Raw genomic sequence first — 115,343 nt, 5'->3', positions numbered from 1 at the left:
AATTAAAGAAAGTAATTCAGAAAAACATAGGATTTTACTTTAATGTTTTAGCCTATGTTCACCCAAAAATGCTACAGCGAAAAGGTTTTGCACTTTTTTGTAACCCCTTTGCTCACAAAGTCAAACCACACCAAATGCAATTTTTGGAAAAAGGTATTTCTGATGTAATTGAGTATGAAAGCTATAAAATCCAAACCTATAAATGGGGGAATGGTTCCAAAAAAATACTGCTAGTACACGGTTGGGCAAGTCATTCGTTTAGATGGAAAAAATATGTGGAGCAGTTGTTGCATCAAGACTTTACCGTTTATGCGCTAGATGCTCCCGCACACGGATTGTCTTCTGGTAAAATGATACACGTTGTTTTGTATGCTCAAGTCATAGATATGTTTTTACAAAGAAAGCCAGATGTTACTGCTATTGTGAGTCACTCCATTGGAGGATTTGCTACAGCCTATTATTTAGACCATTATAAGTCCCACAATATTGAAAAAGTGATTATCATGGGCGCTCCTGGAGAGGCTTCTGATTTTTTTGACTTTTACAAAAAAACGCTAGGTTTGAGTTCAAAAGCTTTGGAGATAATAATCAAGGAATTCCAGTTGCAGTTAGGGCAATTGCCTAGCTATTTTTCTACTGCAAAATTTGCTGAGCATCTTACTATTCCAGCTTTAATCATTCACGATAAAGGAGATGAAGCTACCCATCATTATTATTCTATTCGATTAAACAAGCACTGGAAAAATAGCCAACTGGTCTTGACTGAAGGATTGGGTCACGATTTGAAAAGTAAGGAAATAATTCAGATGGTAGTCAATTTTGTCAACTAGTCTAAATAAAAATTGCCGTTTCTGATATTTTATCAGAAACGGCATTTACTTTTTTGGGGGCAAAAAAGGTAGATTACGTGATGTGTTTATTTTACTTTTCCTAAAAGTGCATCTTTAAGTTCTGCATCGACTGGATTGTTCGACAACCAAATTCCGAAAAAGGCTTTTTTGAAATCAAAACCAGGAATCTTTCCTTCTAATTGGTTGTTTTTGTAGACTAAAATTGCTTTTTCATTAGATGAATAAATCAAATTGAAAGCGTCATTCTCAACAGTTGCTTCACGGTTTAATAGTTTTTCTAATAAATCCAGCTGCATTTTAAATTGAGGTAGATTTTGTTCACCGATAGATTTCACCATTCCTTTGTGTAAAGATTTTGAAAGTTTTTGTGAACTTACTAATGATGAGGTAATTTGTAAACGAATCCCCATATTGGTATCACTATCTAAAATATCTTTGGCATCTTCTGATAATTGTGATAAATACAAAGCTTGTACGTACACTTCTGTCCAAAATTTAGTTCGAGACCCAAACCCATTTAGTTGTAGTTTTTGATTTTCAAAATCGATAGTTCTAGGAACAGTTACGCCATTGACTGAAAATTTTTCTTGAGCGATTCCTTTTGAAAACGAAAGCGTTAAAAAGAACACTACTAGTAAAGTAATCGAGTTTTTCATAAGTGACACTGAGTTAAAAAATGGTTTGCAAATTTATATCAAAGAGAAGGTTTTTCAACATTGTTTTTTGTTTAAAAAAAACTATTGAATAATCTTTAATTATTTTAGGTTCAATTTGTTATAAAAGTAATGAGAGTTTTTGAAATTAAAAGGATTTGTTAGGTTTTGTGTTAATATGTTAATTTTTACACAATGCTAAATAAGCTGTTTTTTATAAAAAAAAAGAATATATGAGCAAAGTCTTGATTTTTTGTGTCTTTTAAACGTCTAGAAACGAATGTATTTGAGTTTTTTTGAACGTTTTTTTACTGACAAATTAGTTTAGAAAAAGCTGAATGAGAATCAATATTTAAGTACTTTACAAGAAAAGTTGATAATTGTTTTAGACAAAAGCTAAATTAACGAAATCGTTTGAATTTTTAATATTTAAATTCTATTTTTGAATGCAAAATTTGAATACTTACAAAAAAACTAAATACAACATGGATTTTAATCTTACTGAAGAGCATCTAATGATTCAACAGGCGGCAAGAGATTTTGCTCAAACAGAATTGCTACCTGGAGTGATAGAAAGAGACGAACATTCTAAGTTCCCAACGGAGCAAGTAAAAAAAATGGCAGAACTAGGATTTTTGGGAATGATGGTAGACCCAAAATATGGTGGAGCTGGATTAGATAGCATTTCTTATGTTTTAGCTATGACAGAGATAGCCAAAGTAGATGCTTCTGCAGCAGTAATCATGTCTGTAAACAATTCATTAGTTTGTGCAGGATTAGAAAAGTATTGCAGCGAAGAGCAAAAAATGAAGTATTTGGTTCCTCTTGCAAAAGGAGATGTTATAGGTGCGTTTTGTTTGTCAGAGCCTGAAGCAGGTTCAGATGCGACTTCTCAAAAGACGACTGCTATTGATATGGGAGACCATTACTTATTAAATGGTACTAAAAATTGGATTACTAACGGAGGTACGGCTTCTACTTATTTAGTAATCGCTCAAACCGATATCGAAAAAGGACATAAAGGAATCAATGCTTTTATCGTTGAAAAAGGTTGGGCAGGTTTTGAAATTGGTCCAAAAGAAAAGAAAATGGGAATTCGCGGTAGTGATACGCACTCCTTATTATTTACTGATGTAAAAGTTCCTAAAGAAAACAGAATTGGTGCAGACGGTTTTGGATTTGCTTTTGCTATGAATGTTTTGAACGGAGGTAGAATCGGAATTGCTTCTCAAGCGTTAGGTATAGCTACTGGAGCTTATGAGTTGGCTTTGAAATATTCGCAGGAGCGTAAAGCATTCGGAAAAGAAATTTTCAAACACCAAGCCATTGCATTTAAATTGGCCGATATGTACGTGAAAATTACAGCTGCCAAATTGTTAATTATGAAAGCAGCTTGCGAAAAAGATGCTGGACAAGATATTGCACATTCCGGAGCTATGGCTAAATTATATGCCTCAGAAATTGCATTAGAAGTAGCGAACGAAGCAGTTCAAATTCACGGTGGAAACGGATATGTGGCAGAATACCACGTAGAGCGTATGATGCGTGATTCTAAAATTACTCAAATTTATGAAGGAACTTCTGAAATTCAGCGAATTGTGATTTCGAGAGGTTTGGTTTCGTAAACAGAGACTATACTATTTTAAACCATTAAAGAACTAAGACGGTAAGTTCCTATTTTACCTAAACTTAATTCTTTAATGGTTTTTTCGTATAAATAATTTGATACATTTGTTTTATGTATGAAGAATTAAAATATTGGTATCTGCGTGATCACAAGTTGTTTTGGACCTTAAACGGGAGCCAATTGAAACAATTATGCATAATTACAGGTTTTAAAAAAGCCAAAAAGGGAGAGATTATTTATTTTTCTTCCTCTGAATTGCCTCGTGTTTTTTTGCTTAAAAAAGGAAATATCAAAATTGTTTATGTAGACGAAGACGGCAATGAAACCATTAAAGATATTATTCAAAAAGGGGATTTGTTTGGCGAGTTAGAATTGGATAGCGATAAGAACTCGAATGAATACGCCAAAGCACTAACCGACGAAATTATTATTTGTAGTTTCTTGCTCTCTGATTTCGAGAACTTATTGTTGGAACATCCTTCCTTGGCGTTGTCGTACACGAAGTTTGTAGGCTTAAAAATGAAACGCATCAAAAACAATTATGCGAATTTGATTTCTAAAGATGCCAAAACACGCTTGCTCACTTTTCTAAAAGAATGGGCGGAGCGAGATGGAAAAACCATTGACAATCGCATCGTTATTGAAAATTACCTTACCCAAAACGATATCGCCCAAATCATTTGCACCTCCAGACAAACCGCAACGCAATTGCTCAACGAGTTGGAAGAAAAAGGCATCCTATACTACAGCCGTAAAGAAATTATTATTGAGGATATCTCGCTTTTGTAGTTTTTGAGGGAAAAGTAAAGTACCCGACATTTGGTTTCTTAAAAGTCAAGTAGTTTTGAAGTATTAAATTTTAAACTATGAAAAAATTACTTGTATTAGCGTTTATTTCAATTGTTGGAATCTCAAATGCACAAAACGAACTTCCAAAAACGGCTTTGGAGATTGCTCCATTATTGATTGGTGAAAAAATTCCAGCCGTTACCTTACTTTCTTCGGAAGGGAAAACGGTAAAGCTTCTTGACATTATCCAAAAACAAAAAACAATAGTCGTGTTTTACCGAGGCGGATGGTGTCCGTATTGCAATATTCAATTAGCAGCATTAGGTCAAAATGAGCAAGAGTTGTTGGCGTTAGGTTTTCAAATCATTGCAGTGAGCCCAGATGCTCCCGCAGCATTGCTTCAAACAGACCAAAAGGAAAAATTGAATTATTTACTATTATCGGATAGCAAAGGAGAATTGTCTAAAGCGATGGGCTTGGCTTTTCAAGCACCAGAAAACTACAAACCTATTATTACCAAAGGATCCGAAGGAGTAAATACTACTTTCTTGCCTGTTCCTGCAGTTTTCTTTGTCGGAACCAATGGACTGATTCAGTTTGAACACATCACACCTGATTTTAAAAATAGAATTTCTTCGGAATTGTTGGTGGCAGTTACCAAAGCTTTAAAATAGTTTTTGTAGGGGTGTTTTAGTAAAATTAGTTGAGTTCAATGAATAAAAACTCCGTCAGCTATTGGCGGAGTTTTTTGTAAAGTGTTTTAACAGATCTATTTTGGGCAATTTTTTTATTATTTTCTTTCAAATGTAAACTAACGGACAAAACGTAAATAGTCCACTCAATACATTTGTACCATAAGAAAATAACAATTTAAAAATAAACGAAATGAAAAATACACTTGTAATACTGTTATTGGCCTTTACAACGGCTACGACTTTTGCTCAAAGCGCTATTAAACGTGCAGCAGAATTTAATTTAGAAAAAAAAGTAGGGATTCAGGGGTATGATCCTGTGGGGTATTTCAAACAAAACAAAGCAGTAAAAGGCAAAGCAGCTTTGGCGACTACTTACGAAGGGATTACCTATTATTTCTCCTCGCCAGCCAATAAAGATAGTTTCGTCAAAAATCCAGCGGGTTTTGAACCGCAATATGGAGGTTGGTGTGCTTATGCTATGGGAAGTTCGGGTGAAAAAGTAGCAATCAATCCCGAAACTTTCAAGATTGTAGAAGGCAAATTGTATCTGTTTTATAATGCCTTTTTTAATAATACTTTGAAAAGTTGGAATAAAGAAGAAGCCCAATTGAAAGCAAAGGCTGATTCGAATTGGAAAAAAATCATTAAATAAGAAATCATGAAAACAACTATTGTATCGTGGATATTAAGGTTAGTCGCAGCCGGTATCTTACTTCAAACGCTCTTTTTTAAGTTTACCGCGGCGCCAGAAAGCGTGTATGTTTTTTCGACTTTAGGCATCGAACCTTTTGGAAGAATTGGTTCTGGAGTAGCGGAGCTAATTGCAGCAGTTTTACTTCTGATTCCAAGAGTAACTTTATTAGGAGCGCTAATGAGTATTGGAGTAATGTTTGGAGCAATAGCTTCACATATTTTAGTTTTGGGTTATGAAGTGCAAAATGACGGAGGGACACTTTTTATTTTGGCTTTAATTACGTTTATTTGTTCTGTGGCTTTAGTTTTTATTCATAAAAATCAGATTTCTAATCTGTTAAAATTGAAATTTTAATATGTTGACTGCATCTGTAAAAAATAGTTTGAATGAATTAATTGGCTTTTTGGAACAATTATCTGATACGGATTATACATTTCCTTGTCCTGAACTTAGCGGAGCCACTATTGGGGAACATATGCGTCACATCATCGAAATGTATCAATGCTTGCAAAAGCAATACTATACTGGAGTCGTGAATTATGATTTGAGAGCCCGAAACAAACAAATTCAAACCGATAGTCTTTTTGCCATCACTCAGATTGAGGAAGTAAAAGCCAACTTAGACTTAGAAAATAAGCCTTTGGTTTTACAACAAGTAATAGATGGACAAGTGATTACTGTCGAAAGCAATTACATCAGAGAACTTTTGTACAATTTAGAACATTGCATTCACCATCAGGCCTTAATAAAAGTTGGGTTGTTGCACTGTCAGGCGATTGCTATCGACGATAATTTTGGCGTGGCATGTTCTACCATTGAGTATAGAAAACAATGTGCACAGTAAGTTTTGTCTGCACCAACGGAAAAGTAATCCTTACTTCGAATAGGGATGAAAAAGTAAATCGCCCAGCTCTTGCACCCAAACGCTATTGTTATAACGGAAAAGTAGTGTTGTTTCCTAAAGATCCAAAAGCAGGTGGAACTTGGTTTGCCGTTTCGGAAGGTGGAGTGGTGGTGGTTTTGCTTAATGGTGCAGAAGAAAAACACGAAGTGCAACTCCATTACGGAAAAAGTAGAGGCTTAATTATATTGGAAATTTGTAGTGCGAGTGATGCTATTCAACAATGGGAAATCCTCGATTTAAGTGCTGTCGAACCTTTTACTTTGGTGGTTTTCGAAAACCAAAAGCTTTTCCAGTTGCGTTGGAATGGGAAGATGAAAACCAAACAAGAATTATCCATTTCGGAAAAGCATATTTGGTCCTCAGCAACTTTGTATACTCCAGAAATTCGAACACTTCGTAAACAATGGTTTGACGCTTTTATCCAAGAAAATCCTAATCCAACCCCTGACGAAGTGCTTCATTTTCATCAATCCACCCAAGGCAATAATAAAGAATTCGGGTTAGTAATCGACAGAAACAACGTATTGAAAACAACAAGCATTACTCAAACGGTTATTGAATCGAATAAAGTGACATTAGGCTACAATGATTTATTGCAACAGCAGAGTCAAACCAATACTTTTATCATCATTTAAATCCTCAAAATTGAAATTATTTTTTCATAAGCTTTTTCATTGGGAGTATTGGCCATTTCAAGTGGTGTACTTTCCTATTTATTTTCTGTGGACGTATTATGCCATAAGAGCGCGTTCTATTTTTTTCTTCAATGCGGCAAATCCGTCCATTAAAAATGGAGGTTTTATGATGGAATCTAAAAAAGCCATTTATAATTTAATTCCAAAAAAAGAATACCCAGAAACCCTTTTGATTGCTTCGGGAACTTCAATTCCAATGATTTTAAAAAAGATTCAAAAGGAACAAATTGCGTTTCCATTTATCGCTAAACCAGATATTGGCTTAAGAGGTTCTGGAGTAAAAAAAATTAAAAATTTAGCCGATTTAGAAAATTATGTTGCTCAAGCCGATTTTGATTTTTTGATTCAAAATTTAATTCCATTTTCGAACGAAGTAGGCATTTTTTACGTCCGTTTTCCACACGAAAAGTCAGGTAGAATCACTGGAATCGTAGCCAAAGAATTTTTGATTGTTGAAGGAGATGGCGTTTCGACCATTACTCAATTGCTACAAATGAATCCCCGCTATGCTATGCAATTGAAAGCCTTGCAAAAAGAGTATGGGAAAAAACTAGATAAGATTGTGCCTAAAGGGGAGAAGCGAAATTTAGTGCCTTATGGGAATCACGCCCGAGGAGCCAAATTTATCGATGCAAGCGACTTAATCACTGAGAAGTTGAATGCAACAATAGACAAATTATGTGTTCAAATTCCAGGGTTTTACTTTGGGCGTTTGGACGTTATGTATAACGATTTTGAGGAATTAGAACGAGGAATTAATTTTTCGATTGTTGAGTTGAACGGCGCCGCTAGCGAACCCACTCATATTTATGACCCGAAGCACTCGCTTTGGTTTGCTTGGAAAGAGCTAGCGAGACATATTACCTATATGTTCCAAATTAGCGTAGCCAATCATCAATTAGGTTTTCCTTATTTGAGTTATGCTGAAGGAATGCAACAATATCGAATGCATTTGGAACAAAACAAAAAAATAATCAATTTTTAAACGATGCGAATTCTTAAGAATCTTTTTTTTGGTTTTCTTGTAAGCTTCTTAGGGTCGCTTCCTTTGGGGTATCTCAATATTGTTGGGGTGGCCATTTTGGCGCATTCCAAATGGCAATCATTGGTGCTTTATCTACTAGGTGTTATTTTGGTGGAAGTAGTGGTAGTTTACGGAACTATTTTTTTTGTGAATCAGTTGGTGGCAAATAAAAAATGGATGAAGAATATTGATTTTTTCGCCATTTTTTTTCTACTAGGATTGGCAGTGGTGTTTCGGTTGAGCTCAAATGATTCAGCTGCTTCTGTTGATTTTTTGAAGGAATATGTGGCGTATTCCTCTTTCTTTATAGGATTGGTATTGTGTGCGTTAAATTTTTTGCAGATTCCGTTTTGGGTGGGATGGAATTTATATTTGGTCAACGCTAACCGCATTGTTTTGACCCACCGACTTCAGCATTTTTATCTTCTAGGTATTATATTTGGAACTTTTTTGGGCATGCTTCTAGCGATTGTAGTGTTAGATTCGCTTGCACAAAAAAACTTCTCGTTCACTTCTTATATCTTACCGGTTTTTATTCCTATTTTTTTTGTGATTTTAGCTGTTTTTCAAATGAGAAAAGTGCATAAAAAGTATTTAAAATAATTCATTCAATATTTTGCTTCATATCATATGCCATAACATAATACTCATTAGTGTTGTATTGGAATTCATCGATAACTTGCCATTGTAATTTTTCGGTATGAGCCTTATAAGAAGGAATATTTGTTTTGTTGATAAATGTTAAGGCCAAAGGATATTGATTGATCATGTGAATTCTCATAAATTCGAATATCGCTTTGATGATTCCTTGGCCTCTGTAATTCTTGTCTATACAAATTGGTCCATATTGAAAACTATTGCCTTCAGAGATGTCAAAATTTCTATAGGAAAATCTAGGGAACAGACTTGTCATGTATTCAAAAATAGGCCATTGTTTGAAAAATTCCCAGTGGGAAGCAAAAATAAAGCCAATAATTGCATTGTCATTCTGAGCAATAAAAAGTCCCTTTTGGTCAATTACAGTTTGGATTTGCTCCACAGTTAAAGCAGTTGTTATAAACCCCTCTTGCTTTTCGGCTTCATTCAAATTTCCCACCAAGTTGGCTTGATGGAGTGCTACAATTCCCGGAATGTCTTCTTTGGTAGCGATTTTTAAGCTATACGATACAGTCATGCGTTTTTATTATAGAAATTTAAAGATACAAAATAGCAATATATTAATAGTATTTCATAATAAGCTTTTTAAATTTTTCAAGCTCAATTTGTTTATGTTTTGCTTATTTTTGTGCTATGAAAAAAATTATTATTACTGGAACTTCTAGAGGTATTGGGTATGAAATGGCGTTGCTATTTGCTAATGCCGGTCATCAAGTATTGGCCATTTCAAGAAAAACACCTCAAATATTAATCGAAAACGAAAATATTACTTGTTTGTCTATCGATTTATCTACCGAAGAGGATTTGTATCAAGTAACAGATTTTCTTGATAGCAGCTGGAAAAATGTAGATGCCATTATACACAACGCTGGTGCTTTATTGAATAAGCCTTTTGCCACCATTACTCAAGCAGATTTTGAAGCGATTTATAGAGTCAATGTTTTTGCAGTAGCAAATCTTACTCGGATTGTGTTGCCTTATTTGCAAAAAGGAAGCCATGTAGTAACGATTAGTTCTATGGGAGGAGTCCAAGGCAGTTTAAAATTTGCAGGATTAGCAGCTTACAGTTCAAGCAAAGGAGCAGTGATTACGCTATCAGAATTATTGGCTGAGGAATATAAAGAGCAAGGCATTGCTTTCAACGTATTAGCGTTAGGCGCAGTTCAAACCGAAATGCTTGAAGAAGCTTTTCCTGGTTATCAAGCTCCATTATCTGCTGCTGAAATGGCTCAATATATTTTCGATTTCACACTTACCGGAAACAAATACTATAACGGAAAAGTATTGCAAGTCACTACGAGTAATCCTTAGCCCGCTAGCCCCCAAAAGGGGGAACTAATATGAGCGATACCCTTTTAAAATATTTGCCTGAACATGCCGTAAAGCCAGTTTTTGAACTGATTGTTGCGAATCAAGTGCATTTAAAGATCGTTAATGAACGTGTCACTCGTCACGGAGATTATCGGAAGGGATTGAGTGGAAAGCATGAAATCACTGTAAATGCTAGTCTGAATAAATACCGTTTCTTGATTACGTTAATCCATGAGATTGCTCATTTGGTGGCTTTTGAAAAATTTGGACGCAACATTAAACCCCATGGTGCAGAATGGAAATATACGTTTCAACGTTTGATGGTTCCGTTTATAAGACCAGAAATTTTTCCCAATCACTTATTGCCATTATTAGCAAGACATTTTAAGAATCCCGCAGCAAGTAGCGATACCGATGCTACTTTGGCCTTGGCACTAAAACAGTTTGACCAACAAAACGATAAAAACTATATCTTTGAAATTCCTTATGGGAGTATTTTTAGGATTCATAACGGAAAAATTTTCAAAAAAGGAGCACTTAGAACAAAGCGATACGAATGTGTTGAAATTAGTTCCAATAGGATGTATCTATTTAATCCTAATGCTGAAGTCGAATTATTACCTCATTAAACAACTAAATAGCACAAAGTAATTGTGCTGTAAGACATAAAATACTATGAATAAAAACTATTATGCCATTTTGATGGCCGGAGGAGTAGGATCTCGTTTTTGGCCAGTAAGTACCACAGAGTTTCCAAAACAATTTCACGATATGTTGGGTACTGGAGAGACGCTGATTCAAAAGACATTTAGTCGATTGTCGCAGTTAATTCCAAAAGAGAATATACTGATTCTTACTAATGAAGCATACAATGCTATTGTACTAGAACAATTACCTATGGTAAGTCAAGAACAAATTGTTCTAGAACCTGCTATGAGAAATACAGCACCTTGTATTCTATTTGCTTCGCTAAAAATCAAAAAACTGAATCCAAACGCCGTAGTTGTTGTTGCTCCTAGTGATCACTGGATTGAAGACGAAATGCAATTTGTAGCTAATTTGCAGCTTTCTTTTGATTTATGTGAAAGAGAAGAAACACTAATGACTTTGGGTATTTTACCTACTTTTCCTAATACCGGTTATGGCTATATTGAATATGATAAATTGGATAGTAGACCTATTAAAAAAGTAGTACAGTTTCGCGAAAAGCCAGATTATCCGACTGCCAGAAAGTTTGTTCAAAGTCGAAATTTTCTATGGAATGCTGGAATATTTATTTGGAGTATTCCTTCTATTCTAAAAGCTTTCGAAGCTTTTCAACCCGCAATGTTAGCTCATTTTATGCAGGGGTACAGTAGTTATAATACTGCTTCTGAGAATGATTTTATAAAAGAGTATTATCCATTAGCAGAAAACATTTCTATTGATTATGCCATTATGGAAAAAGCGAAAAATACTTTTGTTTTGCCAGCAACGTTTGATTGGAATGATTTAGGGACTTGGGGGTCATTATATGATAAATTGCCCAAAGACAAACAAGATAACGCCGTGGTTAATGCAACAGTGATTTTAGAAAATGCTTCTAATAATATCATTCGTACTGCAGCTAAAAAACTAGTAGTTGTTGATGGATTGAATGATTTTATTATTGTAGATAAAGAAGATGTTTTGTTGATTTATCCTAAAAGTAAGGAACAAGACATAAAATTGATTGCTAATAAATTGAAGGAGTAAACAGATTGCTGTTAGCAGTAATTAGATGGATTTGCTATCAAATTAAAAAGGCTTGTTTCATTTAGAAACAAGCCTTTTTTTATCCTTTTAAATAAGCTTCTCTTACCTTTTTGAATAAGTTTGAAGAGTATACAAAGTCTACAATAGCTTCGTTGTCGGTTCTGAAAATTTCTTCTTTGGTGCCTTGCCATTCTTTGATTCCGTTTTTCAGGAATAGAATGTTTTCTCCTATTTCCATCACAGAGTTCATGTCGTGCGTATTAATTACTGTGGTGATATTGTATTCTTCGGTGATTTCTTTGATCAAATTATCAATGATAGTTGAGGTATTTGGGTCCAAACCAGAGTTGGGTTCATCACAAAATAAATACTTTGGGTTATTCACTATCGCACGAGCAATAGCTACCCTTTTTTGCATTCCACCTGATATTTCTGAAGGTAGTTTTTTATGTGCATCAATTAAGTTGACTCTTTTTAAAACAAAATCAACGCGATCGTTAATTTCTGAAGGGCTATTGTGAGTGAACATTTTTAATGGAAAACCTACGTTCTCAGCAACAGTCATCGAATCGAACAAAGCACTACCTTGAAAAACCATTCCAATTTCTGTTCGTAATTCCCTCTTTTCTTCAGGTAATAATTCTGAGTAGATTCTTCCGTCAAAAGAAATAGTACCTTTTTCAGGATAATGAATGCCTAAAAGACTTTTTAATAACACGGTTTTCCCAGAACCACTCTGCCCAATGATTAGGTTGGTCTTTCCAGCTTCAAAAAGACAAGAAACGCCTTTCAAAACTTTACTGCCGCCAAATGATTTTTCTATGTTTTTGATTTCTATCATGCGCCAAGTAATAATTGGGTTAAAATATAGTTTGAAGTAATGATACATACCGATGTCCATACAAAAGAAACGGTACTGGCTTTACCTACTTCTAATGCGCCACCTTTCATATAATAGCCATGAAAGGAAGGAATTGTAGCCAAAAGCATCGCAAAAATGATAGTTTTTATAAATGCATATGTTATATGAAAAGGAATGAAATCCAACTGCACTCCCGTGATAAACGATTCGCTTGAGGTAAAACCTCCATATACTGCAGCCATCCATCCACCAAATACGCCCAAAAACATACTAATGCCAATTAGAAACGGATATAAAAACAGGGCTATTATTTTAGGAAACACCAAATAGTTCAAGGAGTTAACTCCCATTACCTCTAGGGCGTCTATTTGTTCTGTCACACGCATAGTACCAATACTCGATGTAATAAAAGACCCCATTTTTCCAGCCATAATTACTGAAATAAAGGTAGGGGCAAACTCTAAAATTACCGATTGTCTTGTGGCAAAACCAATCAAATAGGTTGGAATTAACGGATTGGTTAAATTCAAAGCCGTTTGTATAGAAACTACTCCACCAACGAAAAATGAAATGAAACAAACAATTCCCATCGAGTTGATGATGAGGTCGTCGATTTCTTTAAAAATAAGATTCTTCATCACTGACCATTTGGTTTGTTTGATAAAGATTTCTTTGAGCATCAGAAAGTATTTTCCGATTTGTGAGATGTAGCGGATGAGCATCATAGATTGTAAAATAGTACCAAAAATAGTAATTAGTTTTCAACTGCTTGTTAAAACAGTTTTTCTTTCATTTTTTTCCATCGGTAGTTTCTAAAAAATTTAGCTTGTTCTGCTGTTACAAATAATGGTTTCCCGGATGATTTTGCTTTCAAAAAACCCATCATGTAATCAATAAATAAAAGGGGTCTCCCTTTTCGCATTGCCAATTTTAATGATGAAATAGCCGTGATAATAAATCCATAACCCAAGCTGTAAAATGCTTCGCCTTGTTTGTATCTAGCTGCTTTATTGTAGCTTGCGCCTGTTGGTTTGAGATGCTTTACATGCAGACTTTCGTCGGTGACTACTTTCCAATTGTAAAACTTGCATAACAACTCGTCTACAGTATCCCAACCCATAGCCGGTTTTAGCCCTCCAATTTGTTTGAAAGTTTCTTTTCGATAAGCTTTTAGCGCACCACGAATATGGTCTTTGTCCGTTAAATTTTCTAATATCCACTCCCCATTTTTTTCGATGTAGCAAAAACCACCCACCATTCCAATGCGTTCATCGGATTGGAAATGTTTAATAATAGTTTCGAAATAATTGGAAGGAAATATTAAATCGGCATCAATCTTTACAATTAAATCATAGTTGTCGTCCAAGGTTTCGAATCCTTTTTCAAAAGCTTGAATGACTTTACTTCCCGGTAGATGTATGTTTTCTGATGATTTGTTGACCAAACTTATGTATGGATTATTTTTAGCAAAGGCCAATACAACATCAGCGGTTCTATCTGTTGAATTGTCATTGACCACCACAATTTTTGAAGGCAAAACAGTTTGCGAAATCAGTGATTGCAGTGTCAAACCAATTAAAGCTTCTTCGTTATAAGACGGTATGACGATATAGTATTTCATAAAAAATAAAATTCCAAAACTTTAAAATTCCAAATTCCAAATGATTGGATGAGTCCAAAATTGGAAATTGGAATTTCATTTTTGTGATTTGTTTTTAGGCTCGTTCAGCGTAAACAATATAATATCTTGGTGTGAAAAAACGCAATAGCGGACGGAATCCTATTTTTTTTACGGGATGAGTAAATTTTTCTCTTGCGATAATTTTCCAGCCTGTTTTTTCTAATAACCAGTCCAATTGCCAATCTTCAAATTCGTGGTAATGTCTGTCCCACATGTCAGTTTTACTGCGATAAGCAGGTGAAAACCATAAACGAAGAGGGATTGAAATCAATAATTTGTCGCATTTTACATTTTGCAAAACAGTATAAGGATTCAATAAATGTTCAAAGATTTCGAAGGCAGTAAAAACCGTATAGTCTTCAGATTGTAAGGCGTTCTGATTGTTGTCTAAATCTTCGCCAGTGGTGTTTTTTACGGTATATCCATTTTCTTCCATAATTTTTGAGAAAGGGTTGGGAACGCCTAAATCAAAAATGGTTTCTTGGGTAGTGATGTGTTTTTGTAAAAATTCTAAAGTATGCTTGAATCGTTTATTGGGAAATGTTTTTTCGTACATAGTAATGGGTGTTGACCTTTTGGAAACAAGGCGCAAATATACAAATTATATGTGTTTTGAATGCATTGTAAATAGGGTGTTCTCTTTTAACTATTTTGCCACAAATTACACTAATTCAGCACAAATTCGAATGCGTTTTGATTCCACAAATTATAGTATCGTATTATTTGTAAAATTTACCACTTTTTTCAAGAAATTGTACATGCAATTTGCGCATTCGTGGCTACTTTTTTTAAATGAATGCCCTGCAGTGTATAGCCCAGATAAAAACGAAAAGCCCACAGCACTGGGGTTTAATTTTTGCTGGTGCATCAAAGCGACTAAAAGAAGCTCTTGAGGAGCCTTGCAAAAATAAACTTCAGGGCGAGGACTTGTAGTGGATAGCTGGATGGGCTCCTGAAAAATAGTGATTAGTCCATAGTGATTAGCACAATTTGAGCTAAGGACTTAGGACTAGTTACTAATCGCTACTAGTAACGATAGACAAAGGCGTTGACATTCATTCCGGCACCAACAGAGGCAAACATAATAACGTCTCCTTTATGGATTTCGTGGTTTTCGATTTGGCCTTTCGTCAATAAGTCGTATAAAGTTGGGACGGTGGCCACACTACTGTTTCCTAGTTCGTTGATACTCATTGGCATAATGTCTTTAGGTGGTGTTTGTCCATAAAGTTTGTAAAAACGGTGAATGATCGCTTCGTCCATTTTTTCATTGGCCTGATGAATCAATATTTTTTTGACTTGATTGATTTCGATACCGCTTTTGTCCAAACAACTTTTCATTGCAGCAGGAACTTTGCTTAGTGCAAATTCGTATATTTTGCGGCCATACATCTTGATGTATCGCGTGTTAGGATTCAAGTCTTGATTGTATGATTTACCGAAAAACAAATAATTCGCTTCGTCTATGGCAAAAGTACCGCTTTCGTAAGACAGCATTCCTGTTTCGGAATCCGACCCTTCGATGATAGCAGCTCCAGCGCCATCTGCATAAATCATTGAGTCTCTATCGTGAGCATCTACTACTCTTGATAGGGTTTCGGCTCCAATAACTAAGCAACGTTTTGCCATTCCAGAGGTGATAAAGGCATTGGCTTGTAGCACGCCTTCAATCCATCCTGGACAACCAAAAAGAATGTCATAAGCCACACATTTTGGATTCTTGATTTGTAATTTGTTTTTTACTCTTGTCGCTAGACTTGGGAGAGTGTCCGCTTGAATGGTTCCGTGATTGACATCACCAAAATTATGTGCGTAAATAATGTAATCAATGGTTTCCGGATCAATTTTGGCATCTTCAATTGCTTTTTGTGCAGCAAAATAAGCCAAGTCGGAGGAGTTTAAATGATCCTCAGCATAACGACGTTTTTCGATGCCTGTGATTCCTTTGAATTTATCAATCACTACATCATTTGGATAGGCAAAAGCAGAGCCATCTTCGTTTAAAAAGACGTGTTTATCGAAGTCGGTGTTGTGAATTTTGAGGGTAGGAATGTAGCTTCCAATTCCGGTTATTTGTATTTTCATCTGGGTATTTTTGGTATAATCCAAGCTAAATTAAACATTAAAAAATAATTCGAGTCATAAAATTTACTATGCATGCATATAATTATGAAATAATAATTTTTTTTCTAGAATTATTGTTTATTTTTTAATGAATTTCGGGTTTTTGCCTAATTTCAAACGTTTGAGATCGAATGCGGTATTATTTTTAGAGAGAGTCTTTTTATTTCATAATAATAAAAATATGACTTTCAATAAAAAACCCGACAGTTCGAATTCTGTCGGGTTCAATAAAATATTTAAAAAGGAAGATTTTTAACTCTCCATATAAGCTTCGATAGGAGCACAGCTACAAACTAGGTTTCTATCTCCGTAAGCGTCATCGGCTCTGCGCACAGTAGGCCAGAATTTGTTTTCGGCAATATACTCTAATGGGAAAGCAGCCTGTTCTCTGCTGTATGGGAAATCCCAAGTTTCAGCAGTTAGCATCGCTAAAGTATGTGGTGAATTTTTCAATACATTATTACTGTCCTCGATAGTTGCTGCTTCAATTTCTTTTCGGATGGAAATCATAGCGTCACAGAAACGATCCAATTCTTCTAAGTTTTCACTTTCAGTTGGTTCGATCATTAAGGTACCTGCTACAGGGAAAGAAACCGTTGGCGCGTGGAAACCATAATCCATCAAACGTTTAGCGATATCAGTTACTTCGATTCCTTTTTGTTTGAAAGGACGACATTCCAAAATCATTTCGTGTGCGGCACGACCCATTTCACCAGAATATAAAGTGTCATAGTGACCGTTTAATTTTTCTTTGATGTAGTTGGCATTTAAAATAGCGTGTTCCGTTGCTGATTTTAATCCCTCAGCACCTAACATTGAAATGTATCCATAAGAAATCAAGCAAACTAAAGCAGATCCCCAAGGTGCAGCAGAAATAGCGGTAATTGCATTTTCTCCTCCAGTTGGAATTACTGGGTTTGTTGGTAAAAATGGAACCAATTGAGGCGCCACACAAATTGGTCCAACACCTGGTCCACCACCACCGTGAGGAATAGCGAAGGTTTTGTGTAAGTTCAAGTGGCAAACATCCGCACCAATAGTAGCTGGATTGGTTAAGCCTACTTGAGCGTTCATATTCGCACCGTCCATATATACTTGACCACCGTTATCGTGAATGATTTTGGTGATTTCTTGGATAGCACTTTCGAATACCCCGTGAGTAGATGGATAAGTAACCATCAAACAAGAAAGGTTGTCTTTGTGTAGCATCGCTTTTTCACGTAAATCTTCTACGTCAATGTTTCCATTGTCCAAAGTTTTGGTTACCACTACTTTCATACCTGCCATAGCAGCAGAAGCTGGGTTGGTTCCGTGAGCTGAAGATGGAATTAAAGCGATGTTTCTGTGGTGATCTCCACGAGATTTGTGGTACGCACGAATTACCATTAATCCTGCATATTCTCCTTGGGCTCCTGAGTTAGGTTGCAAAGTAGTACCAGCAAATCCTGTGATTACATTTAATTGTTGTTCTAATTTGCGCAACATTTCTTGGTATCCTTGTGCTTGATCAAGTGGAGCAAAAGGATGAATGTTATTCCATTGTGGGTTGCTAAGTGGCAACATTTCTGAAGCTGCGTTCAATTTCATAGTACAAGAGCCTAAAGAAATCATCGAATGGTTCAATGATAAATCTTTACGTTCTAGCATTTTGATGTAACGCATCATTGCTGATTCAGAATGGTATTTATTGAAAACATCGTGTTGTAAAAACGAAGATGTTCTATTTAATTCTTCTGGGAAGTGGTTGGTTACTGTTAATTCAGTAATTTCAGGAGCTTGAGTTCCTTTTGCGGCAGCGAAAATGCTAACAATTTTGGCTACGTCTTCGATGCTAGTGGTTTCGTTGAATGCAATAGAAACTGTTGCTTCGTCGATATAGAAGAAGTTGATATTGTTTTGTTCTGCTAATGCTTTTATTTTTTGAGCCTCAGCTTTCACTACAATAGTATCGAAGAAAGCGCTGTTGGTTTGCTCGTAGCCTAATTTAGTCAATTCGTTAGCTGTTGTTGCAGCCACGGCGTGTACTTTATTAGCGATATAGCGTAAGCCTTTAGGTCCGTGGTACACCGCGTACATACCTGCCATAACAGACAATAATACTTGTGCTGTACAAATATTTGAGGTAGCTTTTTCACGTTTGATGTGTTGTTCACGAGTTCCTAAAGCCATTCTCAATGCTCTATTTCCGTTCGCATCAATAGTTACTCCGATGATACGGCCTGGCATAGAGCGTTTGTATTCGTTTTTGGCAGCAAAATACGCTGCGTGTGGCCCACCATATCCTAATGGAATTCCGAAACGTTGTGTAGTACCAATCACTACAGCTGCTCCCATTTCGCCTGGAGGAGTCAATTTTGTTAAACTCAAAATATCTGCTGCTACAGCTACTTTTATTTCGTTAGCTGCTGCTTTTGAGATAAATTGTGAATAGTCATATACTTGACCGAATTTACCTGGATATTGCAACATAGCTCCAAAAAAGTCTTCCGAGAATTCGAAAGTTTCGTGGTTACCCACTACCAATTCTATTCCGATTGGTGTAGAACGTGTTTGTAAAACTGATAAAGTCTGTGGTAAAATTTCTTCAGAAATGAAGAATTTGTTGGTATTGTTTTTCTTTTGATCGCGGGTTCTTACATCAAAAAGTAAAGCCATAGCCTCAGCTGCTGCAGTACCTTCATCAAGAAGTGAAGCATTGGCAATTTCCATACCTGTTAATTCAATCACCATCGTTTGGAAATTCAAAATAGCTTCCAAACGACCTTGCGCGATTTCGGCTTGGTAAGGAGTGTAAGCGGTGTACCATCCTGGGTTTTCAAAAATATTTCTTTGAATAACAGCAGGAACGATAGCCTGATGATAGCCTAAACCAATATAAGATTGGAAAACTTTATTTTTATTACCTAATTCTTGAATGTGATTCGCAAATTCATATTCTGTCATTGCAGGATCCAATTGCAGTGGTGCTTTTAGACGGATGTCATCTGGAAGGGTTTCATAAACGAGTCGTTCTATAGAATCAACTCCAATGGTTTTCAACATGTGTTGAAGGTCATTCTCTCTTGGACCAATGTGTCTTAAAGCAAAAGCATCTGTTCTCATTTGTACTAAATAGTGTTTTTTTATATTCTAAAACAAATTGGTCTGTAGTGTAATGTTTTGGATTACTTTTGATTATACAATCATCAGACTTTTTTTGAATTAAAATAGTAGGTGTTGTTTTTTTTGTGGTGCAAAAATAAGTATTATTAATAATTCATGATGTATTTTGTTGGGTATTTTTTATTGATTTTTCAACTAAAACCATGATTTGTTTACAATTGATTAATTTTGTTTAATGAAGATTTTCAGACATTTATTTCGTTTTTACATCAATAGCAGTATACACGTGGGCTTGTCTTGTTTGGCTTTGTTTTGTATTACTCAACAACAGTTATTTTTTTCTTCCCTTTTTTCTTTGGTATTATTTGTTTTTTTAGGGACTGTTTTTGCCTACAATTTTGTTAAGTATGAGTCATTAATTAGGAGGAGAAAAAATACTATCAGAAAAGAATTAAAAGCAATAGTTGGGTTTAGTGGGCTCGTTTTTTTGGGGTTGCTTTACTATTGCTTTCAGCTGCGATTCCAGACGCAATTAGGAGGTTTTTTTATTGTAGCACTCACCTTATTGTATGCTTTACCTTTTTTCCCTAATCGAAGCAATGCCAGGAATTGGAAAGGCATTAAAATTTATATCGTGTCTTTGTGTTGGACTTTGGCTACTGTTTTTTTGCCTGCTTTAGAAGGGGATTTTTCATTAGATGTTATGGTGTTTGTTTATGGTTTGCAGCGGTTTCTTTTGGTATTTGTCCTCATTCTGATTTTTGAAATCGTCGATTTAAAAAACGATGATCCCTTATTGCAAACCGTACCGCAACAAATAGGAGTGGAGCGAACTAAAAAACTAGGTTTTGGCTTGTTGGTTCTTTTTTTAGCTTTGGATTTTTTGAACGGGAATTTTAGTTTACTTTCTCTTTTTTTTATCCTAGTTACTGCCTTTTTTTTGGCTTTTGCCAATGAAAAACGTTCACATTATTATACTTTGTTTTGGGTGGAGGCTATTCCAATTTTTTGGTGGATTTTTTTGATTCTTTACAAGTAAGATTTATTTTAAAAAACCTTTCATTAATTGATTAAATTTGGCTGTTTTCAAAATAAATAGCAATGAAATTTAAAACCCTTTTTTTTGTTCTGTTTTGCACAGTTCATTCGTATGCCATTGATTTCAATGAAATTGTTTCCACTTTTTCCGCAGATAAATCGGCATTGCAACGAAAATTCTCCAACCATCTCTCGGATGTTTATTTTATTCGTTTCACACAATTTTATTCCGATTGGAAAGTAAAACTAGAAACCATAGATTTTGATTCCTTGAGCAAAGAGCAAAAAGTAGATTATGTTTTGCTTCGCAATTACATCGAAAAGAGCACCTATTTTCATCAATTAGCACAAAAAGAATTTGATAGTGTAAAATTTGTTGCAGAAAAGGCAAAAGAGATATATGATTTTAATGAAAAAAGAAAATCAGGAATCACCCCAAAATCGAGTCAATTAGCTGGAATTTTTGATGCTACGGAGAAAGCATTTCGCAATCAGATCAATACTATAAAAAACACAAACCCTTTTAGTAACTGGCAAAATGCGGATTTAGCAGCAAAAGTGATTAAGGCGTTAATTAAAGCGACAGAAGAATCGTTTGCTTTTTACAATGAATACAATCCTGATTTTATGTGGTGGATGCAGCAACCGCATCAAAAATTAATGAAAACCTTGGAAGAATATGAATTAGCGGTACGTCAAAATTATATAAATACCTCTGTAAAGGATGATGGCAGTGGAATTATTGGAAAACCGCTGGGTAGAGAAGCTTTACTTAAAGATTTAAAGTTTGAATTTATAGCCTATACACCAGAGCAACTGATTGAAGAAGCCAACAAACAATTTGCCTGGTGCGAAAATGAAATGCTTAAGGCTTCTCAAGCTATGGGCTTTGGTAAGGATTGGAAAAAAGCTTTAGAAAAAGTAAAGCAATCCTATGTGGCGCCAGGGGAATGGCAAGAAGATGTTAATCATTTGGCGAATGAAGCCGTTCAGTTTATAGAAGATAGAAATTTAATCACAGTTCCGCCATTAGCCAAAGAAACTTGGCGTATGACGATGCTCTCCGCAGAAGCACAAAAAATTAGCCCTTTCTTTTTAGGTGGTGAAGTGATTCAAATTGCTTATCCAACAGCGGGTATGGAATATGATGATAAAATGATGAGTATGCGAGGTAATAATCCTTATTTTTCTAGGGCTACGGTGCAACATGAATTAATTCCTGGGCATCATTTACAAATTTTCATGATGGATCGCTACAAACCCTATAGAATGCTTTTTGAAACTCCTTTTTGGATTGAAGGTTGGGGATTGTATTGGGAATTTAATTTATGGGACAAACAATTCCCTAGAACCCCAGAAGAAAAAATAGGAATGCTTTTCTGGAGAATGCACCGTTGTGCTCGAATCATTTTCTCTTTGAATTATCATTTAGAAAAAATGACACCACAACAATGTATTGATTTTTTGGTTGACAAAGTTGGACACGAAAGAGCCAATGCTTCCGCTGAGGTACGTCGTTCCTTTATGGGAGGATATGGGCCACTTTACCAAATTGCTTATATGACGGGAGGGTTACAATTTTACAGTTTAAGAAAACAATTAGTGGATTCTGGTAAAATGTCTGAAAAAGAATTTCATGATACGATTTTACAGAACAATGCAATGCCAGTAGAAATTGTTAAAGCCATTTTAACGGGTGAAGAGTTAAAAAAAGAAGCATCTCCTAAATGGAAATTTTTAGACTAAATTAATTGATAAAAAAGAAGCCGTCTCATTTGAGACGGCTTCTTTACTGGAATCAAAAAAAATTATTTCTTAGGAGTTGGTTTGTCTGTTTTGGCATCCATCATCTCCATTAGTTTCATACCTAATAAGCCGCTGATTCCGCCTTCAGAACCATTTGTTCCTGAAATTAAGACATCAGGAATTACTTTGATGTTTCCTTTTCCAATTTCTTCGGTAATTTTATATTTAGTAAAGTTATCACCGCCCATAGCTGAAACCTGTAATTGATAAGCTTCAGCTGTAGATTGACCAATAGCCTTGATTTTTTCAGCTTCTGCTAAACCAGTTTTAGAAATTTTTTCAGCCTCTGCGCTTGCATTTAATCTAGTAGCTTCTGCTTGTGCGCCGGCTCTTGCTTTAGTAGCTTCGGCTTCTGCATTGGCACGCATTTTAGTAGCCTCAGCTTCTGCATTTACATTAAGTTTCAAACTTGTAGCATCTCCTTCTGCTTTTTTAACTGTCGCATCAGCCGTTCTTTGAGCAATTTCAACACTTTGAGAGGCTTTTACGATTTCTTTTTGCATATCTGCAATAGCAGTTTCTTTTTCAACACCTTGACGTTGTTCTTGCGCCATTCTTTGGGTTTGATAGGTTTTTTGTTCCTCTTCAGCAATTTTTCTATCGGTCAACGTTTTCATTAAAGAATCTGGAGGAACGATATCACCAATTAGGGTGTCAACAGCATTTACGTTATATTCATCCAATACTGCTTTGATATGATTTTTAGCTGATTCTTGACGCTCTTTACGAGTACTTAAGAAGGAGATTACATCGCTATCTTGCGCTGAGTTTCTAAAATAGTTACCAATAGTTGGTTCCAAAACTTGCGACACTAAGTTGGTCATACTACCAAAACGAGCAATAACTTTTGGAGCTTCGTTAGCGGGAACGTGAATAATTTGTGCTACATCCAAATTAAAAGGGAAACCATCTTTTGAACGAACGGTAATTGTTGATAGATTCTTATCAAGGTCGTGGGATTCACTTCTTGCATTTGCCCAGTTTAGTACTAGGTTTGTTGTTGGAACAGGTTCAAGTTTTGTAGTGTATTTATTCAAAGCATATTTACCTGGACCAAACGGTTCCATCCAAACACCACGTTGTCCTTTTGATACAATATTACCGTGTTTAAAGGTGTCTCCCGTAACATCTTTTCCGTCTTCACCTATGTATGAAATGACAACTCCAACATAACCAATGGGTACATCTGTCATTGGGTTTTGTTCTATTTGAATCGCCCAAGTGTTGATGTAGTAAGAACCCGCCAGCATTACTTGGGGTTGCAAACCACGATTTCCGCCTTGTTCTAAGAAATAGTCAAAATCTTGAAAATTATTATGACCGTCTACATATTTACCTGCAATTTGTCCTTGTGGAATTGGATCGCCATCTAAGGCTGTTACAATTCCAACCATATTTTCAAAAATCTTTATTTGTTCAGCGATCACAATTTCGAACAAAAAGGTATTGATACGATAAGATCCAGTGGTTATAAAAGCGGATTGTCTTCCTTTTTGCCCACCATTAGTTAAGAAAGCAGTAGCGTCTTGAAAGTTATCACTATCTACTTTTCTTGCAAGGATGCGACCTGTTGGGATTTCTTTACCATCTTTACTCAATACTAACCCAATTTTTCCTTCAGGAATAATAGTAAATGGGGTCATATCTACTGAAAATTGCCAAATCCACATGCCCCAATACAAACCTGGAGCCAGTGTTTGAGCTTGGAATCCTGCTTCACCTTTAGTGGCTATAATTCTTCCGTCAGGTAACGATTTGTCCGCACCAAAGAGCACGAATTTTTTGGTTACTAATCCAATTTTGTCCTCGGGAACGATTACCATTCCAAAGAAAACTCTTAAAACAAATTTGTAAAGAACGATGGATAAAACAAGTAAAAATATCCACCAAAAATCTAGAATTGCAGTCATTATGAAATATTTTTTTGATTATTAATGTGTTTGATTTTTGTAGATAATGACTATAGAAAAATACTGTAATTTCCTTTTTTAGTTTCTGAATTCAAATTGTATAAGAAAATTGAAATTCCTTTATGAAGTTACAACAGCTGTGTGTTATTTTAGAATATCGTTATGGTATAAAATCATATATTATACGGAATCACTTATTAATTGTTACAAAAGAATTAGAAATATTTTTGAAAATAAAAATACTGAAGCATGCTACCTTGGTATTTTCCTGAATTCTAAATTTTATAGTTGTACTCATTTACAATAACCCCGCTTTCTTCAAAAATGTTTCTGGTTTTTACTCTTACTTATTTCTTTTGTTTTATAACAAAGAATCTCTTTCTCATGTCATTTTTTTGTTTAAATCATGAGTTCTATTATACTTTTATTAGGTGATGGGTGTTCAATTCGATAATCTATTTTAAAAAATGCGTAAAAAAATAGAATTGTTTGTGTCAGGAGCATAAAATGGAATTGATACTGTTTACTCTTCTGATTGCATTAGAATAATGGAACTAGAAGTAAGTAATTTTTACTTGATTGTCTTCAAGGAGCTGATTGAACTGTTAAGATTCAGCCTAAAGATATGGATAGAAAAATAAAATCTAAAAAAAGGATGATTACAAATATTGCTGTTGAGCTTTATCTGCTTTGCTTTAATGAGGAGAAAATGATTTTACATACTCTAAATTATTATTCCAAAATATGTAGTAAAATAATCATTATCGATAATCAGAGTACAGATAATTCGATTCGTTTAGCAAGTGACTATGAAAACATAGAATTTCGGTATTTAGATTCCGGAAATGAGTTTATAGAAGATAAATTGACAGAGTCAAAGAATAATTGTTGGAAAGGTAGTGCAGCAGATTATGTAATTGTTTGTGATATGGATGAATTTTTATATGACGAGCAATTGTTAGAAAAGTTGTTGATAGCTAAAGAGCAAAAAATAATTATGCCCACTGTGATTGGTTATAATATGATGAGTGATGATTTCCCAACGAATTACGAAAGCTTGATAACGGAACAAGTTAAATACGGTGTTCGATCTGAAAGATTTGATAAACAAATCATTTTTGATCCTAAAAAAATAAAAGAGATAAATTATAGACCTGGTGCGCATTTGTGCCAACCTCTCTTTTATGAAAATAGAGTTGAAACTTCGAAAATGGAATTGAAACTTTTACACTATAAATACCTTGGGAAAGATTATTTGTATAAAAAACATAAAGGATATGCAAATAGAATGAGTGAGATCAGTAAAGACAAAAAACATGGATATGAGTATCTAGAAGGGGAGAATCATGTTGATAGCATTTTTGAATCATCAAAATTACTTAAGAAAATTATTACCTAAGGTTAAAAAAACAACTAAAATTAATACAAAATGGACTTTACAATAGACTTTACCTCAGGAGGGAACCACGGTCACCAACTCAAAGACGCATTAGGAGGGCTTACTATTGGCCGCCTATTTGATCTTAATTATGTACATACACCATATGAGTATTTGGATTATTTTGGCTTTGGATTTAAATATCCTGTTGTTGAACGTGCGGATCGAGAATTAAAATATAAAAATATAGTAAGAGTTGAAGGTCCTCTTTGGTGTGGAATTGACGACTATGACGAGTTACTAGAATATTTTAAGAAAGCGTTACCCGAAAGTAGTAAAGATACTTTGGTCATTTTTGAGAATGCTTTAAGAATTCATCCATTTCAAACAATACCTTGGTATTTGGAAGGAAGAACAAAACGGAATGTTTTTAGTGAAATTCAACATGAATTCTCTAGTAATTTTAATGAAATCCATTCATTAGAAGTAACCAAATTTAGATCGCCTATTGAAGTGGCTGTTCATATTAATAGAGGAACGGATTATGATAGAGATAAGTTTCCACAACACTTTACTAGTCCATATGCAGTAAGATATATGTTTGATATGGATTATTATGAGAATATTATTTTACATATAGAAAAAGCCTATGGTGTAGGTAAGGTTTATTTTAGTATTTACACTGAAAAACAAAATTCTGAGGATATTTTGCAAAGATTTTCGAATAGAAAGTACACTAGGGTTTTACTGGGTTCTGATCGCGAGGAAAAAAACTATGATCAAATTCATGCTATTTTTAAGTCCTTTGTTCAAGCTGATATCCTAGTTTGCTCTAATAGTAGTTTTTCGGTAATGTGTGCATATTTCCGTAAAGACAGAAAAACCGTATACCACCCTCACCTTCAATTGAGGTATTTACCTGAACCTAATTACATAAAAACGGAAGATGATGGTAGCCTAGATATAGAGTTGTTACAACAAGAAATAAGTTTCGAAACCTTTTCGCTAAATCCCGCGTATACCATTACAGAGTAATTGTCCTATAGCTGATTCATTCCTTTTGTTTTGATTGTTTCATATATAAAGCTGTTCAAAATAGTGTTTTTTAGAATCAAAAAGCCAATTTTTTTGTTCTCATTCTAACAAGTAGTTGTTCATTTTGTATTAAAAATGAATTATTTATTATTGATAATGAGGTATTTGTGTTTTGAAAATAGGCTCGTTATGCATTTTATACCTCTCATGCGTGAAAATTTCTGTTTCATGTCATTTTTTTATTCTTGATTTTGCTTCTCTCGTAATTTTAATAAAGAAATCAACGGGGCATGATATTTATTTTAAGAGTTCTTCTAATTCATTTTTCATAAGGTAATCTAAATGTGTTTTTAGATGATTTATAAAATTTGTTTAGAGAGAGATATAAGGGATAATTAATTCAAAATTGTGGAGCAGAAAACCACTTAAATAAACGAACTGTTTCGTACAGTAAAATACGAAGGCGGAATCTGAAAAGCCTTATGAGTAAGAATAAAAACTAATTGTTATGCAAGCAATACCTGTAAAAGTTAAAAACGTAAATGTATATCCTTATGTTGATTGGAATGGTGGAGGTGTTGGACCTGTTATTCTTCCTGTTATTGAGGGAGCAAGTGGGACTTATGCTGTTGGGACACTTATAATGTCCGCATTTTACAATCTTGATCTAGATTCAGTTGAGCAAAGCTCTCCACTTGTCATGCATCAGCGCTATGTAGCAATGGGAGAGACAGAAGATGGTACTCCTTTTACTACCCCATGGATGTATTGTACTAATACTAGTAATCAGCCTCAGTTTGGTAGAACCATTAGAATGAATCAACAAGATTCTGAAACAATCAACATAGATGGTGCTGTGTTACCAGCTTACATTACTTTAGGTCCTCTAACTGATATTACAGTGAGTCAGTTATTTCCACCACCAGCAATTGGAGAGTTAATGCTGATTGAAAATGGATCAGGTAATGTAATTGCTACTAAGACAGGAACACCTCATGAAATGGGAGTAGAAGTTGTTGGAGGAGAGCGTTTTGGTACATTGAGAGTAGGAATGAAAAACATTATGATTACTGGTAAGAACAAAGAAGGTAAAACCTTTACCATGGGTAATTTAACCTGTTTGAGTCCAAATGAACCAGCACTTTTTTTACAGGAATTTAAATTCTAAAGATCAGATAATTTTTTATGAAAATGTTTTCGATAGGAGAAAGAATAGTGAACAAAAAAATCATTAACAATTAAAAATGTAAATCATGGGAATAATGATGCCTTATGGAGCTGCAATTCGAGAAGCTATTGCTTCAAACGATTTGGAAAAAATGGAAGCCATAGCAGAACAGACAAAGCAAATTGTAAAAGGACAAGGGGATATGCATGTTGCATTGTTAGAATTATTAGAAGCAATTGATTCGTTGAAAAACTTTAAATAATTACTGACTTGTACAGCAAAACAAGGGTGTAGCCGAAAAACCTTAAGAGTAGGAGTAACTATAAAATATAAGTATCATGGGAGTAGTAATGCTTTACGCAGCAGGAATCAGAGAGGCAATGGCTTCGAATGATTTAGAAAAAATGATTGCAGTAGCCGAACAAGCTAAACAAACTGTGAGAGAACAAAAAGATTTAAGTGCAGCATTGTTAGAATTGCTTGATGCAATTGATGCACTAAAAAAGTAATCTAAATTGAAGAGCGGTTTTTTAAGTTTTACTTTTTAAACCGCTTTTTTAGTGATTTATAGAACTGAAATAGCAAAAAAAATGGAAAAAATTTCTACACGATACAGAGTAAGAGATGATTATAAAACAGCTACCCCCGTTCATGTAGTTTGGGAAATAACGTTAGCTTGTAATTTAAAATGCTCACATTGTGGTTCAAGAGCCGGTAAAGTTAGACCTGGTGAATTGACCACAGAACAATGTTTTGATGTTATTGATAGTCTAAAACGTCTTGGAACAAGAGAAATTACTATTATAGGTGGAGAAGCTTTTTTAAGGAAAGATTGGTTAGATATTATTGAAAGAATTCATCAAAGTGGAATTGAATGTTCCATGCAATCAGGAGCCTATAATCTTACAGAAGAACGAATTATTGATGCCAAAAAAGCAGGAATTAGAAATATAGGTGTCTCTATAGATGGAATGCCAGCTACACACAACAAAATAAGAGGAAGAAGAGATTCTTTTGATCATGTTATCAATTGTTTACAATTATTAAAAAAGCACAATATACCCTCTAGTGTAAATACAGTTATTACAAAAAGCAGTAAAAATGAATTGAATGGCCTTTTGGATGTTTTAATCGAAAATGGGGTTAAAAATTGGCAAATACAATTGGCTGTTGCGATGGGGAATGCCGTAGATAATTCGGAAGAATTAATTGTACAACCTTACGAGTTAATCGATTTTTATGACAACCTTATTGTAATTTACAGAAAGGCGCTAGCTAATAATGTTTTAATTCAAGCAGGTAACAATATTGGTTATTTTGGACCGTATGAACACATTTGGCGACAAGGAAATGAAAAATATTATACCGGATGTTCAGCAGGACATACCGGAATTGGAATTGAAGCAGATGGTAAGATCAAAGGTTGTCCATCACTACCTACAACCGAATATACTGGAGGAAATGTAAAAGATATGCAGTTGGAAGATATCTGGAAGTATAGTGAAGAAATGGTTTTTTCTAGATATCGAAATAAAGAAGAATTATGGGGAGGTTGCAAAGGTTGCTATTATGAATCCTCCTGTTTGGCAGGCTGTACCTGGACTAGTCACGTTTTATTTGGTAAAAGAGGCAATAATCCTTTTTGCCATTATAGAGCGTTAGAATTAAAAAAGAAGGGGCTACATGAACGTATAAGAAAAATACAAGAAGCACCTGGATTATCATTTGACATAGGCCTTTTTGAAATTGTAGTAGAAAATGAAAAAGGAGAAATAGTAGAAGTGCAATCACCTAATGATGTTGCTCCGATGCCAGTTTTGTCTAATTTAGATAGAACACCCAGAATTCCAAAGGCGCTTAAAATGTGTAATGGTTGTGATAATTATGTTTATGAAGAAGAGGTTATATGTACTTTTTGTAAATCGGATATTCAAAAGGTAAATGAAGAATACGCCCAAAAGTTACAGAGAGCAATTCTTTCGTTAGAAAAATTAGAACTTTTAATGATGAAATAAATGAGAGCTTTCAATCAACTACAAACCGAAATTGATACTTATTCTGAAAGTATTGAAAATACATTGAGCCTTTCAGAAATTACAATTCAACATGGGCTTAATTCTTTTCGATATGGATCTTCTAGCTTTTTAGATGTGATTTTTGATGCTATCCAGGTAACAAGTGAAACGGTTTTTTATGATTTGGGTTCGGGTTATGGGAATATCATTTTATTTGGAGCTTTAAAATATCCTGAATCACAATTTAAAGGGATTGAAATCCTACCTGAACGAAATCAAGTTTGCGCATCCATAATTCAAAAAGAGCAAATAGCAAATGCTAGTGTTATTTGTGGCGATATTTTGAAAGCCGATGTTTCTGATGGAAATGTCTTTTATCTCTACAATCCTCTTTTTGATTTTCAATATGGTGAATTGTTAAACAAATTATATCAAATTTCATTGATCAAATCGATTGTGGTGATTGCAGAGTCACGTTGTGTATATTTTGATCAAACCGATTGGTTAGAAGAGTATCATGTAATAGATATTGATATTGTTCGGAAAATAAAATATTATCGTTCAAAATCGCTTAATCATAATTTACGGTAATAAAATTGATTTAGAGTAAACAAGTAATTTGCTATTTCATGCAATGTTATTGTTGATTTGAAAAAGCAACCTTATTTGAATTTATTGAGTATTTAATTATAAAAAAGTTTTAGGTTTATGTTGAGGTATACTGTGGTCATTCCTTTGTTTAATAAAGAAAAATATATTGAAAAAACAATTTCTTCGCTGGCTTTTCAAAGTAAAAAGCCTTATGAAATAATTCTAGTGGATGACGCTAGCACTGATACTAGCTTAAAGGTTGCCCAAGATAGTTTTTTAATGTATAGTGAGGCTTTTTGCACTACTAAAATCGAGATTATAGCATTAACCAAAAACTTAGGGCCAGGTAATGCTAGAAATATTGGATTAGAAAAAGCAACTGGAGATCTCATTAGTTTTTTGGATGGAGACGATTACTATGAAAAAGAGTTTATTGAAACGGCTGTGAAGTATATGTACAAGAATCAAATAAATTTTTTAGTAGTCGGAATAAAATTGAATCCATCTGGCGTAGAGTATCCTGAAATAAAAAAAATAGAACAACATCTTACTCCAATAGATAATGAGTTGTATGCTCTGCTTAATCCTTTATTCGCAGTTAGTTCGCCTTATTTTTTTATGGGACGCGGGAGTAATGTTGTTGTCGCTCGTAAATGTATAGGTTCACATCGTTATGAAGTTGGATCTTTACTGAATGAAGGAGTTGATTTTTGGTATAGAGTTTTAAAATCAGTAGCTCAAAATAGAGTTACAAGTATTGGATTGTTAACTGGGAATTATATTCGAGTAACAGAAGTACAAGGAAGTCTCTCTAGAAAGAAATATACCCATTGGAAAGAACTAAACATTCCTCCAACGGTAAGACGTTATGAAAGAAGTGATAATCAATTTGATTTGCAATTGGTTGGAATGCTAAGTCTACGTTGGTTTGGACACGCTATGAAAAACCTAGACGGAATAAATCATAAAATAATCTTTACATATCGGTATAAAAAAATGTGGAAAAAAGCACTTGTATATAAGTTTAAAAGAGGCTTTATCAAAAACAAAATTTGATATCAATTTAGTCAAACATGATTGTATGAAAAATTTGGTTTTGAGTGTTTTTTGGATAATAAGTGAGATTTTATTTGAGACAGGTCATTATTCTTGTTGCACAGATTTTTCGTTTTATACCCAAAATTAATGTATTAATGACATTTTGTATCCATGATTCGTTGTTATAAACTAGGTTTACTATAAATAAATGAAGCTCTTTGGGAGAAATAATCATTGATTTTTTTCCCAAATTAAGGACTTGTAAAAATTATAATTAAGTTAAAAACACTAACCATTAAATATAAATAGCTATGACAAATTTAAGTTCTATTATTCTTCCAGTTCTTGAAGGAATGGAAGAGTCCTATTTAAAGAATCAGTTGTTAAAATTCTTGCCAAATCAACAAGAATCATTTTCAAAAATTGAAAAAAGCTTTAATCAATTAACGTCAAAAGTTCAAGAGAAAGAACGATTACAGCGTTTTTTTCATAGTTGGAGTCAAACAAATAATAGTGCAATGACTGTGGCAGGAATTAGTAATAGAATGACGATGTTGGTGCATAAAAACCAACCAATCGTAGACGAAAAGGCTCTTTTGCATTCTATTACAAGCTTAAATAGAATTGTTGATGAAGATTTAGCCGTTGTGGGGCGAATTTTGCATTCTCAGATGTTTTATACCATGGCTACTACTATTTGTACTGATGATGATTGGCTTTCACGCAGCTATTTAAATCAAAGCGCTTGTGATTTCAAAGCATGGAAAGATCAAAATTCATTACGAAATAAAGATATAATGATTGCTTTATTGACCACATTGATACATGAAATTTATACTCATGGTGAGGTAGAGTTCATACTTCCAAAATTTAAATCATGGTTGATTAATGATTATAATTACTCAGAGGAAGAGTGTGAAAAAACATTGGCATGGATAAGTGTACATTGTGGACCTACTGAGAAAAATCATTTCTTTTTTGCAGTTAGTGCTGTTTTTTATTATGCACAAGCAATGAATATTGATGTAGAATCGTATGATTTAGAGCCAATTATTAAAGACTATTTAGATAAAAAATCTGCCGTAATGGAAGATGTAATGGAACTAGAAGAACTTAGTTTTTAATTCATTATCATTAATGGCTATTACAAAGAAAGAAACGAAATCCCAACTCATTATGCCTAAAATTCAGTTACTGCAAAATCAAGCGGATAAACAGAAAAAATGGAACGAGTTGTTTTCTGAATATTTTCAAAATGATTCTGGACTAAATAGTCATTCTTTTGCTAACTCTTCAGTGATGCTGTCTTCAGAATACTATCAAGAGATGAATCGCTTGTGTGCCATTTTAAACAAAACTTGTAGAGCAATTGTTTTAAATTATTTTGAAGATAGTAGAATTCGTAAATATTATAAGCTCGATGAAGACCTAGAAAATATATTAAGGAATAGTAATAGCGAAATATACAATCAGGGTTTTTATCGCCCTGATTTTTTATATGATATCCACGATCAAATAAAAATTTGTGAGATTGGAGCACGATATCCCTTAAATGGCTGGATGATTAGCTATTATTTGAAATTGATAAATGAGCGGCTTACTACTAATGGAGTAACGCAAAAGGTTACTCATAAAAGTATAAAAAACATAGTTAATGATTTACGAAATCAATTTGCTCCTTATGAAAGGGTAGCTTTAGTTCATGATGATGAAAAAGGTACCGAAATTTTTCTTCTTCAAAAAGAATTAGCGAAATTACAAATTGAATTAATTTCTGTAAAACCACAGGATTTAATCGTTTTGAATAACTCCATTTGTGTAAATGGAGAACCTATTTCGCAATTTATTTTAGAGATGGATCGAGAAGAATTAAAAAAAATAAAGGTAGATGTTCTGGATAAGTTAATCCAACAAAATTCATATTTTAATGATATCCGTACCCTAATTTTAATTCATGACAAGAGAGTATTGGCAGTAATGTATGATGCGCAAATTATGAATGATTATTTGGATGAGGAAGAATATGCTTTTTTACGAAAATATCTAATACCGAGTTTTGTTATTAGCGATGCTGCTAGTTGTGATCCTTTTATTGATTGTGAACAAAATTTGATTTTAAAATTGAATAGTGGCGGTAGAGGCATAGGTGCATATCTCAAAAGTGATTGTACTATTGAAGATTGGGAGACTATTGTAAGGGAGAATTGGAGTAGTTATTTAATTCAGCATTTTGTAGATCAGAAAGAATTTATCGATACCGAAAACCATCGTCGAATCCATTTGGTGGGAATGTTGCTGTGCAAAGATGATAAAACGTATGGAGCAGGTTTGTTTCGTGGTTCAGATGAATCGATTGTAAATGTACATCAAGGAAGAGCATTGATTTATCCATTATTTGAGAAATAGTATAATTATGAAGCATACTGTGGTTATACCTCTTTATAACAAAGAAAAGTATATCTATGATACTATTCGTTCGTTAGCCTTTCAGGAAAAAAAACCATCTCAAATTATTGTTGTAGATGATTGTAGTAACGATCGAAGTGTAGTTTGTTTGAAAGAAGCTTTGTCGTTTTTTGCGCCACAGTTTTTACAAACTACGATTCAAATTGTTGAATTAGATGAAAACACTGGTCCTGGAAATGCAAGGAATATAGGGATTCAACTAGCTACAGGGGAACTTATAAGTTTTTTAGATGCTGACGATTGCTATACTCCCACTTGTATAAGGGAAGTAGGTTGTATTATGGAGGAGAGAGATTTGGATATAGTTATTTTAGGTATTTTATTGAATCCATCCAACTACTATTTGCCTGCTATTAAATCTTTTGTAAGCGAAATGCAATATCTTTCGAATCATTTATATCTACTACCTAATATATTACATACTGTTAGTTCACCAGATTTTATCATGGGGGTTGGCAGTAACGTTGTTATACGTAGAAAACATCTTAATGAGATTCGTTATGAGACAGGGGTTTCGTTAAATGAAGGAATTGATTTTTGGTATCGTGTTTTGAAGAATATGACAGAACCCATCCGAGTAGGACTTCTAAATAAAGCGTGCATTGAAGTAAGAGAGGTTGAAGGGAGTTTGTCTCGAACTAGTTATACTAATTGGAGAGATATAGAAATTCCTGTTTCGATAAAGCGCTATCAAAAGAGCTCCAATCGGTACGATCAACAGCTCATGGGAATGTTGTCGCAGCGATGGTTGGAACACGCTATGGAACGATTGCCGACTTGGCAGCAAAAAGGGTTATTTGTTATTCATCATGCCTTGGTCATAATTAAAAACTTTTACTATTTCAAAAAAAGGAAATACATAAAACGATAAACTATGCATTTAGTTCATTTAGCTCCCAAAAAATATGATTTAGTGTTGCGAGATTATTTTGAATTTGCCCGAAAGAACCCTCTATATATTGACTTTTATAAAGACATTGATAAAGCTCCTGATGCTCCCATGTTGAGTAAAGAAGAATTAATGTCAATTTTAAAAACCAAATTTAAACTTCACGATCAAAATACGGGAGTATATTTGGTGAGGTCGGGCGGAAGTACTCAGGAGCCTTTGGTTTTTCCGGTAGATATTCAAGAAAATCAAGATCAGCGAATTGCTATGGCAAAGGAGTTAGTTAAAAATAATTTTTTTACCTCTAAAACAATTGCGCTAAATATTTTTGGTTATTCTGATATGTATCGAACCGCAGCTATTATGGATGACATTTTAGAAAAATGTAATGCAACAACATTGTCATTAAGTGCTCATGCAAGTTATGATGATATGCTACAAGCTACTAACTATTTCAATCCGAATTTTATTCTGGGAACACCTTCTAAACTATTGTGTTTTGCCAAATTTTTAGAGGAAAATAATATACAACTTGAAATTGAAAATTTGTTTTACGCGGGTGAATTTTTAAGACCAAGCCTACAAAAGCTTCTAAAAAAAACATTAGGCTACGAACAAGTTTATTCTATGTACGGTTCTGCCGAGACTGGAATTTGGGCATGGTCGGATGTTACTAAAAGACCTTCCTTATTCTCAGTTATCAAAGGTATTGTAGTAGAGATTATTGATCCTGATGCTAATGGATATGGAACCATCGCGGTCACCAATACTTTTCGTAAAAGATTTCCTGTTTTTCGATACGCTATCGGAGATTTAGGTAGATGGATTGATATAGATGGAGACTCTTTTTTAGAGTTAAAATCTAGGGAAACAAAATCATTTATTGTTGGAGAACAACATTATAATTTGGATCAAATTACCTTTTTTACACAACAAGCAGAAGCCTTTCAGTTGCAATTGTCCTATAACGAAAAGGTTCAAGAAGTAATTCGATTACTTGTTGTTCAGGAAGTTGTTAAAACGGATAAACCCGACTTTATAAAAACAACAACAGAAGCATTACAGCACTTGTTCCATTATAATGAAAAATTTATGCAATTAGAGGTACTACTAGTTGCTACAGATGAATTATATATTGATCCTAATACTGCCAAAACACCATTGCTTGTAGATTTAAGGGATTGATCTTGTCTTTTGTAGAAATAATTTAAGCAGGGGCTTTGTGTAGATTGTAATGATTCAATCCTGACTCGTTTTTCAGTTTAACAAATTAATGCCCCAGTACTATTTTTTATGTATAATGAAATGACACATTGTTGAGTTTATTATTGTTTTTACTTATAGAAGTGAATTGAAATAGTACACTTTATCGGTGTGATAGACCATAACTTTTAGAGTCTTGTGCTAAAAAAACAGAGTCTTGTGCTAGAAATAGATGTTCTTGTGCATTATGTTTTAATAGTTAATGCTTTTTTAATTTCTTTTGTGTTGAATTGATTTCATTTAAAAAAAGTAACATTTCATTATACCGTTTAATTAACAAAAACTTTAAATTATTTAATTATGGATACAGCAGAAATAAAAGAAAATATCAAATTCGACCCTTATGTAGATTTAGGTGTTTTTAAACCAAAATCTAATGGTTCGATTCAGTTTGATCATATTCGTTCCAAAAAACCTTTACCAGCTTTAATAGAAGCAAACCGTAAAGCTGATGCTAATGGTATCAATGTTAGTGTAGTGGTGTTTATCGTTGAAGGATATGAAAATCCTGAGATTGTTGTGACCCAGTCGTACTCGATTTCTAGTCTGGGTCTTAATCAGTTACAGTTTTTTATTTCCTATGATTTTAATGAAGTTAAATCTAGTAATTTTAAAACTTACGAACTTAGTTTTGATGCCAAAGAAAAAAAATTACCCAAAGGTGTTAAGTTAAAAGATATAGATACTGTAGAAATATTTTTGAGAGATACCGATCCAATAACTTCAAGAGGTACAGAGACAACTGTTCAATCAAGTACGTAGTCGCTATGGTCTTGTAAATTAAATCATTAATGTCGAAGCAGAGTCTAATTTCTCTGCTTTTTTTATTTCTTAAATTTGACTACATTGCAAATAAAATATGTCTATGAAAGAGCTATCAAAAGTAGTGTTCTTGTTTGTTTTTTTAAGTCATTGGTTATTTGTTTTTTCCCAGCGTAGTAGTACCACAATTATTTTTGAACAAGAAATTAAAAACAGAAGTGGTCACTACATGAAGGAACCCAATTTTAAAAAAGCTGAAGTTTTTTTTTTAGAGCAAAATTGGGATTCTACACTAGTATATACCATGAAGCAATTAAGTCAGTCTTCACAAAATCAAGAAATCAAAAATTATTGTCATTTATTTAGAGGATATAGTTTTATAGGAAAGAAAATATTTAGTGAAGGACTAAAAGAATTAAATAAAATTACTAAAGGATTTGCCTTTTATTATACTACAAAATCGAAGTTAGGCGAAATTGCTCTTGAACAAAAGGAGTTTCAAAAAGCAATCAGCTATTTTAAAGAAATTGAACTTGTAGCCGATAGTAAACTTTTAGGGATAAAAAAAAGTCGGATAAAGCATAACTTAGGAATATGCTATTTGCATCTTAATACATTTGATAGAGCCGAATTTTATTTGCTCGAAAGTATTAAACTACAAGAACTACAAAAAGATTCTTTAAATCTTATTGGATCTTATGGAGATGTTGCTAATTTATATTATTTACAATTCAAAGATAATCTTGCCATTCCCTATTTTGAGAAAGCGTATAAAATATCAAAAAAAATAAAAAATTTCGATTTAAAAAGGAGAACAGCGCTCAACATGGCTGTTGTAGAAAAAAACCGTAATAATTTTGCAAAAGCATTAGCATATAGAGAAGAATATGACCAATGGAAAGATTCTTTGAACAATCAAAATAAAGTATGGGAAATTGCACAAACAGAAAAGAAATTTGCCGTTAAGCAAAAACAAAATGAAGTTAATTTGCTTAAAACTGAAAATAGAGTACAAAAAACACAACAAGTAGGTTTACTAGTATTCGTATCTTTAGTCAGTATTTTGTTCTTAATGTCTATTTATTTTTACCGTCAAAAAACGAGACAAAATCTGGTGATTTCAAAACAAAAAGAAACCCTAGATGAGTTGAATGCCACAAAAGACAAGTTATTTTCTATAGTAAGTCATGATTTGCGTTCCTCGGTACATGCTATGAAAACCAGTAATGCTAAGTTATTAGAAAAAGTAGCCACAAAAGATCTGGAAGAAATTGATGCCATATTGCATCAAAATAGTGGTATTGCAAACAGTACTTACAATTTATTAGATAACCTTTTGCACTGGGCATTATTGCAAACAAAACAGGCTTATTTTGAAATTACTTCTTTGCGTTTGTTTTTTATAGTAGAACAAGTGGCATATAATTATCAACCTTTGATGGGAGAGAAAAATATTCTTTTTGAAAATACAATCTCCAAAAAAGATTTCGTTCTTGCTGATCAGGAATCGCTAAAACTACTTTTACGAAATTTTTTTGACAATGCTATTAAATTTTCAAATGAAAATGGATTCATAAAAATGTATACTCAAAACAATAGTGAAACCTATTGCGATTTAATTATTGAAGATAACGGTATCGGTATGAGTGACGAAACTATAGCAAGTATTCTTAAAGACACTACAATATTATCTAAAAAAGAAAATGAAAAGATGATAGGCACAGGTCTGGGTTTGCAGTTGTGTAAATCGATGATTAAAAAAAACAAAGGGAAATTAGATATAAAAAGCGAGTTGGGAAAGGGAACAAAATTCATTGTATCTTTGCTTAAAACGCCGCCTTATGAACAAAATTAACCTGTTAATTGTTGAAGACACTCCATCAGAAAGTGATGCCCTTATTAAAGTATTTGAAGCTAATAACTATAATGTAGTTGGCGTGGCGACAAATCATAAAGATGCTTTAGCGCTTTTTTGGAGCAATAAAATAGATATAGTTATTGTAGATATTTTCCTGAATGGTTCTCCAGATGGTATTGCATTTGCCGAAACCATAAATGTGTTGCCCAATGCTTCAAAGCCCTTAGTTTTTTTAACAAGTTCTACCGACATGCATATTTTTGAAAGAGCAAAACTTACCAAGCCTTTCAGTTACCTAATGAAACCATTTAATGAACTAGAAATTTTATTTGCTCTCGAACTTGCCGTCGAAAAATTTTATGGACAAAAAGATGTTTTTCTAAGTGATGAAGAAAATACCGTTATTAGTGAAGAATTTTTATTCATTAAAAAAGGGAAATCACTTAAAAAAGTGCATGTTCTGGATATAATTTACATTGAGGTAGAAGAAAAATATTGTAATATAGTTACTGAAAATGAAAAATTTTTAATTCTAATTTCATTAACTAAAATATTAGAGTTGCTTGATGAAAATCTTTTTTCTAGAACACATAGAAATTACATTGTAAACATTCAAAAAATAACAGAAATTATTCCTATAGATAATCTTATTGTTTTAATTGGAGGGCATAAGGTAACTCTCAGCGAGAAATATAAAGATATATTAAAGAAAGTTCGTATCCTAAGATAATATACTTCAAGAACGATCTTAATTGAGAGATTTTTTTGATCTATGTAAAAGCTTAAATTTATTTACTCAATTAGTATAAAGACTTAAAAAACAATTGTTGTTTTTCAAGTCTTTTTTTTTGTGCTAATTTTTGACACTTTCGTGGATAAGAAGGCTTTGCTTGTTCCATTTTTATAACTTAAAAAGTGGAGTTGTATTAGTTTTACTAAAGAAATAAAAAGCTAGCTAGATTTATTTTCAATTTTTTTCAATTTAATGATTCAAAAGCATAAACTCGACTGTGCTATCAGTATTTTTAAAATGACTTATTGAAATATATTAATGCGAAAATAAATGTAAACAGTGGAGTTCAGAATCCACTATAAAAACGGGGCGAATCCTGAAAAGCCATATGAGTAGGGGAGACAATAAAAACATATAATATCATGGCAACAATTAACGTTTTAATTGCAGTAGACGGAGCTTCACTAGCTTCAAAAGTAGCAGATGGTTCACTAAGTCCAGGATCGCTACAATCACCAACTAATTTAGGGTCGTATTCTTCATCTAATGTTTACATTGCAATGATTGCTCCTAACAGTTCAGTATCTAATGGAACTCAAGGTCAGTCAGAGTTGCAGATTTCTGCTAATGGTGGAGATACTGTAGAGTGGGCAATAACAACATTTGATAATAATTTTGATCAAACGGCTTATTTATATTCTGGAAGTTTTAATCCGGCGGGGTCTATTAATACGCCTTTGTCTTATGCTTCAGGAGAAGCTTATGCATATTTAGCTACTGGTAATCCACCAGCTAGTACTCCAACAAAATTTGTAAATCAAGTTAGTACAGTATCTGGAACAATTTTAAAAATTGGCTTACAAATTCAATATACTTTATCTTTTACTTTGGTAAATAATTCTAACGGAGCTATTATTGGTTATTTTATGTGGGATCCTTTTATCAATGTTAATTAATTTTAACAATAAATTTTCATAGACTATTTGCAGAATTGTAAATGTAGTTTGATTTCAATATTAGGGCTATTCATTTTGAATGGTCCTAATTGTTTTAATTCTATTCTGAAATTTCCTTTAAAACTTCATTCCGTTTGTGGATGACCTTTACTAAATGTCTTTTCAAAAATATAGCATTAAATAATTTACCAATATTGCAAAAGGTGTTTCGTGTTGAATTTGATCTTTCATGGTTATGAATCCATTAATTTAATTAAAAAAATGTTCGTGCTTGAATGATTTAAAACGACCTTCTTCCATTTCATCTCAAAAATAAGAGTATAGGTTCATTTTGTTAATTTGGCTTTTGTGAGTAAGGTAAAATCTAAAATTCTTTCTTATTCAAGTTATCTTTCATTGCGATTAATGAGCTTTGTGGTAAGCTTGTATTGGCCGCTTTACTTGTTTTACAGTTGGATTGTTGGTATAGGTCGACACTTTTCTTGTGGTCTAAAATAATTTAAAATGAAGTGTTTTTTTATTCTAGGGTCTAATTTTATTCAATAAATGGTTAACGTTTATTGAGCTGTTTTGATTATGAGTGTTTTTATGTGTAAAAAATAGCCTCGTTGTAATTTTTACTTCTCTCATGGGTATGGATCCTCGTCTCATACCATTTTTTTATTCTAGACTATACTTCTGTTGTAATTTTAATACAGAAAACAAAAAGAAGGCTAGCAAAATTTATTTTCAACATTCGTTTCTAATTAATTTTCTCAATAACATAGCTTGTATGTGTTTACATGATTTATAAAACGTTGTTTATTGAGCTGTATTAGTCAGAAATGATAAATTTAATAGTGGAGCAGAACCCACTTAAAAAAACGAAGACAGTTTATTACAGTCTTTTATAAAAAAAACGAATATGAGTTCAACAATTAATGCCCTAGGATATTCCTGGATTACGAATAGTCAACCCGCTCCTTGCACAGTAGCAGCTCCTCCTGCTCCAAATCTTCCATATTACAACAGTAATTTATGGTTACCTGCCAATGTTGAAACAGTAATTGTGGGTTCAGTCACCGATGCGTTACAACTCACATTAGCTCAGAATTCAGGTTGTTATTGGCAAGGAACAGAAATTTGGGCTGCAGCACAAGCCGTGTTGGATCTTCCATCTGGATCATCGCTTACCTATGGTAAAATCGTTGCGACAATTGCACCTGTTGGCGGATGGGCGCCTTTCATTGGCGGATGTACAGAAGAAGGACAAGATACTTCCACTACATTTGGCATTTTTACATTTGATCCTTCAGCTTCAGCTCCATTCAATGAAATTGACATTGTAGAAGTGGGGTATCAAAATCAGAATCAAGCAGGATCTTGGATCAATGCACAGCCAAATGGTCCAATAACAAGTGATGCTCAATTCTGCGTGCAACCTTGGGATGGAACAACTCCGGGAACACCAAGTTGGGATAATGTTAATCGAATTTCACTCGATCTTTCACTGATTCCTACTTCAAATGAAGTAACATTTATGGTTGACTGGCAATCAGATTCACTGACTTTTAATGCTGCGTATGGTAAATACACCGCAGCTACTTTTCCAACTACTCCGCCAATTTCATGGACCGTTCCTTCAGGTACGGCAATTCCAGCTCCCACTGCTACCATGTCATTGTACATTAATCTTTGGCCATATGGAGGGCCAACAACTGGAGATACAGTTCAATTTGTGGTAACTCATCTTGAGGTACCTACAATCAACTAGTTACCTCTTTTGGATAGAGCTTCATTATATTCTTTACTTAAAACAAAATTTGTATGAGCACAACAACAACTCCTACTGTTACAGGAATGAGTCCATCAAAAGGATCATTAATGGGCAATAACATGATTACAATAACTGGTTCAGGATTTCTGAACACTCTCCCTTTGGTTAATTTTGGATTAGCTGGAGGAACGAATGTTAAGGTAGTTTCTGACACAGTTATCACCGTTACAAATCCAAACACGGCAACCGCAGGTCCTGTTGCGGTGACAGTACTATTCAATGCAGTCTCATTTCCAGTAGGGAATTTCACTTACATGCTTCCAGAAGTCACAGGTCTTAATCCAAGTGCAAGTTCTCTAGCTGGAGGGGAAACGATTACAATATCAGGAAACTATTTTACAGGTGCTGCTGCAGTTAATTTTGGCTTAGCAGGAGCATCATCCATTGTAGTTGTTTCCGACACTGAAATAACAGTAACAAATCCCAATGCACCAAATTCAGGCGTTACAGATGTCTATGTTATTGTTCAAGGACAATCTTCGGAACAATGTACAGCAGATCAATTTACTTATACAAATGCACTTGCGCCAGGAGTACCTTTCTTATTTGCTAGTGAGTCGTTGCAAGATACTTATATTCAATTTCTTGGGGGAGATGTTGATGGGTCGTATTATGACACCAATGGAACCTTACAAACACTTGCTTCAAATACGGCTTATTCACTCATGTCTATTGCGAGCAATACAACGCTAGTACCCAATCTACCCGTTGATGTACCTGCTGTTCTTATTAATTCTTTTTCTGGGCGACTTTATGTGAGTTTAGGAGCTGGTTTAAGCGGTATGAATGATACATATATTCCTGCAGCTCAAGACTCTAATGATGCAAATTATTCACTTCGTTATCAATATTTTGAGCCGACAATCAAAAACTCTCAACTCAATGTTGATTTATCTTATATCGATTTTACTGCTATTTCACTCTCGTTGACTGCTTCAAATGCACCTCATTCAACGAACGGCAATCAACTTAGTCAAAGTAGTTTAAGTCTTGCAACTGCTACAGGGAATGCTGCTCTAATCGCTAATGGTTCTGTGCTGCCAAGTCCAACTGATCAATTACCGAGTGCATCATTTGCTCGTGTGATTAGCCCACAACTTGGTGCAAGTTCTATGTATCATGATTTTACAAGCTACCTACAAACAACATTAGCCAATACTAAGGTTTATTTGAAAGGTATGTACGTTGGGACGGGAACTCAACCAACTGGAAACCCGCTTACGCAAGCGCAAAGTTATGATTATACAGGTACATTTGATGCGAAAGGAAATGTCACATTATCACCTAATTCAGATTCTGGCAACGGTTTTTCAATTGGTGTTCCAACAGTACAACAAGGTTCAGGTGTTGGGAATCAAACGGGGAATATTGTTATTACGTTCGAAGACCTCAATGCTCAAACTGGTATTTATGGCTGTAATGCGCCCTATTCACTCAATGGAGGCAAAAAAACAGCTGGAATTACCAATGATATTTACGGTCAAGTAGTTGGAGATTTACTTGCAGGACTTAATTTTGGTTATGTAGGTAGTACTATTCAATTTGGAAATGCTTCTATAGGATCTTTGTGCAGTACACAGTGGTGGGGTGGAACAATGCCAGATGGTACAGTAGTTACCTCCAACTCAACTCCAGGTGGACAAGGCATTTATTTTAGCAGAGTACAAACCACCCCTTTGAATTATAATTCTTATGCTGGAAGTATTAGTTCATTAACATCCGGTTATGGTTATCCTTTACAAGACCGTTTGGGAACGAATTTATTGACAATGAATACTGCTGCTGATTCAGGTAGCTATCTTATGGTTTGGATTGATACAACACCAGTCGTATAGTACAAATAACTATTCTTTACTACTGCCCGGAATTACTTCTGGGCAGTTTTGTTTTAAATTCATCTTTCTCTAACGAAATCGCTTCTCACAATTCAAAATAATCATAATTAGGTAATTATGTTTTATTCTTTAAAAAATGTTTGTGTTTTAATGACTTAAATTTCCCTTTTTCCCTTTCATCTCTAAAATAAGAGTATAGGTTCATTTTGGTAATTCGGCTTTTGTGAGTAAGGTAAAAACCTAAATGTTTGCCTCATCAAGTTATCGTTTCATTTAGATTGATTAAGGCTGATGTAACTTCAACAATGGCCAATTCCTGCTTTTGAAGAAGACATCGAAGATTATTATGATGATGATTTAGGATAGAGAAATTGGCGAGAAATAATTTTAAGCCCACCTCATGTATTGAAATAGCTGTTCTATGACATTTTTTTATTTTAGACTTGACTTCTATTTTAATTTTAGTCTAGAAAATAAAATGAAAGCTGGTAAAATTTATTTTTAATTTCTAATCCAGTTCCAAAAATGAACTAGCTAACAAATAACAATTAACTAAATAAACAAACAATACTATGGGAATAATTACAGATTCTGAAAAAGACGGACTTACTAATCCACCAGGAACACCATTAGAGAAAGCAACAGTAGTGGTTACAGAAATTGGAAGTATTAATTTTGGTAAGACTTTTGAACAGCCTTTGCCAACTTTAAATCAGGCGATAATGACTGTAGATGGTTTAAAAATTACAGCTATTGTCTTAGTTAGAACAACATTAAGTGCAATTGATTTAAAACCTAAAATAAATCAGCAATTCACAATAGGTACTTATGGAGAAAAACAACTCCAATTTTTTATTTACTGTGATGAAGAACAACTTAAAGCAATTATTGACAGTAATGATGAAGCAGCAGTTGATAATACATATCGAGTTTTTAAAGTTGAGTTTACTACTACAGATGAAACAGGTTTCCCTACTATGCCTGAAGATATTAAAAATAAAGATATATTTACAGGGATAGATGTTAAATTAGAACACATTAAACAAGTACAAACTTTCCTTTGGAATATAGATCCTAAGACTTCTAGAGGAACTGTGACGACTGTGCAGAATGGAGTTCCAGGTACTTAACAAAGAAGTGAGTATTTTAAAAAAACAGCTAAAATGCGGATATTGATTTTTTTTTTAATGTTATTAATAACAAACATTTTTGCTCAAAACAAAAATGACTTCGATAAGGAATTTATACAAATATTCAAGACGAATAAAAATACCAAAATTCTAGAAGTAATTTATGAATATTACAAAAAAAAAGAGTGGGATTCGCTATTAATTTATTCCGATAGACTATTAAAAACAACAAAAAATGAAAAACTTAATAATTTGGCTCACTATTTTAGAGGACATGGCTTTAGAGGAAAAAGTCTATTCAAGGAGTCTTTAGCTGAATATCAATTAATATCATCAAAATTTCCCTTTTATTCTTATGTAGAATGTACAATTGGTGAAACACTTTTACTTCAAAATGAATATACGAAGGCATTGCAATCATTTATTCCGTTAGAAAAAAGATATAATACTATTAAATATAGGCCAATAAAAAGTGTTCTCTTACACAACATTGGCCTCTGCTATTTTCATTTAAAAGAATTTGAAAAGGCAGAGAACTATTTGTTAAAAGGTGCTGCATTACAAAAAAAGGAAAACGACACGTTATTGTTGATTAGCTCCTATATGGATATTGCCAATCTTTATTACGAACAATATAAAGATAACCAAGCGATTCCTTATTTTCAAAAAGCCTATGCCTTGTCCCAAAAAATAAAAAATTTTGAGATAAAACAAAACGCAGCTTTGAATATGGCGGTTGTGGAAGAAAACAGAAAAGATCTTACAAAAGCTATGCTGTATCGAAAAGAATATGATACTTGGAAAGACTCCGTAAATAATCAAAACAAAATATGGGCTGTAGCAGAAACAGAAAAAAAATACGCTATAAGCCAGAAACAAAAAGAAATACAACTACTAGAGTCTGAAAATAAAGTAAAGGTTTCGCAACGAAATGGTTTTGTCGCTTCTTCAATTTTATTCTTATTACTTTTTGGAACAGCTTTTTACTTTTATAATCAAAAAAGTAAAACCAATAAAATCATAGAGGCCCAAAAAGAAGATTTAGATGCTTTAAATGCTACCAAAGACAAACTTTTCTCCATTGTTAGTCACGATTTGCGTTCCTCTGTCAATATGCTGAAAGTTACCAATACAAAGTTGTTAAAAGATATTGCAAATCGGGATTATGATGCATTAGACAAAATTGTGCATAAAAATGCGGCGATTACCAACAGTACTTTTAATTTATTAGAAAACCTTTTGCATTGGGCAACGCTACAAACACAACAATTGTATTTTCATATCGAATCTGTTGATCTATATTCTGTCATCCAGCAAATAGAGTACAATTATAAACCTCTATTTGAAAATAAAAACCTTGTTTTTACGAATACTATTCCAAAAGCTACTCTGGCACTGGCAGATTTAAATTCTTTGAAAATAATTCTTCGTAACCTGCTCGATAATGCTATTAAATTTTCAAACGAAAATGGAACAATCTCTGTCTATATTGATGATAAAAATGATGCTTTTCATTACCTCATCATTGAAGATACAGGAATAGGAATGGATGAGGAAACAAGGACAAATTTACTCAAAGAAGGAAATTTGCTCAACAAAAAGAAAAACCAAAAAGGAATTGGTACTGGCTTAGGTTTACAACTTTGTAAATCGATGATTCAAAAAAACAATGGTGTCTTTACTATCGAAAGCATTGAAAATATTGGTACAAAAATGATCATCGGACTTCCTAAATACAAATCTAATGGATAAAATAAACATTCTCATTATTGAAGATACTCCTGAAGAAGCTTCTGCGCTGCAAGAAGTATTAGAAGAAAATAATTATAATGTAGTTGGAATTGCCAATACTTATCAGGAAGCTTTATCCTTATTCTACAAATTACCTATAGATCTAGTTATCATTGATGTTTTTTTAGACGGGAATCCAGATGGTATTACTTTTGCTGAAACTATTTCGATTATACCTAATGCTTTAAAACCTTTTGTTTTTTTAACCAGTTCTATAGACAGACAAATTTTTGAAAGAGCCAAACTAACCAAACCTTATAGTTTTTTGCTAAAGCCTTTCAATGGGTTAGAAACTTTATATGCCATAGAAATGGCTTTAGAGAAATTTTATGATCAATCTAATGTTTTTATCAACGATCATCAAGATACTATAATAAGTGAGTGCTATCTTTTCATAAAAAAGAAAAACGCCTTAAACAAAGTAAAAATAAGCGACATTATTTACATTGATGTAGAAGATCGCTATTGTAATATCATCACAAAACAAGAGAAATTTGTCATTCAAATCTCCCTAGGAAAAATCAAAGAGTTATTATGCAGTAAAACCTTTGTACAAACCCATCGAAAATACATTGTCAATACGAATACTATCGAAAAAATTATTCTTGAGGATAATTTATTGATTTTAGAGGGAAATCACCAAGTCACGTTTAGCGGAAAATATAAAGAAACAATAAAAAGTTTCACTATTTTGAAATAGGGTATTATTAGCTCCAATCTTTAAAATCTTCTCCATCGGGAAGATTTTTTTATTTTACACTGATTTGTAAATTTCATTCACACCTCTTTTTCTTTCCATTCACAACAGAGAGTCTTCCATTCACAACATCTTTTTCATTTATCTCTTATTCAAAAACTAATTTTATCTCAGAAAACAAAACCTAGCGCTAGAGAGTAGTTTTAAAAAGTTCTTAAAATAGAAATCTAAACTACATACAACATAATGATTATTAGGTAATTATGCATGATGTAATAAGGAATAAAGACTGTTTTAAGAATTTAAAATAATAAAACAGTGGAGCAGAACCCACTTAAATAAACGAACCTTTCTGCAAAGGGTAATTGTAGGGGCGGAAATCGAAAAGCCTTATGTATATCATTAGATACAGGTCTTTTGAGTAACCATTTCGGTTAATGAAAAGACAATTAATGACCTAAGGATTTAATGATACAGAAAAAATATAAGTCACTTGAAGGTCTGGTGACCTAATTAATCCTGTTAAAAAAATAAAAAAATGAATCAAAAAATGAAAAACAATCTAGTAGTAAAAGCGGCTCGAAAGAGTGATCTCAGAACAGCAATTGAGGCTGAATACTCAATGACAAAGCTGTTTGTTATATCCAATGGAGTAAGGTCGAAACAAGTAAACGTTTCGAACGTGCTTTTTGTCGATGTAAATTCCGAAGACGAATCGAAAGTTTCAAATGAGATAGAATTAAAAACATCTCTTACCAATGGAATTCCTATTGTAATCAATGAGCCTAGTGCGAATTTACTGAAAAATCTTACTGGATTTGGTGTTGATGGTTGCGAAGCAGCTATCATTATCAAAGGAAAAGGGAATTATTTCTATACCAGAACTTTTATGAAGGCTAACTTTGATATTGAGCAGGTAAAAACAGCAACTATGCAAATTCAGGAAGTACGAAAAGATGAGAACGAAGAAGAGAGAACTTCTGAGCCTGAAGTGCACTCAAACCTCGTTTCCTATGAGGAAATTAATCTTGTAGAAGCAGTACTCGAAGGGTTGAAAAATATAGCTGAAATTGAGTCAATCCTCGATGCCCTTGGAAATAGTTCATGGCAGAATGAATCAGTACCTCAGAATCGAAAATGGTCTAATTACTGGGCTATGGACAGTTGGAAAAGTATGGTTTTGAATGATCCTTCAGAGGAAACATCGAAAACACAAACTGCCAGATTTAGATTTACTTGTACATTTAGCCTTTTAGCAGCAAATAAGCCTGCGAAAGTGAAGATTTTTAATGTCTCTGTCGGTGGAACAGGGTTTGAACCAATGATTGCAGGTCAATCATTGATTCGAGATAATAACAAGCATCGTGGATGGGCACAATCTTTGACATCCGTCGAATTCTTACCGACTAGTAATGAATTTGGCAACATTGAGTCTTATCTACCTATCAATACAGCTAAGGAGGTTACAGTAAGTACTGGCTATAGTTGGGATATTGGTTTCAGTGGTGGAGTGAGTGCAGAAGGGCCTTCAGGTGAAGTGAGCTTCTCTTACTCTGAAAATAAATCAAGCAGTATATCCAATCTGGATTTTGAAACATTGACTGAATCGGAAGGTGATAACGGAATGCGTTTCTACCACAATTGTCATATAGTAGGGGGTGATACGTCTGTAAACCCTAAAGAAATGTTCGGAAGTGAGTGGACAAAAATGATGGGCAAAATGTTCTATTATCATTTCCCCGATGGTGATAGAGTACGTAGTTGGCCGAATCTTTCAAAGTCTCTTCTGAAGCCAGGTTGTGAATGTGTTTGGTATGCAAAGTCAACGGCATCAAAAACAGGAGTTATTAAATTCGGAGCGACACAAGGGTTAAATTATTTTTACTCTAAGGGTGGGGTGAATCACAATTCCCACATTAAAAACACTATTTCAAATAGTATTCAGATTGATATGGCCAATGTTAATTATGATGACCCCCGATAAAGTGTTGGTTTTAAAGGAAAATAATACATGAAAAACATAATGAAAAATATATCGACACAAAATTGGATGAGTGCTTTGGATGAGACTATTACGCTCGACAAGCTTTCTATACCTGGTACCCATGATTCAGGAACTGAAAAAACAAGCAAAGGTGCTGGTCATACCCAGAACTTTGGTATTCGTACTCAGCTAGATGATGGTATCCGTTTTTTAGACATTCGAGTTAAGAATAAAGGCAAAAACGAAAAGGATCCGCTCCAAATATATCATGGATCGCTCAATTGCGAAATTTCTTACGGAGATGTTCTTAATGATTGTAAAAAATTTCTGGAGCTGAATCCATCTGAGATCATCATTATGCTAATGAATGCTGCCTCTGATGGTGACAAAAACATAGAAGAAGGTTTTGACAAATATGTTAGCAACCCGAGTTATCATGATCTGTTCTGTTTAAAAACTGTACCACCTAATTTGAGTAAACTGAGAGGTAAAGTGGTATTGTTTCGAAGATTTCTGAGTAAAAAATCTAGTGAAAATGGCGTGGATCTATCAAAAGGCTGGAAGGATAATGCCACGTTTGACTTGAGTACGCCTCAAGGGGTGAAGTTTTATATAGAAGATAACTATAAAGAGCACGACACCCATGAAAAACTGAAGGATGTAAAGAGCACGATAGTAAAAGCCACGTCGAACCCAAATGATGGAGTTATTTATATTACGTATAATAGTATATCTCAAGGGAGCCACACACCTTATCAATATGCATGGGGAGGTGGTTTAGGAAAGGTAGATCCAATGATGAATCCAGGCTTGGAAGATTTTCTCAAAATACAGCAAGACGGCAAAAGATTAGGTACTGTAATGCTGGACTTCTACAATAATGAGACTGGAAAAATTAACAAACGAAATGTAGAGTTAATAATTGACTCCAATGAGGGTGTTCAACTATCTCGTTAGATTGTGTATACTATCTCACAGCAGATAAGGATCAGGCTTCCCGCTGCACAAAGTCTCATGACTTTTGCGTTTTTTTAAATGTTTTTGAAGACATAGAGCTTATTAGAAAATCAATTTTTAATTTTAAAAAACAAAAAGTATCTCTTTTTTAAGGAGATACTTTTTGCTTTTTCGAATAGAACAATATCGCAGTAATATAAGTTTTGCTGGCATCATTATAAGTATTTGACATACCGTGAAATATTTTTCTGATCTCTTCTTTCTAAATTTAAACTATCAAATAAGTGCTATATAGTATGATATCAATACAACATTAAGAGTTACAGTTTTAATGTTTCATCGAACTACTTAAAAATCTTCTCCATCGGGAAGATTTTTTATTTTACACTGATTTGTAAATTTCATTCACACCTCTTTTTCTTTCTATTCACAACAGAGAGTCTTCCATTCACAACATCTTTTTCATTTGCCTCTTATTCAAAAACTAATTTTATCTCAGAAAACAAAACCTAGCGCTAGAAAGTAGTTTTCATAAGTTCTAAAAATAGAAATCCAAATTACAGACAACCCACAGTTGCTTAACTGATTATAGACGTGTAATAAGGAGTAAAAACTGTTTTACGAATTTATAATAATAAAACAGTGGAGCAGAACCCACTTTAAAAAACGAACCTTTCTGCAAAGGTTAATTGCAGGGGCGGAAACCGAAAAGCCTTATGAGTAGGGAAACTAAACATTAACATTATGATAACATTATTTAACGAATCAAAAAGTACAATTCGTGTTGCTGTCAATAGATGGGCAGATGGAGATACTTCTTTTTTTAAAATTAATAACGGGGGAACTGAGAAGTGGGATAGAGGAGACGAAAATGGCTTTGTCATGGCTATTAAATTTGACAGCAATATAATAAAAAGATATTATGTGAAAGCTGATAGTGTAATTACTGTTGAACCACTGAATATTGTTTTGGATGGCGTGAATACTATAAATCCTGTAGGGTAAAAGAATTTCTACTATTAGAGCTTGTATAAATTTCTTCTTCATAGAGTTACTAAAAAGAGATTCTATGTAGAAGAAATTTATCACCCTAACAAAACACTAATTCATCACACTCATCTATAAAACACAACAGTGGAGCAGAACCCACTTTAAAAAACGAACCAAAGTCTAGAAAGGACAACTATTCATTTTAAAAACAAGAAATTATGTGTACAAGAATTGTTTATACAAACGAAAATAATAAAACCATTACAGGAAGAAACATGGATTGGGCTGATTGGTCAAAAGCAAGTGTTTGGGTATATCCAGCAGGTATTGAGAGAAACGGAGCCATTGAAGGTCTTCCGGTTAATGAGCAATATTCATGGACCTCTTTATACAAAAGTGTAACAACTGCTGCTCAGGATGCTGCAACGGCTGACGGAATGAATGATCAAGGTTTAGCGGCTAACTTACTTTGGTTATCGACTTCAGAATACCCAAGTGCTACAACACCTGTTCAAGGATCTCCTATCTCCATTAGTGTTTGGGCGCAATACATACTTGATTTGTGTAAAGATGTTCATGAAGCGATTGAAGCCATGAATCAGGTGTATGTCATTACGGCTAATTATCCTGGAACAACTAGAACTGCTGATTGTCATCTGTCTGTCAGTGATAAAAAAGGGAATTCTGCTATTTTTGAGTACATAGAAGGAGTACTTAATGTTTCAACGAATGTCAAAAGCAATCTGAATAAGGATTGTATTTTGATTGATTCCTTTACACAAGCGCAAGTGCGTGTTATGACAAACCAACCTGTTTTTACAGAGCAAATTAAGCTCAATTATTTTTGGGAAAACGTAAACGAGAAAGTGTATTTGCCCGGAAGTAGTCAGTCCGTTGATCGTTTTGTGAGGGCTTCCTTTTATACGAAAAACTTAATAGAAGGAAACATCAAAGAAGATGAAGCATTAGCAGGTGTTTTGAGCATTATGCACAATGCTGCACAACCATTTGTTGACAATAGTGTAGATGAAGAAGATCCAAACACTAGTATCACTCAGTATACAACTCTTAGTGACCAGGAAAAAGGTGTTTTTTATTTCGCTGCTTCCCGAAGTCCATTTGTTGTATGGATAGATCTAAATAAGATTTCATTTTCCCAAAATGCTTCGGAAAATGAAATGGGACTTACATTAGAATTTGAAGAAAATGGAACTTCAATTAAAGGACATCCCTTCGCATCTGGTAATGCAATAGATTATTTAGTAGAAAAAAAGACTTTCTCGTTTTTAGAAGCCAGTATGGAATCAGTCCCGGCTTAAGTTTGTGATCAGTATCAAGATTACTCGGTAGTAGGGGACAATTTATTACTGCTAAGAGGTAATCACAAAGTAACTTTTAGTAAAACACACAAAGATAGCATAGGCAACTTTACCATTTTCTAAAACAATCTTGTGCTTGTATAAGGTATTTGAAAATCTTCCTTTCTTAGGGAGATTTTTTATTTGGAATAATTATCCGGAATCAAAATTCATTTATAATATGCTATCTACAGCAGAAAATCTTCTACTCACGACAGAAAAACCTTCATTAACGACATCTTTTTTATTTGTTTTATTTTCAATCATTAATTTCATTTCAGAAAATATAATCTAGAGTTAGAAAGCGTTTTCGAGAGTAAACCAAAGAAGATATATTCTAAATGCCAATATCATAGCAATCAATTTTTTTTATTTATTAACACTAAATTTATATAAAATGGGACAGTACAAAAGTCGTCAGGAATTTTTAAAAAACAATCCAAGAGCAATTGCATTCTCAGCATTGGCTGAAGCTACGAACATGCAAGAAAAAATTGTCAATCAAGCGATTAAACTTCTCCCAAATCAACTAGAAGGAAAGGAAGTTATAATCATCGGCTCTGGTGTTGGTGGACTTACCACTGCATATGAACTACTCGCTCAAGAATCTGGTGCAAAAGTAACCATTCTGGAAGCATCTCATAAAACGGGAGGACGTTGTATGAGCTTACGCACAGGGGATACACTCATTGAAGATGCAAACAGTGATTTGTTCGATTCGAAACCAGGAAAACCACAAGTTGTTCGATTTAAACGCCCAGTGGGAGACTCGGAACCTTACCTTAATGCAGGTCCTGGTCGTATTCCAAGTAGTCACAAACGACTCCTTTCTTACTTAAAACGTTTTTCAGTGGATGTTGAAATATACGTGATGAATTCTGAATCGAATTTGGTTCAAAAAAACAAAAGTTTTGGAGGTAAGCCAATGGTTTACCGTCGTTTGGATCATAATACAAGAGGCTGGTTGGCGCACATGGTATACCAAAATGCAGAAGAATTACTTCGCAATTCAAAAGTGGGAATTAGTCAAAGTAACCTTAAAACACGCGTTAAAGAATTACAAAGTTTGATGATTAGTTTCGGTGAGCTTGATGCAGATGGGACCTATAGCGCAACGGCTGGATCACCTGGCTTCGAAGATGGAAAAACACGCGCTGGATATGAAGTATTACCGGGTGTTGCGGCTGGAATTGTAGCCGATGTTTTGAGTTTTGATAAATTGCTAGAATCCAAATTTTGGGAAGGAACGAAATTCTATCAACCCGTAGATTTTCTTTGGCAACCTGCTTTATTTCAACCCGTTGGAGGAATGGATCAGGTGCAGCATGCTTTTGCTCAACAAGTGGCAGCTTTGGGCGGAAATATCCTTTTGAACAGTCCTGTCAAAAAAATCAAATGGGACTCAACTAAAGAGAAATACATCATTTCGGTTGGACAAGTTGGAACAGATGAACCGATCTATTACGAAGCTGATTATTGTGTTTGCAACCTTGCGATGCCCTTTTTGAGTGAAATCCTTGATGAAGATCTTTTAAATAAGAATCTTAAATCAAAATTTAAAGAGGCATTAAAAGCCGTTTTTACGGCACAATTTGAACCAACAAAAGCTCCAGGTTACAAACCGCGAGAAGACGGATACGTTCCTCGTTTTTTAGCCTGTACCTCCAAAGTGGGTTGGCAAGCTAATCGATCCTTATGGCAAGGAAGTCCAATTAATCTGAAGACCATGGGAGTTGAAAAATCCGAAGTGGGAGTTGTGCCTATTTTTGGAGGAATCTCTTGGACAGACAATGAAATTCAACAAATCTGGTATCCATCTACGGCGTATCAAGACGAAAAAGGGGTGCTCACAGGGGCTTATAATTTTGATAAAGTAGCACACGATTGGGGTAAATTACCCGTTGAAGAGCGACTTACCAAAGCACGAAATGATGCCAGTAAATTCGGTAGGAAATTTGCCGAAGGATTGGAAGATGGCGTTGCTATCGCTTGGCAAAACATGCCACATATTAAAGGTGGCTGGGCATATTGGCAAGCCGTAGGAAATGCCGAATATGCAACAGAACAGTTCAATACTATTGCACAAGGTTCTGGAATTTATGACGAAACAGGAAAAAAGATAAATCCTAACTTCTTTATTGTTGGGGATCAAATTTCCTCTCTTCCTGGTTGGCAAGAAGGCGCAATTGCAGCTGCATTAAATGCAATTTCGAGAATGGCAAAACCAGAATTTAAAATACCATATTTGAAAAATTTACCAGATACTCGTTTGATGGTGGAAGGTATATAATCAATACAATAGAAACGAATAGGCGACGTAGAAAGTATGCTGCGTCGCTTTTTTATTATCCTTTTCGATTCGAAATTACTATTCGAACCAACAACTAGTTAACTCATTCATGAAATGGGATACTGTATTATTCTAAAATACAGGAGGTAGTTTTTTATTTCTCAGAGATATATTTAAGAACTCGATTCCGATGTAAAATAAAATTTGTCAAATGATTTTTTAATAAAAATCTATCGAATAATTTACCAAATATCTCAAAAGGAGTTTCGTAGGTAACAATATCGGTAACTACTACATAATTTTCTTTTTGTTCAAAAAAATGCTGGTGTTTGAAGCTTTTAAAATTACCTTTTAGCTGTTCGTCAACAAAATAGGTTGGAAAATTCATTTCTGAGATAATGCTTTGATGTGTAAAATAAAATCCAAAATGTTTTCCTCGCCAAGTAACCGTTTCATTTTTATTAATCAGTCCAGAAGTAATTCCTGCAATAGCTACTTCTTTCGTTTTACTTGCCGATTGCTGGTGAATATCGATATCTCTATTAATATCGAAAACTTTTTCAATGGGAGCGAAGTAGTTTGTGGTGATTTTTATGGTTGTCATATTTAGTTTTGGTTAAAATTCCAGTTAATATTGCTGCTGTAGTATACGACACAACTATGTCAGTAGTCATTTTACCTCCAATTAAATTGGCGGTGCAGATTACCCCTAGAACTATAAATGAAATAAAAATAATTTTTAGCATTAAAATCGACATCTTTTTTTTGAGATAAGCAAAACAGAAACCGCACAAAATATAAGTAGGAGCAGAAAAGAATAAACTGAAGATTAGTGATACAGGATAAACTTCTAAAAGCCCAACAATTTTATTAGGGTTTAAGTCATAAAAGTACATTATGATTTGAGAAATAAATGGCCCTAGTAAATTTGTATACATCCAATGCTTTAGTAAATAAGAGTTTTTCATATCTATTTTTATAATAAATCCTCAAATGCTTTTTTAGCTTTTTCATATGTAAAACTAAATCCGTTTTCTTGTAAACGTTTCGGAATTACATTTCTACTTTTTAAAACCAATTCGGTTTCAGTGCCTATGATTTTTGCGCCAAATGCTAACATTCGTTTGCCTAACGGAGTGCCAAAAGGAAACTTCATTTCTTTACGAAGCATCTTCATAAATGCTTTGTTTTGGATAGGTTCAGGTGAAACGAGGTTTACTTTGCCTGTAATTTCCTTTTCGATGATGAAATCTATCGCACGGGCAAAATCTTTTTCATGAATCCAGCTTATAAATTGGTTGCCATTTCCTTGTTTGCCACCAAAACCCATTTGCACAAGATTTTTAATAGGAGGGAAAGCACCACCTTTTTTGCCTAAAACGATAGAAGTTCTCAAAGCAGTTTTTTTTGTTTGTGGAGTTTCGGTTTTAAAAAAGGTTTTTTCCCAACTTTGGGCTACATTCATCGAAAAATCATTACCTATTTCTCCTGTGTATTCATCCATTTGTTTGTCTTCCGAATGACGATATATGGTCGCTGTTGAAGAGTTAAGCCAGTGTTTAGGTGGGTTCTGACATTGTAAAACGGCTTTGTTTAGGATTTTTGTGCTTTTAATTCTAGAAAGTAAAATTTCTTTTTTATTTTTCTCAGTATATCTACAATCGACAGATTTACCTGCCATATTTATTAATACATCAGCATTCTCTAATGCTGTTTCCCATCCTCCTAAGCTTTTAGCGTTCCAATGTACATAACATATGTTGCTTTCTTGTCTAGATTTTCCTCTAGTTAAGACGATGATTTCTGTACATTTTTGCTGAAAATGATCTATGATAACATTTCCTAAAAATCCTGTGCCAGCGGCAATGACGAGTTTATTCATATGTGTAAAGTTTTATTTGTTATAGGTCACATATGGTATCGCTTTTATTCATTTGTGTTTACTTCACTAAGCATTTATTTTTCATAGGTGTTCAGTGAATATATTTGCATACGCAAACTGCTAGTTTATGGCGATTTCATACTTATTTTTTTGCCTGTTAGACAAATTATTTGACACGTACTTTTGTTTTTATGCTGTTATTGAATTATTCATACTCGCTTCTTTAGATTTTCTTTTTCCTCTAAAAAATAAGTACAAATTAAAAAACATCATCACACCCAAGTAGATTGAAAATCCTCCTATTTGATAGCTCAATTCTTCAATAAGTTCTTGGTAAGTGTTTTCGTAAAGATTGATTTCTAGGATCATTAATGCGTAACCTAAATTGAGGAGATAAAAGCCCGTTTCGAATAGCTTGTTGGTCGCAGTTGCAATTTCCTCTCTACCTCTAAAAATATCTAGCATAAAGGTCTTTCCGTTTTTAAATAATGTTTTTGATACATAAAAAGTTAAAACAATTACAATAGGTAAATAGATTGCATAACCGATTAAAATTTTTGAAGTTTCCATAATGATTTATTTAATTAATTTTTGAACGTAATTTGTTAATATATAAAGATTTGAATAATGTAAGATGGATAGTATAAAGGCAATGGTTGCAATTTTTAAGGCAAGTGTTTCGATGAGTTGTTGGATTGTGATTATTTCATTCCACCAAATTAGGGTCATAGCACTGTACCCTATGTTTACAAGATAGTAGCCTACTAAAAGCGTTTTGTTTATTTGAACACATAAATCGGCGTGGTTAGGTATTAACTCGTTGACATACACATTTCCGTTTTTGTAGCATATTTTGCCTACGACAAGTATGATGAAAATGATTATGATTAGAAAAATTGTGTAACCAATTAGGTTATAATTGAAGGGTATCATAAATGCTGATTTTTCGTTTGTTTTTTACTGTAATCTCAGATCCATTGGCAAGAAAGACAGAACTTGGTTTAGTTGAGTTTAAAAAAGCAAAATCCCTTCCATAATTTTTTTCAAAATCTACTTCAATGGAATAATTTTTAATTGAATACTGTTCCCATTTAGGATGCTGTACTTCGTATTCGTAGGTTGTATTTTTAGTATATTTTGTATAGCCATAATAATGCTCCATAATAAATTCAGCTTCACTATTTGGATCTAAAGGTGATAGAAAATCATATGCATTTACTTCAATATAGTTGATCTCATCATTTTGGTTCCACTGATAGCTTACATTTAAAATTTCAGCTTTTAGTTTTACATTATGATTCATTGTTTGGGTTTCATAATGCTCTTTATATAATGTATTAGCAACAAAGGTGATGGCGCTTTTAGGAACAATTTCTTTGATAAAAACAACGCCGCGTTTCCATTCACCATTTTCAAAGTGTTTTACATAAAATCTAAGATTCACTTCCTCAAAATTGATGTGATTAGGAATTTTTAGACCTAACACTTTAGTGTCTTGAAACAAAAAACCAACCAAACTCACATAACAGTTACCATTAAAATAATCTAATTCGGTTCCAGCAGGTAGGTATTTTTGTAAGGTGTCAGAATGGACAATATAATTTGCCAAGATCAGGTTTTTCCATTGTGCGGTTAAGAAGTTCATTTAGTTCTTTTTTGGAAATGAATAATGTATGTTAAATAAACAATTTGCATAATGGGTAGTGTGAAAAACCAATTAAAAGTTTTATCCCAAAATGCAAAGAAGAAAATAACAAGAGTAAAATAGAGATATATTAATTTGTTTTGCGGAAATGCAATAACATGCAAAATAGCAGCCAAAACTTGTAAGAATCCTGTTATTGCGATACCATATGGACCTATTATTAGGAAGAGTAAGGCAATGATGTTGATTATTTTACTTATTTTAAAGATGATTTTCATAATATTTGTATTTATTAAACTTTCAGAAAAAAATGAAAGTTTATGTTAAATTTTTTTAGCTTTATTTCATAAACTTAACCACCAATTTGGTTAGCCAATTGTCTTTGTATTCAGTGATTTTATCCAAAACATTATCGGCTTTCAAAACAAAATCGTAGAGTTTTGTGGTTTGCTCAATAAATTGTATTTCTTCTGCTGTGTTATTGGATGGAATGGATGATACTTCTTTTAAAATTTTAAGTGCTGGTTTAATTTCACGCTTGCTTCTTTCTCTTGCAATTTTAACTGCTAACTCGTCTAAATCTTTTTCGGCTGTAAAAAATTCTCTCCTTTCACCAGCTTTGTATTCTTTATAGACAATACCCCAATCCATCAAAGCTCGTAAATTCATACTGGCATTGCCTCGTGAAATTTGTAATTCTTCCATTACTTCTTCCATCGAAACAGCCTCGCTTGAAACCATCAACAAAGCGTGTATTTGTGCCATTGTTTTGTTAATGCCCCATTGAGAACCTAATGCTCCCCAGGTTTGTACGAATTTGTTTTTTGCTTCTTTGAATTCCATTTTTCGGATTTATTTCCTTTTGTTAAAACAAATGTAAGTAAAAGTTTTTAAACTTTCAAAAATAAATGAAAGTTTATTTTAAAAAAGAAAACCGAAGTTTTGCTACCTCGGTTTTTTATATGAATGCTGAAATTGACTAAATCAATCCCGCTCTTTTCAAAAGTGCATCTGCCTTTGGTTCTTGCCCTCTAAAGCGTTTGTAGAGTTCCATTGGTAATTCGGTGCCACCTTTTGAAAGTACGTTGTCTTTGAATTTTGTCGCCACTTCTTTGTTGAAAATGCCTTTTTCTTGAAAATAAGCAAACGCATCGGCATCGAGCACTTCTGCCCATTTGTAGCTGTAATAACCAGAAGAATATCCTCCTGCAAAAATATGGGAGAAGGAAACCGACATACAGTTTTCGGCAACATCAGGATATAGAGAAGTGCCTTCAAAAGCCGTTTTTTCAAACGCTTTGATGTTAGTAATTGCGATTGGATTGTTACTATGAAAGGCCATATCTAAAATACCAAAACTCAATTGGCGAAGTGTAGCCATTCCTTCTTGGAAACTAGCGCTTTCCTTGATTTTATCTACATATTCTTGCGGAATGATTTCTCCTGTTTCATAATGTTTCGCAAATAATGCCAGTGCTTCAGGTTCGTAACACCAGTTTTCCATCACCTGACTTGGTAGTTCCACAAAATCCCAGTACACAGAGGTTCCTGATAAACTTGGATAGATAGTATTGGCCAACATACCGTGTAATCCGTGACCAAATTCGTGGAATAAAGTCGTTACTTCATTAAAAGTTAGTAATGAGGGTTTGGTGGCGGTTGGCTTGGTGAAATTACAAACATTCGAAATATGAGGTCTTTCGTTTATGCCGTCTTTAATGTATTGTGATTTGAAAGAAGTCATCCAAGCACCGTTTCGTTTGCCTTTTCTTGGGAAAAAATCGGCGTAGAAGATAGCCACAAGTTCTCCAAACTCATCTTTCACTTCATAGGTGGTTACTTCTTCGTGGTATTTATCGATGTCGAAAATTTCCGTGAAGGTTAATCCAAATAATTTATTGGCAATAGTAAACGCTCCGTTCAAAACGTTTTCTAATTGAAAATAAGGTTTTAGTTTTTCGTCATCCAAATTGAATAATTTTTGCTTCAATTTTTCAGCATAATAGGCGCCATCCCATTTTTCTAATTGTTCAATGCCGTCTAAATCTTTGGCGAAAGCCGATAATTCAGCAAATTCTTTTTCAGCAGCTGGTTTGGCTTTGGTCAGTAAATCATTCAAAAACGATTTGACTTTGTCAGGATGTTGTGCCATTCTTTCCTCTAAAACAAAATGAGAATGCGTTTCATAGCCTAATAAATTAGCTCTTTCGAAGCGTAACTTGGCAATTTTCAAGGCAATGGTTTGATTGTCGAATTCGTTATTTTGAAAGGCTTTTTTACCAGCAGCGATGGCTATTTCTTTGCGCAATTCACGATTGTCGGCATAGGTCACAAACGGAATGTAACTTGGGAAATCCAAAGTGAAAATCCAACCCTCCAAATCCTTGCTTTTGGCCAATGCACTAGCTGCTTCAATAGCGCCTTCTGGCAAACCTTTTAAATCGGCTTCATTGGTTAAATGCAATTGGTAGTTGTTGGTTTCGGCCAAAACATTTTCACTGAAAGTCAGTTTGAGTTTAGCCAATTCCGTATCGATTTCGCGTAATTTTAGTTTGTCTTCCTCCGAAAGCAAGGCACCATTTCGAGAAAAACTTTTGAATTTTTTGTCTAATAATGTAGCTTGTTCTGGCGATAAATTCAAGGTATCTTTTTGCTCGTAAACCGATTTTATTCTTTGGAATAAGGCTTCGTTTAAGGTAATATCATTGCTGAATTCGGTCAACAAAGGCGAAACTTCTTGGGCGATTTTTTGCATCTCATCACAAGTTTCGGCCGAATTCAAATTAAAGAAAATAGACGATAAACGGACCAAAGCATTTCCAGAAAAATCCAACGCTTCGATAGTGTTTTCGAAAGTCGGAGCTGCTGGATTGTTGATGATGGCGTCAATTTCCGCTTTTGCTGCAGTGATATTCTCGATAAATGCAGGTTGGTAATCCTCCAATTTTATTTGTGAAAAGGGCGCAGTATTGTATTTTGTATTGAATAATGAAGTTAAAATGCTCATAAATATATTGTTTTGTTACACAAAGATTCACAAAGCAAAAACTGAGATTCACAAAATATTTTCGTGCATCTTCGAGTAACCTTTGTGAATCTCCGTGAAATATTTTTATTTTTTCAATCCTTCAGCCGCTTTGAGGACTGTATCTTTCAATCCTTCTTTGTAAAGGACGATTTTATCTAAAACGCATTGATCAGCACTACCAATGATTTGAGCAGCCAAGATTCCTGCGTTTTTTGCACCGTTTAAGGCAACAGTGGCAACTGGAACACCACCTGGCATTTGTAAAATTGACAATACAGAATCCCAACCATCAATTGAATTGCTTGATTTTACGGGAACACCAATCACTGGTAATGGCGACATCGAGGCTACCATTCCTGGTAAATGTGCAGCGCCTCCAGCTCCCGCAATAATCACTGAAATACCTCGTTTGTGAGCGTTTTGGCTAAAATCAAATAACTTTTCTGGTGTTCTGTGCGCCGAAACAATATCGACTTCTACTGCTATATCAAATCCGTTTAGGATATCGATGGCGTCTTGCATTACAGGCATATCAGATATACTGCCCATTATTACTGCTACTTTCATATAAGCCCCCTAACCCCCAAAGGGGGAATTCCTACTAGGGGTGAGTAGGGTTTGAGTTGTTATTTATTATAATTCTGGAATCATATTCCAAATATCGATTCCAAATTCTTCCTGAATGGCTCTCAAATAAGAGATCGAATTAATTTCATTATCGATTTTGTCTTGAAAATATTTTTTTATTTCTAAATCAGTTTGAAGTTTTCTATCATTTATTGATTCTCTTCTTCTTTTTATATAGTTTTTTCTGTCTTCAACTCTTTTTTGATTATTTAAGTCTAATAGGATTATAAGATTATTTGCTTCATCATCATTTAGTTTAGCAAAGTATTCACCTTCATTATAAATAACCCTATCTTCAAAATTTTCAACATATGGCAATAAAATTGGTTCAATCCAATTGTCTGTTTTTCTTTGATTAGCAAGATGCTTGACTTTATACCAATTATAATAATTGTCGTTCGGCTGGTCTTTTAAGTTTGGATTGAAATGTTCAATGTCATTTGCATCGTCAAATCCTATATAATGTTCAGTATAAGCGCAAAATCCCTTTTGCTCTTTTAAAAGAAGTATGCCTAGTTTGGTATTATTTCCGTTAGATTTATGAGTTAAATTGTTGGAAATAATTAAAGAAGTTGGAGATTTTAATACTCTTTTCATTCATTAAAAATTATATTTATCTCCAATAGATTCAATTTCGTCTTGAAGTTTTTGTTTTACTTCTTCGTTTTTTTCAAACAGCAGTTGTCTTCTTTTTTCAAGATACTCATTATACACTTTTTTGCCATACTTGTTTATATAATCAATTCCAAAATCATTATAAAGCATATCATTTGGGTCATCTCCAATTGGCGATGTTCCTCTGCGAACCGCTACTTTTCCTTCTTCGTCATAATAAAGAATAAAACGTTCTTCGGCTTCAAAAGAGGCAGCAATAAATGGAGAATGTGTGGCAACGATAAATTGTGCATCGGGTGCGAGTCTTTGATAATGATCCATTAGTTCCATTTGCATATCAGGATATAAGGAACGTTCAGGCTCATCAATTAAAATTATTGAGTCTTTTGTATCTAGTTTGAATAATGGTAGGAAAGACAACAATAATCCTTTTGTTCCAGTACTTGTATCTTGGATGGGAATTATTTCATCAGTTCTTTTGTTTTTTATTGGGATAGAATATTCGGTGTTAACCAAATCAACTTCCAAATTTAATTTTTCCAAAAGAGGATTGAATTCTTTTGCAAATGATTCTAATTTATTTGGATTTTCTATTTGCCATTTTTGAAATTCTAAGCCTAATTTTTTTGCATCAGCAATGAGTCCTTTGTGTATCAACTCAGACATTTTTTGAGTGAAATTTTTACGGTAATTTAAAATTTCGTTTAACAAAATAAGCCATAAATCAGAGTCAACATTTTCGTCAAAATTTATAGGGTTTTCTTTGGAGTAAATATTAGTCAAAATGAACTTCTCATTTACTCCAGGATACTTTTCAACTAGATCAGTAGGGTTTTTTGTAAAAAGTTCAATATTTTTCTCTGAAATTAAATTTGATTTAAAGTAAAAAATATAACTACTAGTAGCATCACTTAATAAATTTGAAAAGTTTCCAGTATTAGCATATGAAAATGATTGTCCATTATAATGTAATTTCTTATTTTCTATTTGAATAGAACCGTCATTGTGTTCAAAAGTTATCTGGCCAAAATTAATAGGAATTTCTATTTTGTATGAAAAGACATTATTTGAAACGATACAATTGTTTATGGAAATGTGCCTTTCTTTGATTATTTCCAATAAACTAGTCTTTCCAGTAGCACTTTGTCCAATAAAACATATTTTATTCAAAGGTTGACCTTTACGATCACCACTTTGATACGTAAAATCAAAATCCAGATTTTCCAAATGTCTAAACTGATCGATATGTAATTTTGAAATTTTCATGAATTCAATTTTTACAAAGCTAATTAAAAATTATTAGGTAAATGGGCAACGAAACTAAGGACTAATTACTAATCACTAGGCACTATTTACTAAGCACTAATCACTCTTATCGTATTCTTTACCTCCTCCGCAATTCTTCTTGCTTCAGCCATATTTTCATTGGCAATGGTCACGTGTCCCATTTTTCTGAAAGGACGGGTTTGCTTTTTACCATAAATATGTGGGGTAACGCCATTCCAACCTAAAATCGTTTCGATGTTTTCGTAAACCACGTCTCCAGAATGACCTTCGGCACCTACCAAATTGACCATAATTCCAGCCACTTTACTATCGGTATTGCCCAAAGGTAAATCCAAAATGGCGCGCAAATGGTTTTCGAATTGCGAAGTATAACTCGCCTCAATACTGTAATGACCTGAATTGTGCGGACGCGGGGCTACTTCGTTTACTAGAATTTCATCGTCTTCGGTTTGAAACATTTCAACCGCCAAAAGTCCTACGTGGTTGAATTGTTGCGAAACATTTAGCGCAATAGCTCTAGCTTTTTCGGCTACTTTTTCGTCGATTCTGGCGGGACAGATTACATATTCTACCTGATTGGCTTCGGGATGAAATTCCATTTCGACCACAGGATAGGTTTTGATTTCGCCCGATGGATTGCGGCATACGATAACTGCTAATTCGTTTTTGAACGGAATCATCGTTTCGGCAATACATTCTACATTGGGTAACAAATCCAAATCCGAAGCTTTTCGCACCACTTTTACGCCGTTTCCGTCGTAACCAAATTCAGTACATTTCCATACAAAAGGCAATTCAACTGCGCTCGATGTTACAGCTAATTGTAAAGCATCAAGATTTTCAAATCGAGTGTAGGGAGCGGTGGGAATATTGTGTTGTGTGTAAAAATCTTTTTGCACGCCTTTGTTTTGAATCAAACGTAAAGTTTTTGGAGATGGATAAACTTTTTTTCCTTCGTTTTCTAATTTTTCTAAGGCTTCTAGATTTACTAATTCTATTTCGAAAGTCAGCACATCGACTTGTTTCCCAAAAGTATAGACGGTATCAAAATCCATCAAATCACCTTGAAAGAATTGGTTACAAGCGATTTTGCAAGGTGCTTCGTCGCTAGGGTCTAGTACATAGGTTTGTATGTCGAATTTTCGAGTGTCAAACAATAGCATCTTGCCTAATTGTCCGCCACCTAATATGCCTAGTTTAAAATCAGAAGAAAAATAATTCATGGTTGTGTGTTTGTAAACGGCAAAGATACTTATAATGATTGAAACCGAAAATGCTATTTTATTTTCCTCAATATCTCTCTCGAAACGGCTTTGTAGGCTGCGGATTGATCGGGATAGTCTTTTTCGATTATGATTTGTAATTCAGGATAAATCCAATCATTCGATTTTCCTAGCACGAATAGTGTGCGGATACAGTAGCATTTGGCCGCTACTTTAGTATCAGAAATCAACCAATCAAAGCAGCATTCCGTTATTAGCTCAAGATGTTTTGAGGTCAGTTGGATGGTATTCTTTTTAAAATGATTTTCAACCAATAACTGCAATACTTTGGCGACTGGACGAATCGCACTTTCATTGTTGAGTTGATTTAAATGCGAACAAAAGAAATCCAAATGCGGTTGCAGCCATTCTAGTTGACTATAAGCCACTTGTTCCAAAACCCAACAGGCTTTGTATGACTTTTCATCTTCAGTAGCAAAGCAAAGGTGTAGCAATTCCTCAAAATGAGCGGGGTGGTTCAAAACAAATTGCGCCGCTAGCACTCTTTTGTCTCGATAACCACTTACATAATCTAGATGGGACAACAGTTCAGTGCTCATATTGGATGGTTTTAATTTAAAAATACAAATTTAAAATCAATTGTTAAATGTCAAATCCGAATTCTGTATCTTTGCGCATTATTTTAAACCTAAAAATAATGATACAACTTCACGATAAACAATTTGTTCCGTTTATTTCTGCTAACGAAATTGATTTTGCTATTACCAAATTAGCCACTCAAATTCAAGACGATTTTGCTGATGAAACTCCTGTTTTTGTTGGAGTTTTGAATGGATCATTTATGGTGGTTTCAGATTTGATGAAAAAATACAAAAAACCTTGTGAAATCACTTTTATTAAGATGGCTTCCTATGAAGGAACGGCCTCTACCGAAAATGTAAAACAATTAATAGGTTTGAATCAAGACCTTTCAGGTAGATCGGTAGTGATTCTCGAAGATATTGTAGACACCGGAAATACTTTGGTGGAGATAAAAGAATTGTTCAAAAGTCAAAATGTAAAGCATTTCAAAATTGCCACTCTTTTCTTTAAGCCGGAAGCCTACAAGCAAGATATTAAAATTGATTATATCGGTATCCGAATTCCAAACAAATTCATCGTTGGCTACGGTCTAGATTATGATGGATTGGGAAGAAACCTATCCGAAGTATATCAGCTAAGCGAATAACTAAAAGTAACTATAACTAATTAAAAGGTAATCTTTAAACACAAGGTTGCCACTTTTAAAATTACAAAAATGATTAACATTGTTTTATTTGGGAAACCAGGTGCAGGAAAAGGAACTCAAGCAGAATTCCTAAAAGAAAAATACCAATTAGTTCACATTTCTACAGGAGATGTATTTCGTTATAACCTGAAAAATGATACCGAGTTAGGAAAACAAGCTCGTGTATTTATGGACGCAGGAGATTTAGTACCAGATGAATTAACCACTAAAATGCTAATTGACGAGGTAAACAAAAATTTGGATGCCAAAGGAATTTTGTTCGATGGATACCCAAGAACTATTTCTCAAGCCGAAGCATTAGATGCATTTTTGCCAACTATCGGTAGCCAAGTAACTGCGACTGTTGCGCTAGAAGCTGATGACGAAGTACTAGTGGCACGTTTGCTAGAAAGAGGAAAAACGAGTGGTAGAGTAGACGACCAAGACGAAGAAAAAATCAGAAACCGTTACCAAGAATACAATGAAAAAACTGCTCCTTTGATGGATTATTACAAGGCGCAAAACAAATTTCACGCTGTAGATGGTATAGGAAGTATTCAAGAAATTACCGAAAGACTTACACAAGTTATCGATAATTTGTAGGAGCATCTCCAGCTGTACGTTACAAGTCCTCCTCTTGTGATTTGTTTTTGTAAAGCATCGCCCAAGCTTCTTTTAGTCGCTTAGCGCTACTAACAAAAACTAAATCACAAGAGTCCGGGCTTTTCTCTTCCATCTGGGCTAAAAAGAAGTTTAACTAACAAACATAAAATTGGAAATACTGATTATCTTTTTTCTAATACTCTTAAATGGCGTTTTCTCTATGTCAGAAATCGCATTGATTTCAGCAAGGAAAAATAGATTAGAAACAGCTGCAAAAAAAGGAAATAAAAGTGCAAAAACGGCATTAGATTTAGCCAATTCTCCCAATAAGTTTTTGTCAACCGTACAAATAGGAATCACCCTAATTGGTATTTTGACAGGTATTTATTCTGGAGACAAAATCACCAAAGATGTAGAGCTTTTTATACAAAGCTATCAAGTTTTTCAACCCTATGCCCACTCCATTGCAGTAGGTATTGTGGTTGTCGTTCTTACCTTTTTCTCTTTAGTATTAGGCGAGTTGTTGCCCAAAAGAATTGGTCTCAACCACCCAGAGTCTATTGCGAAGACTGTAGCGATGCCAATGAAATTTATTTCGATAATCACGGCTCCATTTATATGGTTACTTACATCTTCTACAGATGCTATTTTAGACCTTTTGCAAATCAAACCAACGGCAGACGGTAAAGTAACCGAGGAAGAAATCAAAGCCATTATCAAAGAAGGAACCGAAGGAGGCGAAGTACAAGAAATAGAACAAGATATCGTAGAGCGCGTTTTTCATATTGGTGACCGAAAAGTCAACTCCTTAATGACACACCGTAAGTCTGTAGTTTTCTTGCCATTTAATGCCAACAAAGAGCAAGTAAGGCAGTTAATGTTGAAAGAATTGCATTCCATTTACCCAGTTTATGGCGAGAATTTTGACGACATAGTAGGCGTGGTCAACTTAAAAAACATATTCTCTAATTTTGAAAATGATAACTTCAATTTAGCGGATATTATGACCGAAGCGCCTTTTATTATGGAACAAACTACCGCTTATACGGCTTTGGAGAATTTCAAAAAAACAGGTATTCATTACGCCTTTGTTTCTGATGAGTATGGCGATTTTCAAGGGGTGATTACCTTAAATGATATTTTAGAAGCTTTAGTTGGTGATGCTTCTGAGTTTTATAAAGATGATTTTCAATTAATAGAAAGAGAAGATGGCTCTTGGTTAGTTGATGGACATTATTCATTACACGATTTCTTAACCTTTTTTGAGTTAGATGAATTAATTAATGATTATGAAGTAACCACGGTGAGTGGTTTGATAATGACCGAATTGTCTCGTATTCCAAAACAAGGAGAAAAATTGATTTGGCAAAAGTTTGAGCTAGAAGTCATTGATATGGATGGGGTTAAGATAGATAAAGTAATGGTGAAAGCCTTAAATGGTTAATTTGGTTTAGGGTTAAAATGTTTAATGTTGTTGGTTCTCAGAACAAATTTAAACTTTTAAGCTTTTAAACTTTTATACAAGAAAAAATGACAGAAGATTTGAAATTAAAAGGAGGACAGCCAGTGGCTGTCATGTATTTTTTTTAGATTTTTTGAAAAGTAAAAGAAATTATGACAGAAGGAAATTTTGTAGATTACGTAAAAATATTTGTTTCATCTGGTAAAGGTGGAAAAGGTTCTACGCATTTGCACAGAGAGAAATTTATACAATACGGTGGGCCAGATGGTGGAGATGGAGGTCGAGGAGGACACATTTATCTAGTAGGTAATAAAGGGCTTTGGACTTTATTTCATCTAAAATTTGCCCGTCACATCAAAGCGGGTCACGGAGGAGATGGTGGTGGCGACAGAAGTACTGGTGCTGATGGAGAAGATAAATTTATCGAGGTACCATTAGGAACCGTTGTTAAGGACAAAGAAACTGGTGAAACATTATTTGAAATCACTGAAGACGGAGAAAAACAAGTTTTATGCCGCGGCGGAAAAGGAGGATTAGGTAACTGGCATTTCCGTAGTTCGACCAACCAAACACCAAGATATGCGCAACCAGGTTTGCCTGGTATTGAAATGGATGTAATTCTGGAGCTGAAAGTTTTGGCTGATGTTGGTTTAGTAGGTTTCCCAAATGCAGGAAAATCAACTTTGCTATCGGTATTGACTTCTGCGAAACCTAAAATTGCCGACTATCCTTTTACGACTTTAAAACCTAATTTAGGAATCGTAGCCTATAGAGATTATCAGTCGTTTGTGATTGCTGATATTCCTGGTATTATTGAAGGTGCAGCCGAAGGAAAAGGTTTAGGACATTATTTCTTACGTCACATCGAAAGAAATTCTACGCTGTTGTTCTTGGTTCCAGTAGATACGCCTGATATCAAAGCGGAATATGATATTTTGGTGAATGAATTGACCAAATACAATCCAGAAATGTTAGATAAAGAACGTTTATTGGTCATTTCAAAAATTGATATGCTTGATGATGAATTAAAAGCAGAACTAAAAGCCGATTTAGACGTAGCTTTCAAAGACGTTCCTTATATGTTCATTTCATCGGTTGCCCAACAAGGTTTGACCGAATTGAAAGATAAATTATGGAAAATGTTGAACGAATAATTTCTTTTCATTCAAATATGAAAAGGTGTTCTTTATCAAGGAGCACCTTTTTTTATTTTGTAAAATTCATAAAATTAAGTTAATAAATAGAGTGTAAAATATGATTTTGAATGCTAATGGTTATTTAAAATGCGAAAATGACTTATATTCGCAATGCTAAAATAAATATTTACCTATATGAAAAAGATTGTCTTATTCTTGACTTTATGCCTTATGGCTTTTCCTGTAAAAGCAGATGAAGGAATGTGGTTCTTGATGTTCATCGAAAGATTAAACCATAGAGATATGGAAAAAATGGGCTTGCAATTGACAGCCGAAGAAATTTACAGTATCAACCACCACAGTTTGAAAGATGCTATCGTACAGTTCAACGGGGGATGTACTGCCGAAATTGTTTCGAAACAAGGACTAGTTTTAACCAATCACCACTGCGGGTATGATGCGATTGCAGAATTGTCAACAGAACAAAACAACTATTTGAAAAATGGATTTTGGGCGAAAGACAAAAGTCAAGAAATGAAGCCAAAATCGTTGTTCGTTCGTTTCTTTGTGCGTATGGATGATGTTTCTAAACGTATTTTGTCTAAAGTAAATGATAAAATGACAGAAGCTGAACGCAACAAAGCGATTCAACAAGAAATGGCTTTGATTGAAAAAGAAAACAGTGAAGGTGGAAAATATACCGTTTCTGTTCGTCCATTTTTTCAAGGAAATGAGTACTACTATTTTGTGTACCAAGATTACAAAGACGTTCGTTTGGTAGGAACTCCAACAGAGAGTTTAGGAAAATTTGGTGGAGACACAGACAACTGGGAATGGCCACGTCACACAGCCGATTTTTCTATGTTTAGAGTGTATGCTGGCAAAGACGGAAATCCAGCAGAATATTCTCCTGAGAATGTGCCATTGCAACCAAAACATTATTTGCCAATAAGCTTAAAAGGTGTGCAAGAGAGCGATTATGCAATGATTTTAGGGTATCCTGGTCGTACCAACAGATGGATGCCTGCTAATGGAATTGAGCAAAACGTGAAGTATGCTTATCCTGCTTGGGTAGAAGGTGCCAAAACAGGAATGGACAATATGAAAAAGTTTATGACTAAAGATGCTACGGTAAACTTACAATACGCTTCTAAATATGCTTCTACGGCTAATTATTGGAAAAACCGTCAAGGGATGATTGATGCTTTGACCAAAGCTAAAACGGCTCAAACCAAAACGAAAGAAGAAGCTAAATTTAACGTTTGGGCTAACAAAGCTGAAAACAAAGCCAAATATGGTGATGTAATTACAACTATCAATAATTATTACACTCAAACCAACTTAAAAGCGCGTCACGATAATTATTTGACACAATTATTGCGTACTGCGACTTACGGAACTTTGCCTGCTAATTTAGGAAATGGTTTAATCGCTTATGCTAAAGAAAATGAAGCAAAGAGAGCTGAAATGTTACCAAGATTAACAGCAGCAATTGATGGCGCTTACGGAAGTTTGTACGCACCTCTTGAAAAAGAAGTGTTGACAGCACAATTGAATTTGTATGCTGCAAAAGCGGCTGAATATGGTTTGGCACCAAAAGTGACTGAAATGAAAGCGGCGAATAATGGTGATTTTACCAATGATGTACACAAGGCGGTAACTTCTAGTATTTTTACTTCAAAAGATGCAGTGCTTGCGTTTTTGAAAGAGCCTAAAGTTGAAACTATTACTAACGACCCTTTGTATGTTATTTCTAATGATTTGGTGACCAAAATCAGAGCGAAATCGCCAGAACAAGCCAAAGCTGATGATGATTTTGCTATCGCTTTCCGCAAATTAGTTGAAGGTTTGAGAGAATCAAAATTGAATACGATTCAGTATCCAGATGCGAATTCTACTTTGCGTTTGACTTACGGAAAAGTTCGCTCTTTGCCTGCTGACAAACGTAACGACGCTAAAATTAACAATTACACAACTATGACAGGAATGGTAAACAAATACAAAGCGGGTGACGCTGAGTTTGATTTGCCTTCTCGTTTGTTAGAATTGAACAAATCCAATGATTTTGGTCAGTATGCGGATAAAGCAGGATATATGCCAGTAAACTTCTTGACAGATAATGATATTACTGGTGGAAACTCAGGTTCTCCAGTTCTGAACGGAAAAGGAGAGTTGATTGGTGTTGCTTTTGACGGTAACATTGAAGCAATGGCAGGTGATGTTATTTTTGATAAAAAATTACAAAGAACGATCAATTTAGATATTCGTTTTGTGCTTTGGATTATTGATAAATATGCTGGAGCTCAAAATATTATTGATGAAATGACGATTGTAAAATAGTTCAAAATAAAATTGAAGGCAAGAAAGAATGTTGTGGCTCTTTAGCCCCGATAGTAGTGAAAATCCTCTAGACTCGTGACCAAACGAGGCTAGAGATTGTAGCGGATAGCGGGACGATGACAACCAGAATGCCTATTTTTTCTGCTCCTAAAAACTTTAATAGATAAGACCGTCTTGATTAATTTCGAGGCGGTTTTGTTTTTGTGGATAGGTGTCAAACAAGAAGTCTAAAGTGTGCGGAATGACATTGGCTTCGATTTTGGGGTAATTCATAGGCAAGGTGAGCCAATTTTCTATAATCAAATCGAAATCTTGACCGACTTCGTAAATAATGGGAATACCCATTTTTTTTAAAGCGGCAGCGTTGCATTCTTGCTCGTAATGTTTTCGAATGGGGATGGAAAGTATTTTTTTGCGAAGGTACAATGCCTCGGAAGGTGTTTCAAATCCGCCGCCAGTGATGATGCCTTGGCATTTGATTACACTTTTGTTGAACAGCGCTTGGTCTACAGGATAATAAGTGATGTTTTTGATTTTGTGTTTTGTTTTGATATCGCTCAAAAACCAGTGAAAGTGCTCGTTGGGTAATTTATTGAAGGCTTTTTCTAAACACTCTTTTTGAAAAGAAGGAAGATAAACGGTAATGTGTCCGCCATTTTTAGGGTCTGCGTGTAAGATTTCGTCTTTGATGATGGGTGGCAAAATGAAATTATCGTAGCGCTCAAAATGCAATCCTATGTTTTGTGGAGCGGGAGCATAATGTTTGAAAATTAATTCACCGATGACATCTTTTCTTTCGGGTCGAGGAGTTAGTTTTGAGGTAAAACTGGCTTGATGACCAAAGGATACGGAATGTTTTTTTTGTAGTTTGCAGGCAAGTGAGGTAATGGAATCAAAATCATTGATGATCACATCGTATTGGTCTAATGGTAGCGAACGGGCATCTTTGTAGATTTGGTTGGGCTTTACTTTTTTGGCAATATTCCAATAATCTAATCCGCCGCATTGACTGTAATGAAGACTTAATCCATTGCTTCGGTATTTGATAGGAATACTTGGATTTAAGGAAGCATAAGTGCCGCTTAAGAGAAAGTCAACTTCGCCATATTTTTGTAGATAAGGGTACAGTTGAATGGCTCTGCTAATGTGTCCGTTTCCTGTGGCTTGGATGGCGTAGAATATTTTCATTTTACAGATTAGGATAAGATTTTGACCACAATATCGTTCTTGGTTTTTTCTTCGGAGGTGTCGGTATCTTTGTAATGTTCTTTAAGGTATTGGTAGATACTCCATTTTCCTTTTTTGTATTCCAAAGCGGTTAGATTCTCGACCCAATCACCACTGTTGAGATAAGTGACTTGTCCGTGCTCATTTTCGATGGTTTTCATTTGAGGTTTATGGATATGGCCACAGACCACGAAGCTGTAGCCTTTTTCTATGGCGATTTCGGCAGCAGTGGTTTCGAAATTACTGATAAAAGCAACGGCTTTTTTTACACTATCTTTGATGTTTTTGGAGTAGCTTCTTTTTTCTTTACCCAATAATTCGCGAAACCAATTGATGCAACTGTTGATTAGAATCAATAAATCATAGCCTTTGCCACCCAATTTTGCGAGAATTTTGGCATAGCCTCTGGTGGAAGAATCAAATACATCGCCGTGAAAGAACCACGTTTTTTTGCCATCTATTTCTAAAATTAATTTGTCGACCAACTCAAAATTTCCCAAAACAAAATCTGAATATTTACGAAGGGCTTCATCGTGATTTCCGGTGATGTAGATGACTCTCGTACCTAAATTGGAGAGTTTTATGATTTGTCGTAAAACATTCATATGCGCCACAGGAAAGTAACTTTTGCTGAAATTCCACATATCGATAATATCACCATTGAGAATTAAGATTTGTGGTTGAATGGATTTGAGGTATTGTAGTAATTCTTTGGCTTGGCAACCATACGTGCCCAAATGCACATCACTAATTACGACTAGAGGAATTTTTCGTTTACTTTTCATATAAAGTTTTTACGAAAATAAGATGGTAGTGTTAGGGGAATGTGATTTTAGTATTATTTATATATAAAAAAAGTTTCATTCTGCAAAAAAAACAGCAACTATATAAATTTAAGTTGCTGTTCTAATTATCAGTTGAAAGATGTTTATGCCAAACTATCCAGATTGTTCTATTTTTTTTTGAATACTTTATTCAATAACTCCAAAGTGACAAAATACTTTGAAATATTAAAAAGGCGAGTTTGTAGTATATGTTCTATTTTGTGCTAAACAAAGAGTGTATAACCCACGCTGGTCCTATTAAAAGGAATTGCAAGTCCTTGATAAAGGATGGTTTTTTACCTTCAATTTTATGGCCATAGAACTGTCCAATCCATCCAGCTGTAAAAACAATTATAGAAAACCAAACCAACGAGACATGTTGGGATATAAAATAATTACCTACAAGACAGATAGAAGTAAATAAAGTCATCTTTATACCCATTACTAAGGAGAGTCTAAAATAAAACAATAAAACCAGTAGTAATACAATAAAAGCCCAATTTGCTAGCACCGGATTTATAGATGCCAGTGGTGATAAAACGTTACTCGGTATACTCATGAATAAGCCTACTACCGAAAAAAAGATCAAAGGAACACAAATATAATGTATTTGTTTATTAGTCATGTTTTTATGGCTTACGCTGTATTCTTCAAACCATTCTGTTAATGTTTTCATTTTGTTTACAATTAAAGATATTGTTGCTAAAATAATAAAAAATAAATTATTTAATAATTTATTTTATAATATATTGATTTATTGTTTTTTTTTTAATAGATAATACTTTCATAAAATACAAATGAACTCATATTTTTCATTAGATATCTATTTCAATTGAATTTTTCTTCAAAACCAAGAACTTTTTTTACGAGTGTATATTTTTATTGTTCTTTTGTGTTTATTCGAACCCCTTTCGTGTGATTGTTGAATTCTGGTGCATACATACTTTCAATAGTGCTGATTCCGTTAGAGAAGTCACCTTGATTATTTACTCGAATATCGTATTCTAAGACATAAGTACCTTTGTTAATATAGTCGAAAAAGAAGTGCGTAGCAGTGTCTTTTGTACTCATATAATAACCTAGTCCGCCTTTGTATTGGTATTCCGAAAGTACATTTATAGGTTCAAAACAAGCAGCACGCATATCTTTTAAATGAACAAATTCCATATCTTCTTTTGAAGAAATGATTAATTGGATGGTTACTAAATCGCCAATTTTTAAACTATTTTTAGTGGTAACTTTTTGTAATTCTTCTCCTGAAAGTGTATTTTTCTTCAGATATAATTCTTTAGCTATAGATAAAACCGTTTCTGAATTGGTTTTAATTTTGTCTAAGTCCTCAAAGTACTGCCAATACACACCTCCAAATCCAGGAACTTTTGATTTGTTTTGTATAGTAATGTGGGCCATTTCTTTATTGATTTCATCGGCTTTCCAATTGAGTTTGATATATCCAGTTTCGGCTTCTTTTTCGTTTTCGGATATTTTTTTGGTAAGGATTTTTTCCTCTCCAATTTTTAAGATTGTATTGTCTTTAACACTTGACCAATCGTTTCCTTTTAGTAATAGGGCATAAATAGCTTCGGTTGTGGATTTTGTTGTGGGCCAGTTTTTGGTTTGTTTATTTTTCAGTAACCAAACTTTCATAGCATCCACCGATTTTGTATCGTCTAAAACTTCTGTAAAGGCTTCAATCAATAGCGCCTGAGTTTCTATAGGAGCTTGATGCCAATACCAGCCTGCTTTGTTAGCAATCCAATACATCCCCCAATCTTCATTATTGGAAGCGGTTTCTTTTAGACTTTCTAGAATTTTTTTAGCGGATTCTTTTTCTCCAAATCGGTGTAAAGTCAAGGCGGCTAATCCTTTTTCATATAAAGAGTAACCCAACCAATCTGTTTTGGCGGTTTCAAGATACCTTTTTGTGGTTTTTGTTAAAGTATCTGAAAGGGGATAATCTTTCAAGTAAAAACTACGGGTATAGAGATAATGCAAATCAGAATTGGGGTTCAACCAAATTAATTTGTCTGTTGCTTTCTCGTTTTGGGTTCTGATTTTATGATATTCTAAAAATTTACTGTCAATAAACGGAATGCCTTTTTCGGAAATTGCATCTATTTTTTCAATAGTCGCATCATCAGCATTTAATTTTGCCAAATGTCCTAATCCAGCCAAAATATGTCGCGTTATGTATTCACTTTCATTGCCACCGTCAAACCAAGCAAATCCTCCTGAAGGGGTCTGTTTTTGTTTTAGTTTATTGAATGTAGTTTCTTGCGAGGTCTTCATTTTTTCTAAATCGAAAAGCAAGGCGAGATGCTTCTTTTTTTCTTCTTCGTTTTGAGCATCATTTAACCAAGGTGTTTCGGCCAAAATCATCGATTTGAGTTCTTCGTTTTCTTCAAGTTTTGAATTTAACTTTCCGTTTTTTCTCCAAGCTTCAAAAAGAGTAGCAATTTTCGGATTACTAGAAATGATTTCTGAAGCCAAGGCATTAGAATAAAAACGCGCAAAAGTTTGTTCGGCACATTCGTGTTCATATTCCATCAAATGCGGCAAGGATTGAATGGCTAGCCAAGTAGGGTTTGAGGTATATTCTAAAACAAATTGATGGTTTCGTAAAGTAGTCGAAGTATTGTTTTTTAGGTTTTCAAAACTGTATTCTTTTTTTGAATTTTCTCGTACCCAAATAGGAATACTTTCGGTTACCAGCATTGAATTGCTCAAAACAGGGAGGATATTTTCTTCTCCATCTGAGAAATTACCTGCTTTTGCCAAGATTTTATATTGAACACCTTGCATCCCTTCAGGAATATAGATTTTCCAACTCACAAGGCTGTTCCCAAAAGGAGCAATCTTGAAACTTTTAACCGTTTTAGTATTTGTTGTTTTAGCATCAATAGATTGCATAGTAGTGGCATCAAAAAGTTGCAAAAGGGCCATACCATTTTTGGTTTCATTAGTCATATTACTAACTTTTGCAGTAATGACAATTGAATCTTTTTCTCTAAAGAAGCGAGGGAAATTGGGTATAACCATCAGTTCTTTTTGTGTAATTACACTTTGTTCTAAATAACCTGAGACGGCTTCTTTGTTGTGCGCCAATAGACGAAGTTTCCAAGCGGTCAAAGCTTCTGGTGAAGTAAAATTGAAGTTCACTTTGCCTTTGGCATCGGTTCTTAGATTGGGGAAAAAGAATGCGGTTTCTGATAGATTTTTTCTTGCTTTTACTTGGGTCAAAGCTTCGAGGGATTTTTTGGTTATTACGATAATAACACCATTTTTGCCCTTACTGCCGTATAAAGCAGTGGCTGAGGCATCTTTTATAACATCGATGGAAAGAATGTCTGATGAATTTATATTTTTAAGAGCTTCTTCAGAGGCAATTTCTCCGTCAATGACATATAATGATGTTGCTCCGCTTATGGATGCATTACCTCTAATCATTATTTTGTCTGATCCTCCAGCTGCTCCAGAAATACTAACACCGCTAACCTTTCCTGAAAGCATTGTAATTGCCGCTGTTATAGATGCTTTTTTCTTAATGCCATATCCAATAACTACAACTTCTTGTAAAGAATTGGCATCTTCATGTAAAACCACATCTATATTTTTAAATACATCTACAATTTTCGTTTCACTTTTAAATCCAATATAAGTGAATATTAATTCTTCGCCACTAGCAACATCAATTTCATAATATCCATCGAAATCTGTTTGAGTTCCTCGTGTAGTTCCTTTTACAGTTACAGCAACACCGGGTAATACCGCTGATTTAGAATCATAAACATACCCATAAATTAATTTAGCATTTGCTGGTTTTTTAGCCTTTTTGGTTAATTGCTTTTTATATTCTAATTCATAGAATTTGGGATTTGTTTGATTAAAATCAAATCCAAACCACATCAATTTGGTATCTTCATTGTTTAGTCGAATTTGTGTTCCACTTGTATTTAAATTACTGATATAAGTACTGGTTTTTTCAAACCCCAAATTGGTTTTGAAATTGGTTCCATTGTTCGTATACTCATAAAAGTTTAGTGCTCCCCATTCCGTTTTGGTAAATTGGTCTAAGGAACTGTCATACATCGAGACTAAAACTTCTGCTTCTTTTTTAGTATCAATTGCGTTCAATTTAAACGACCAATTTTCGTTACTTCCAGGCTGGATTTTATTTCTAAAACTTTCTACATTCCAATCAAGTTTAGGAGCAATTGTTTTTAGAACTATAGTAAGATTATCTGTAAAATTTTCATTTTCAAAAATACTTTGAAAACCAATATCGATACTGTTTTCAAATTCTTTTTTTAATGGAATTTTGACAGTAATTTGATTGTTTTGCAAATATGAAGTTTTTTCAAAAAAGGATTGTCTGTTATAACTGGCAGTAGTTGAAATATAAAGCTCTGGAACTATAGAAGTTAGTTTTATTACTACAAAACCATCTTTTTTTGGGTCATCATTAACTTGTTGTGCAGTAAATAATTTGCTTGGATTTAGTTTGACTTTGCTTTGTGTTATTTGAAAATTTGAAGTTGTTTCAATTGCATTGTCAAAACTGTCTTTTGCAGAAAATACAACTTTATAATTTCCAGATTGATAATCGGATATAAAATCTAAAGCAAGATTTTTGTCTTTTTCGGTATCTACATTTTTAGAAAAGACTAATTTTTCAGCAGGCTTTTCGGAAGTTTTAGAAAAGTTTATTTCATAAGGAAATAATTTTTCAAAATCAGTATCCGAAATAGTACTGATTTCAGGTTGTTGAAAAACTCTGGATTTGAATTTGTTTGGAAATGGACTTACAAAATACAATTTGATTTCTCCTTTTATGGCTTTGAATTCTCCATTCAAATTAGTACTGTTCAGAGTGATTTCATTTTTGTTTTTTGTCTCAATACTATTTGGAATAAGAGCATTTAGTACCAAATCGTGGTAACCCACTTTGATAGTGGTTACCGCTGTATGCGTCTCTCCATTGCTATCCGTAACGCTTGAGTTTATTCTATAATTGAAAACAGGAAGCTGTTCCTTGTTTGCATTTTTAGACGGTTGCGCAATGAAATTAATCACAAATTTTCCAGAGGCATCCGTTTTGGTTTCACTGCTTACTAAAGTTTCTTCTGGTTCATTATTGTAGTAATTTCGAAAAGAGTTCGTAAAACGTGTTATTGTGTATGTAACTTTAGCATCCGAAATAGCGCTTCCAGCAAATGCTTTGGCTGTTCCTTTTACTGAAACAGTTTGATTGACTTGAAAACTTTCTTTTTTAGATTCAAAAGTCACTTCGAACTTAGGACGTTTGTATTCTTCTACTTTAAAAGATATTTCTGAGTTTTCAAAATCTACGTTATCCCAAAACGGATGTTCGTCTTTTATTTTATTATAAGAAACATCTTTTTCATAATCATCAGGTTTTTCGGCTTCAATTCTAAAATCACCGGTTAAACCAGTTTTTGGCAAAACAAACTCGCCATAGAATGAACCAAATTCATTAGTGGTGACATTAAATTCTTTGAAATCTGAATTATTAGGGTCTTCAATTATTATTTTAAACGTAGTGTAAGGAATTATACTCGATTTGTTGTTCTTTTTTTGAAAAGCAATTCCTTTGTAATAAACCGTTTGTCCTGGACGATAAATAGCTCGGTCTAAGTAGAATTCTACTTTACTTTTAAAGTCTTCCTCTTCGTCTTCTTCAGAATATTCATAAGCATTAGGAAGATAGTTTTTGTTGATTTGAATGGTGTCTTTGTCAGTCGTTAAGTCAATAGGGTAATAATTGTAGTAGTTGTTATTATCCTCTTTTTTTCGTTCGTATTTGGCTAAGCCTTCATTATTGGTTTTGATATCGAAGTATTTTGATTTTAACGAAACATTCTCCATTGGTTTCCCCGTTTTTCTATCCAAAATCGTGTAGTATTCTGTGTTTTCTTTTGTATTTGCTAAGACTGAAATATTCGATACTGTGATGGTTTCGTAGCCATAACCTTTTTTGTCTTTTGAGTTGGTGTGACTTTCAAAATAAACCAAATAACTACCTGTTTCAAGTTGTGGCAAAAGGACTTCGGTGGTGTATTCAAAATAATCTTTTTTGTCAACAAGTTCGTAGCTTTTTGTTATTAATGGTTTTTTATTAGTTACAATTTGGGTAGCCAGACTGTCACGTTTTTGTGGTGTATTATTGAATTCGAAAATTTTGCTGTAATTTATTTTAAAAATAGAAATCGTTAAATTGTTTGTGTTTTTATATCGAATAAAAGCTCTAGAGTTTTCTTTATTATAAATGTATTTTTGAAGTTCAACCTGAATGGTTTTTGAATCCAGTTTTTCTTTTTTTTGAATCGCCAGTTTGTAGGTGTTCGAATTATTGTTTGTTGTCAAAACACGTTCTAATTCAGAAATCGCTTTGGTGTTGTAATCAGGATGAAGTTCTTTGGAAGCTAATTCGGCGTAAACAGTTGCTTTTTCTAATCGAATTTTTTGTAGTTGAATTGTTCCTTTTGCTTCTTTTTCCAAATTAATTAGAGCATTTAATAACGCTTCATCTGATTTTATGAGGAATTGTGAACAAAACAAAATTCGTCCTAATTGGTTTTCAAAAACAGGAGCTTCAGTTTCCAGTTTTTGATATAAAGAAAGTATTTTTTTTAGTTTTTCATCTTTAATAAAATCGAGATTTAAATTTAAAAAGATATCAGTACTGCCCAAAAGAGTGTTTTTTTGGGTTTCATATTCTTTGGGTTGAAACTGCCATTCATTTATTTTTGATTTATAAAAAGCAATGTTTTCTTTTAGTAAATAATCAAACAGATTTTCTTTTTTGAATTTTTCTAAAGTAAAAAAATCAAATATAGGTTCGTAATTGGTTAAAGGTGTAGTTTTTAAAATAGCTTCATTTTCTAAAGTTCTTCCAAATATTTTGACAATGTCCTCTGAAGTTTTAAATCCAGTAACTGTTGAACTGTCAATGGTTACTTCACTATTTTCATCTGCGATTTCAGAGGTATCTGTAACTGCGACTGCAATATTTTCATACTCTCCTTTGTAATCGCTCAAACATTTTGCATAAATTAAATTCAAAATAGCTTTAGATGGTATAGAAGCCTGGTTGATTTCTTTCTTTAAATTGAGAATAATTTTTTTTTGTGCATTTTCGTCGACTACTTGCAAATATTTAGATTCGTAAAAAAAGCACTTGATAATTTGTACTTCATTTTTATCAGAAATTGCTTTTTTGTGTATTTTGTTGACAATAGTATTTGCTGATTTCAATTTTCCTTGATTCTCAAATTGAATTACTTTTTGCCAGTTTTTATCATAATCTTGTGCAAATAGCGCACTTGAGAGCAATAAAAGTAGATAACATATGTTTTTCATAAGTGTGTTTTTGTATAAAGAGTGTTTTTTGATTGAAAAGGTTGGGAGATTACTAAAAGTATTTCGTATAAATTACTTTTTTTTATTTAAAGTAAAACGAAACTTACTGCATTTTCTTATTTTTGAAGAATGAAAAAATCAGTACTGTTTTTTATTCTATTTCCTCTTTTTATGGTTGCACAATCTAATTTCGAGACAGCCGAAAAGTTATTTGAAACCGGAAAGTACGCACAAGCAGTTCCTTTGTTTGAGTCGGTATTGAAAACAAACCCAAATGATTTGAAAGCGTTAGAATGTCTTGGCGATATCGCAGGGAAACAAAAGCAATGGGATAAAGCGTTGGGGTATTACAATAAGTTGAAAAAAGTAAAACCCAATGAAGCCGACTATCATTACAAATGCGGTGGAGTTATGGGGATGAAAGCCAAAGAGGTGAATAAATTCAAGGCTTTGGGGATGATTGGTGATATCCGTTCATCTTTTGAAAAAGCGATAACTCTAGAGCCTAAACACATTGATGCGAGATGGGCACTCATTGAACTCAATTTGCAATTGCCTGGAATAGTTGGTGGTAGTCAATCCAAAGCGATACAATATTCTAATGAATTATTGAAAATTTCTCCTGTGGATGGTTATTTGTCTCGTGGGCATATTGAGGAATATTTCGATCGCTACTCGGCTGCTGAAATTCAATATAAAAAAGCGCACGAAATTGGCAATTCAAAAGTCACTTTTCAAAAATTATATCAATTATATTTGAAAAAATTAAACAACCCTAAGAAAGCGCAAGAACTAAAAGTGCAATTCGAAAAAAATTAATCAAATTTCAATTGAAATTTGGAACTTATAAATCTGGAATTTACTATGAAAACTCATTTTATAGCTATTGGAGGAAGTGCAATGCACAATTTGGCCTTGGCTCTACACAACAAAGGATATCAAGTAACGGGTAGCGACGATGCTATTTTCGAACCTTCAAAGTCTCGATTAGAGAAAAAAGGAATTTTGCCTGCGGAACTAGGTTGGTTTCCTGAAAAAATTACTGCTGATATTGAAGCCGTGATTCTAGGAATGCACGCTAAAGCTGATAATCCAGAATTAGTAAAAGCTCAAGAATTAGGATTGAAAATTTATTCTTACCCTGAGTTTTTATACGAACAATCCAAAAACAAAACTCGTGTGGTAATAGGTGGGTCACACGGAAAAACTACGATTACCTCAATGATTTTGCACGTTATGCACTATCATAACATAGCAGTAGATTATATGGTGGGTGCTCAATTGGAAGGCTTTGATACTATGGTGCATCTTACAGAAGAAAATGATTTTATGGTTTTGGAAGGAGATGAGTATTTGTCTTCTCCAATTGACAGAAGACCCAAATTTCATTTGTATCAACCTAATATTGCTTTGATTTCAGGGATTGCTTGGGATCACATCAATGTTTTTCCTACGTATGAGAATTATGTTAATCAATTCGAGATTTTTATTGACAAAATCACCAATGGCGGAATTTTAGTGTATAATGCTGAAGATGCTGAAGTAAAAAGAGTGGCCGAATCAGCTACGAATCCTATTCGTAAAATGGCGTATACCACTCCAAACTATGAAGTAAAAGATGGAGTAACACTTTTAGAAACGCCAGAGGGTCCTATGCCAATTGAGGTTTTTGGTGCGCATAATTTGAACAATCTTGCGGGTGCCAAATGGATTTGTCAAAATATGGGCGTAGATGAAGCTGATTTTTATGAAGCGATTGCTAGTTTTAAAGGAGCTTCGAAACGATTAGAGAAAATAGCCGAAGGTAAAGAGAAAGTGGCTTACAAAGATTTTGCGCATTCGCCAAGTAAAGTGGCTGCAACTACAAAAGCAGTAAAAGAACAATATCCTGATCGTACTTTGGTAGCTTGTCTGGAATTACACACCTACAGTAGTCTGAATGCTGAATTCTTAAAAGAATATGAAGGAGCACTTGAATATGCGGATGTTGCCGTGGTTTTCTATTCTCCTGATGCTGTAAAAATTAAACAACTCGAAGAAGTGACCTATGAACAAATAGCCAAAGCTTTCAATAGAGAAGACTTAATTATTTATACTAATCCAGCCGAATTCAAGACTTTTTTGTTTAATCAAAATTTAGAGAATTCTGCACTATTGCTAATGAGTTCCGGTAATTACGGCGGATTGAATTTTGATGAGGTTAAAAATATAATTAAATAGTTTTTTACTATGAAAGAGCAAGTTACGATTGTAAAAACAACCAGTGAAAATCCTGATTTCTTGAAGCTAATAAAAGCTTTAGACGATAGTCTTTGGGGCACGTATCCTGAGTTGAAAGCTGATTATTGGGGGAATAATAATATTGAATTTAACCCCAATGTGGTATTGGTTTATTATAATGAAGAGGCCGTGGCTTGTTGTTGTTTTAAGAAATACGATCAAAACACTATTGAAATAAAGCGAATGTTTGTAGATCAAGTAATGCGTGGTAAAGGAATAGCGAGTCAAATGTTACAAGAATTAGAGTCTTGGGCAAAAGATTTAGGATATTCTATTTCGGTATTAGAAACCTTACATAAGCAAACGGCTGCAATAGAAATGTATCAAAAAGTTGGGTATAGTATTGTTGAAAATTATCCGCCTTATGAAGGGTTAGCAAATAGTATTTGCATGCGAAAAAACATTTAAAATGTAGCGGTTCATGGTTAGTTTGTGAATTATAGTTTTTTAAATATGACGTGTTAGGTTTTAAAGGGTAGTTACGCTTAATTCTCTGTATTATCAAAACGGAAGAATTTAATGTTTAAGTTGGCTGTTTTTATACTGATAATGTCCCACTATTTTATACTTAAATAAACAGTCTTCTAGTACTTGTCCGTACCCTACATTATGAACAATAAAGGGGCGCAAGCCATCACTTGTTTTCTTGTGAGTTACAATTCCTATATGAGGAAGTTTTCCGTTGATCATCCAACTGACAATATCTCCAGTTTTATAATCCTGAGCTTTATCGGATACCAATAACTTTTTGCCTTTTCTTTCAAAGAATACTTCCAAGTTTGGTACTCTTCTATGGTCAATGTTGGTGTCGGTTTTTTTCATTCCCCATTTCTTGAGATTAGGATACTTTGAAAAATTTGCCTTCATATCCTCATGTACTTCTTTTTGTAGATCAATATTGAGTTTTCTGTAGGCTCTTATTACTACATCCGTACAAACTCCTTTGTTTTTGGGAACATCCCCATTTGGATATTTTATGGAACAATAAGTGGGATCATATTTGACATTCGGATTAATAATTGTTAGCGCAGCTTCCGAAAGTTGTATGGAAAAGGGTTTTGTATTTGGTGTAAAAGCTGGATTTGTAGTAGTAGTGGAAAAATAATTTAGTAGGAAAATTAAATAAATTGCTTTCATTTTTTTACTTTTATTGTATAACGATATTTTTTCAAAACTAGTATAGTGTTCAATTTTAATTATTTACCATTTGGAATCAACTAATTTTCCTATAACCCATTGGTCTGAAGATGACAAACCTCGTGAAAAAATGATGCTCAAAGGTAAAAATGCTTTAAGCGATGCCGAATTAGTAGCTATTTTGATTGGCTCAGGAAGTAGAAATGAATCGGCAGTGGCGCTGAGTAAACGTATTTTAGCTAGTGTCAATAATAATTTGTCTTCTTTAGGAAAACAATCTTTAGCTCAGTTAATGGAATTTAAAGGGATAGGCGAAGCCAAAGCCATTACGATTGCAGCCGCTTTAGAATTAGGCCGACGAAGAAAAGAAGAAAATCCTCTCGAATTGGTAAAAGTGACTTCCAGTAAAGTCATGTATCAAGAAATGTATCCTATTATAGGTGAGTTACCTCATGAGGAATTTTGGGTAGTATATCTTAATAATTCGAATAAGATTATTTTTAAAGCACAACTCAGCAAAGGCGGAATTACTGGGACAATTGTTGATGTGCGATTAGTGTTTAAAATTGCTTTAGAGCAAAATGCCGTAGCTATTGTTTTGGCACATAATCATCCGTCAGGAAAACTGCAGGCCAGTGAAGCTGATATTCAAGTGACTAAAAGAATTAAAAATGCTGGACTACAGTTGGATATTCCTGTTTTAGATCATGTAATTGTCACTGAGCATGGTTATTTTAGCTTTGCTGATGAAGGAATTTTATAATTAGCGCAATTAATAGAGACATTTGTCTTATATTTGCAGACAAATGTCTTTTTTATGGAAGCGATTAAACTAAATTCTCATACAGCTATTAATGTAATGGTTCGTTCGTTTGTTTCAAAGTTAGAACAAACTAGTGGCTACAAAGTCCTAAATAAAAAACTAACGTACAACGATTTTCTAAAAAACAAAATGCTAATTGTTCACGCGATTCGCGAAGGGATTCCTTATGATTTTTTCAAATTGATTCAGGATCAAACCCCTTTTAATGAAGAAGATTGGGCGCTTTTCTTAGGGATATCTACAAAATCTTTGCAGCGTAGTCGTGCCAAAGACAGTTTTGTTTTTAAACCTTTACAGTCCGAAAAAATATTAGAATTAGCTGAAGTAACCACTGTTGGAAGAGCAATTTTTGATTCAGAAGAACAGTTTTACAGTTGGTTAAATCTTCCTTCCTATGCTTTAGGGAATCTAAAACCAATTGAGTTATTGCGAGATTCCTATGGCAAAGAAATGGTCTTGCAAGAAATGATAAAAATAGATCAAGGTATTTTTGTGTAATGGAAGTTTTTCGACTAGCCCGAAAGAAATATCCAATAGAATTATCTGGAAAAGGCGCTTCAATGTGTGGTGCCAGATGGAATTCTAAAGGCACAGAAATTATTTACACAGCAGAAAGTAGAGCGCTTGCTATGGCGGAAGTTGTAGTACATTTGTCCTTAGCTACTTTGCCAAGTGATTTTGTGATGTTAACCATTTCTATTCCTGATACTATTGAGGTTTTAGAAGTCAAAATGGCCGATTTACAATCGGATTGGAATGTGTTTCCATCTTCATTTCATACCGCTGTAATTGGAGATCGTTTTATTCAACAAAATGATTTTGCTATACTGAAAGTGCCTTCGGCTGTGGTTAAAGGAGATTTCAATTTTTTAATCAATCCGTTTCATCAGGATTTTAAGCAAATTCAAATCATAGATCAAGTTGATTTTCCTTTTGATAAACGAATATTCAAATAAATAGTATGCTTTTAGAAAATATAACCGATGTCTTTTTTGATTTAGATCATACCCTTTGGGATTTTGATAAGAATTCTGAAATGGCTTTTGATGCCATCTTCAAAAAAAAACACCCAGATGTGGATACGACCTTATTTATAGAAAAATATATTCCTATTAATCAAGCCTGTTGGAAATTGTATCAAAATGATCAAATTTCGCATGATCAATTGCGTTATGATCGCTTGAAATTGTCATTTGATACCTTGGGATATGCTATCTCTGACGTAGCAATTCATCAAATGGCAATTGACTATATTGAGTTGTTGCCTGAAAATAACTTTCTATTCGAAGGAACTATCGATATTTTAGAATACTTGCATAAAAAATACACCTTGCATATTATTACCAATGGCTTTGCTGATGTTCAAGATAAAAAAGTTAGAAATTCTAATTTAGAAATTTATTTTAAAACCATCACAAATTCAGAAATGGCAGGAGTTAAGAAGCCGAATCCTATTATTTTTGAACACGCACTCGAAGTGGCTAATACCAAAAAGGAGCAGAGTGTAATGATTGGCGATTGTCTCGATGCAGATGTAAATGGGGCGATAAATGCGGGTTTAACTGCTATATTTTTCAACCCAAATCAAGTTCCTGTAGAGCTCGAAATCAAACAAGTAAAACATTTACTAGAGTTAAAGAATTTCTTGTAACTTTAAACCAATTAGAAAGAGGCCTTTTCCTCTGTTTTTTACTTTAAAATAATGATAATGAAAGTACGTTTTTTATTCTTTTTCGCCCTTTTGACTAGTTTTTCATTCGCTCAGTCGATTAATGATTTTAAAGCGGTTATTGTTCCTTTGAAATTTGATTTTCAAAAAAATAAGAACGAATACCGTGTTTCTACACTAACGAAGCATAATTTGGCTAAAGCTGGTTTTGAAGCCTTTTATACAGAGGAGCCTAATCCTTACGACAAATGCAGTTTGTTATACATTGATGTTATTAATGTAAAAGCCTTTTTGGCTACCAAAATGTATTTTGTATTGAAAGATTGTAATGGAAAAGAAATATTTAAATCAACTACGGGCTATACCAAAGAAAAAGACTATCAGTTGGCGTATACTGAGGTTATAAACGAAGCTTTTAATTCGTTGTACGCAATGCATTACAAATACACTCCAGGAGCAATACCGGTAGTTACAACAGCTCCAAGCGCGGTTTTCACTCCAAATCCAGTTCCAGTTGCGTCCAATGTTGATACACCAGTTAGCGCTGTAGTAGCAACTAACGTAGTAGCTAATACTGCGGTTTATTATGCACAGCCTACACCCAATGGCTATCAATTAGTAGATACAACTCCAAAAGTTGTTATGAAATTGTACAAAACTTCAAAAAGCGATTACTTCACGGCTGTTAGAGACGGAGTTCAAGGTGCTTTACTTTTAAAAGACAACGAGTGGTATTTTGAGTATTATCAAAATGAACAATTACTATCTGAAAAAATAGCGATTAAGTTTTAGTTAGTTTAGAATAGCAACCGAACAAATAAAAAAACGAGAATGCTTTGATTAATTAGTATTTTCGTTTTTATTTTATTTACTTCTAACTTCTAATTTCTAACCTCATTAGTATCCATACTTTTCTTTCCATCTATTTTTCAAAAACTCTCGAATAATATTTTCTCTCGAGTTATTACCGGGAACATAAATAGGCGTATTGCTCAGTGCATCGGGAAGGAATTCTTGTTCGGCAAAATTGTTCGCGTAATCGTGTGAATATTTGTACTCTTCTCCATAGCCCAACTCCTTCATTAATTTCGTTGGAGCGTTTCTTAAATGTAAGGGAACAGGTAAATCTCCCGTTTGTTTTACGATTTGTTGTGCCGTACCAATAGCCATATAAGAAGCATTACTTTTTGGGGAAGTTGCCAAATAAACCGCACACTGACTCAAAATGATACGGCTCTCAGGATAGCCAATTGTAGCCACCGCCTGAAACGTATTATTAGCCATAATAAAGGCCGTCGGATTAGCATTCCCAATGTCCTCACTTGCCAAAATCAACATCCGTCTGGCTATGAATTTAACGTCCTCTCCGCCTTCAATCATTCGAGCCAACCAATATACCGCCCCGTTGGGGTCACTCCCTCGAATCGATTTTATAAAAGCGGAAACAATGTCATAATGTTGTTCTCCCGTCTTGTCATACAAAACCGTATTTTGTTGCACCAATTCCAAAACTCGCTCATTGGTAATAATAATCGGTTCCGAGGCAGAGGCATTGACTACCAATTCAAATATGTTGAGTAGCTTTCTGCCATCGCCTCCTGATAAACGCAGCAAAGCTTCGGTTTCTTGTAATTCAATTTTTTTGGTAGCCAAAATGGTGTCTGCTTTCATGGCTCTTTCTAGCAGTGCTTCTAAATCCTGTTTGGTAAAAGCATTCAAAATATACACTTGACAACGTGATAGCAAAGCGGGAATCACTTCAAAACTTGGGTTTTCAGTCGTAGCACCAATCAAAGTAATCCATCCTTTTTCAACCGCCGCCAAAAGCGAATCTTGTTGTGATTTACTAAATCGGTGAATCTCATCGATAAACAAAATCGGATTTTTGGCCGTAAACAAACCGCCACTTTGCTTGGCTTTTTCAATCACATCCCGAATGTCCTTCACCCCAGAATTGATGGCGCTCAATTCATAAAAAGGTCGTTTAGATTCTTGTGCAATAATCTGCGCCAGCGTAGTTTTGCCAGTGCCAGGAGGTCCCCACAATAGGAGCGAGGGGATGATTCCATTCTTAATTTGTTGCGTCAACGAGCCGTTGGGTCCCACCAAATGGGTTTGGCTAATATAATCCGTCAATGCTTGTGGCCGAATGCGTTCTGCTAAAGGTGCTTCCATACCACAAAAATAAACATTTTTTATAGTTTTCAGAAGCCAATCCAGCTGTACATTACAAGTCCTCGCACCGCGTTCTTTTTTTTCTAGGCATAAAAGGAGCTTCCTTTGGGCGCTCTTTTCTACCAAGAAAAAAATAGAGCGCGGCACTCCGGGCTTTCCATTCCCATCTGGGCTAAACTTACCACGACACATTAGGTATGACAATTTAGCATTTCTGCTATTTTGGATGTATTTTTGAGAGACCAATAGTATAGCATTTATCCTATGGAAGAAACTCATTTTCAATTTCGTAATCGCGTAGTCTTATTGCCACTACTTTTTTTATTGACGATATGGGTTGTCTATTGGCTCGAAATCCGTTTCCATTTCGATTTTGATCGAAATGGTATTTTACCAAGAACTTTATCGGGATTGCAAGGCATTCTTTTCAGTCCTTTCATCCATTCGGATTTATTACATCTGTATAACAATTCCTTGCCATTACTCGTTTTGTTGACTGCCCTGTCTTATTTTTATCCTAAGCAAACGCTAGCTGTTCTTTGTTTCGGAATACTTTTATCTGGTGTTATTACTTGGGTTATTGGTCGTCCTAATTATCATATTGGTGCTAGTGGACTCATTTATGTTTTAGTCAGTTTTATATTCTTCAAGGGAATTCAAACGCAATATTATCGTTTGGTAGCGCTCTCTTTAACTGTCGTTTTGGTTTATGGTGGTTTGATTTGGTATGTCTTCCCCGAAGTAGATAATACCATTTCTTGGGAAGGTCATTTAGCGGGCTTTATCACTGGTTTTTTGTTGTCTATTGTTTTCAAAGCCGAAGAATATCAAAAAATATACAAATATGACTGGGAACGTCCAGATTATGACCCTTCCCAAGATAAATTTATGCAGCGTTTTGACGAGAAAGGTAACTTTGTTAATCCGCCCAAACCTGAGTTAGAGGAGGAGATAGATCCAATAATGGCGTATTTCACTTCGAATTTACCCATTCATTACGATTGTGTACCCACACAAAAAAAGGAACCAAAACAAGAGTCTTGATTCCTTTAATATTAAGCAATTCGTTATTTTCTATCGAACTGTATTCTATGATTTGCCTTCTACAATCTGCCTTCTATAATCTAACTTCTTTGTCTTACCGCTTCATATAGAAAAGCCCCACAAGCAACAGACACATTTAGTGAGCCAATAGTTCCAAACATAGGTAATTTAGCTTTCTCATCAATAATTTTTAAAACGGATGGATTAATACCTCTATCTTCGGCTCCCATTACAATAGCAGTAGGTTCAGAAAGAGTTACATCATATAAACTTTGATCTGTTTTTTCTGTAGCTGCTACGGTGGTAATTCCGCTTGCTTGCAGTAAGAAAATAGCATCTTTAATATGGTCTACTTTACAAATCGGAATATTAAAAACAGCTCCTGCCGAAGTTTTTACCGTATCTCCATTTACAGGTGCCGAACCTGATTTTTGAACGATTATTCCATTCACACCGGTGCATTCAGCAGTTCTAATGATAGCTCCAAAATTTCTAGCATCAGAAATTCCGTCAAGTACTAAAAATAACGGATTCTTCCCGTTTTCAAGAACTGTCTCAATCAAAGATTCTAAATCAAAAAAGGAAATAGGAGAGATGCTAGCTACCGCGCCTTGATGATTATTGGGGGTCAAACGGTTTAGCTTCTCAACAGGAACGTAAGAGAAATTAATGTTTTCTCTTTTCATGACTTTCATTAAATCTTTCATTAATTCACCACTTGCTTCCTTTTGAATGTAAACTTTATCTACTGTTGCCCCCGCTTGAATCGCTTCAATGATGGCTCTTATCCCAAATATTTGATGTTCTTTTTCCATGGGGTAAAGATATAAAAAAAAACCACCACTAATGAAAGTGATGGTTTTAGTATACTAAGACGATTTTTTAACTATTTAGCAAAAATTGCTGGCCAATTAGCTCCACCTGCTCTTGTAATTTCAGTAGTTCCTGAATCACCATAGGAGTTAATCCAGTCTAATGTGATTTTATTTCCAGAAGCTGATTTAATAGTAAAAGTATACGTTTCGCCATAAAAGTCAGTGCCTGATGCTACTAATTTGTCACAGAACCATGTAACTCTTGCAGTTGCAGAAGTTGCATCAGAATCCCCCCAGCAGTAACCATATTGTCCAAAGGACATATCGCTAATCGTGTAAACACCTGGTGTTGCAGTTGCACCAAAAGTAACTGTTCCAGTTGTACTTCCACCACATGCAGAACCTGACGGCCCTTTTTTCATATTAGTAGAAACAAAAGTATGGGCACCAGCTAAACTTTCTGTAATTGGACATACAACATTGGCGTTGTATTGAAAAGGAGAGGAGAAATAAGCGCCTCCAACAACGTTCGAGTTTGAATTAGCACGTGTAAATACGCGTCCGTCTTTTAAGACCTGTGCTACACGAATTACGAACTGATCAGCACCAGTAAATTGTGCAGTCGTTAATCCTAATTTAGTTTGAAGTTCAGCAATTGTAACCGTTACGTCTGCAAAAGGTAATTCTCTAGTTCCTTTTACAAAAGCTGAAGAAGGAATTGATTTCAATAAAGCTTCTGGTTTAGGATTTGAACCGTTTGCAGTAGAATTGTCTTTAAAAGAAACATATACGTCTATTTTATCCGTCTCTGCACCATTCTTAGCATCTTGTACTTCTAAAGTTACTTGAAACTTACCGGTAGCATCTCCAAGTGGAATACTTGAGCTTCCAACTGTTATGGTGCGTAATGAAGCACCGCTAGTTACATCGTTTAGTACAGTGTCGATAGGGTTGTCTCCTTCGTTACAAGAAAATAAGGTAACGGCAAGCAATACTGCGCTTAATGATTTAAATATTTTTTTCATAATAATTTATTTTTAGTTACCAAAAGGAAAACCTGTTTCAGGATTATTATCCCAGAATACACGTTGAGTTACTTTTGCTTTTTGTTTAATATTTGGATTGGTTCCCGTTACAGAAGCAGGGTATAAGAATGAACGAATAAAACCATCTGCTTTTTCTTCAATGTTAGGTTGAATCATTCTTGGTAATCCTGTTCTTCTGTAGGCGTTGTAAGCATCCGTTCCATTTCCAAAAAGAGAAATAAAGAATTCAGTAATCACTACATCTAGCTTATCAGCAGCTGCAGTATATTTTGTGTCTACAGCTGTTACGTAGGCAGCAACATCAGCTGTAGTTGGAACAAAGCTTGTAATAGCTGTTCTGTCTCTCGTGATAAATCCTTGAACTTTAGCGATGCTTTTAGTTACACCAGCCAACATTAATGCTTTTGCATCTCCTGTACCACCTGGTGATAAGGCCGCTTCGGCTCTCCAAAAATCAACTGTTGAGGCCAAAAGGATTGGTGTAATTCCGCCTCCTAAAGCTCCAAAACTTATACCATTAATGGCTTTAAAAGTATTGTCATCAAAACGTCCTCCTGCAGGATATAGTCCAGAAGCAGTTCTTTTGGCTCTATCATTCGGGATACCCTCATCATTACCATGGTCTCTTCCCCAATAGCCTTGATCATTATCAATTCTGCAATATACATAATTTCCAGCTACATAATGATTTGGTGCAGGCTCAACACTACATCTTAAGTCTTGTTCACTAACAGGAACAGTGCTAACTTGTCTGTAAAAATAATAACGCAAGCGCGGGTCACGAACTGATTTACCGTTTTTCATTTCTTGCATCAGCCAGTTGGCTTGGTATCCAGCTTCAACTCCAGAAGGGGTGTAATTGTTTATATATTCTGGGTGTCTTGCATCAGGATTAGCATTACTTGTACCCCACTGAAATTCAAAGTCTTCTCCTGTTCCAATAAAGTTGTTAGAAGCAATGATAGTATTGAATTTACTAATAGCAGTTGCATCTACTAATCTGGTTTGCAAATAGATTTTCAATTTAATAGTGTTTGCTAATTTTTCCCATTTAGTCCAGTTTCCATTGTAATAAAAATCTTTCGGACTTGCTGGAGCAGAGGCTTTAAAGTTAACAATTGCTTTGTCTAGTAGCACTAAAGCAGCAGCATAAACATCTTTTCCAGAGTCCAATTTTGGAGTTAAGTTAGTAGTGCTTAATGCTTCGCTATAAGGGATGTCACCAAAATAATCTACCAAGGTTACAATAGTGTATGCCTCTATTACTTGTGCAATACCTATGTGCTTTTTAAATCCTTTAGCTTCTGCTAGTGGAGTCATTACTTGAATATTCTTCAAAATAACTTGGTAAGAATCTTCCCAATCACCATTGAAGGTACTTGCGCTGTAGGCATCATCTTGGTAATTACGACCAAACATCCACTTTAAACGGCTTACTTCTGACCCTACTGTTCCAAAACCTTGCATTGTACTAGCAAACTGTGTTTGTATTTTGTTTAATAGTAAGTCTGGGTCTGCTGCGTTTACAGATAAAGCATTTGGATCTTCTCTTAGGTCAAGGCCTGTTGTCTCGCAAGAGGAGAAGGTGACCATACTTACCATTGCAATAAGTAATCCTGTTGATTTTAATATTTTTTTCATAGTTTTTTTAATTTTTAGAATGTAGCTTTTATGCTAAAACCATATCTTTTTCCACTAGGTCCGTTCAAGAAGTCAAAACCTCTACCATTTCCAACTCCTGTACCCAATACGTTTGGATCAAAGTTTACCCCGTCTGGTGTATTAAATGCATTGTAATACAAGTTGTATCCTGCAAGTGTAAAGCTCATACTTCCAAAAGGTGTTTTTTCTAAAACTTTCTTTGGTAAGTTATACCCCAAAGATATTTCATTTAAACGAATGACTGAGCCGTCATATACACTTAATTCATCTGGTCCAAAAGCTACGTTGTTAAAGTAGTATGTAGAGTTGTTAATTTGTATATCGTTTGGTGTTCCATCTTCTTTAACTCCAGGTAAAATGAACGTTTGCAAGCGGTTTTCTGTATCTGTAGTTAAACCTCTACCTAACAAAGCTGCGGCTGTTTGAGAATAAATGTCTCCACCGCTTACATAGCTAATCAAGAAGTTTAGGTTGAAGTTTTTGTAACTTATTGTATTAGTAGTATTTAAAGTGAAATCAGGGTTTGGATTACCAATGATAAATGGACCTGCTTCTGTTGCGTAATCGCCTACATTATTTACTACAAAATTACCATTAGCATCTCTTTTAACTCTAGAACCAACCATTACGCCAATTTGTTCTCCTTCAATAGCTTGGTTACCCAAGTTAGTGAAGCCGGCGATAGTTACTCTTTCTAAATCTCCAAGATCTTTAACAATCATTTCACCTTTGAAGAAATTGGCACCAATATTCCAATTGAAACCATTGTCATCATTACGTATAATATCAACATCTAAATCAACTTCGATACCATTACCTTCTAATCTACCAATATTAGTAAATGTTGATAGGTAACCTGTACTAGGGTCGATAGGAGTTTCAGTAATTAAGTTTTTAGTTTGTCTTCTGAAATAAGAAGCATTAAGTGAAACTCTATTGTCTAAGAATTTTGAGTCAAATCCAAATTCATACTCACTTAGTAACTCAGGCTTTAAGTTAGGATTTCCTAATCTTGATGCAGTTTGTTGCGCAGGATTTACTACCCCATTTATATCTGAAAAGTCTCTAGCAGAACCATCGATATTGTTTGATACTGGGTATGAAGAAGCAAATCCAGCTGATGTACCGTATCCAGCTCTTAGTTTTAAATAATTAAGTCCATTAGTGCTTTTAAGTCCTTCAAACGCTTCCGTCGGAATGAATGACAAAGATGCTGCGGGGTAAGTTATCGAGTTTTCGAAGGTGTTAGATACCCAGTCTTTTCTTGCAGAAAGTTGCAGATATAAATATTTATCATACTCTAAATCGGCTTGACCATAAAGACCCACGATGTTTTGTTTTTCAGTATATTGAATTGGACTTTGTGTTCCGAAATTGAAATGTCTGAAAACATTAAATACTTGTTGTCCAACACTGTTAACTCCTTGTCTATCATAAGTGACGCTTCTAGAAGTTGCACCTGTTTGAAAATTCAAACCTAATTTGTCTGTTAATTGATAGCTACCACTTACAAGGAAGTTATGATCCCAAATCATGTTGTTGTTGTCAAAAGTTCTGTAATTTCCTTGTACTGGTCCTCTTGGCGCTCCAACATTGGTTCCATTTTCATTACGCTCATTGTAAAAATCAAAACCAACTCTATAGTTTAATTTGATGTTGTCATTTAAATCGTAAACTAATGACGTAGTACCAAAAGTTCTGTTAGTCATTTGTTTAACAAACGAGTTGTTTAAGGTCCAATATGGGTTCAAGATATCACTTGCAGAACGGTAACTTACGTTAGCTCCTGTGATAGGATTTTGATATGGCCAATTTTGTAAATCTACGTTACGTGGTGTGTAGAAAAGATCTGCGAAGATAGATAATCCTGTACCTTGAACACCAGATCCATTACTTCTTGCAACAGGTGGTGTCAAGAAGTCAGTTCTAGAAAAGTTCATAGTTCCACTAATAGTGAATTTGTTGCTTAATTTAGATCTACCTCCCACACTAAAAGATGTTCTCTTTAATTCGTTACCAGGAGTAAATCCTTCGTCACTCAAATTACCGAAGTTGAAGTTGTAAGATGTGTTTCCGTCTTCTGATTGACCTGCAATGTTAATACTTGTGTTAACAACAGCACCAATTCTGAAGAAATCTTTTACGTTATTCTTAACGGCTGCATAAGGGATAAATACACCTTGGTATTCAGGGAACGCAGCAGCTAGATTTGCCCTGTTATATGGGTGTGCAACAGTGCCGTCAGCTTGAACTCCAGATCCAGCTGCAGCATAACCACCTAGGCCATCTTTATAAAAACCAGGCCCCCAGTTAGAGAAGAAGTTGCCGTAAGCTTGGTCAAAACCGTTACCAAACTTGTTTTGATAATCTGGTAAAGATGCGATTTGATTCATAAATAAAGATTGATTCACGGTGATTTCATTCTTTTTTGAACCTTTATTGTTTGCTCCTCCTTTTGTAGTGATAAGAATAACTCCATTACGACCTGCAGTACCATATAATGTTGTAGCGGCATATCCTTTAAGGATGTTTACGTTAGCGATGTTGTTAGGATCTAAATCCAAGAAACGGCTTGATCCAGAGTTACCATCAGCAAAGTTTCCATTTGCATTAGTATCACTCGCAAAAGGAACACCATCCACAATAAACAATGGTTGTGTGTTACCAGAAATAGAGTTTAAACCACGGATGTTAATACTTGTTCCAGAACCAGATATACCACTAGTTTGGTTAATTACTACACCTGAAGCTTTTCCATTCAAAACCCTTGCTATATCACCTTCAGCTCTTTGTTCAATATCTGCTGATTTGATTTCGCTTACTGCGTAACCTAGGGCTTTCTTTTCTCTTTTAATTCCTTGTGCAGTCACAACAACACTTTCTAATTCTGTGGTAATGCTCTGCATTTTAACGTTTAGTGTAGTAGATTTTGCAACTACTTCTTCGTTTTTCATTCCCACATAGCTAAATACAAGTACTTGGCTAGTGTTTGCTTTAATGGTGAATTTGCCATCAAAATCAGTTTGTGTTCCAGTTTTTGATCCTTTGATTAATACACTCACACCGGGTATCGGCAATCCTGCATTATCAGAAACAATACCTGAAACAGATCTTTCTTGCGCAATGGTTAATTGCGTCATTAGTACTATTAGAAGTACTAAGAGTCCGTTGAACTTTAGTTTCATTATTTAATTGTTTTGAATTAGTACTCCAAAACTCATAATAATTTGTTAACATTCCTAATCTTTTTTTAACTTTTTTATGCGCGCATCTAAAATTTAACATTATAACATAAATTAACTATACTGTTAAAAAAGTTTATATCGTTGTAGCTATTTGTTCCATTTGTTATAGAAAATTTAAAAAAACCGTTTTTTGTATACATTCCAATGCCAATTCCAATGCCAGTTATATTGTTGTTTTTTTTGAGGATTGTTGAATTACTTTCGTCCTTAAATATTCCATAATCAAGTATAGAGTGGATATATAATGATTGATTGAGGAAATGCCTATATTCAGTTAGTAGGGTGCTTATGTAGTTTCCTTGGAAGCTATTTTCAGCGTAGCCTCTAACAGAATGTAGTCCGCCAAATCGGAATAATTCATTTGTTAAGTATGTCTTGCTGTTCAAATAAAAATTTTGACTTCTAATATTAATACTGTTTTTTGGATTGATTATGAAATTGTGGGTTAGATTCAGGTTAGCAAAGAATTGTTTTTGATTTGAAGTGTTGTTGGTGTTTGAAGTATTCCTACTTCCAATACCTATTCGGATGTTTAATTTGGTTTTTTCTTCAAATAGTATGTTTTTTTTGTTGTTTTTTTGATAGAGAAGTCCAGTGGTTATGAATTGATTTTTATAATCACTGATGATGGTGTTGTTGCTGTTTTGTATATCGCTTGATACTGTTGATTCTATTCCTGTGTAAACTTTTGTTTTAATATTGATGGGGTAAGTTATGTCAACGAGAGTTTTTGAGTTTTGAAAAGTACTGTCTTGTTTGAAAATATTTAAACTGGCCTTAAGTCCAATTGGTGTTCTAAATAAGTAGTCAAGTTTTAAACCTGTATTAAAAGTTTTTTGATCGTTACCGTCGCTTTTCCAGTAGATATAAAACTCTTCACCTTTCTTTAATAGGTTGTTTAATTGGATGTCTAAGTATCCGTTGAGTCTTGTTTTGTCTTGATTGTTGTTTCCAATGGCAATGTATCCATCAAATGAATTTGCTGCTTTTTTTTCTATATATACGTATGCAATTGTTGAGTCATTGCTAAAAAGTACTTCGGGGTCTTTAATTTGTCTTATAAAAGGATAGTTATTGAATTGATCTTTTAATAATTCAATGGTTTTTTGATTTAGTATTTTGTTTTTAAATTTTTTATTGATTTGTGATAAATGATTTTGGGGGAAGTAATTTTGTTTTTTTTCTGAATCATTATTTTTTATTACTATCTGATTGATTTTTCTCTGACTATTGGTTTTTATGCTTAGGTCTGCAATTAATATGTTGTTTTTTCTTTTTATGTCTACTAATTGCGCTTTTACTAGCGGATAACCTTTTGCTTCTAATTTTTTAATAAATTCTTCCAATAAAGTGTTGATTTCGGGGTATTTAATTCTTAAGGTATCTTTATTTGCGTCTTGATCGAATAATTGTTTTAGGTTTTGGTTTTTACCTATATATATATGTATGTTTTTTATTTGCGCTTTTAATTCTATTTCTGTGTGAAATGTACTGTCATTTTTTTTCTCAACAACGCTTGGGTTGTTTTCTATGTAGCCAATTTTTTCTAGTTTATGTGAAGTTAATTGGATTTCTTTTTTTATTGATGTTATGTTGTTGTGAACTCTGTTGTAGTTTAAAGAATCTATTATTTTTGTTTCCTTTTCGGTTTTTCCGGCTATTTTCAAAGTAAGCTTTTGACCAAAGCAAACTTGGAATGTGGTGGTAAATAAGATGAGTGGAAGTAAATATCTCAATGTTATTGGTTTGAATTTAAAGTAACGCAAATATCTGCCGAATGTTATGGAATTCATAATCTAAAATGAGGATATTGAAAATTAATGAATTATGGTTTGTATAGTGAAAAATATTTTATACATTTGCAACCCCGTAAAAAGCGGGAATTTAATATAATAAGAAATTTTTAGTATTAATTATGCCAACAATTCAACAATTAGTAAGAACAGGAAGAACTCAGATAACTAAGAAGAGTAAATCGGTTGCTTTAGATTCTTGTCCTCAAAGAAGAGGGGTTTGTACGCGTGTTTACACTACTACACCAAAAAAACCAAACTCTGCAATGCGTAAAGTTGCGCGTGTACGTTTGACAAATGGTAATGAAGTGAATGCTTACATCCCTGGAGAAGGACACAATTTACAAGAGCACTCGATAGTATTAGTTAGGGGTGGAAGGGTAAAAGATTTGCCAGGAGTTAGATATCACATCGTTCGTGGTGCGCTTGATACGTCAGGTGTTGCTGGAAGAACGCAAAGAAGATCTAAGTATGGTGCTAAACGCCCAAAAGAAGCAAAAAAGTAATTTAAAAAGTTAGAAGCTTGATTTTAGATACAGAGTTATACTAATTCTGTGTTTTTTATTGTGCTAATAATAAAAAAATTAAAAAAAAGACATGAGAAAAAGAGCGGCAAAGAAAAGACCACTTTTACCAGATCCAAGGTTTAATGATCAATTGGTAACACGTTTTGTGAACAACTTAATGTGGGATGGTAAAAAATCTACAGCGTTTAAAGTATTTTATGATGCAATTGACATTATAGAGTCTAAAAAACAAAACGATGAAAAAACTTCATTAGAAATCTGGAAAGATGCTTTAACTAACGTTATGCCACACGTAGAAGTGCGTAGTCGTAGAGTTGGAGGAGCTACATTCCAAATTCCAATGCAAATACGTCCAGACAGAAAAATATCTATGGCTATGAAATGGTTGATTCTTTATTCAAGAAGAAGAAACGAAAAATCAATGGCGCAAAGATTGGCTTCAGAATGTTTAGCTGCGGCTAAAGAAGAAGGAGCTGCTGTTAAGAAAAGAATGGATACTCACAAAATGGCAGAGGCTAACAAAGCTTTCTCTCACTTTAGATTTTAATTCATAAGAAATGGCTAGAGATCTTAAATTTACAAGAAATATTGGAATTGCTGCTCATATTGATGCTGGTAAAACAACAACAACTGAGCGTATATTATTCTATACTGGAAAATCACACAAAATTGGTGAAGTACACGATGGTGCTGCAACAATGGACTGGATGGCGCAAGAGCAAGAAAGAGGTATTACTATTACTTCTGCTGCTACAACTTGTGAATGGAATTTTCCAACTGAGCAAGGTAAAATTTTACCAGAATCTAAACCTTATCACTTCAACATTATCGATACTCCTGGTCACGTTGACTTTACAGTAGAGGTAAACCGTTCGTTGCGTGTACTAGATGGATTGGTTTTCTTGTTTAGTGCAGTTGATGGTGTTGAGCCACAATCTGAAACTAACTGGAGATTAGCGGATCAGTACCGTGTGCCTCGTATGGGGTTTGTTAATAAAATGGACCGTCAAGGATCTAATTTCTTAGCAGTTTGTCAGCAAGTACGCGATATGTTGAAATCTAATGCGGTAGCGATTACTTTGCCTATTGGTGAAGAAAATGATTTCAAAGGAGTAGTTGATTTGGTTAAAAATCAAGCTATTGTTTGGCATGATGCTACTCAAGGTGCTACTTTTGATATTATTGATATCCCTGCGGATATGGTAGATGAAGTAAAAGAGTACAGAGATATTCTTATCGAAGCGGTTGCTGATTACGATGAAAACTTGCTTGATAAATATATGGAAGATCCTGATTCTATTACAGAAGAAGAGATTAACAATGCGTTAAGAGCTGCGACTATGGATATGGCTATCATTCCTATGATTGCTGGTTCGTCTTTCAAAAATAAAGGTGTTCAATTTATGTTGGATGCAGTATGTAAGTACTTGCCATCTCCAATGGATAAAGAAGGAATTTCTGGTATTCATCCAGACGATGCTGAATTGCTTGAAGAAGATCAAACTCAAATCTTGCGTAAGCCAGATGTGAAAGAGCCTTTCGCGGCGTTAGCATTTAAGATTGCTACTGACCCATTCGTAGGTCGTTTAGCATTCTTCCGTGCATACTCTGGAAGATTAGATGCTGGTTCTTATGTTTTGAATACACGTTCTGGTAATAAAGAGAGAATTTCTCGTATCTACCAAATGCATGCTAACAAGCAAAACCCAATCGAGTATATCGAGGCAGGTGATATTGGGGCAGCTGTTGGATTTAAAGATATCAAAACTGGAGATACATTGTGTGATGAAAAACACCCAATTATTCTTGAGTCAATGAAATTTCCAGCACCGGTAATTGGTATTGCTATTGAACCAAAAACTAAAGCTGACGTAGATAAAATGGGTATGGCTTTGGCTAAATTAGCTGAAGAAGATCCAACGTTTACAGTTAGAACTGATGAGGCTTCAGGGCAAACTATTATCTCAGGTATGGGTGAGTTGCACTTGGATATCCTTGTAGATCGTATGAAGCGTGAATTCAAAGTTGAGGTAAATCAAGGTGAGCCTCAGGTTGAATATAAAGAAGCCTTTACTAAATCTGCACAACATAGAGAAACTTACAAAAAACAATCTGGTGGTCGTGGTAAATTTGGTGATATCGTATTTAGAGTTGAGCCTGCAGATGAAGTTGATGGAAAAGTTCCTGTTGGATTGCAGTTTGTTAATGAGGTAAAAGGAGGAAACGTTCCAAAAGAATATATTCCTTCTGTAGAAAAAGGTTTCCGTGAAGCTATGAAAACTGGTCCTTTAGCTGGTTATCAAGTAGATAGTTTGAAAGTAACTTTATTAGATGGATCTTTCCACCCTGTAGATTCTGATGCTCTTTCTTTTGAATTGGCAGCTAGAATGGGTTATAGAGAAGTTGCTAAAGCTGCTGGTGCTATCATTCTTGAGCCGATCATGAAAATGGAAGTTATTACGCCAGAAGAAAACATGGGGGATATCGTTGGTGATATTAACCGTCGTAGAGGTCAAGTTAATGACATGGGTGATAGAAATGGTGCAAAAACTATTAAGGCTGATGTTCCATTATCAGAAATGTTTGGATATGTTACAACTTTAAGAACTTTGTCTTCAGGTCGTGCAACATCTACAATGGAATTTTCACACTACGCTGAAACACCTTCTAATATTTCAGAAGCAGTTATCAAAAAAGCAAAAGGAAACGCATAATCTTTAAGAAAATGAGTCAAAAAATCAGAATAAAATTGAAATCTTACGATCATATGTTGGTGGATAAATCTGCTGAAAAGATTGTGAAAACAGTAAAAACTACTGGTGCTGTGGTAACTGGTCCAATTCCATTGCCTACACACAAAAAATTATTTACAGTATTGCGTTCACCGCACGTAAATAAGAAAGCAAGAGAGCAGTTTGAAGTAATGTCATATAAGAGATTAATTGATATTTATTCTTCTTCATCTAAAACAATTGATGCTTTAATGAAATTAGAATTGCCTAGTGGAGTTGAAGTTGAAATCAAAGTTTAAGTAGTTCTAGAGTATTTAAGAACGCTGTTTTTAGGCAAAAAAATATTTTTTGGATTGTGTGTAAATAAGTTATACCTTTGCACCCACAAAAAAATAGAATTTGCTTAAAAGCTGCGTTCTATATTTATATTTAATAATTAATAATTAATATTTATGTCTGGGTTAATTGGTAGAAAAATCGGCATGACTAGTATTTTCGATGAAAACGGGAAAAATATTCCTTGTACAGTAATCGAAGCTGGACCATGTGTTGTTACCCAAGTCAGAACCAAAGAGGTTGACGGGTATGAAGCGTTGCAACTTGGTTTCGATGACAAAAACGAGAAACATTCCACGAAAGCGGCTCTAGGTCACTTTAAAAAAGCGGGAACTGTTGCTAAGAAAAAAGTCGTTGAATTTCAAGATTTTGCAACTGAACAAAAATTAGGAGATCTTATCGATGTTTCTATTTTTGAAGAAGGAGAATTTGTGGATGTACAAGGTGTGTCTAAAGGTAAAGGTTTTCAAGGGGTTGTGAAACGTCACGGTTTTGGTGGTGTTGGTCAAGCAACTCATGGTCAACATAACCGTTTAAGAGCGCCAGGTTCTGTAGGAGCTTCTTCTTATCCATCTAGAGTATTCAAAGGAATGCGTATGGCTGGAAGAATGGGAGGAGAAAATGTAAAAGTTCAAAACCTTAGAGTTTTAAAAGTAGTTTCTGATAAGAACTTACTAGTTATTAAAGGATGTGTTCCTGGTCATAACAACTCTTATGTAATCATTCAGAAGTAATGGAAGTAAAAGTATTAGATTTCAACGGAAAAGATACTGGAAGAAAAGTTCAACTTTCTGATTCAGTATTCGCAATTGAACCAAATAATCACGCAGTATACCTTGATGTTAAGCAATATCTTGCTAATCAAAGACAAGGTACGCACAAAGCTAAAGAAAGAGCTGAAGTAGCAGGAAGTACTCGTAAGATTAAAAAACAAAAAGGAACTGGTACTGCTCGTGCGGGTAGTGCAAAAAATCCATTGTTTAAAGGTGGTGGAACTGTTTTCGGGCCAAGACCAAGAAGTTATTCATTCAAATTGAATAAAAACTTAAAAAGATTGGCTAGAAAATCTGCTTTCTCTATTAAAGCTAAAGAATCAAACATCATTGTTTTGGAAGACTTTAATTTTGAAACGCCAAGCACTAAAAATTTCATTAATGTTTTGAAAGCTTTAGAGTTAGAAAATAAAAAATCACTATTTATATTGGGTGATACCAATAAAAATGTATATTTGTCGTCACGTAATTTAAAGGCGTCTAATGTTGTAAGTAGTTCAGAATTAAGTACTTACGCTATTTTAAATGCTAATAATTTAGTGCTTTTGGAGAGTTCTTTGGAAGTAATTGAAGATAATTTAAGTAAATAATAGGATATGAGCATCATAATTAAACCTATAGTAACGGAAAAAGTAACCAAAGAAAGTGAAGTTTTGAATCGTTTTGGATTCGAAGTTAACAGAAAAGCAAACAAAGTTGAAATTAAGAAAGCTGTTGAAGCTGCTTACGGAGTAAACGTTGTTAGTGTTAACACTATGAATGTAAGACCAGACAGAACTACGAAATACACTAAAAGTGGTTTAATCAGTGGAAAGACAAATGCAATTAAAAAAGCAATTGTACAAGTACAAGAAGGAGAAACAATTGATTTTTACAACAATATCTAAGATAAAATGTCAGTAAGAAAATTAAAACCTATTACCCCAGGTCAGCGATTTAGAGTTGTGAATGGTTATGACGCTATTACAACTGATAAGCCGGAACGCTCTTTGATAGCGCCGATAAAAAACTCTGGAGGTAGAAATAGTCAAGGAAAGATGACCATGCGTTATACGGGTGGTGGTCACAAGCAGAGATATCGTATTATTGATTTTAAACGTACAAAAGAAGGAATTCCTGCTACGGTAAAATCTATAGAATATGATCCAAATCGTACTGCTTTTATCGCTTTATTAGCTTATGTTGATGGTGAGAAAACTTATGTTATCGCTCAAAATGGTTTGAAAGTTGGTCAGAAAGTAGTTTCTGGTGCAGATTCTCAACCTGAAATTGGTAACACTTTACCTTTAAGTAGAGTTCCACTTGGAACTGTAATTTCTTGCATTGAATTGAGACCGGGTCAAGGAGCTGTAATCGCTCGTTCTGCTGGAACATTTGCTCAATTAATGGCAAGAGATGGAAAATATGCTACCATAAAAATGCCGTCAGGTGAAACAAGATTAATTTTGTTAACGTGTTCGGCTACTATAGGTGCAGTTTCTAATTCAGATCATCAATTAGTTGTATCAGGAAAAGCTGGTAGAACAAGATGGTTGGGAAGAAGACCTAGAACAAGACCTGTTGCAATGAACCCTGTTGATCACCCAATGGGTGGTGGAGAAGGACGTTCTTCTGGTGGACATCCACGTTCAAGAAATGGAATACCAGCTAAAGGTTATAGAACACGTTCTAAGAAAAACCCGAGTAACAAGTATATCGTAGAACGTAGAAAGAAATAATAAGATATGGCACGTTCATTAAAAAAAGGACCTTTCGTTCATTATAAGTTAGAAAAGAAAGTTGAAGAAAACATCGCAGGTGGAAATAAAGGAGTAGTAAAGACTTGGTCTAGAGCTTCTATGATTACTCCAGACTTTGTTGGACAAACTATCGCAGTTCATAACGGTCGTCAGTTTGTACCTGTTTACGTTACAGAAAACATGGTAGGACATAAATTAGGAGAATTTTCACCAACTAGATCTTTTAGAGGTCATGCTGGAGCAAAAAATAAAGGTAAAAAATAAGAAGCAATGGGAGTTCGTAAAAGAGAAACAGCAGATGCGAGAAAAGAGGCTAATAAGTCTATTGCTTTCGCGAAGTTAAATAACTGCCCTACTTCACCTAGAAAAATGCGCTTAGTAGCAGATCTAGTAAGAGGTCAGAAGGTAGAAAGAGCACTTAACATATTAAGATTTAGTTCTAAAGAAGCTTCAAGAAAATTAGAAAAACTATTATTATCTGCAATCAATAACTGGGAGCAAAAAAATAGTGAAGCTAGTTTAGAAGAAGCTGGTTTATTTGTTAAGGAAATCCGTGTAGATGGTGGAATGATGTTGAAAAGACTTCGTCCAGCTCCACAAGGAAGAGCACACAGAATAAGAAAACGTTCTAATCACGTAACAATCGTGCTAGGAGCTATCAATAACACACAAAGCAATTCTTAAGCAGCATGGGACAAAAGACAAATCCAATTGGAAATAGACTTGGTATCATCAGAGGATGGGACTCAAACTGGTATGGTGGAAATGATTACGGTGATAAATTAGCCGAAGATCACAAAATCAGAAAGTATGTTCATGCTCGTTTATCAAAAGCTAGTGTATCAAAAGTAATCATCGAGAGAACTTTAAAACTTGTAACCGTTACTATCACTACTGCTAGACCTGGTATCATTATCGGAAAAGGTGGACAAGAGGTAGACAAGTTGAAAGAAGAACTTAAGAAAATTACTGATAAAGAGGTTCAAATTAACATCTTTGAAATCAAAAGACCTGAACTTGACGCGTATCTAGTTGCTACAAGCATCTGTCGTCAAATTGAAAGTAGAATTTCTTACAGACGTGCTATTAAAATGGCCATCGCAGCCTCTATGCGTATGAATGCTGAAGGAATTAAAGTACTTATTTCTGGTCGTTTGAACGGTGCTGAAATGGCACGTTCAGAAGGATTCAAAGAAGGTAGAATACCTCTATCAACTTTCAGAGCTGATATTGATTATGCACTTGCAGAAGCTCATACTACTTATGGTAGAATGGGAATCAAAGTGTGGATCATGAAAGGTGAAGTTTATGGTAAGAGAGATCTTTCTCCACTTGCTGGCATGGACAAAAAACAAGCTGGTGGTAAAGGTGGTGATTCTCCTAGAGGAGACAGAAAACCTTTTAACAAAGGTGGAAAACCAGACGCTCGTAAAAGAAAGTAAATTTTTAAACTAAAGAAAAATGTTACAGCCTAAAAGAACAAAGTACCGTAAGGTGCAAAAGGGTAGAATGAAAGGGAATTCTCAAAGAGGACATGAACTTTCAAATGGAATGTTTGGTATTAAATCTGTACATGAAGATGGAATGTTCTTAACCTCTCGTCAAATCGAAGCAGCACGTATTGCTGCAACTCGTTACATGAAAAGAGAAGGACAATTATGGATTAAAATATTTCCAGACAAACCAATCACTAAGAAACCTCTTGAGGTACGTATGGGTAAAGGTAAAGGTGCCGTTGAATATTGGGCAGCTGTAGTTAAACCTGGAAGAATTATGTTCGAAGTTGGAGGAGTACCTTTGTCAGTTGCAAAAGAGGCGTTACGTCTTGCAGCTCAAAAGCTTCCAGTAAAAACTAAATTCGTTGTTGCAAGAGATTTCGAAGCATAATCTATATTATATTATGAAACAATCAGAAATAAAAGATCTTTCTGCAGCGGAGTTGCAAGAAAAACTAAGTCAAACTAAAAAGGTTTATGCCGATTTAAAAATGGCTCACGCTATTTCTCCGATCGAAAATCCACTTCAAATAAGAAGTGTACGTAGAACGGTTGCTAGATTAGCTACAGAACTTACTAAAAGAGAGTTACAATAATTGTAATCTGCTGAAAGATGGAAAAAAGAAATTTAAGAAAAGAAAGAATTGGTGTGGTTACTTCAAACAAAATGGATAAGTCTATTGTTGTTGCTCAAGTAACTAAAGTAAAGCACCCATTATACGGTAAGTTCGTGTTGAAAACAAAGAAATTTGTTGCACACGACGAAACAAACGACTGTAACATTGGAGATACTGTAAGAATTAGCGAAACGCGTCCTTTGAGTAAATCAAAATGTTGGAGATTAGTTGAAATCATTGAAAGAGCTAAATAATTATGGTACAACAAGAATCAAGACTAAAAGTAGCAGATAACACAGGAGCTAAAGAAGTTTTAACTATCCGTGTTTTAGGAGGTACCAAAAGAAGGTATGCCTCTGTTGGTGACAAGATTGTAGTTTCTATCAAAGATGCAACTCCAAACGGAAACGTAAAAAAAGGAGCTGTTTCAACTGCAGTTGTTGTACGTACCAAAAAAGAAGTAAGAAGAGCAGATGGTTCATACATCAGATTCGATGACAATGCATGTGTATTGTTAAATGCAGCTGGTGAAATGAGAGGAACTCGTGTTTTTGGTCCGGTAGCAAGAGAACTTCGTGAAAAACAATTCATGAAAATTGTATCATTAGCACCAGAAGTGCTTTAATTCGTTATAAGATGATAAAGCTAAAAATAAAATCAGGAGATATCGTAAGAGTAATTGCTGGAGACCATAAAGGTGCTGAAGGTAAAGTATTACGTGTTTACCGTGAGAAAAACAAAGCGATTGTTGAAGGTGTAAACATGGTTTCTAAACATACGAAGCCAAGTGCTAAAAACCCTCAAGGTGGTATTGTAAAAAAGGAAGCTTCTATACAAATTTCTAACATTGCTCTTATAGATCCTAAAACTAAGGAAACTACAAGAGTAGGTATTAGAGTAGAAGGAGATAAGAAAGTAAGATTTTCAAAAAAATCTAATCAAGTACTATAGTAATGGCATATATACCTAGACTAAAAGAAGAATATAAGAGCAGAGTTATTGCTGCTCTTAAAGAAGAGTTCGGTTACTCAAATATAATGGAAGTTCCAAAATTGGAAAAAATTGTTTTGAGTAAAGGAGTTGGTGCAGCAGTATCTGATAAAAAACTAATTGACTATGCAGTTGAGGAGTTGACTAAGATTACTGGACAAAAAGCAGTAGCTACTATTTCTAAGAAAGATGTTGCGTCTTTTAAACTTAGAAAAGGTATGCCTATTGGTGCAAAAGTGACTTTACGTGGAGAAAGAATGTATGAGTTTTTAGATAGACTTATAACATCATCTTTACCTCGTGTAAGAGACTTCAGTGGTATTAAATCTACAGGTTTTGACGGAAGAGGAAATTATAACTTAGGTGTTTTAGAGCAAATCATTTTCCCAGAAATTGATATCGATAAAGTAAACAAAATATCTGGTATGGATATTTCCTTTGTTACTTCTGCAAAAACAGATAAAGAAGCAAAGTCATTGTTGGCTGAATTAGGTTTACCTTTTAAAAAGAATTAAGATATGGCTAAAGAATCAATGAAAGCCCGTGAGGTGAAAAGAGAAAAAACGGTAGCTAAGTATGCTGAGAAAAGAAAAGCTTTGTTAGAAGCTGGAGATTTCGTAGGTTTGCAAAAATTACCGAAAAATGCTTCGCCAGTTCGTTTGCACAATCGTTGTAAATTAACAGGTAGACCAAGAGGGTATATGCGTCAATTCGGTATTTCACGTGTTACATTCCGTGAAATGGCTAATAATGGATTGATACCAGGTGTTAAAAAAGCATCTTGGTAGAAAAATAATATTCAGACGTGAGTAATCACGTCTGTTTTTTCACATTTATAAACTGGTTTCAGGTTCGAATAGTTCGAAAACCGTTACCGCAAATTAATACATATGTATACAGATCCAATTGCAGATTATTTGACGAGAGTTAGAAACGCTGTGGCTGCAAACCACAAAGTTGTTGAAATTCCGGCTTCTAATCTAAAAAAAGAAATAACTAAGATCTTATTTGATCAAGGTTACATCTTAAGTTACAAATTTGAGAACAACACCGTTCAGGGTTCTATCAAAATTGCTTTGAAGTACGATAAAGTTACTAAAGAGCCTGTGATTAAAGATATCCAAAGAATTAGTAAACCAGGTTTACGTAAATATGCAGGTGCTTCTAAATTGCCTAGAATCCTTAATGGATTAGGAATTGCTATTGTTTCTACATCAAAAGGTTTGATGACAGGAAAACAAGCTAAGCAATTGAATGTTGGAGGAGAAGTAATTTGTTACGTATACTAATTTTTAAAGACTAGATAAGATGTCAAGAATAGGTAAAAGTCCAATTGTAATCCCTGCCGGAGTAACTGTTGAAGTTAAAGATGGTATTATTACTGTAAAAGGAAAAAATGGTCAACTAACGCAGGAATTCTCAGATGTTACTGTAAAAGTTGAAGACGGTCAAGTTACAATTGAAAGATCGTCTGATCATAAAGACCAAAGAGCAAAACACGGTTTGTATCGTTCTTTAATCAATAACATGATTGTTGGTGTAAGTGAAGGTTTTACTAAATCTTTAGAATTGGTTGGAGTTGGTTATAGAGCTTCAAATCAAGGACAAAAACTAGATTTAGCCTTAGGTTTTTCTCATAATATTATTTTAGAGATTGCTCCAGAGGTAACTTTGGAAACTATTTCTGAAAAAGGAAAGAACCCAATTGTTAAGTTAACTTCTTTTGACAAACAACTTTTAGGACAAGTTGCAGCCAAAATTAGAGGTTTCCGTAAACCAGAGCCTTACAAAGGTAAAGGGGTTAAATTTGTAGGTGAAGTATTAAGAAGAAAAGCAGGTAAATCAGCTTAAAAAATAAGATTATGTCATTAACAAAACCTGAAAGAAGACAGAGAATTAGATTCAGAATTAGAAAAACGATTAGTGGTTCAGCTACTAAACCAAGACTTTCTGTTTTTAGAAGTAACAAAGAAATTTATGCTCAATTAATTGATGACGTAAATGGTGTTACTTTGTTAGCTGCCTCTTCAAGAGAAAAAGAAATAGGAAAAGGTACGAATATTGAAGTTGCAACTGCAGTTGGTAAATTAGTTGCAGAGAAAGCTTTGAAAGCTGGTATTGAAACAGTAACTTTCGATAGAGGAGGTTATTTATATCATGGTCGTATTAAATCATTAGCAGAAGGCGCAAGAGCGGCTGGGCTTAAATTCTAATATAAGTATGTCTAATAAATACAAGAATATAGAGTTAGTAAAACCAACTGGTCTTGAATTAAAAGATCGTTTGGTAAGTGTAAATCGTGTTACTAAGGTTACGAAAGGTGGTAGAGCTTTTGGTTTTTCTGCTATTGTAGTTGTAGGTGATGAAAACGGTGTAGTTGGACACGGATTAGGTAAATCTAAAGATGTTTCTGAAGCTATTGCTAAAGCAGTAGAAGATGCTAAGAAAAATTTAGTTAGAATTCCTTTGAATGGTCAATCTGTTCCTCATGAGCAAAAAGGTAAATTTGGTGGTGCACGTGTGTTTTTAATTCCTGCCTCTCATGGTACTGGAGTTATTGCTGGTGGAGCTGTTCGTTCAGTTCTTGAGTCAGTTGGAATTCACGATGTATTATCAAAATCTCAAGGATCATCTAATCCTCATAATGTGGTTAAAGCAACTTTTGATGCATTATTACAAATGAGAAGTGCTCATACTGTTGCAAGACAAAGAGGGGTTTCGTTAGAGAAAGTTTTTAAAGGTTAATTCAAGGAAATTATGGCTAAATTATTAGTAAAACAAGTACGTAGCAAAATCAACTGTCCTTTTACTCAAAAAAGAGGGTTAGAAGCTTTAGGTTTACGTAAAATGGGACAAGTTGTAGAGCATGATTCAAATCCTGCTATCCTTGGGATGATAAATAAAGTTAAACACTTAGTTTCTGTAGAAGAAATTAAATAACAAATACTGGTATGAATTTAAGTAATTTACAACCTGCTGAGGGGTCTACACACAATCAAAATAAGAGATTAGGTAGAGGTGAAGGTTCTGGTAAAGGTGGTACCTCTGCAAGAGGTCACAAAGGAGCTAAATCTCGTTCTGGATACTCTAAAAAGATTGGTTTTGAAGGAGGTCAAATGCCGCTTCAGAGACGTGTACCTAAGTTTGGTTTCACAAACATCAATCGTAAAGAATACGAAGGTGTTAATTTAGATACACTTCAATTATTGGTGGATAATGGTGTTGTAACTGATACTGTAGATATGTCAGTTTTTGTTGCAAATCGTTTAGCTACCAAAAATGAAATCGTTAAGATTTTAGGAAGAGGTGAATTAAAAGCAAAATTAAAGGTATCTGCTCACAAATTTACTGCTACTGCAAAAGCTGCTATAGAAGCTGCTGGAGGTGAAGCGGTAACATTATAATTTTTCAACTCTATGAAGAAATTTTTTGAATCATTAAGTAATGTTTGGAAGATTGAGGAACTAAAAAATAGAATCCTTTTCACATTAGGTCTTCTTTTAGTTTATCGTTTTGGTGCACACGTTACTTTGCCTGGAATTGATGCAACGCAATTGACAGGTTTAGCAGGTCAAACAAAAGATGGTATCGGTTCGATATTGGATATGTTTACTGGGGGTGCATTTTCTAAAGCTTCTGTTTTTGCTTTAGGTATCATGCCATACATTTCAGCATCCATTGTTGTTCAGTTGATGGGAATTGCAATTCCTTATTTGCAAAAACTTCAAAGTGATGGTGAAAGTGGTAGAAAAAAAATCAACCAAATTACTCGTTGGTTGACCATTGGTATAACTTTAGTTCAAGGACCAACGTATATCTACAATCTTTACAGAACATTACCCAGTAATGCCTTTTTGTTAGGTTTTAATTCTTTTGAATTCTTATTTTCTTCAGTTGTTATCCTTGTAACAGGTACAATTTTTGCAATGTGGTTAGGTGAAAAAATCACTGATAAAGGGATTGGAAATGGTATTTCACTTTTGATCATGGTAGGTATCTTGGCAAGATTGCCTCAGGCATTTATTCAAGAATTTACAACAAGAGTTACAAACAATAATGGTGGTCCAATGCTTTTGGTTATTGAAGTTATTATTTGGTTGTTGGTTATTATTTCTTGTGTTTTGCTTGTTATGGCAGTAAGAAAAATACCTGTTCAGTATGCTCGTAGAACTGCATCTGGTGATTTTGAACAGGATATGATGGGTGGAAATAGACAATGGATTCCTTTGAAGTTAAATGCTTCAGGTGTTATGCCAATTATTTTTGCTCAAGCTATTATGTTTATTCCAGCTGCTGTTGCTGGTTTATCTAAATCGGAAACTTCTCAAACAATTGTTAGTGCTTTTAGTAATATCTTTGGTTTTTGGTATAATTTTGTATTTGCTAGCTTAATAGTTATCTTTACATTTTTTTACACCGCAATCACGGTACCTACTAATAAGATGTCTGATGATTTGAAAAGAAGCGGAGGTTTCATTCCAGGTGTTAGACCTGGTGCAGAAACATCTGATTATCTTGATAAAGTGATGTCTTTAATTACTTTTCCAGGGTCTTTATTTCTTGCCTTGATTGCTGTGTTCCCAGCTATTGTCGTAAGTCTTATGGATGTGCAACAATCTTGGGCAATGTTCTTTGGAGGTACTTCATTAATCATTATGGTTGGTGTTGCTATTGACACAATGCAGCAAATTAATTCATACTTGTTGAATAAACACTATGATGGTTTGATGAAGAGTGGTAAAAACAGAAAAGCAGTAGCTTAATTTTATGGCAAAACAATCAGCAATAGAACAAGACGGTTCAATAATTGAAGCATTATCCAATGCAATGTTCCGTGTAGAGTTAGAAAATGGACATATAGTAATTGCTCATATATCTGGAAAAATGCGTATGCATTATATCAAATTATTACCTGGTGATAAAGTGAAACTAGAAATGAGCCCTTACGATTTGTCAAAAGCAAGAATTACTTATAGATATTAAAGATATTCAAAATGAAAGTAAGAGCATCAGTTAAAAAAAGAAGCGCCGAGTGCATTATTGTGCGTAGAAAAGGCAGATTATACGTAATCAACAAAAAGAATCCTAGATTTAAACAAAGACAAGGATAATTATGGCAAGAATAGCAGGGGTAGATATCCCAAAAAACAAGAGAGGTGTTATAGCACTTACCTACATCTTCGGATTAGGAAAAAGTAGAGCGATTGAGATTTTAGAGAAAGCTCAAGTAAGTCAAGATAAAAAAGTTCAAGATTGGAACGATGATGAAATTGGAGCAATTCGTGAGGCGGTTTCAGCTTTCAAAATTGAAGGTGAATTACGCTCTGAAGTTTCTTTAAACATCAAGCGTTTGATGGATATTGGTTGTTACAGAGGTATTCGTCATAGATCAGGTCTTCCTTTAAGAGGACAAAGAACTAAAAACAACTCTAGAACAAGAAAAGGTAAAAGAAAAACTGTTGCGAACAAGAAAAAAGCAACTAAATAATAAGTAATATGGCTAAAGCAACTGCAAAAAAACGTAAAGTTATCGTTGAATCAACGGGAGAGGCTCATATTTCTGCTACCTTCAATAACATCATCATTTCGTTAACTAACAAAAAAGGTGAAGTTATTTCTTGGTCTTCAGCTGGTAAAATGGGTTTTAGAGGTTCTAAAAAGAACACTCCATATGCAGCCCAAATGGCAGCAGAAGATTGTAGTAAAGTAGCTCTTGAGGCTGGACTTAAAAAAGTTAAAGTATATGTAAAAGGACCAGGAAATGGACGTGAGTCCGCAATCCGTTCGATACATAATGGTGGTATTGAAGTTACAGAAATTATTGATGTTACTCCAATGCCTCACAATGGATGTCGTCCTCCTAAAAGACGTAGAGTTTAATACTCAAAATTATTTATAGTATAACCTAGATAGAATATAGATTATCGAAGGATAAGACCTGAATTCATAATCTCTATCTTAAACAAATTAAAATGGCAAGATATACTGGTCCAAGTACAAGAATCGCCCGTAAATTTGGCGAAGCAATTTTCGGAGATGATAAAGCTTTCGAAAAAAGAAATTACCCTCCTGGGCAACACGGGATGGCTAAAAAAAGAGGTAAAAAATCTGAGTATGCTGTTCAGTTAATGGAAAAGCAAAAAGCTAAATATTCTTATGGAATTTTAGAAAAACAATTCAGAAATTTATTTGAAAAAGCATCAGCTACTAAAGGTGTTACTGGTGAGGTTTTATTACAATTGTGTGAGTCAAGATTAGACAATGTTGTTTTTAGAATGGGAATTGCCCCTTCTAGAAGAGGTGCTCGTCAAATCGTTTCACATAGACACATCACTGTGAATGGTGAAGTAGTTAATATTCCTTCTTACCACCTTAAACCTGGTGATAAAGTTGCTGTTCGTGAGAAGTCTAAATCATTAGAAGCTATCGAACGTTCTTTGTCTAATTCAAGTCATGTTTATGAATGGATTACTTGGAATAATGATCTTAAAGAAGGTACTTTTGTTTCTGTACCTGCAAGACTTCAAATTCCTGAAAACATTAAAGAACAATTAATCGTAGAGTTATACAACAAATAATAATTGACTTAGTCGAAATTTATGGCAATATTTAATTTTCAGAAGCCCGATAAAGTTATCATGATCGATTCAACCGATTTTGAAGGTAAATTTGAATTTAGACCTTTAGAACCTGGTTATGGATTGACTGTTGGTAATGCACTTAGAAGAGTTTTGCTTTCAG

118 protein-coding genes (1 of these 118 cut by a window edge) are annotated in these 115,343 nt (G+C 34.3%); 86 read left to right on the top strand and 32 right to left on the bottom strand.

Features of this window, described 5'->3' with window-relative positions:
• Window positions 1–134 precede the first annotated feature (134 nt).
• A complete protein-coding gene (locus tag WFZ86_RS02870; protein ID WP_342690525.1) occupies window positions 135–830 on the top strand; it encodes an alpha/beta hydrolase in 696 nt (231 codons plus the stop codon).
• Between the two features lie 86 nt (window positions 831–916).
• On the opposite strand, the gene WFZ86_RS02865 is transcribed toward WFZ86_RS02870, so the two are convergent.
• Window positions 917–1,507 (bottom strand): chalcone isomerase family protein, encoded by a 591-nt coding sequence (locus tag WFZ86_RS02865; RefSeq protein ID WP_342690524.1) that lies wholly within the window; start codon window positions 1,505–1,507, stop codon window positions 917–919.
• Between the two features lie 482 nt (window positions 1,508–1,989).
• On the opposite strand from WFZ86_RS02865, the gene WFZ86_RS02860 reads away from it, so the two are divergent.
• From WFZ86_RS02860 to WFZ86_RS02820, 9 genes are all read left to right on the top strand, one after another.
• A complete protein-coding gene (locus WFZ86_RS02860; protein WP_159687255.1) occupies window positions 1,990–3,129 on the top strand; it encodes an acyl-CoA dehydrogenase family protein in 1,140 nt (379 codons plus the stop codon).
• A 113-nt stretch (window positions 3,130–3,242) separates the two neighbouring features.
• The gene (locus WFZ86_RS02855; protein ID WP_342690523.1) at window positions 3,243–3,920 is read left to right on the top strand and encodes a Crp/Fnr family transcriptional regulator; all 678 of its coding nucleotides are present in this window, start codon (window positions 3,243–3,245) and stop codon (window positions 3,918–3,920) included.
• A gap of 77 nt (window positions 3,921–3,997) precedes the next feature.
• Window positions 3,998–4,594 carry a peroxiredoxin-like family protein gene (locus WFZ86_RS02850; RefSeq protein WP_342690522.1) on the top strand — a complete coding sequence of 199 codons (597 nt, stop codon included), beginning with the start codon at window positions 3,998–4,000 and terminating at the stop codon, window positions 4,592–4,594.
• A gap of 211 nt (window positions 4,595–4,805) precedes the next feature.
• Window positions 4,806–5,267, top strand: a complete 462-nt coding sequence (locus WFZ86_RS02845; RefSeq protein WP_342690521.1) for a YHS domain-containing (seleno)protein — start codon at window positions 4,806–4,808, stop codon at window positions 5,265–5,267.
• Window positions 5,268–5,273: 6 nt separating this feature from the next.
• On the top strand, window positions 5,274–5,663 hold the full coding sequence (locus WFZ86_RS02840) for a DoxX family protein (protein ID WP_315172207.1): 390 nt from the start codon (window positions 5,274–5,276) through the stop codon (window positions 5,661–5,663).
• 1 nt (window position 5,664) lies between these two features.
• Window positions 5,665–6,153 carry a DinB family protein gene (locus WFZ86_RS02835; protein ID WP_342690520.1) on the top strand — a complete coding sequence of 163 codons (489 nt, stop codon included), beginning with the start codon at window positions 5,665–5,667 and terminating at the stop codon, window positions 6,151–6,153.
• Window positions 6,141–6,848: an NRDE family protein gene (locus WFZ86_RS02830; RefSeq protein ID WP_342690519.1), complete on the top strand. Its 708-nt coding sequence runs from the start codon at window positions 6,141–6,143 to the stop codon at window positions 6,846–6,848. Before WFZ86_RS02835 ends, WFZ86_RS02830 begins: the two co-directional genes overlap by 13 nt.
• A gap of 10 nt (window positions 6,849–6,858) precedes the next feature.
• Window positions 6,859–7,893: an ATP-grasp domain-containing protein gene (locus WFZ86_RS02825; protein ID WP_342690518.1), complete on the top strand. Its 1,035-nt coding sequence runs from the start codon at window positions 6,859–6,861 to the stop codon at window positions 7,891–7,893.
• Window positions 7,894–7,896: 3 nt separating this feature from the next.
• On the top strand, window positions 7,897–8,535 hold the full coding sequence (locus WFZ86_RS02820) for a hypothetical protein (protein WP_342690517.1): 639 nt from the start codon (window positions 7,897–7,899) through the stop codon (window positions 8,533–8,535).
• 1 nt (window position 8,536) lies between these two features.
• On the opposite strand, the gene WFZ86_RS02815 is transcribed toward WFZ86_RS02820, so the two are convergent.
• Window positions 8,537–9,106, bottom strand: a complete 570-nt coding sequence (locus tag WFZ86_RS02815; RefSeq protein ID WP_342690516.1) for a GNAT family acetyltransferase — start codon at window positions 9,104–9,106, stop codon at window positions 8,537–8,539.
• A 116-nt stretch (window positions 9,107–9,222) separates the two neighbouring features.
• On the opposite strand from WFZ86_RS02815, the gene WFZ86_RS02810 reads away from it, so the two are divergent.
• Genes WFZ86_RS02810 through WFZ86_RS02800 form a run of 3 tightly spaced genes read left to right on the top strand, consistent with a single transcriptional unit; the run spans window position 9,223 to window position 11,634 of the window.
• Window positions 9,223–9,900 carry an SDR family NAD(P)-dependent oxidoreductase gene (locus WFZ86_RS02810; RefSeq protein WP_342690515.1) on the top strand — a complete coding sequence of 226 codons (678 nt, stop codon included), beginning with the start codon at window positions 9,223–9,225 and terminating at the stop codon, window positions 9,898–9,900.
• A gap of 29 nt (window positions 9,901–9,929) precedes the next feature.
• Window positions 9,930–10,529: a SprT-like domain-containing protein gene (locus tag WFZ86_RS02805; protein ID WP_342690514.1), complete on the top strand. Its 600-nt coding sequence runs from the start codon at window positions 9,930–9,932 to the stop codon at window positions 10,527–10,529.
• Window positions 10,530–10,575: 46 nt separating this feature from the next.
• Window positions 10,576–11,634: a mannose-1-phosphate guanylyltransferase gene (locus WFZ86_RS02800; protein WP_342690513.1), complete on the top strand. Its 1,059-nt coding sequence runs from the start codon at window positions 10,576–10,578 to the stop codon at window positions 11,632–11,634.
• A 79-nt stretch (window positions 11,635–11,713) separates the two neighbouring features.
• Here WFZ86_RS02800 and WFZ86_RS02795 read toward each other — a convergent pair whose 3' ends face one another.
• The 6 genes from WFZ86_RS02795 to gcvP form a co-directional block, all read right to left on the bottom strand.
• Window positions 11,714–12,475, bottom strand: coding sequence for an ABC transporter ATP-binding protein (locus tag WFZ86_RS02795; RefSeq protein ID WP_342690512.1), 762 nt, complete (start codon window positions 12,473–12,475; stop codon window positions 11,714–11,716).
• Window positions 12,472–13,221, bottom strand: coding sequence for an MlaE family ABC transporter permease (locus WFZ86_RS02790; protein WP_342690511.1), 750 nt, complete (start codon window positions 13,219–13,221; stop codon window positions 12,472–12,474). The genes WFZ86_RS02795 and WFZ86_RS02790 overlap by 4 nt, the downstream gene beginning before the upstream one ends.
• A 47-nt stretch (window positions 13,222–13,268) precedes the next feature.
• Window positions 13,269–14,117, bottom strand: a complete 849-nt coding sequence (locus tag WFZ86_RS02785; RefSeq protein WP_342690510.1) for a glycosyltransferase family 2 protein — start codon at window positions 14,115–14,117, stop codon at window positions 13,269–13,271.
• Between the two features lie 94 nt (window positions 14,118–14,211).
• Window positions 14,212–14,733, bottom strand: coding sequence for a methyltransferase (locus WFZ86_RS02780; protein ID WP_342690509.1), 522 nt, complete (start codon window positions 14,731–14,733; stop codon window positions 14,212–14,214).
• Between the two features lie 470 nt (window positions 14,734–15,203).
• Window positions 15,204–16,262 carry a 3-oxoacyl-ACP synthase III family protein gene (locus tag WFZ86_RS02775; RefSeq protein WP_342690508.1) on the bottom strand — a complete coding sequence of 353 codons (1,059 nt, stop codon included), beginning with the start codon at window positions 16,260–16,262 and terminating at the stop codon, window positions 15,204–15,206.
• Window positions 16,263–16,553: 291 nt separating this feature from the next.
• Window positions 16,554–19,403: an aminomethyl-transferring glycine dehydrogenase gene (gene gcvP / locus WFZ86_RS02770; protein WP_342690507.1), complete on the bottom strand. Its 2,850-nt coding sequence runs from the start codon at window positions 19,401–19,403 to the stop codon at window positions 16,554–16,556.
• Window positions 19,404–19,638: 235 nt separating this feature from the next.
• On the opposite strand from gcvP, the gene WFZ86_RS02765 reads away from it, so the two are divergent.
• Together WFZ86_RS02765 and WFZ86_RS02760 are read left to right on the top strand one after the other, a co-directional pair.
• The gene (locus tag WFZ86_RS02765; protein WP_342690506.1) at window positions 19,639–20,442 is read left to right on the top strand and encodes a UbiA prenyltransferase family protein; all 804 of its coding nucleotides are present in this window, start codon (window positions 19,639–19,641) and stop codon (window positions 20,440–20,442) included.
• A 62-nt stretch (window positions 20,443–20,504) separates the two neighbouring features.
• Window positions 20,505–22,187 (top strand): DUF885 family protein, encoded by a 1,683-nt coding sequence (locus WFZ86_RS02760; protein WP_342690505.1) that lies wholly within the window; start codon window positions 20,505–20,507, stop codon window positions 22,185–22,187.
• 62 nt (window positions 22,188–22,249) lie between these two features.
• On the opposite strand, the gene WFZ86_RS02755 is transcribed toward WFZ86_RS02760, so the two are convergent.
• On the bottom strand, window positions 22,250–24,157 hold the full coding sequence (locus WFZ86_RS02755) for an SPFH domain-containing protein (protein ID WP_342690504.1): 1,908 nt from the start codon (window positions 24,155–24,157) through the stop codon (window positions 22,250–22,252).
• A 625-nt stretch (window positions 24,158–24,782) separates the two neighbouring features.
• Between WFZ86_RS02755 and WFZ86_RS02750 the strand changes: the two genes are divergently transcribed.
• From WFZ86_RS02750 to WFZ86_RS02625, 26 genes are all read left to right on the top strand, one after another.
• A complete protein-coding gene (locus WFZ86_RS02750) occupies window positions 24,783–25,556 on the top strand; it encodes a glycosyltransferase family 2 protein (RefSeq protein ID WP_342690503.1) in 774 nt (257 codons plus the stop codon).
• A 30-nt stretch (window positions 25,557–25,586) separates the two neighbouring features.
• Entirely contained in the window at window positions 25,587–26,570 is a 984-nt protein-coding gene (locus tag WFZ86_RS02745; protein ID WP_342690502.1) for a hypothetical protein, read from the top strand.
• A gap of 508 nt (window positions 26,571–27,078) precedes the next feature.
• Window positions 27,079–27,738: a hypothetical protein gene (locus tag WFZ86_RS02740; RefSeq protein WP_342690501.1), complete on the top strand. Its 660-nt coding sequence runs from the start codon at window positions 27,079–27,081 to the stop codon at window positions 27,736–27,738.
• 85 nt (window positions 27,739–27,823) lie between these two features.
• A complete protein-coding gene (locus WFZ86_RS02735; protein ID WP_342690500.1) occupies window positions 27,824–28,000 on the top strand; it encodes a DUF1843 domain-containing protein in 177 nt (58 codons plus the stop codon).
• 76 nt (window positions 28,001–28,076) lie between these two features.
• Entirely contained in the window at window positions 28,077–28,247 is a 171-nt protein-coding gene (locus tag WFZ86_RS02730; protein ID WP_342690499.1) for a DUF1843 domain-containing protein, read from the top strand.
• An 81-nt stretch (window positions 28,248–28,328) separates the two neighbouring features.
• Window positions 28,329–29,753, top strand: a complete 1,425-nt coding sequence (locus WFZ86_RS02725; RefSeq protein ID WP_342690498.1) for a radical SAM/SPASM domain-containing protein — start codon at window positions 28,329–28,331, stop codon at window positions 29,751–29,753.
• Window positions 29,754–30,344 (top strand): class I SAM-dependent methyltransferase, encoded by a 591-nt coding sequence (locus WFZ86_RS02720; RefSeq protein ID WP_342690497.1) that lies wholly within the window; start codon window positions 29,754–29,756, stop codon window positions 30,342–30,344.
• Window positions 30,345–30,461: 117 nt separating this feature from the next.
• The gene (locus WFZ86_RS02715) at window positions 30,462–31,400 is read left to right on the top strand and encodes a glycosyltransferase family 2 protein (RefSeq protein ID WP_342690496.1); all 939 of its coding nucleotides are present in this window, start codon (window positions 30,462–30,464) and stop codon (window positions 31,398–31,400) included.
• Between the two features lie 293 nt (window positions 31,401–31,693).
• Window positions 31,694–32,506, top strand: a complete 813-nt coding sequence (locus tag WFZ86_RS02710) for a hypothetical protein (protein WP_315172170.1) — start codon at window positions 31,694–31,696, stop codon at window positions 32,504–32,506.
• Between the two features lie 13 nt (window positions 32,507–32,519).
• Complete coding sequence (locus tag WFZ86_RS02705) at window positions 32,520–33,788, top strand: ATP-grasp domain-containing protein (RefSeq protein WP_342690495.1); 1,269 nt, start codon at window positions 32,520–32,522, stop codon at window positions 33,786–33,788.
• 7 nt (window positions 33,789–33,795) lie between these two features.
• The gene (locus WFZ86_RS02700; protein WP_342690494.1) at window positions 33,796–34,719 is read left to right on the top strand and encodes a glycosyltransferase family 2 protein; all 924 of its coding nucleotides are present in this window, start codon (window positions 33,796–33,798) and stop codon (window positions 34,717–34,719) included.
• 3 nt (window positions 34,720–34,722) lie between these two features.
• Window positions 34,723–35,922, top strand: a complete 1,200-nt coding sequence (locus WFZ86_RS02695; RefSeq protein ID WP_342690493.1) for a phenylacetate--CoA ligase family protein — start codon at window positions 34,723–34,725, stop codon at window positions 35,920–35,922.
• Between the two features lie 378 nt (window positions 35,923–36,300).
• Window positions 36,301–36,762, top strand: a complete 462-nt coding sequence (locus WFZ86_RS02690; protein ID WP_342690492.1) for a hypothetical protein — start codon at window positions 36,301–36,303, stop codon at window positions 36,760–36,762.
• Between the two features lie 103 nt (window positions 36,763–36,865).
• On the top strand, window positions 36,866–38,617 hold the full coding sequence (locus WFZ86_RS02685) for a tetratricopeptide repeat-containing sensor histidine kinase (RefSeq protein WP_342690491.1): 1,752 nt from the start codon (window positions 36,866–36,868) through the stop codon (window positions 38,615–38,617).
• Entirely contained in the window at window positions 38,604–39,350 is a 747-nt protein-coding gene (locus tag WFZ86_RS02680; RefSeq protein ID WP_342690490.1) for a LytR/AlgR family response regulator transcription factor, read from the top strand. The genes WFZ86_RS02685 and WFZ86_RS02680 overlap by 14 nt, the downstream gene beginning before the upstream one ends.
• A gap of 425 nt (window positions 39,351–39,775) precedes the next feature.
• Window positions 39,776–40,309 carry an AidA/PixA family protein gene (locus WFZ86_RS02675; RefSeq protein ID WP_342690489.1) on the top strand — a complete coding sequence of 178 codons (534 nt, stop codon included), beginning with the start codon at window positions 39,776–39,778 and terminating at the stop codon, window positions 40,307–40,309.
• 904 nt (window positions 40,310–41,213) lie between these two features.
• Window positions 41,214–42,062: a hypothetical protein gene (locus tag WFZ86_RS02670; protein ID WP_342690488.1), complete on the top strand. Its 849-nt coding sequence runs from the start codon at window positions 41,214–41,216 to the stop codon at window positions 42,060–42,062.
• A 53-nt stretch (window positions 42,063–42,115) separates the two neighbouring features.
• Window positions 42,116–43,960, top strand: coding sequence for an IPT/TIG domain-containing protein (locus tag WFZ86_RS02665; RefSeq protein ID WP_342690487.1), 1,845 nt, complete (start codon window positions 42,116–42,118; stop codon window positions 43,958–43,960).
• 572 nt (window positions 43,961–44,532) lie between these two features.
• Window positions 44,533–45,090, top strand: coding sequence for a hypothetical protein (locus WFZ86_RS02660; RefSeq protein WP_342690486.1), 558 nt, complete (start codon window positions 44,533–44,535; stop codon window positions 45,088–45,090).
• A gap of 57 nt (window positions 45,091–45,147) precedes the next feature.
• Window positions 45,148–46,842, top strand: a complete 1,695-nt coding sequence (locus tag WFZ86_RS02655; RefSeq protein ID WP_342690485.1) for an ATP-binding protein — start codon at window positions 45,148–45,150, stop codon at window positions 46,840–46,842.
• A complete protein-coding gene (locus tag WFZ86_RS02650; protein WP_342690484.1) occupies window positions 46,835–47,581 on the top strand; it encodes a LytR/AlgR family response regulator transcription factor in 747 nt (248 codons plus the stop codon). The genes WFZ86_RS02655 and WFZ86_RS02650 overlap by 8 nt, the downstream gene beginning before the upstream one ends.
• 619 nt (window positions 47,582–48,200) lie before the next feature.
• Window positions 48,201–49,562, top strand: a complete 1,362-nt coding sequence (locus WFZ86_RS02645) for a hypothetical protein (RefSeq protein ID WP_342690483.1) — start codon at window positions 48,201–48,203, stop codon at window positions 49,560–49,562.
• A gap of 27 nt (window positions 49,563–49,589) precedes the next feature.
• The gene (locus WFZ86_RS02640; protein WP_342690482.1) at window positions 49,590–50,519 is read left to right on the top strand and encodes a phosphatidylinositol-specific phospholipase C; all 930 of its coding nucleotides are present in this window, start codon (window positions 49,590–49,592) and stop codon (window positions 50,517–50,519) included.
• A 744-nt stretch (window positions 50,520–51,263) separates the two neighbouring features.
• The gene (locus tag WFZ86_RS02635; RefSeq protein ID WP_342690481.1) at window positions 51,264–51,524 is read left to right on the top strand and encodes a hypothetical protein; all 261 of its coding nucleotides are present in this window, start codon (window positions 51,264–51,266) and stop codon (window positions 51,522–51,524) included.
• A 203-nt stretch (window positions 51,525–51,727) separates the two neighbouring features.
• Window positions 51,728–52,828 (top strand): linear amide C-N hydrolase, encoded by a 1,101-nt coding sequence (locus WFZ86_RS02630; RefSeq protein WP_342690480.1) that lies wholly within the window; start codon window positions 51,728–51,730, stop codon window positions 52,826–52,828.
• A 436-nt stretch (window positions 52,829–53,264) separates the two neighbouring features.
• The gene (locus WFZ86_RS02625; RefSeq protein ID WP_342690479.1) at window positions 53,265–55,157 is read left to right on the top strand and encodes a flavin monoamine oxidase family protein; all 1,893 of its coding nucleotides are present in this window, start codon (window positions 53,265–53,267) and stop codon (window positions 55,155–55,157) included.
• 154 nt (window positions 55,158–55,311) lie between these two features.
• Here the strand turns inward: WFZ86_RS02625 and WFZ86_RS02620 are convergent, their stop codons facing one another.
• From WFZ86_RS02620 to WFZ86_RS02565, 12 genes are all read right to left on the bottom strand, one after another.
• On the bottom strand, window positions 55,312–55,761 hold the full coding sequence (locus tag WFZ86_RS02620) for an SRPBCC family protein (RefSeq protein WP_342690478.1): 450 nt from the start codon (window positions 55,759–55,761) through the stop codon (window positions 55,312–55,314).
• A 372-nt stretch (window positions 55,762–56,133) separates the two neighbouring features.
• The gene (locus tag WFZ86_RS02615; RefSeq protein WP_342690477.1) at window positions 56,134–57,039 is read right to left on the bottom strand and encodes a TIGR01777 family oxidoreductase; all 906 of its coding nucleotides are present in this window, start codon (window positions 57,037–57,039) and stop codon (window positions 56,134–56,136) included.
• Window positions 57,040–57,228: 189 nt separating this feature from the next.
• Entirely contained in the window at window positions 57,229–57,609 is a 381-nt protein-coding gene (locus WFZ86_RS02610; RefSeq protein WP_342690476.1) for a hypothetical protein, read from the bottom strand.
• Window positions 57,610–57,952: 343 nt separating this feature from the next.
• Window positions 57,953–58,684 carry a YqjF family protein gene (locus WFZ86_RS02605; protein ID WP_342690475.1) on the bottom strand — a complete coding sequence of 244 codons (732 nt, stop codon included), beginning with the start codon at window positions 58,682–58,684 and terminating at the stop codon, window positions 57,953–57,955.
• Window positions 58,681–58,962, bottom strand: a complete 282-nt coding sequence (locus WFZ86_RS02600) for a hypothetical protein (RefSeq protein WP_342690474.1) — start codon at window positions 58,960–58,962, stop codon at window positions 58,681–58,683. Before WFZ86_RS02600 ends, WFZ86_RS02605 begins: the two co-directional genes overlap by 4 nt.
• A gap of 61 nt (window positions 58,963–59,023) precedes the next feature.
• Window positions 59,024–59,527, bottom strand: coding sequence for a GbsR/MarR family transcriptional regulator (locus WFZ86_RS02595; RefSeq protein WP_342690473.1), 504 nt, complete (start codon window positions 59,525–59,527; stop codon window positions 59,024–59,026).
• A 136-nt stretch (window positions 59,528–59,663) separates the two neighbouring features.
• Window positions 59,664–61,691: a M3 family metallopeptidase gene (locus tag WFZ86_RS02590; RefSeq protein WP_342690472.1), complete on the bottom strand. Its 2,028-nt coding sequence runs from the start codon at window positions 61,689–61,691 to the stop codon at window positions 59,664–59,666.
• Between the two features lie 105 nt (window positions 61,692–61,796).
• A complete protein-coding gene (gene purE / locus WFZ86_RS02585; RefSeq protein ID WP_342690471.1) occupies window positions 61,797–62,279 on the bottom strand; it encodes a 5-(carboxyamino)imidazole ribonucleotide mutase in 483 nt (160 codons plus the stop codon).
• A 66-nt stretch (window positions 62,280–62,345) separates the two neighbouring features.
• Window positions 62,346–62,936: a hypothetical protein gene (locus WFZ86_RS02580; protein ID WP_342690470.1), complete on the bottom strand. Its 591-nt coding sequence runs from the start codon at window positions 62,934–62,936 to the stop codon at window positions 62,346–62,348.
• 3 nt (window positions 62,937–62,939) lie between these two features.
• The gene (locus WFZ86_RS02575) at window positions 62,940–64,220 is read right to left on the bottom strand and encodes an AAA family ATPase (RefSeq protein ID WP_342690469.1); all 1,281 of its coding nucleotides are present in this window, start codon (window positions 64,218–64,220) and stop codon (window positions 62,940–62,942) included.
• An 89-nt stretch (window positions 64,221–64,309) separates the two neighbouring features.
• The gene (locus WFZ86_RS02570) at window positions 64,310–65,464 is read right to left on the bottom strand and encodes a 5-(carboxyamino)imidazole ribonucleotide synthase (protein WP_342690468.1); all 1,155 of its coding nucleotides are present in this window, start codon (window positions 65,462–65,464) and stop codon (window positions 64,310–64,312) included.
• A gap of 53 nt (window positions 65,465–65,517) precedes the next feature.
• Window positions 65,518–66,063, bottom strand: a complete 546-nt coding sequence (locus WFZ86_RS02565) for a hypothetical protein (RefSeq protein WP_342690467.1) — start codon at window positions 66,061–66,063, stop codon at window positions 65,518–65,520.
• Window positions 66,064–66,161: 98 nt separating this feature from the next.
• Between WFZ86_RS02565 and hpt the strand changes: the two genes are divergently transcribed.
• From hpt to WFZ86_RS02540, 5 genes are all read left to right on the top strand, one after another.
• Window positions 66,162–66,692 carry a hypoxanthine phosphoribosyltransferase gene (gene hpt / locus WFZ86_RS02560; protein ID WP_342690466.1) on the top strand — a complete coding sequence of 177 codons (531 nt, stop codon included), beginning with the start codon at window positions 66,162–66,164 and terminating at the stop codon, window positions 66,690–66,692.
• A gap of 69 nt (window positions 66,693–66,761) precedes the next feature.
• Complete coding sequence (locus WFZ86_RS02555) at window positions 66,762–67,334, top strand: adenylate kinase (RefSeq protein ID WP_300976777.1); 573 nt, start codon at window positions 66,762–66,764, stop codon at window positions 67,332–67,334.
• A gap of 220 nt (window positions 67,335–67,554) precedes the next feature.
• Window positions 67,555–68,778: a hemolysin family protein gene (locus tag WFZ86_RS02550; RefSeq protein WP_425402851.1), complete on the top strand. Its 1,224-nt coding sequence runs from the start codon at window positions 67,555–67,557 to the stop codon at window positions 68,776–68,778.
• A gap of 170 nt (window positions 68,779–68,948) precedes the next feature.
• Complete coding sequence (gene obgE, locus WFZ86_RS02545; RefSeq protein ID WP_342690464.1) at window positions 68,949–69,950, top strand: GTPase ObgE; 1,002 nt, start codon at window positions 68,949–68,951, stop codon at window positions 69,948–69,950.
• Window positions 69,951–70,127: 177 nt separating this feature from the next.
• Complete coding sequence (locus tag WFZ86_RS02540) at window positions 70,128–72,272, top strand: S46 family peptidase (protein ID WP_342690463.1); 2,145 nt, start codon at window positions 70,128–70,130, stop codon at window positions 72,270–72,272.
• A 156-nt stretch (window positions 72,273–72,428) separates the two neighbouring features.
• On the opposite strand, the gene WFZ86_RS02535 is transcribed toward WFZ86_RS02540, so the two are convergent.
• From WFZ86_RS02535 to WFZ86_RS02520, 4 genes are all read right to left on the bottom strand, one after another.
• Window positions 72,429–73,460, bottom strand: a complete 1,032-nt coding sequence (locus WFZ86_RS02535) for a glycosyltransferase family protein (protein WP_342690462.1) — start codon at window positions 73,458–73,460, stop codon at window positions 72,429–72,431.
• 8 nt (window positions 73,461–73,468) lie between these two features.
• Window positions 73,469–74,284 carry a UDP-2,3-diacylglucosamine diphosphatase gene (locus tag WFZ86_RS02530; RefSeq protein ID WP_342690461.1) on the bottom strand — a complete coding sequence of 272 codons (816 nt, stop codon included), beginning with the start codon at window positions 74,282–74,284 and terminating at the stop codon, window positions 73,469–73,471.
• 253 nt (window positions 74,285–74,537) lie between these two features.
• Window positions 74,538–74,999: an Mpo1 family 2-hydroxy fatty acid dioxygenase gene (locus tag WFZ86_RS02525; RefSeq protein WP_342690460.1), complete on the bottom strand. Its 462-nt coding sequence runs from the start codon at window positions 74,997–74,999 to the stop codon at window positions 74,538–74,540.
• A 203-nt stretch (window positions 75,000–75,202) separates the two neighbouring features.
• On the bottom strand, window positions 75,203–81,703 hold the full coding sequence (locus tag WFZ86_RS02520) for an alpha-2-macroglobulin family protein (RefSeq protein ID WP_342690459.1): 6,501 nt from the start codon (window positions 81,701–81,703) through the stop codon (window positions 75,203–75,205).
• Between the two features lie 129 nt (window positions 81,704–81,832).
• Between WFZ86_RS02520 and WFZ86_RS02515 the strand changes: the two genes are divergently transcribed.
• From WFZ86_RS02515 to WFZ86_RS02505, 3 genes are read left to right on the top strand one after another with little or no spacing between them, the layout of a single operon-like run.
• Window positions 81,833–82,522, top strand: coding sequence for a tetratricopeptide repeat protein (locus WFZ86_RS02515; RefSeq protein ID WP_342690458.1), 690 nt, complete (start codon window positions 81,833–81,835; stop codon window positions 82,520–82,522).
• 45 nt (window positions 82,523–82,567) lie between these two features.
• Window positions 82,568–83,923, top strand: coding sequence for a UDP-N-acetylmuramate--L-alanine ligase (locus WFZ86_RS02510; protein ID WP_342690457.1), 1,356 nt, complete (start codon window positions 82,568–82,570; stop codon window positions 83,921–83,923).
• Between the two features lie 9 nt (window positions 83,924–83,932).
• The gene (locus WFZ86_RS02505; RefSeq protein ID WP_342690456.1) at window positions 83,933–84,391 is read left to right on the top strand and encodes a GNAT family N-acetyltransferase; all 459 of its coding nucleotides are present in this window, start codon (window positions 83,933–83,935) and stop codon (window positions 84,389–84,391) included.
• Window positions 84,392–84,499: 108 nt separating this feature from the next.
• Here WFZ86_RS02505 and WFZ86_RS02500 read toward each other — a convergent pair whose 3' ends face one another.
• Entirely contained in the window at window positions 84,500–85,120 is a 621-nt protein-coding gene (locus tag WFZ86_RS02500; protein WP_342690455.1) for a DUF1287 domain-containing protein, read from the bottom strand.
• Between the two features lie 70 nt (window positions 85,121–85,190).
• On the opposite strand from WFZ86_RS02500, the gene radC reads away from it, so the two are divergent.
• The 5 genes from radC to WFZ86_RS02475 are packed head-to-tail and all read left to right on the top strand — an operon-like array spanning window position 85,191 to window position 88,404.
• Window positions 85,191–85,883: a RadC family protein gene (radC, locus tag WFZ86_RS02495; protein WP_342690454.1), complete on the top strand. Its 693-nt coding sequence runs from the start codon at window positions 85,191–85,193 to the stop codon at window positions 85,881–85,883.
• Window positions 85,884–85,937: 54 nt separating this feature from the next.
• Entirely contained in the window at window positions 85,938–86,441 is a 504-nt protein-coding gene (gene parS / locus WFZ86_RS02490; RefSeq protein ID WP_315172118.1) for a type II RES/Xre toxin-antitoxin system antitoxin, read from the top strand.
• Entirely contained in the window at window positions 86,441–86,899 is a 459-nt protein-coding gene (locus WFZ86_RS02485; RefSeq protein ID WP_342690453.1) for an RES family NAD+ phosphorylase, read from the top strand. Before parS ends, WFZ86_RS02485 begins: the two co-directional genes overlap by 1 nt.
• 5 nt (window positions 86,900–86,904) lie before the next feature.
• Window positions 86,905–87,594 carry a YjjG family noncanonical pyrimidine nucleotidase gene (locus WFZ86_RS02480; protein WP_342690452.1) on the top strand — a complete coding sequence of 230 codons (690 nt, stop codon included), beginning with the start codon at window positions 86,905–86,907 and terminating at the stop codon, window positions 87,592–87,594.
• A gap of 57 nt (window positions 87,595–87,651) precedes the next feature.
• Window positions 87,652–88,404, top strand: a complete 753-nt coding sequence (locus WFZ86_RS02475) for a hypothetical protein (RefSeq protein ID WP_342690451.1) — start codon at window positions 87,652–87,654, stop codon at window positions 88,402–88,404.
• A gap of 105 nt (window positions 88,405–88,509) precedes the next feature.
• On the opposite strand, the gene WFZ86_RS02470 is transcribed toward WFZ86_RS02475, so the two are convergent.
• The gene (locus tag WFZ86_RS02470) at window positions 88,510–89,787 is read right to left on the bottom strand and encodes a replication-associated recombination protein A (RefSeq protein ID WP_342690450.1); all 1,278 of its coding nucleotides are present in this window, start codon (window positions 89,785–89,787) and stop codon (window positions 88,510–88,512) included.
• A gap of 264 nt (window positions 89,788–90,051) precedes the next feature.
• Here WFZ86_RS02470 and WFZ86_RS02465 point away from each other — a divergent pair, with 264 nt between their 5' ends.
• A complete protein-coding gene (locus WFZ86_RS02465; RefSeq protein WP_342690449.1) occupies window positions 90,052–90,831 on the top strand; it encodes a rhomboid family intramembrane serine protease in 780 nt (259 codons plus the stop codon).
• 80 nt (window positions 90,832–90,911) lie between these two features.
• Here the strand turns inward: WFZ86_RS02465 and rlmB are convergent, their stop codons facing one another.
• From rlmB to WFZ86_RS02440, 5 genes are all read right to left on the bottom strand, one after another.
• Window positions 90,912–91,646: a 23S rRNA (guanosine(2251)-2'-O)-methyltransferase RlmB gene (gene rlmB, locus WFZ86_RS02460; protein WP_342690448.1), complete on the bottom strand. Its 735-nt coding sequence runs from the start codon at window positions 91,644–91,646 to the stop codon at window positions 90,912–90,914.
• Between the two features lie 71 nt (window positions 91,647–91,717).
• Window positions 91,718–92,671, bottom strand: coding sequence for a hypothetical protein (locus WFZ86_RS02455; protein WP_342690447.1), 954 nt, complete (start codon window positions 92,669–92,671; stop codon window positions 91,718–91,720).
• 12 nt (window positions 92,672–92,683) lie between these two features.
• A complete protein-coding gene (locus tag WFZ86_RS02450) occupies window positions 92,684–94,333 on the bottom strand; it encodes a SusD/RagB family nutrient-binding outer membrane lipoprotein (protein WP_342690446.1) in 1,650 nt (549 codons plus the stop codon).
• Between the two features lie 14 nt (window positions 94,334–94,347).
• Window positions 94,348–97,539, bottom strand: coding sequence for a SusC/RagA family TonB-linked outer membrane protein (locus tag WFZ86_RS02445; protein WP_342690445.1), 3,192 nt, complete (start codon window positions 97,537–97,539; stop codon window positions 94,348–94,350).
• A gap of 86 nt (window positions 97,540–97,625) precedes the next feature.
• Entirely contained in the window at window positions 97,626–99,335 is a 1,710-nt protein-coding gene (locus WFZ86_RS02440; RefSeq protein ID WP_342690444.1) for a BamA/TamA family outer membrane protein, read from the bottom strand.
• A 179-nt stretch (window positions 99,336–99,514) separates the two neighbouring features.
• On the opposite strand from WFZ86_RS02440, the gene rpsL reads away from it, so the two are divergent.
• The 31 genes from rpsL to WFZ86_RS02285 form a co-directional block, all read left to right on the top strand.
• The gene (gene rpsL, locus WFZ86_RS02435) at window positions 99,515–99,898 is read left to right on the top strand and encodes a 30S ribosomal protein S12 (protein ID WP_007136570.1); all 384 of its coding nucleotides are present in this window, start codon (window positions 99,515–99,517) and stop codon (window positions 99,896–99,898) included.
• Window positions 99,899–99,989: 91 nt separating this feature from the next.
• On the top strand, window positions 99,990–100,466 hold the full coding sequence (rpsG, locus tag WFZ86_RS02430) for a 30S ribosomal protein S7 (protein ID WP_017495022.1): 477 nt from the start codon (window positions 99,990–99,992) through the stop codon (window positions 100,464–100,466).
• A gap of 10 nt (window positions 100,467–100,476) precedes the next feature.
• Entirely contained in the window at window positions 100,477–102,633 is a 2,157-nt protein-coding gene (gene fusA, locus WFZ86_RS02425) for an elongation factor G (RefSeq protein WP_159687111.1), read from the top strand.
• An 11-nt stretch (window positions 102,634–102,644) separates the two neighbouring features.
• A complete protein-coding gene (rpsJ, locus tag WFZ86_RS02420) occupies window positions 102,645–102,950 on the top strand; it encodes a 30S ribosomal protein S10 (protein ID WP_007803605.1) in 306 nt (101 codons plus the stop codon).
• Between the two features lie 153 nt (window positions 102,951–103,103).
• The gene (rplC, locus tag WFZ86_RS02415; protein ID WP_024981507.1) at window positions 103,104–103,721 is read left to right on the top strand and encodes a 50S ribosomal protein L3; all 618 of its coding nucleotides are present in this window, start codon (window positions 103,104–103,106) and stop codon (window positions 103,719–103,721) included.
• Window positions 103,721–104,350: a 50S ribosomal protein L4 gene (gene rplD, locus WFZ86_RS02410; protein ID WP_159687109.1), complete on the top strand. Its 630-nt coding sequence runs from the start codon at window positions 103,721–103,723 to the stop codon at window positions 104,348–104,350. The genes rplC and rplD overlap by 1 nt, the downstream gene beginning before the upstream one ends.
• Before the next feature lie 6 nt (window positions 104,351–104,356).
• Complete coding sequence (gene rplW, locus WFZ86_RS02405; RefSeq protein WP_064716180.1) at window positions 104,357–104,647, top strand: 50S ribosomal protein L23; 291 nt, start codon at window positions 104,357–104,359, stop codon at window positions 104,645–104,647.
• A gap of 6 nt (window positions 104,648–104,653) precedes the next feature.
• Entirely contained in the window at window positions 104,654–105,478 is an 825-nt protein-coding gene (gene rplB, locus WFZ86_RS02400; RefSeq protein ID WP_342690443.1) for a 50S ribosomal protein L2, read from the top strand.
• 6 nt (window positions 105,479–105,484) lie between these two features.
• A complete protein-coding gene (gene rpsS / locus WFZ86_RS02395; protein WP_024981511.1) occupies window positions 105,485–105,763 on the top strand; it encodes a 30S ribosomal protein S19 in 279 nt (92 codons plus the stop codon).
• Window positions 105,764–105,769: 6 nt separating this feature from the next.
• The gene (gene rplV, locus WFZ86_RS02390) at window positions 105,770–106,183 is read left to right on the top strand and encodes a 50S ribosomal protein L22 (protein WP_024981512.1); all 414 of its coding nucleotides are present in this window, start codon (window positions 105,770–105,772) and stop codon (window positions 106,181–106,183) included.
• Window positions 106,184–106,188: 5 nt separating this feature from the next.
• Window positions 106,189–106,941, top strand: coding sequence for a 30S ribosomal protein S3 (gene rpsC / locus WFZ86_RS02385; protein ID WP_342690442.1), 753 nt, complete (start codon window positions 106,189–106,191; stop codon window positions 106,939–106,941).
• Between the two features lie 19 nt (window positions 106,942–106,960).
• On the top strand, window positions 106,961–107,386 hold the full coding sequence (rplP, locus tag WFZ86_RS02380; protein ID WP_008464295.1) for a 50S ribosomal protein L16: 426 nt from the start codon (window positions 106,961–106,963) through the stop codon (window positions 107,384–107,386).
• 13 nt (window positions 107,387–107,399) lie between these two features.
• Window positions 107,400–107,591: a 50S ribosomal protein L29 gene (rpmC, locus tag WFZ86_RS02375; protein ID WP_031456038.1), complete on the top strand. Its 192-nt coding sequence runs from the start codon at window positions 107,400–107,402 to the stop codon at window positions 107,589–107,591.
• A gap of 17 nt (window positions 107,592–107,608) precedes the next feature.
• On the top strand, window positions 107,609–107,866 hold the full coding sequence (gene rpsQ, locus WFZ86_RS02370) for a 30S ribosomal protein S17 (RefSeq protein WP_159687102.1): 258 nt from the start codon (window positions 107,609–107,611) through the stop codon (window positions 107,864–107,866).
• Between the two features lie 2 nt (window positions 107,867–107,868).
• Window positions 107,869–108,237: a 50S ribosomal protein L14 gene (rplN, locus tag WFZ86_RS02365; protein WP_007803649.1), complete on the top strand. Its 369-nt coding sequence runs from the start codon at window positions 107,869–107,871 to the stop codon at window positions 108,235–108,237.
• A gap of 11 nt (window positions 108,238–108,248) precedes the next feature.
• Window positions 108,249–108,563 carry a 50S ribosomal protein L24 gene (gene rplX / locus WFZ86_RS02360; protein WP_026727873.1) on the top strand — a complete coding sequence of 105 codons (315 nt, stop codon included), beginning with the start codon at window positions 108,249–108,251 and terminating at the stop codon, window positions 108,561–108,563.
• A 2-nt stretch (window positions 108,564–108,565) separates the two neighbouring features.
• Complete coding sequence (rplE, locus tag WFZ86_RS02355) at window positions 108,566–109,117, top strand: 50S ribosomal protein L5 (protein ID WP_064716178.1); 552 nt, start codon at window positions 108,566–108,568, stop codon at window positions 109,115–109,117.
• A 3-nt stretch (window positions 109,118–109,120) separates the two neighbouring features.
• Entirely contained in the window at window positions 109,121–109,390 is a 270-nt protein-coding gene (gene rpsN, locus WFZ86_RS02350; protein WP_026707007.1) for a 30S ribosomal protein S14, read from the top strand.
• Between the two features lie 102 nt (window positions 109,391–109,492).
• The gene (gene rpsH, locus WFZ86_RS02345; RefSeq protein WP_064716177.1) at window positions 109,493–109,891 is read left to right on the top strand and encodes a 30S ribosomal protein S8; all 399 of its coding nucleotides are present in this window, start codon (window positions 109,493–109,495) and stop codon (window positions 109,889–109,891) included.
• 19 nt (window positions 109,892–109,910) lie between these two features.
• Window positions 109,911–110,453, top strand: a complete 543-nt coding sequence (gene rplF / locus WFZ86_RS02340) for a 50S ribosomal protein L6 (RefSeq protein WP_064716176.1) — start codon at window positions 109,911–109,913, stop codon at window positions 110,451–110,453.
• Window positions 110,454–110,464: 11 nt separating this feature from the next.
• On the top strand, window positions 110,465–110,815 hold the full coding sequence (rplR, locus tag WFZ86_RS02335; protein ID WP_064716175.1) for a 50S ribosomal protein L18: 351 nt from the start codon (window positions 110,465–110,467) through the stop codon (window positions 110,813–110,815).
• Window positions 110,816–110,822: 7 nt separating this feature from the next.
• The gene (rpsE, locus tag WFZ86_RS02330; protein ID WP_342690441.1) at window positions 110,823–111,347 is read left to right on the top strand and encodes a 30S ribosomal protein S5; all 525 of its coding nucleotides are present in this window, start codon (window positions 110,823–110,825) and stop codon (window positions 111,345–111,347) included.
• A 12-nt stretch (window positions 111,348–111,359) separates the two neighbouring features.
• Complete coding sequence (gene rpmD / locus WFZ86_RS02325) at window positions 111,360–111,542, top strand: 50S ribosomal protein L30 (protein WP_342690440.1); 183 nt, start codon at window positions 111,360–111,362, stop codon at window positions 111,540–111,542.
• 11 nt (window positions 111,543–111,553) lie between these two features.
• The gene (gene rplO / locus WFZ86_RS02320) at window positions 111,554–112,006 is read left to right on the top strand and encodes a 50S ribosomal protein L15 (RefSeq protein WP_342690439.1); all 453 of its coding nucleotides are present in this window, start codon (window positions 111,554–111,556) and stop codon (window positions 112,004–112,006) included.
• Window positions 112,007–112,018: 12 nt separating this feature from the next.
• Window positions 112,019–113,365 (top strand): preprotein translocase subunit SecY, encoded by a 1,347-nt coding sequence (gene secY / locus WFZ86_RS02315; protein ID WP_342690438.1) that lies wholly within the window; start codon window positions 112,019–112,021, stop codon window positions 113,363–113,365.
• Window positions 113,366–113,369: 4 nt separating this feature from the next.
• Window positions 113,370–113,585: a translation initiation factor IF-1 gene (gene infA, locus WFZ86_RS02310; RefSeq protein ID WP_007136545.1), complete on the top strand. Its 216-nt coding sequence runs from the start codon at window positions 113,370–113,372 to the stop codon at window positions 113,583–113,585.
• A gap of 11 nt (window positions 113,586–113,596) precedes the next feature.
• Complete coding sequence (ykgO, locus tag WFZ86_RS02305; protein WP_002987490.1) at window positions 113,597–113,713, top strand: type B 50S ribosomal protein L36; 117 nt, start codon at window positions 113,597–113,599, stop codon at window positions 113,711–113,713.
• 2 nt (window positions 113,714–113,715) lie between these two features.
• Entirely contained in the window at window positions 113,716–114,090 is a 375-nt protein-coding gene (gene rpsM / locus WFZ86_RS02300) for a 30S ribosomal protein S13 (RefSeq protein WP_064716171.1), read from the top strand.
• A gap of 8 nt (window positions 114,091–114,098) precedes the next feature.
• A complete protein-coding gene (gene rpsK / locus WFZ86_RS02295) occupies window positions 114,099–114,482 on the top strand; it encodes a 30S ribosomal protein S11 (protein WP_007803677.1) in 384 nt (127 codons plus the stop codon).
• A 92-nt stretch (window positions 114,483–114,574) separates the two neighbouring features.
• Window positions 114,575–115,180: a 30S ribosomal protein S4 gene (gene rpsD, locus WFZ86_RS02290; RefSeq protein ID WP_064716170.1), complete on the top strand. Its 606-nt coding sequence runs from the start codon at window positions 114,575–114,577 to the stop codon at window positions 115,178–115,180.
• A gap of 21 nt (window positions 115,181–115,201) precedes the next feature.
• A protein-coding gene (locus tag WFZ86_RS02285; RefSeq protein ID WP_064716169.1) for a DNA-directed RNA polymerase subunit alpha crosses the window boundary here: on the top strand, window positions 115,202–115,343 show its 5' portion. Its footprint extends 851 nt past the window's final position; only the first 142 of its 993 coding nucleotides appear in the window; the start codon lies at window positions 115,202–115,204; the stop codon falls past the right edge of the window.

The organism is Flavobacterium polysaccharolyticum, from assembly GCF_038739875.1.
GTDB classification, from domain to species: domain Bacteria; phylum Bacteroidota; class Bacteroidia; order Flavobacteriales; family Flavobacteriaceae; genus Flavobacterium; species Flavobacterium polysaccharolyticum.
This window is presented reverse-complemented; position numbering and strand designations above follow the sequence as displayed.

Coding starts and splice junctions, on each gene's coding strand:
- WFZ86_RS02835 (WP_342690520.1), top strand. CDS start 5,665: ATGTTGACTGCATCTGTAAAAAATAGTTTGAATGAATTAATTGGCTTT.
- rplX (WP_026727873.1), top strand. CDS start 108,249: ATGATAAAGCTAAAAATAAAATCAGGAGATATCGTAAGAGTAATTGCT.
- rpmC (WP_031456038.1), top strand. CDS start 107,400: ATGAAACAATCAGAAATAAAAGATCTTTCTGCAGCGGAGTTGCAAGAA.
- parS (WP_315172118.1), top strand. CDS start 85,938: ATGGAAGCGATTAAACTAAATTCTCATACAGCTATTAATGTAATGGTT.
- WFZ86_RS02780 (WP_342690509.1), bottom strand. CDS start 14,733: ATGTACGAAAAAACATTTCCCAATAAACGATTCAAGCATACTTTAGAA.
- WFZ86_RS02775 (WP_342690508.1), bottom strand. CDS start 16,262: ATGAAAATACAAATAACCGGAATTGGAAGCTACATTCCTACCCTCAAA.
- WFZ86_RS02765 (WP_342690506.1), top strand. CDS start 19,639: ATGAAGATTTTCAGACATTTATTTCGTTTTTACATCAATAGCAGTATA.
- rpsM (WP_064716171.1), top strand. CDS start 113,716: ATGGCAAGAATAGCAGGGGTAGATATCCCAAAAAACAAGAGAGGTGTT.
- WFZ86_RS02840 (WP_315172207.1), top strand. CDS start 5,274: ATGAAAACAACTATTGTATCGTGGATATTAAGGTTAGTCGCAGCCGGT.
- WFZ86_RS02680 (WP_342690490.1), top strand. CDS start 38,604: ATGAACAAAATTAACCTGTTAATTGTTGAAGACACTCCATCAGAAAGT.
- WFZ86_RS02830 (WP_342690519.1), top strand. CDS start 6,141: ATGTGCACAGTAAGTTTTGTCTGCACCAACGGAAAAGTAATCCTTACT.
- rplE (WP_064716178.1), top strand. CDS start 108,566: ATGGCATATATACCTAGACTAAAAGAAGAATATAAGAGCAGAGTTATT.
- WFZ86_RS02475 (WP_342690451.1), top strand. CDS start 87,652: ATGAAAGTACGTTTTTTATTCTTTTTCGCCCTTTTGACTAGTTTTTCA.
- rplC (WP_024981507.1), top strand. CDS start 103,104: ATGTCTGGGTTAATTGGTAGAAAAATCGGCATGACTAGTATTTTCGAT.
- rplN (WP_007803649.1), top strand. CDS start 107,869: ATGGTACAACAAGAATCAAGACTAAAAGTAGCAGATAACACAGGAGCT.
- rpsQ (WP_159687102.1), top strand. CDS start 107,609: ATGGAAAAAAGAAATTTAAGAAAAGAAAGAATTGGTGTGGTTACTTCA.
- WFZ86_RS02520 (WP_342690459.1), bottom strand. CDS start 81,703: ATGAAAAACATATGTTATCTACTTTTATTGCTCTCAAGTGCGCTATTT.
- WFZ86_RS02690 (WP_342690492.1), top strand. CDS start 36,301: ATGGATACAGCAGAAATAAAAGAAAATATCAAATTCGACCCTTATGTA.
- WFZ86_RS02850 (WP_342690522.1), top strand. CDS start 3,998: ATGAAAAAATTACTTGTATTAGCGTTTATTTCAATTGTTGGAATCTCA.
- WFZ86_RS02665 (WP_342690487.1), top strand. CDS start 42,116: ATGAGCACAACAACAACTCCTACTGTTACAGGAATGAGTCCATCAAAA.
- WFZ86_RS02740 (WP_342690501.1), top strand. CDS start 27,079: ATGCAAGCAATACCTGTAAAAGTTAAAAACGTAAATGTATATCCTTAT.
- rplR (WP_064716175.1), top strand. CDS start 110,465: ATGTCATTAACAAAACCTGAAAGAAGACAGAGAATTAGATTCAGAATT.
- WFZ86_RS02815 (WP_342690516.1), bottom strand. CDS start 9,106: ATGACTGTATCGTATAGCTTAAAAATCGCTACCAAAGAAGACATTCCG.
- WFZ86_RS02550 (WP_425402851.1), top strand. CDS start 67,555: ATGTCAGAAATCGCATTGATTTCAGCAAGGAAAAATAGATTAGAAACA.
- WFZ86_RS02710 (WP_315172170.1), top strand. CDS start 31,694: ATGACAAATTTAAGTTCTATTATTCTTCCAGTTCTTGAAGGAATGGAA.
- rpsD (WP_064716170.1), top strand. CDS start 114,575: ATGGCAAGATATACTGGTCCAAGTACAAGAATCGCCCGTAAATTTGGC.
- WFZ86_RS02505 (WP_342690456.1), top strand. CDS start 83,933: ATGAAAGAGCAAGTTACGATTGTAAAAACAACCAGTGAAAATCCTGAT.
- WFZ86_RS02565 (WP_342690467.1), bottom strand. CDS start 66,063: ATGAGCACTGAACTGTTGTCCCATCTAGATTATGTAAGTGGTTATCGA.
- WFZ86_RS02790 (WP_342690511.1), bottom strand. CDS start 13,221: ATGATGCTCATCCGCTACATCTCACAAATCGGAAAATACTTTCTGATG.
- WFZ86_RS02725 (WP_342690498.1), top strand. CDS start 28,329: ATGGAAAAAATTTCTACACGATACAGAGTAAGAGATGATTATAAAACA.
- WFZ86_RS02620 (WP_342690478.1), bottom strand. CDS start 55,761: ATGACAACCATAAAAATCACCACAAACTACTTCGCTCCCATTGAAAAA.
- WFZ86_RS02630 (WP_342690480.1), top strand. CDS start 51,728: ATGTGTACAAGAATTGTTTATACAAACGAAAATAATAAAACCATTACA.
- rpsH (WP_064716177.1), top strand. CDS start 109,493: ATGTATACAGATCCAATTGCAGATTATTTGACGAGAGTTAGAAACGCT.
- rpsS (WP_024981511.1), top strand. CDS start 105,485: ATGGCACGTTCATTAAAAAAAGGACCTTTCGTTCATTATAAGTTAGAA.
- WFZ86_RS02540 (WP_342690463.1), top strand. CDS start 70,128: ATGAAAAAGATTGTCTTATTCTTGACTTTATGCCTTATGGCTTTTCCT.
- rplW (WP_064716180.1), top strand. CDS start 104,357: ATGAGCATCATAATTAAACCTATAGTAACGGAAAAAGTAACCAAAGAA.
- WFZ86_RS02660 (WP_342690486.1), top strand. CDS start 44,533: ATGGGAATAATTACAGATTCTGAAAAAGACGGACTTACTAATCCACCA.
- WFZ86_RS02730 (WP_342690499.1), top strand. CDS start 28,077: ATGGGAGTAGTAATGCTTTACGCAGCAGGAATCAGAGAGGCAATGGCT.
- WFZ86_RS02635 (WP_342690481.1), top strand. CDS start 51,264: ATGATAACATTATTTAACGAATCAAAAAGTACAATTCGTGTTGCTGTC.
- WFZ86_RS02580 (WP_342690470.1), bottom strand. CDS start 62,936: ATGAAAAGAGTATTAAAATCTCCAACTTCTTTAATTATTTCCAACAAT.
- rpsJ (WP_007803605.1), top strand. CDS start 102,645: ATGAGTCAAAAAATCAGAATAAAATTGAAATCTTACGATCATATGTTG.
- WFZ86_RS02500 (WP_342690455.1), bottom strand. CDS start 85,120: ATGAAAGCAATTTATTTAATTTTCCTACTAAATTATTTTTCCACTACT.
- obgE (WP_342690464.1), top strand. CDS start 68,949: ATGACAGAAGGAAATTTTGTAGATTACGTAAAAATATTTGTTTCATCT.
- WFZ86_RS02735 (WP_342690500.1), top strand. CDS start 27,824: ATGGGAATAATGATGCCTTATGGAGCTGCAATTCGAGAAGCTATTGCT.
- rplD (WP_159687109.1), top strand. CDS start 103,721: ATGGAAGTAAAAGTATTAGATTTCAACGGAAAAGATACTGGAAGAAAA.
- hpt (WP_342690466.1), top strand. CDS start 66,162: ATGATACAACTTCACGATAAACAATTTGTTCCGTTTATTTCTGCTAAC.
- WFZ86_RS02670 (WP_342690488.1), top strand. CDS start 41,214: ATGAGTTCAACAATTAATGCCCTAGGATATTCCTGGATTACGAATAGT.
- WFZ86_RS02700 (WP_342690494.1), top strand. CDS start 33,796: ATGAAGCATACTGTGGTTATACCTCTTTATAACAAAGAAAAGTATATC.
- WFZ86_RS02445 (WP_342690445.1), bottom strand. CDS start 97,539: ATGAAACTAAAGTTCAACGGACTCTTAGTACTTCTAATAGTACTAATG.
- rpsC (WP_342690442.1), top strand. CDS start 106,189: ATGGGACAAAAGACAAATCCAATTGGAAATAGACTTGGTATCATCAGA.
- WFZ86_RS02870 (WP_342690525.1), top strand. CDS start 135: ATGCAATTTTTGGAAAAAGGTATTTCTGATGTAATTGAGTATGAAAGC.
- WFZ86_RS02785 (WP_342690510.1), bottom strand. CDS start 14,117: ATGAAATACTATATCGTCATACCGTCTTATAACGAAGAAGCTTTAATT.
- rlmB (WP_342690448.1), bottom strand. CDS start 91,646: ATGGAAAAAGAACATCAAATATTTGGGATAAGAGCCATCATTGAAGCG.
- WFZ86_RS02860 (WP_159687255.1), top strand. CDS start 1,990: ATGGATTTTAATCTTACTGAAGAGCATCTAATGATTCAACAGGCGGCA.
- WFZ86_RS02525 (WP_342690460.1), bottom strand. CDS start 74,999: ATGAAAACATTAACAGAATGGTTTGAAGAATACAGCGTAAGCCATAAA.
- rplO (WP_342690439.1), top strand. CDS start 111,554: ATGAATTTAAGTAATTTACAACCTGCTGAGGGGTCTACACACAATCAA.
- WFZ86_RS02750 (WP_342690503.1), top strand. CDS start 24,783: ATGGATAGAAAAATAAAATCTAAAAAAAGGATGATTACAAATATTGCT.
- rplB (WP_342690443.1), top strand. CDS start 104,654: ATGTCAGTAAGAAAATTAAAACCTATTACCCCAGGTCAGCGATTTAGA.
- WFZ86_RS02845 (WP_342690521.1), top strand. CDS start 4,806: ATGAAAAATACACTTGTAATACTGTTATTGGCCTTTACAACGGCTACG.
- WFZ86_RS02755 (WP_342690504.1), bottom strand. CDS start 24,157: ATGACTGCAATTCTAGATTTTTGGTGGATATTTTTACTTGTTTTATCC.
- WFZ86_RS02805 (WP_342690514.1), top strand. CDS start 9,930: ATGAGCGATACCCTTTTAAAATATTTGCCTGAACATGCCGTAAAGCCA.
- ykgO (WP_002987490.1), top strand. CDS start 113,597: ATGAAAGTAAGAGCATCAGTTAAAAAAAGAAGCGCCGAGTGCATTATT.
- WFZ86_RS02865 (WP_342690524.1), bottom strand. CDS start 1,507: ATGAAAAACTCGATTACTTTACTAGTAGTGTTCTTTTTAACGCTTTCG.
- WFZ86_RS02800 (WP_342690513.1), top strand. CDS start 10,576: ATGAATAAAAACTATTATGCCATTTTGATGGCCGGAGGAGTAGGATCT.
- WFZ86_RS02480 (WP_342690452.1), top strand. CDS start 86,905: ATGCTTTTAGAAAATATAACCGATGTCTTTTTTGATTTAGATCATACC.
- WFZ86_RS02720 (WP_342690497.1), top strand. CDS start 29,754: ATGAGAGCTTTCAATCAACTACAAACCGAAATTGATACTTATTCTGAA.
- WFZ86_RS02695 (WP_342690493.1), top strand. CDS start 34,723: ATGCATTTAGTTCATTTAGCTCCCAAAAAATATGATTTAGTGTTGCGA.
- WFZ86_RS02820 (WP_342690517.1), top strand. CDS start 7,897: ATGCGAATTCTTAAGAATCTTTTTTTTGGTTTTCTTGTAAGCTTCTTA.
- rpsL (WP_007136570.1), top strand. CDS start 99,515: ATGCCAACAATTCAACAATTAGTAAGAACAGGAAGAACTCAGATAACT.
- WFZ86_RS02650 (WP_342690484.1), top strand. CDS start 46,835: ATGGATAAAATAAACATTCTCATTATTGAAGATACTCCTGAAGAAGCT.
- WFZ86_RS02600 (WP_342690474.1), bottom strand. CDS start 58,962: ATGAAAATCATCTTTAAAATAAGTAAAATAATCAACATCATTGCCTTA.
- rpsG (WP_017495022.1), top strand. CDS start 99,990: ATGAGAAAAAGAGCGGCAAAGAAAAGACCACTTTTACCAGATCCAAGG.
- rpsE (WP_342690441.1), top strand. CDS start 110,823: ATGTCTAATAAATACAAGAATATAGAGTTAGTAAAACCAACTGGTCTT.
- gcvP (WP_342690507.1), bottom strand. CDS start 19,403: ATGAGAACAGATGCTTTTGCTTTAAGACACATTGGTCCAAGAGAGAAT.
- WFZ86_RS02675 (WP_342690489.1), top strand. CDS start 39,776: ATGGCAACAATTAACGTTTTAATTGCAGTAGACGGAGCTTCACTAGCT.
- WFZ86_RS02605 (WP_342690475.1), bottom strand. CDS start 58,684: ATGAACTTCTTAACCGCACAATGGAAAAACCTGATCTTGGCAAATTAT.
- WFZ86_RS02485 (WP_342690453.1), top strand. CDS start 86,441: ATGGAAGTTTTTCGACTAGCCCGAAAGAAATATCCAATAGAATTATCT.
- rpsK (WP_007803677.1), top strand. CDS start 114,099: ATGGCTAAAGCAACTGCAAAAAAACGTAAAGTTATCGTTGAATCAACG.
- WFZ86_RS02510 (WP_342690457.1), top strand. CDS start 82,568: ATGAAAACTCATTTTATAGCTATTGGAGGAAGTGCAATGCACAATTTG.
- secY (WP_342690438.1), top strand. CDS start 112,019: ATGAAGAAATTTTTTGAATCATTAAGTAATGTTTGGAAGATTGAGGAA.
- WFZ86_RS02615 (WP_342690477.1), bottom strand. CDS start 57,039: ATGAATAAACTCGTCATTGCCGCTGGCACAGGATTTTTAGGAAATGTT.
- WFZ86_RS02625 (WP_342690479.1), top strand. CDS start 53,265: ATGGGACAGTACAAAAGTCGTCAGGAATTTTTAAAAAACAATCCAAGA.
- WFZ86_RS02450 (WP_342690446.1), bottom strand. CDS start 94,333: ATGAAAAAAATATTAAAATCAACAGGATTACTTATTGCAATGGTAAGT.
- WFZ86_RS02535 (WP_342690462.1), bottom strand. CDS start 73,460: ATGAAAATATTCTACGCCATCCAAGCCACAGGAAACGGACACATTAGC.
- WFZ86_RS02855 (WP_342690523.1), top strand. CDS start 3,243: ATGTATGAAGAATTAAAATATTGGTATCTGCGTGATCACAAGTTGTTT.
- WFZ86_RS02595 (WP_342690473.1), bottom strand. CDS start 59,527: ATGGAATTCAAAGAAGCAAAAAACAAATTCGTACAAACCTGGGGAGCA.
- purE (WP_342690471.1), bottom strand. CDS start 62,279: ATGAAAGTAGCAGTAATAATGGGCAGTATATCTGATATGCCTGTAATG.
- rplF (WP_064716176.1), top strand. CDS start 109,911: ATGTCAAGAATAGGTAAAAGTCCAATTGTAATCCCTGCCGGAGTAACT.
- WFZ86_RS02745 (WP_342690502.1), top strand. CDS start 25,587: ATGGACTTTACAATAGACTTTACCTCAGGAGGGAACCACGGTCACCAA.
- rpmD (WP_342690440.1), top strand. CDS start 111,360: ATGGCTAAATTATTAGTAAAACAAGTACGTAGCAAAATCAACTGTCCT.
- WFZ86_RS02655 (WP_342690485.1), top strand. CDS start 45,148: ATGTTATTAATAACAAACATTTTTGCTCAAAACAAAAATGACTTCGAT.
- WFZ86_RS02570 (WP_342690468.1), bottom strand. CDS start 65,464: ATGAATTATTTTTCTTCTGATTTTAAACTAGGCATATTAGGTGGCGGA.
- WFZ86_RS02715 (WP_342690496.1), top strand. CDS start 30,462: ATGTTGAGGTATACTGTGGTCATTCCTTTGTTTAATAAAGAAAAATAT.
- WFZ86_RS02810 (WP_342690515.1), top strand. CDS start 9,223: ATGAAAAAAATTATTATTACTGGAACTTCTAGAGGTATTGGGTATGAA.
- WFZ86_RS02465 (WP_342690449.1), top strand. CDS start 90,052: ATGGAAGAAACTCATTTTCAATTTCGTAATCGCGTAGTCTTATTGCCA.
- rplV (WP_024981512.1), top strand. CDS start 105,770: ATGGGAGTTCGTAAAAGAGAAACAGCAGATGCGAGAAAAGAGGCTAAT.
- WFZ86_RS02640 (WP_342690482.1), top strand. CDS start 49,590: ATGAAAAACATAATGAAAAATATATCGACACAAAATTGGATGAGTGCT.
- WFZ86_RS02455 (WP_342690447.1), bottom strand. CDS start 92,671: ATGAAAAAAATATTTAAATCATTAAGCGCAGTATTGCTTGCCGTTACC.
- WFZ86_RS02575 (WP_342690469.1), bottom strand. CDS start 64,220: ATGAAAATTTCAAAATTACATATCGATCAGTTTAGACATTTGGAAAAT.
- WFZ86_RS02515 (WP_342690458.1), top strand. CDS start 81,833: ATGAAAAAATCAGTACTGTTTTTTATTCTATTTCCTCTTTTTATGGTT.
- WFZ86_RS02645 (WP_342690483.1), top strand. CDS start 48,201: ATGACAAAGCTGTTTGTTATATCCAATGGAGTAAGGTCGAAACAAGTA.
- WFZ86_RS02590 (WP_342690472.1), bottom strand. CDS start 61,691: ATGAGCATTTTAACTTCATTATTCAATACAAAATACAATACTGCGCCC.
- WFZ86_RS02760 (WP_342690505.1), top strand. CDS start 20,505: ATGAAATTTAAAACCCTTTTTTTTGTTCTGTTTTGCACAGTTCATTCG.
- WFZ86_RS02685 (WP_342690491.1), top strand. CDS start 36,866: ATGAAAGAGCTATCAAAAGTAGTGTTCTTGTTTGTTTTTTTAAGTCAT.
- rpsN (WP_026707007.1), top strand. CDS start 109,121: ATGGCTAAAGAATCAATGAAAGCCCGTGAGGTGAAAAGAGAAAAAACG.
- WFZ86_RS02705 (WP_342690495.1), top strand. CDS start 32,520: ATGGCTATTACAAAGAAAGAAACGAAATCCCAACTCATTATGCCTAAA.
- rplP (WP_008464295.1), top strand. CDS start 106,961: ATGTTACAGCCTAAAAGAACAAAGTACCGTAAGGTGCAAAAGGGTAGA.
- WFZ86_RS02610 (WP_342690476.1), bottom strand. CDS start 57,609: ATGGAAACTTCAAAAATTTTAATCGGTTATGCAATCTATTTACCTATT.
- WFZ86_RS02530 (WP_342690461.1), bottom strand. CDS start 74,284: ATGAAAAGTAAACGAAAAATTCCTCTAGTCGTAATTAGTGATGTGCAT.
- WFZ86_RS02795 (WP_342690512.1), bottom strand. CDS start 12,475: ATGATAGAAATCAAAAACATAGAAAAATCATTTGGCGGCAGTAAAGTT.
- fusA (WP_159687111.1), top strand. CDS start 100,477: ATGGCTAGAGATCTTAAATTTACAAGAAATATTGGAATTGCTGCTCAT.
- WFZ86_RS02470 (WP_342690450.1), bottom strand. CDS start 89,787: ATGGAAGCACCTTTAGCAGAACGCATTCGGCCACAAGCATTGACGGAT.
- infA (WP_007136545.1), top strand. CDS start 113,370: ATGGCAAAACAATCAGCAATAGAACAAGACGGTTCAATAATTGAAGCA.
- WFZ86_RS02555 (WP_300976777.1), top strand. CDS start 66,762: ATGATTAACATTGTTTTATTTGGGAAACCAGGTGCAGGAAAAGGAACT.